58 protein-coding genes (1 of these 58 only partly in view) are annotated in these 85,724 nt (G+C 34.3%); 33 read left to right on the top strand and 25 right to left on the bottom strand.

Annotated features, from left to right (window positions below; translation table 11 throughout):
- From B0A81_RS21750 to B0A81_RS12330, 5 genes are all read right to left on the bottom strand, one after another.
- Positions 1-194, bottom strand: a 194-nt coding sequence (locus B0A81_RS21750; RefSeq protein ID WP_208861315.1) for a hypothetical protein, incomplete at its 3' end; no start/stop codon positions are given.
- A 99-nt stretch (positions 195-293) separates the two neighbouring features.
- On the bottom strand, positions 294-3,740 hold the full coding sequence (locus tag B0A81_RS12345; protein ID WP_089058312.1) for a DUF6443 domain-containing protein: 3,447 nt from the start codon (positions 3,738-3,740) through the stop codon (positions 294-296).
- Positions 3,741-3,758: 18 nt separating this feature from the next.
- Complete coding sequence (locus B0A81_RS12340) at positions 3,759-10,010, bottom strand: DUF5977 domain-containing protein (RefSeq protein ID WP_089058311.1); 6,252 nt, start codon at positions 10,008-10,010, stop codon at positions 3,759-3,761.
- Positions 10,010-11,671 carry a T9SS type A sorting domain-containing protein gene (locus B0A81_RS12335; protein ID WP_089058310.1) on the bottom strand — a complete coding sequence of 554 codons (1,662 nt, stop codon included), beginning with the start codon at positions 11,669-11,671 and terminating at the stop codon, positions 10,010-10,012. Before B0A81_RS12335 ends, B0A81_RS12340 begins: the two co-directional genes overlap by 1 nt.
- Positions 11,672-12,229: 558 nt before the next feature.
- Complete coding sequence (locus B0A81_RS12330) at positions 12,230-12,610, bottom strand: hypothetical protein (protein WP_089058309.1); 381 nt, start codon at positions 12,608-12,610, stop codon at positions 12,230-12,232.
- 355 nt (positions 12,611-12,965) lie between these two features.
- On the opposite strand from B0A81_RS12330, the gene B0A81_RS12325 reads away from it, so the two are divergent.
- The 3 genes from B0A81_RS12325 to B0A81_RS12315 all read left to right on the top strand — a co-directional run bounded on the left by B0A81_RS12325 (position 12,966) and on the right by B0A81_RS12315 (position 15,947).
- On the top strand, positions 12,966-13,955 hold the full coding sequence (locus tag B0A81_RS12325) for a sensor histidine kinase (RefSeq protein ID WP_158234888.1): 990 nt from the start codon (positions 12,966-12,968) through the stop codon (positions 13,953-13,955).
- Positions 13,933-14,661 carry a LytR/AlgR family response regulator transcription factor gene (locus B0A81_RS12320; protein WP_089058307.1) on the top strand — a complete coding sequence of 243 codons (729 nt, stop codon included), beginning with the start codon at positions 13,933-13,935 and terminating at the stop codon, positions 14,659-14,661. The genes B0A81_RS12325 and B0A81_RS12320 overlap by 23 nt, the downstream gene beginning before the upstream one ends.
- A gap of 140 nt (positions 14,662-14,801) precedes the next feature.
- Positions 14,802-15,947, top strand: coding sequence for an agmatine deiminase family protein (locus tag B0A81_RS12315; protein ID WP_244281403.1), 1,146 nt, complete (start codon positions 14,802-14,804; stop codon positions 15,945-15,947).
- Positions 15,948-16,217: 270 nt separating this feature from the next.
- Here B0A81_RS12315 and B0A81_RS12310 read toward each other — a convergent pair whose 3' ends face one another.
- A complete protein-coding gene (locus B0A81_RS12310; RefSeq protein ID WP_089058306.1) occupies positions 16,218-17,084 on the bottom strand; it encodes an AraC family transcriptional regulator in 867 nt (288 codons plus the stop codon).
- Between the two features lie 164 nt (positions 17,085-17,248).
- On the opposite strand from B0A81_RS12310, the gene B0A81_RS12305 reads away from it, so the two are divergent.
- The 9 genes from B0A81_RS12305 (at position 17,249) to B0A81_RS12265 (ending at position 33,720) form a co-directional block, all read left to right on the top strand.
- Positions 17,249-18,169: a dihydrodipicolinate synthase family protein gene (locus B0A81_RS12305; RefSeq protein ID WP_089058305.1), complete on the top strand. Its 921-nt coding sequence runs from the start codon at positions 17,249-17,251 to the stop codon at positions 18,167-18,169.
- A 157-nt stretch (positions 18,170-18,326) separates the two neighbouring features.
- The gene (locus B0A81_RS12300; protein ID WP_089058304.1) at positions 18,327-19,910 is read left to right on the top strand and encodes an aldehyde dehydrogenase (NADP(+)); all 1,584 of its coding nucleotides are present in this window, start codon (positions 18,327-18,329) and stop codon (positions 19,908-19,910) included.
- A 4-nt stretch (positions 19,911-19,914) separates the two neighbouring features.
- Positions 19,915-20,925: a 4-hydroxyproline epimerase gene (locus B0A81_RS12295; RefSeq protein WP_089058303.1), complete on the top strand. Its 1,011-nt coding sequence runs from the start codon at positions 19,915-19,917 to the stop codon at positions 20,923-20,925.
- A gap of 272 nt (positions 20,926-21,197) precedes the next feature.
- Complete coding sequence (locus B0A81_RS12290) at positions 21,198-22,433, top strand: NAD(P)/FAD-dependent oxidoreductase (RefSeq protein WP_089058302.1); 1,236 nt, start codon at positions 21,198-21,200, stop codon at positions 22,431-22,433.
- A 4-nt stretch (positions 22,434-22,437) separates the two neighbouring features.
- Complete coding sequence (locus tag B0A81_RS12285; protein WP_089058301.1) at positions 22,438-23,733, top strand: aminopeptidase P family protein; 1,296 nt, start codon at positions 22,438-22,440, stop codon at positions 23,731-23,733.
- A 497-nt stretch (positions 23,734-24,230) separates the two neighbouring features.
- Entirely contained in the window at positions 24,231-27,425 is a 3,195-nt protein-coding gene (locus B0A81_RS12280) for a SusC/RagA family TonB-linked outer membrane protein (RefSeq protein WP_089058300.1), read from the top strand.
- Positions 27,426-27,436: 11 nt separating this feature from the next.
- Positions 27,437-28,894 (top strand): SusD/RagB family nutrient-binding outer membrane lipoprotein, encoded by a 1,458-nt coding sequence (locus B0A81_RS12275; protein WP_089058299.1) that lies wholly within the window; start codon positions 27,437-27,439, stop codon positions 28,892-28,894.
- Between the two features lie 280 nt (positions 28,895-29,174).
- Positions 29,175-33,023: a M43 family zinc metalloprotease gene (locus B0A81_RS12270; protein WP_089058298.1), complete on the top strand. Its 3,849-nt coding sequence runs from the start codon at positions 29,175-29,177 to the stop codon at positions 33,021-33,023.
- Between the two features lie 319 nt (positions 33,024-33,342).
- Entirely contained in the window at positions 33,343-33,720 is a 378-nt protein-coding gene (locus tag B0A81_RS12265; protein ID WP_089058297.1) for a hypothetical protein, read from the top strand.
- Positions 33,721-33,811: 91 nt separating this feature from the next.
- Here B0A81_RS12265 and B0A81_RS12260 read toward each other — a convergent pair whose 3' ends face one another.
- The 3 genes from B0A81_RS12260 to B0A81_RS12250 all read right to left on the bottom strand — a co-directional run bounded on the left by B0A81_RS12260 (position 33,812) and on the right by B0A81_RS12250 (position 37,303).
- Positions 33,812-35,023 (bottom strand): M24 family metallopeptidase, encoded by a 1,212-nt coding sequence (locus tag B0A81_RS12260; RefSeq protein WP_089058296.1) that lies wholly within the window; start codon positions 35,021-35,023, stop codon positions 33,812-33,814.
- A 245-nt stretch (positions 35,024-35,268) separates the two neighbouring features.
- Entirely contained in the window at positions 35,269-36,336 is a 1,068-nt protein-coding gene (locus B0A81_RS12255) for a proline racemase family protein (protein ID WP_089058295.1), read from the bottom strand.
- Positions 36,329-37,303: an ornithine cyclodeaminase family protein gene (locus B0A81_RS12250; RefSeq protein WP_089058294.1), complete on the bottom strand. Its 975-nt coding sequence runs from the start codon at positions 37,301-37,303 to the stop codon at positions 36,329-36,331. Before B0A81_RS12250 ends, B0A81_RS12255 begins: the two co-directional genes overlap by 8 nt.
- Positions 37,304-37,655: 352 nt before the next feature.
- Between B0A81_RS12250 and B0A81_RS12245 the strand changes: the two genes are divergently transcribed.
- Complete coding sequence (locus B0A81_RS12245) at positions 37,656-38,963, top strand: S28 family serine protease (RefSeq protein ID WP_089058293.1); 1,308 nt, start codon at positions 37,656-37,658, stop codon at positions 38,961-38,963.
- A 180-nt stretch (positions 38,964-39,143) separates the two neighbouring features.
- On the opposite strand, the gene B0A81_RS12240 is transcribed toward B0A81_RS12245, so the two are convergent.
- Positions 39,144-39,614, bottom strand: coding sequence for an Lrp/AsnC family transcriptional regulator (locus B0A81_RS12240; protein ID WP_089058292.1), 471 nt, complete (start codon positions 39,612-39,614; stop codon positions 39,144-39,146).
- A 188-nt stretch (positions 39,615-39,802) separates the two neighbouring features.
- On the opposite strand from B0A81_RS12240, the gene B0A81_RS12235 reads away from it, so the two are divergent.
- The 9 genes from B0A81_RS12235 to B0A81_RS12195 all read left to right on the top strand — a co-directional run bounded on the left by B0A81_RS12235 (position 39,803) and on the right by B0A81_RS12195 (position 57,900).
- Positions 39,803-40,615 (top strand): DUF1338 domain-containing protein, encoded by an 813-nt coding sequence (locus B0A81_RS12235; RefSeq protein ID WP_089058291.1) that lies wholly within the window; start codon positions 39,803-39,805, stop codon positions 40,613-40,615.
- 298 nt (positions 40,616-40,913) lie between these two features.
- Positions 40,914-42,467, top strand: coding sequence for an L-piperidine-6-carboxylate dehydrogenase (gene amaB, locus B0A81_RS12230; RefSeq protein WP_089058290.1), 1,554 nt, complete (start codon positions 40,914-40,916; stop codon positions 42,465-42,467).
- A gap of 165 nt (positions 42,468-42,632) precedes the next feature.
- On the top strand, positions 42,633-45,755 hold the full coding sequence (locus B0A81_RS12225; RefSeq protein WP_244281402.1) for a SusC/RagA family TonB-linked outer membrane protein: 3,123 nt from the start codon (positions 42,633-42,635) through the stop codon (positions 45,753-45,755).
- 23 nt (positions 45,756-45,778) lie between these two features.
- Complete coding sequence (locus B0A81_RS12220) at positions 45,779-47,278, top strand: RagB/SusD family nutrient uptake outer membrane protein (RefSeq protein ID WP_089058289.1); 1,500 nt, start codon at positions 45,779-45,781, stop codon at positions 47,276-47,278.
- Positions 47,279-47,467: 189 nt separating this feature from the next.
- Entirely contained in the window at positions 47,468-49,474 is a 2,007-nt protein-coding gene (locus tag B0A81_RS12215; protein ID WP_089058288.1) for an MGH1-like glycoside hydrolase domain-containing protein, read from the top strand.
- A gap of 238 nt (positions 49,475-49,712) precedes the next feature.
- Positions 49,713-51,848 carry a beta-galactosidase gene (locus tag B0A81_RS12210; protein ID WP_089058287.1) on the top strand — a complete coding sequence of 712 codons (2,136 nt, stop codon included), beginning with the start codon at positions 49,713-49,715 and terminating at the stop codon, positions 51,846-51,848.
- Positions 51,849-51,974: 126 nt separating this feature from the next.
- A complete protein-coding gene (locus tag B0A81_RS12205) occupies positions 51,975-54,272 on the top strand; it encodes an aminotransferase class III-fold pyridoxal phosphate-dependent enzyme (RefSeq protein WP_089058286.1) in 2,298 nt (765 codons plus the stop codon).
- Positions 54,273-54,417: 145 nt separating this feature from the next.
- The gene (locus tag B0A81_RS12200; protein WP_089058285.1) at positions 54,418-57,369 is read left to right on the top strand and encodes an FAD-binding and (Fe-S)-binding domain-containing protein; all 2,952 of its coding nucleotides are present in this window, start codon (positions 54,418-54,420) and stop codon (positions 57,367-57,369) included.
- Positions 57,370-57,477: 108 nt separating this feature from the next.
- Positions 57,478-57,900: an MgtC/SapB family protein gene (locus B0A81_RS12195; RefSeq protein WP_089058284.1), complete on the top strand. Its 423-nt coding sequence runs from the start codon at positions 57,478-57,480 to the stop codon at positions 57,898-57,900.
- Positions 57,901-57,916: 16 nt separating this feature from the next.
- Here B0A81_RS12195 and B0A81_RS12190 read toward each other — a convergent pair whose 3' ends face one another.
- The 3 genes from B0A81_RS12190 to B0A81_RS12180 all read right to left on the bottom strand — a co-directional run bounded on the left by B0A81_RS12190 (position 57,917) and on the right by B0A81_RS12180 (position 60,418).
- A complete protein-coding gene (locus B0A81_RS12190) occupies positions 57,917-58,936 on the bottom strand; it encodes an HPP family protein (RefSeq protein WP_123922178.1) in 1,020 nt (339 codons plus the stop codon).
- A 4-nt stretch (positions 58,937-58,940) separates the two neighbouring features.
- Positions 58,941-59,504 carry a reactive chlorine resistance membrane protein RclC gene (gene rclC / locus B0A81_RS12185; RefSeq protein WP_089058282.1) on the bottom strand — a complete coding sequence of 188 codons (564 nt, stop codon included), beginning with the start codon at positions 59,502-59,504 and terminating at the stop codon, positions 58,941-58,943.
- Between the two features lie 62 nt (positions 59,505-59,566).
- On the bottom strand, positions 59,567-60,418 hold the full coding sequence (locus tag B0A81_RS12180; RefSeq protein ID WP_089058281.1) for a helix-turn-helix domain-containing protein: 852 nt from the start codon (positions 60,416-60,418) through the stop codon (positions 59,567-59,569).
- A gap of 192 nt (positions 60,419-60,610) precedes the next feature.
- On the opposite strand from B0A81_RS12180, the gene B0A81_RS12175 reads away from it, so the two are divergent.
- Positions 60,611-60,904 (top strand): GNAT family N-acetyltransferase, encoded by a 294-nt coding sequence (locus tag B0A81_RS12175; RefSeq protein ID WP_089058280.1) that lies wholly within the window; start codon positions 60,611-60,613, stop codon positions 60,902-60,904.
- A gap of 66 nt (positions 60,905-60,970) precedes the next feature.
- Here the strand turns inward: B0A81_RS12175 and B0A81_RS12170 are convergent, their stop codons facing one another.
- Entirely contained in the window at positions 60,971-61,276 is a 306-nt protein-coding gene (locus B0A81_RS12170; protein WP_089058279.1) for a hypothetical protein, read from the bottom strand.
- 257 nt (positions 61,277-61,533) lie between these two features.
- The gene (locus tag B0A81_RS12165) at positions 61,534-62,319 is read right to left on the bottom strand and encodes a leucine-rich repeat domain-containing protein (protein ID WP_089058278.1); all 786 of its coding nucleotides are present in this window, start codon (positions 62,317-62,319) and stop codon (positions 61,534-61,536) included.
- A 187-nt stretch (positions 62,320-62,506) separates the two neighbouring features.
- On the opposite strand from B0A81_RS12165, the gene B0A81_RS12160 reads away from it, so the two are divergent.
- Both B0A81_RS12160 and B0A81_RS12155 read left to right on the top strand, forming a co-directional pair.
- Complete coding sequence (locus B0A81_RS12160; RefSeq protein ID WP_089053973.1) at positions 62,507-62,995, top strand: DUF1761 domain-containing protein; 489 nt, start codon at positions 62,507-62,509, stop codon at positions 62,993-62,995.
- Positions 62,996-63,113: 118 nt separating this feature from the next.
- A complete protein-coding gene (locus B0A81_RS12155) occupies positions 63,114-64,259 on the top strand; it encodes a peptidogalycan biosysnthesis protein (RefSeq protein WP_089058277.1) in 1,146 nt (381 codons plus the stop codon).
- Positions 64,260-64,491: 232 nt separating this feature from the next.
- Here the strand turns inward: B0A81_RS12155 and B0A81_RS12150 are convergent, their stop codons facing one another.
- On the bottom strand, positions 64,492-65,361 hold the full coding sequence (locus B0A81_RS12150; RefSeq protein WP_089058276.1) for a diacylglycerol/lipid kinase family protein: 870 nt from the start codon (positions 65,359-65,361) through the stop codon (positions 64,492-64,494).
- 63 nt (positions 65,362-65,424) lie between these two features.
- On the opposite strand from B0A81_RS12150, the gene B0A81_RS12145 reads away from it, so the two are divergent.
- Positions 65,425-66,384, top strand: coding sequence for an App1 family protein (locus tag B0A81_RS12145; protein ID WP_089058275.1), 960 nt, complete (start codon positions 65,425-65,427; stop codon positions 66,382-66,384).
- A gap of 64 nt (positions 66,385-66,448) precedes the next feature.
- Here B0A81_RS12145 and abc-f read toward each other — a convergent pair whose 3' ends face one another.
- Positions 66,449-68,362: a ribosomal protection-like ABC-F family protein gene (gene abc-f, locus B0A81_RS12140; protein WP_089058274.1), complete on the bottom strand. Its 1,914-nt coding sequence runs from the start codon at positions 68,360-68,362 to the stop codon at positions 66,449-66,451.
- A 66-nt stretch (positions 68,363-68,428) separates the two neighbouring features.
- Between abc-f and B0A81_RS12135 the strand changes: the two genes are divergently transcribed.
- Positions 68,429-68,812, top strand: a complete 384-nt coding sequence (locus B0A81_RS12135) for a DUF983 domain-containing protein (protein ID WP_089053978.1) — start codon at positions 68,429-68,431, stop codon at positions 68,810-68,812.
- A 1-nt stretch (position 68,813) separates the two neighbouring features.
- Here the strand turns inward: B0A81_RS12135 and B0A81_RS12130 are convergent, their stop codons facing one another.
- From B0A81_RS12130 to topA, 8 genes are all read right to left on the bottom strand, one after another.
- Positions 68,814-69,863 (bottom strand): NAD(P)/FAD-dependent oxidoreductase, encoded by a 1,050-nt coding sequence (locus B0A81_RS12130; protein ID WP_089058273.1) that lies wholly within the window; start codon positions 69,861-69,863, stop codon positions 68,814-68,816.
- Between the two features lie 79 nt (positions 69,864-69,942).
- Positions 69,943-70,932 carry a type IX secretion system ring subunit PorN/GldN gene (porN, locus tag B0A81_RS12125; protein ID WP_089058324.1) on the bottom strand — a complete coding sequence of 330 codons (990 nt, stop codon included), beginning with the start codon at positions 70,930-70,932 and terminating at the stop codon, positions 69,943-69,945.
- A 187-nt stretch (positions 70,933-71,119) separates the two neighbouring features.
- The gene (porN, locus tag B0A81_RS12120) at positions 71,120-72,109 is read right to left on the bottom strand and encodes a type IX secretion system ring subunit PorN/GldN (protein ID WP_089053981.1); all 990 of its coding nucleotides are present in this window, start codon (positions 72,107-72,109) and stop codon (positions 71,120-71,122) included.
- Between the two features lie 45 nt (positions 72,110-72,154).
- On the bottom strand, positions 72,155-73,696 hold the full coding sequence (gene porM / locus B0A81_RS12115) for a type IX secretion system motor protein PorM/GldM (RefSeq protein ID WP_089058272.1): 1,542 nt from the start codon (positions 73,694-73,696) through the stop codon (positions 72,155-72,157).
- Between the two features lie 51 nt (positions 73,697-73,747).
- Entirely contained in the window at positions 73,748-74,395 is a 648-nt protein-coding gene (gene porL, locus B0A81_RS12110; protein WP_089053983.1) for a type IX secretion system motor protein PorL/GldL, read from the bottom strand.
- Positions 74,396-74,464: 69 nt separating this feature from the next.
- The gene (gene porK / locus B0A81_RS12105; protein WP_089053984.1) at positions 74,465-75,868 is read right to left on the bottom strand and encodes a T9SS ring complex lipoprotein PorK/GldK; all 1,404 of its coding nucleotides are present in this window, start codon (positions 75,866-75,868) and stop codon (positions 74,465-74,467) included.
- A gap of 262 nt (positions 75,869-76,130) precedes the next feature.
- The gene (locus B0A81_RS12100) at positions 76,131-77,282 is read right to left on the bottom strand and encodes a formimidoylglutamase (RefSeq protein WP_089058271.1); all 1,152 of its coding nucleotides are present in this window, start codon (positions 77,280-77,282) and stop codon (positions 76,131-76,133) included.
- 3 nt (positions 77,283-77,285) lie between these two features.
- On the bottom strand, positions 77,286-79,802 hold the full coding sequence (gene topA, locus B0A81_RS12095; protein WP_089058270.1) for a type I DNA topoisomerase: 2,517 nt from the start codon (positions 79,800-79,802) through the stop codon (positions 77,286-77,288).
- 320 nt (positions 79,803-80,122) lie between these two features.
- Here topA and miaB point away from each other — a divergent pair, with 320 nt between their 5' ends.
- From miaB to secG, 6 genes are all read left to right on the top strand, one after another.
- On the top strand, positions 80,123-81,568 hold the full coding sequence (gene miaB / locus B0A81_RS12090; protein WP_089058269.1) for a tRNA (N6-isopentenyl adenosine(37)-C2)-methylthiotransferase MiaB: 1,446 nt from the start codon (positions 80,123-80,125) through the stop codon (positions 81,566-81,568).
- A 98-nt stretch (positions 81,569-81,666) separates the two neighbouring features.
- Positions 81,667-82,176 carry a YcxB family protein gene (locus B0A81_RS12085; RefSeq protein WP_089058268.1) on the top strand — a complete coding sequence of 170 codons (510 nt, stop codon included), beginning with the start codon at positions 81,667-81,669 and terminating at the stop codon, positions 82,174-82,176.
- Positions 82,177-82,241: 65 nt separating this feature from the next.
- Entirely contained in the window at positions 82,242-83,498 is a 1,257-nt protein-coding gene (locus tag B0A81_RS12080) for a sigma-54 interaction domain-containing protein (protein WP_089058323.1), read from the top strand.
- Positions 83,499-83,600: 102 nt separating this feature from the next.
- Entirely contained in the window at positions 83,601-84,104 is a 504-nt protein-coding gene (locus B0A81_RS12075; protein ID WP_089058267.1) for an LptE family protein, read from the top strand.
- 114 nt (positions 84,105-84,218) lie between these two features.
- Positions 84,219-85,616: a tetratricopeptide repeat protein gene (locus B0A81_RS12070; protein WP_089058266.1), complete on the top strand. Its 1,398-nt coding sequence runs from the start codon at positions 84,219-84,221 to the stop codon at positions 85,614-85,616.
- A gap of 3 nt (positions 85,617-85,619) precedes the next feature.
- Positions 85,620-85,724, top strand: partial view of a preprotein translocase subunit SecG gene (gene secG, locus B0A81_RS12065; protein ID WP_089053992.1) — the 5' portion only. The gene runs 237 nt beyond the window's last position; the window shows 105 of its 342 coding nt (coding positions 1-105); its start codon is at positions 85,620-85,622; its stop codon lies beyond the right edge, outside the window.

Here is an 85,724-nt window from a genome sequence, read left to right as displayed (position 1 = left end):
AAACAGGTGATTATGTAAATTATAAATTTATTAATCAAATAACCATTTACTATATCAAATCTAAATTTAAACAGCTTAAATTTTGTATTCACTTTTTCATAATCAAAATTCGCTTTAACATAGATTGCATATATAAAAATCAAACTTGTAATTATACTGGATAATATATAATATGTCACATCTATTTTTTTCATAATATTCATAAAAATAATATAGAGGCATAAAAATAGTGAAGAACTATAAATTATCTTTATTGGCTTTTCCTTGAAAACATTCATTTTCTTAATTTATTATTAGTTTTTTGGTACTATTATGGCAGTTCGTCCTATACTTCTCTCACTATCACCAGCATAATATTCATCTACACCAGCTGGTATAAAACCCATTACCGCGGTCATTATACCACCTCCTTTAATTCCACTACCTGGCGTGAATAATTTCATACTTTCTTGAAGAATACCACCAGAAGCAGGAACCAAAGGATTAATACCTGAATTTTTTGGATCCATAAATATATTGTGGTTAGCTCCATTTACTTGATGATATGCTTGAATCCCAGTAGCAATTGCAGATAAATTTTTATCGCTTTTAAGGGCGGAAGAAGCATTAGCCGAAGTCATCGATTTTGAATAATCTACAATATTATTTACGGTAGTACCAGAACCTGTGCCACCTACCATAGGTCCCGCATATGAAGTGCTAGTGGTATTTGTCTCAGTTGCTTTTATTCGAGTAGAACCTCCTGTTATTTTCATTACTGCATTTCCATCTTTATCAGTCGACATTTTATAATTTATATTTGTAGTTGTACTAGTTGTGTTAGTTGTTGTTGAACCATCTTCATTTTTAGTTTCTACATTAGTTGTTCTTACCTGTGTCAATGTATATTTATTTTTACCGTTGTAGGTCATAGAATAGTTGTTACTAGTAGTTATTGAAGGATCTGAAGGACTCATTCCATCTGGGTCAACAAACTTAATAGGATTATCAAAGGCATAATTATATGGAGACCAACGTCTCATCTTCTCCGCTAGCGGGTCAATGTTCATCCATCTTCCTAATGCAGGGTCATAATTACGTGCCCCATAGTCGTACATGTTAAGCCCCAGCTCGTCCTGCATTTCCTTCCCGTTGTACTTATACTTATTATTTGTAGCTAAAACATCATTATATCCTTTATGCTTTAACCCAAAAGGATAATAATTATTTTCTTCGATAATTTCAAGAACTTGTGTCTGCGGGTTTTTAGCGTAACTAACACGAATGTTTCCTAAATGATCTTTGTACTGGAATACATACGACAATACACCATCTGTATTTTTAACATATCCTTCAGCCGTTGGAAAAAACTCTAAATTATTGTTTTTATACTGAAAACCACCTAAATAATCTGTTGTAGTTGCTGTTCCTGTGTTAGTTACAATTTTACTCAACTTCTGCCCTGCAGCATTGTAAATGTACTCAATTGTGTTTCCTGTTCCAAATGTAATTTTCTTAGGCAGATTAAGCTGGTTGTAGGCTATATTGGTAATCCCTTTATTTTTATCACTGGTCATATTACCATTAGCATCATAACCATAATCATCGCCCGTTGTGTTTAAATCATTAAAACCACTGCTGTTGTTACCATTATCTGTTACTTTTAAAAGCTGGTTGGTATTATCTTTATATCCGTAAACTAACCTATCAATTATATTACTTCCTAATTGAGGGTCATAATCTCCGTTTCGATTCATGAATCTGATATTACCATTTTTATCATAAGACATACTCTCGTTATAACAATCGGTAGTTAATTTCGATTTTTGATAAATCGCACTTTTTAAACGGTTTAATTTATCGTATTGATAGCCATAAGAGCGTTCGAGATCATCAGAATCAGTTCGCCAAAAAGTTTCGGCAATGTTTCCGTTATACAAAGGATCAACATCAGTAATCTGAGTCTCTGGTTTATCGTAATTAATCTTGAAGGCAAATAAATCTTCGGGATCTGTGTTGTTCTGCAAATTATCTATTTCATTAATTCCAGTAAGCCAGCCTCTCACATTATATTTGTAATCTACTTTCTGAAAAGGATTTCCTGTACTGTTACCCACATTTTTACTAATTAGCTGCCCCATCGCATCGTAAGTATTTGATGCTATAAGCTGTACTGCACCTCCATTTACTTGATGTGTATGTGTAAGCAGACGATCTTGAGGCGAATAGGTAAATTCTTCTCTTATAGTTAATTCGATACTGCCGGAAGTCCGCTTATGTTTTGAAATTATATAAAGATTTTTACCCGTAAAATCTAGTTTGCTGTCTGTTATAGTATATCCTGCTAAATGGTTCTGCAAATAGGTTCGTATCGGACGGGCTTTGTCATCATAAAATGTTGTCGTGGTTTCTCCTGCTAAAGATGAAGCCGTTTCCAATGTTCTGATCCAGCTGCCGGTGGCTAAACTTTTTACATTACTTAAAACAAGCTGGTCTTCAATTTGACTTGGAACTGCCGGCGCGTTTGGATAATTGTAATTGTCATAATAATTAACCGTTAAAAGCTTAAAATTTTTGATCGCAGTATTATTACTGTAATACACTTGAATATCATCAATACTTCCTGATGTTTGTTTGGTTTCAGATGATGCTGTTGCTGCATTCTGAGCATCCTGAAGTGCTTTTCTTGCAGCAGAAGTGCAGGTTTGATTGTTCCATCCGGTATAAACTGGACGGCCGAAAGCATCATATTTAGTAATCATCCATCCTATAGAAGTATCGTCTTTAAAGGGCGAAAATGCGGGACCTGTCGCTGCCGGCCTGTCTAATTTGTCGTAAACAATAAACTCCCATTGTTTTCCTGGCAGCTTTTTCTCGACTAAACGATTTTTATTATCGTATTTATATTGATAGCATAAATCATCTAACATCTGATTACTAATTACACCTTCAGCTTTTGGAGGAATTACATATGTTAGGTTTCCATAAACGTCATACACATAATAGGTATCGTGTTTATCCCCCACATCATAGGTTCTTTTTAGGACTACTTGTCCCTCTTTATTTTTAAATTCTACTGTAGATCCACCAGTTTCTGATGGGTTATTTCCTGAATTTTCATCAAAAGTCACGTTTTTATACAATTCATTTTCACTATAAGTGCCCGCATCTGAAAAACTGATTTCATATAACCCTAAACCGGCATCCCAAGATGTATTTGCTTTAAACAATTTTACCTCTTTATCTTGATTAGTTTGGTATTTCAGTTTAATTTCGTGACCGCGGCCCATCTCCCACGAAGTTCCCGGCGCAGCCTGTTTTAATACTCTATTTAAAGGAGAAGCTTCTAACTGCTTCTCTGAAAATGGATTTGAGGTATTTTTATAGTTTGTATAAAACGATATCGAAGTGTTTACGGCAGTAAGTAATTCAATACGAGGATAACTATTTCCCCCGTTTGTCGAGGCATAAGGCAGATATTCCTTTATCTGTCTTCCAAAACCATCATATTCAACTGGAGTAATCAAATCTTCTCCATTTGCTCCTTGTCCTATAGCCGTTGTTTGCACGGGACGTCCCAGTCCGTCAAAATAACTCACATTTTGACTCATCTGATCTTTTGTCAAGGTGCTTAAATTACCTGATTGAACAGCCTTTTTCGGAGCTATTGTATAAATAAAATTATCATCGCTAAAAGTCTGAGCTGATAAGCTAAAACCTGTAAAGAGTAACAAAACTATAATTGGTATATATTTTTTCATATTATTAGCCTTTAATATCTATTTTTTAATCACCAATAAAGTAATACTTACAATACTCTTGGCGTTTAATGTAAGCGTGGTAAGCTTACTACCTTGACCAGCTGCAAATTCTACTACTACTTCCTGACTTGCTGCTACCCCAGATATTCGTAAAAAATTGACCGTAAATTTTAATGTTGCTCCATTATGATTTGTACCTGTAGCCCAAGCATCAATATTAAGTACTTTAGTAGAAGGATCAAAAAAGCGCTCAAATCGAAATTCGACTTCTCTAATAGTACATGTCCCATAGTTATTAGCATAAACTTGCCCATCAGTGTTAAATTTCGAAAGACCTAAACTATCTGCTTCTGCCTGAGAAACTGACGAAGTAACAGCTCCCGTTCCCTGACTATATGATACAGTTGATCCAGCTTGATTTTGTCCACAATTATTCCTTGTAAACAACCCGCTTCTGGCAATACTATTATAAACACAAATACCATTTGCGTTAGCATAAGCCTGTCCGTTATTATCTACGTCTGTCTGCGCTAAATTATCAGCACTTTCCTGAGAGTTTGAAACATATTTTCTACTTGGAACTGTATAAGTAACATAACTTCCAGACAAATCACCCCCACAATTATTTTTAGCAAATACTCCTGATTTAGATGAATTGTAAAAATAACAGTCCGCTATCATATTAGCATAATATTGTCCATTTGCATCGATCTCATTTCGAGCCATCCCATCTACTTTACTCTGTGTTCCTCCAGTATATTTACCAGCAGGAACGGTATAAATATAAGTTCCAGGAGTACTATAAACTGGACAATCATCCCTTGTAAATGTTTTACTAATAGCTGCATTACTATAAGTGCATCCTCCATTTGTATTTGCATTTGCTTGCCCGTTTATATTAAACAAAGTAAGTCCTTTTGAATCAGCATCAGCTTGGGAAATATTCGAAGTTTGCGCTCCTGCTGCTTGACTAAAAGTAATATTCGAACCTATTCCGCCTGGTCCGCAGTCATTCTTGATAAATGAACCACTTTGGGCAACGCTGAAATAAGTACAATATCCATTTGCATCCGCATATGACTGACCATCAATATTAAATTTAGCAAACCCTAATGCATCGGCGTCAGCTTGTGAAATCGTTGAAGTGGAAACTCCTCGATTCTGACTATAAATTACACTTGAGCCTACTCCACCATAGCCACATCCATTTTTATTAAATGAACCATTTTGCGCCGCACTATAAAATATGCATTCTGCTTCTAAGTTTGCCGCATTTTGTCCATATGTATTAATAGCATTTTGTGCTAATTGATCTGCATGCTCTTGAGAAATATTACTGATATATATCCCATATGGAACCGAATAAGTATATACTCCAGAACTGGTATTAGCTGGGCAATTATTTCTATAAAATGCTTTACTCACAGCTCCATTGTAAAACGTACAATTACCATTTGTATTAGCGTAATACTGACCATTGTTATTAATATCATCCTGCGCCAATTCATCTGCAACAGCCTGCGAACTTGTTGAATTATGTTTGCCTGCAGGAACTGTATAAACAACCACTGATCCAAATCCTCCTGCACTACAATTGTTTCTTGTGAAAGATGCACTTTTTATAGTATTACTAAAAGTACAAGTTCCAAAAGTATTAGCATTTGTTTGTCCATTATTATTAATATCCTCTTGAGCTATTGCATCGGCAGCAGCTTGCGAAATTGTAGAACTATATTTGCCTGCGGGAATTGAATAAACCATTACAGCACCCACTCCATTTACAGGGCAATTGTTCTTTGTAAATGTCCCGCTTTTGGCAATGTTGAAGAATGTACATGTCTCATTAGTGTTGGCGTAAGCCTGTCCATTATTATTTATATCATCCTGAGCTAATGCATCTGCAGCAGCTTGTGAACTTGTTGATTCATACTTACCAACAGGAACTGTGTAGATCACCATTGAGCCTATTCCTCCGAAAACACAATTATTTCTTGTAAATGAACCGCTTTTAGCAATATTACTAAACGTACACGAACCGTTTGTATTGGCATAAGCCTGCCCGTTATTATTAACATCATCTTGAGCTAACACATCTGCAGCAGATTGTGAACTTGTTGATTCATACTTACCAGCAGGAACTGTGTAAACTACATTTGAACCAATTCCTCCAACAGCACAATTATTTCTTGTAAATGTCCCGCTTTTAGCAATATTAACAAATATGCACGAACCATTTGTGTTGGCATAAGCCTGACCGTTATTGCTGACATCATCTTGAGCTAATGCATCTGCAGCTGCTTGTGAACTTGTTGATGAATGCCTACCAGCAGGAACAATGTAGACCACATTCGAACCAATTCCTCCAACAGCACAATTATTTCTTGTAAATGTCCCGCTTTTGGCAATATTACTGAACGTACATTCTCCATTTGTATTAGCATAATCCTGCCCGTTATGGTTAACATCATCTTGAGCTATTGCATCGGCAGCAGCTTGTGAAATTGTCGATGAATGCCTGCCTGCAGGTACTGAGTAGACAACCATCGAACCAATACCTCCAACTGGGCAATTATTTTTCATAAACGAACCGCTTTTAGCAATGCTAATGAATGTACATTCTCCATTTGCATTTGCATTCGTTAAACCATCAATATTAAACTTTGCAAGTCCACGAGAGTCAGCATCAGCTTGAGAAATCGTTGAAATGACAGCACCAACTGGCTGATTATACACTACACTAGAAGCGGTTCCGCCTGCTCCACAATTTGTTCTTGTAAACGAACCACTTCTGGCAATACTCTTATACATCAAGACACTCGTTGAAGTATTATCACTGCAATCCGTCTGCTCCCCTTTATAATTATAGCAGTATTTCTGAATTACATTTAAGTCTTTATCCTTTAAAAATTTTAGCCTGTCAAAAGAATCATATTCATAATAAGAAGTCATCCCTTTCACATCTGTAATACTTGTTACACCAACTAATGGATTATAAGTATAAGTTGAAATAAAAACATTTGGTAGTGCTATTCGAAATTCATTTAGAGCATTTCTTAACAATTGTTCTGTACAATTTTCTGACATACAGTTATCATTATCAGCATTTGAAAGTGTTTGAAGAGTTGATATCGTTTGAGAAGGAATAGTCGAATATGCAGCATTTTCAATCTTTGCAATTGGCTGTGTCTTATTGTAACCCCAAATTATTGAAACCGGCATTCCGTTTTCTGGAGTATATTGCAAAATATTTCCTTTTTCATCATAAAGATCATAGGTAATTTTTCTATCAGAGTTTAAATCTATCTCTGCTTGTCCTTTATTTATATAAACAAATCTTGGCAACAATAGATTATTAGTTTCTACACTTTTATCATAATTAGTAAGTTGCTCAGATATTTTAGTTCCTCCTTTAAAATTTTGTTTATCTAAAACAATCCCAATCATATATGCAGATTTCAATTCTGGAATAAATGGTTTTGAAACCATCTTTGAATCCAGCGCATAAAAATATTTTGTTTCGAGTGTTTCTCCAATTGAGTTAGTTGTTATTTGCGACGTTAATTGCAAATGAGATGGATTACCATAATTAAAAGTAGTACTACTGACTATTTTACCTGTTAAATCATTTGAGGAATTGTAAAAATAATTAGTTTTCTCAGATGTTTTTTGGTAAAACCAAAGAATTGGAAGATTGTATGTTATGGGCTCAATCGTTCGAAGTACTTCTACACCCCCGTTCGCATTATAAGGACAATTGGGAATCAGAGGGTTAGAAGGATTTTCCTGACTATTAGTAGTCGCCATACGAAACATTTTAAACCCTTTGTAAAAAGAGGTATTTGAAGCATCTTCAAAATAAATATTTTTCTCTTCTTCCAATATATATCTGGCAGCTCCAATTGTTCTATATATTTTTTTATTTAAAACTTTACCTCTTTTCCATGTGGTGGGAATTTGTACTGTTGGATTACCAAAAGGTATTTCATCTTGCCAAATGCTAAACTCATACTGTGTAAAACCATTATTAGTTTGATTTTTAGTATCAAACTGTTTTTCTTTTACGTATTTGTAAGCAACCGAATTCCCTTCTATCCCAAATCTAGAATTTGAACTAATACTATAAACAGCAGTAGAATTAATTCCCCCTGTACATCCTATTCCACCAGACCCCCCTGTTCCACCACATTGAATAAAATTATAATTTGTAAAAGTGTTGGATTGAAAAGTTGTACTCATCTTATTAATCAACTGACCACTCGTCTGTCCCACAGCATCTATATCTGAATAATCATATTCTTTCTTTAAAGCTAATGCATTGTCATTATCATAATTTTCTATACTTGCAATTCTAAGTCCTGCACCTAAATTATTTTTAGGCATAGGATCGTTGTTAACATACTTAAGCTGTAAACCTTTAACAGACATAAACTCTCCATACACTTCTACCTCTATTGTACCTGATTCTTTAAGATTCAAAGGCTCATTAAACTCTTTGGTAATACTCCAATGGCCAGAATTAAAAACTTCAATTCCTCCAGAAAAAACTCTAACCATAGCATGGTAATACTTAGAAATTGTAGGATCAGATGAATGAGTATTGTCCATTGAGAATTTCAATTGCCCTTTGGCTTCCTTAGCAGTAAAAGGGATTGATACATAATTGACACAATCTTTTGGCTTTATATTAAGACAGATTGGACCATCAATTCCTGGTCCTTCTTTTATTGGCACTGAACCTCCTGTGCCTTGTACTACACTACTGTTTACAATCACAGGAACGTATTGAGAAAAAACATCAACTCCATAAAACTGGTTTGTTTCATAGTTAAATTTTGTCCAACCTTTTGTAGGATAATGTATTTCTCTTAAAATTCCTGCCTGATTCTCTAAAGGATTTACAGAACGATCTCCTTTACCAACTTCTGCGGGGTAAGGATAAGAAATATAATGTTTGGGAATTAAATCCTGATTGTTAACTTTTCCATTATTATATCCAAAATAATCTTGCCCTTTGGAGGTTTTATTAGGGACAGAAATACTTGAATAGGTAAACTCCTGCTCTATTCTGCCTAGTAAATTAGCAATTCTATCTAATTTCAATCTTTTGTCTGAATAATAACTCCCAGATCCGTTAAAATACGAATAATCAAAAGAATAACCTTTTACATTTACATATCCAGCACCTAGTAATTGTTGAATTTCAATTTTACTTAAATATCCATTTTCAACACCGTCAACCAGATCTTGCCTTCCCACATTCTTAGTAAACAAGACTCTGGAATTACCATCATTGAAACTAATTTCTTTAATTTTTTTTAATATAGTTATCGTATTTCCTGTGCCGTCAATTACATTTCCTATTTGACTGCTATAACTAGATCCATCAGGACATTCTCCTTTAGTTACAATATTTTTCACTTCAACTCTTTGCGAAAAAGTTCTATCCGTTAAACTTCCATCATCCTGATAAGTGAAGTTTATTTTATTATTTGATGGCGTTTTTATTTCATCGACATACCAGGCACTAGTATAGCGATCGCTATGCGTCATGGATTGTATAGAAATTTCTGTAGTACCCAGCAAATAAACATTTCCTTGCGGATCTGTTATTTTAAATTTCATATTTTCTCTGTTTGCTCCCAAAAGATCAACTTTAAAGGCATTCGGAGGTATTGTTACAACATCATTATTGACAAAATTTCTAATATAAAAACTTCCATTTACTGTAGGAGATGAAAAAACATACATGTCTTTTACTCTTGACTTATCGAGATTCGGATCTAAAGTTCTAACGGCACCTTGATCATAAGGATGAAGTTTAAAATAAGCGATGATAGCATTATCATCTGGAATTTCATCTATATTAGGGTTATTTTCATCAATATCGTCTCTAGGACTTAAAACCACTTGTGCGCCAGCATTTAAATTCCATCCTAGACCCACCCATGTTGCTTCCTGAGTAACTTTGATACCTGAAGCATGATAATCTAAAGATATTGGCATCTTGAAATCCTTTAAATCAATAGTATACAATGGCACAGAAATATTAGGAAGACCTGTTGCCAAGTCAACAGGATATTCTCCATACTTTAAAAAGGCAGCTGCTTCTGGAGATTTTGGTGCAAAATTTGGTGTTTGAAAGCCGTTTACCTCCGTTTGAGCCTTAATTTGCAGGGGTAAATTAAATAATATTATAAATAATAATAATCTTTTAATTATGCGGCTAGAAAATATTCTATATTTTTTATAAGTGTTTACTGGAGCATTCATTATCTTACTGTTTTAATCACCTTTACAGATTCCGTTTTTACGTCAGTTTGAATCTTTATAATATAGATTCCTTCTGCATAATTACTTAGGTCTACAGGAACTGTCCTGCTGCTAATCTTGAAATTTTGCAAAACCCTTCCTAAAATGTCAACAACAGAGGCGGTGCCATCATTAAAATCGTAGCCAATAATTACATTTGTATAGGTAACTACTGGATTAGGAATAGCTTCAATACTGGCTTTTACCTTCTCTATTTTAGCTTTATCTTTAAGCTTTACGACCCAAAAATCGTTACCGCCAATATTTGAATTTTTATCCATAGATGAATTTGAATTTGAAGTACCTGCCATTAAATAGCCTCCGTCTCTGGTTTCAATTAGTTTTCTTAGTATATCTTCTCCGCTGCTTCCAACCGTTTTATTCCAAAATTCTTCTCCATTCTCATCAATCTTCAATGCTATATAATCATTAATTCCTTCTTTATCTTTACCAACACCAGCCATTTTTGCCACTTGACCTACAGTTGACTGTCTACTCTCAGCTTTTGCGTAACCTCCTATCAAATACGTATGATCTTTATTCTCAACTAAAGAGGTTAAAATATCTACTTTTCCAAAATCATAAGTTTTACTCCAAATAACACCGCCTTCTGCATCCAACTTTAAAACCCAAAAATCAGTTCCATTAGCAACAATTCCGCCAAGAGATGTTAAAGGATTTTTACTATTTGAATTACCTCCCACAATATAGCCCCCTTCAATTGTTTGATGAATGACATATGGCTGATCGTCTCCATCTGCTCCATAAGTTTTCTGCCATTGAATAGTACCTATGTCATCAATTTTAACAATCCAATAATCACCTACTCCTTTGTTACTCTCTGTTTTATCTCCAGACAACGGCGAATTTGAATATCCTGCTAAAATATATCCGTTATCTGTTGTTTGTTCCATACTTCTTAACAAGTCAGCATAACGGCCTCCATAGGTTTTCTGCCATTCAATTACTCCCTGTTTATCTAATTTTACAACCCAGTAATCCATGTTGCCACGACTTTTTTCTGATTTGCCATATAAATCTATCGTTGAAGATTCGGCCATTTTCCCTTCCGCTTTCACATTAGTAATAGAAGATGAACTCGAGCTGGAAGAGCCTCCTAATATGTAACCTCCATCTTTGGTTTGAAAAGCACATGATAATTCGTCCTGACCATCACCACCAATAGTACGCTGCCATTGTTCATTACCTGATGCATCAAGTTTTATAACCCAAAAATCTGTAAGTCCTTTGCAGTCTTCTTTTTTCTCAAAACTATTTCCTGAGCTTGAAGTTCCGCCCAGTATAAAACCACCATCTCTAGTGCCTTTTATACTTTGAAGCATATCGAAACCATTCCCACCTATACTCTTCTGCCAATCCAGCTCTCCTTTTTCATTCATTTTCCAAATCCAATAATCTAAATCTCCATGATTATTCTCGGTTTTATTTCCAGTTTTACTAGATAGAGAACTTCCCGCCAGAATAAATCCATAATCGGCTGTGGGTTGCGCATCAAAAAGGTAATCCGCATGTATACCGCCGTAAGACTTTTCCCAAAGAATATCTTGAGAATAAATTAAAAACGGCAAAAAAGTAAATAGTAGTAAGTATAATTTTTTCATCTTCAATTTGGAGTAAACTTAAATAAAAAGTAATATTAAAGCTACAAATATAGTTAAATGAAATGTTAATTCTTTACGGCTTCCCGTATTTTAATCTTAATTTTTTAAACTCATCAACAAATAAAGGAGGTTCGATGAAAATTTTTTTTTAAAATTTTATGATAAGATTTAATAATTCCGTGTTACCATAGAAATCAATTTATCTTAAAATCAAAAAAAAAAAAAAAAACAGCTCTTAGCAAATCAAAACCTATAATAAATCTCTTTCTTATACATTTTTTATATAAAAGTTGAGTACGAATTTTAATTGATCATTTGATACTGTTTTTAGGTAAATTTCCTTGCTTGTTCAAACTTCCAGATTGTGCGAATATTTTTTTTCAAGAAGAACTAAGATTCATGCAAAAACAGATCACTTCTCGAACTCCTAAAAATAAATAGAGGCGGCCTTTCGGCCGCCTCTATTTTATTCAATTCCTTTTTTGATATATTTTATTTTCAGTTAGTTATATTTCTTTTTATTCTAAAAAGGAAATATCCTGAAATAGTATTCTTATTTTAATTTCCACAAGTAACAGCAGTTACAAGTCCTGACGAATTAATCGAAACTGTTACTGATGATGTTCCTGCAACTAATCTATAATAAGTTGATGTAGCCCCTGTCCATTTTGAAGAGCTGTTTCCTGTAGAATCGGTATACAGTTGCGTTCCTTCTATTATTAAAGGAGTATCTGCATATAAAGTTCTTCCCAGATTTATACCGCCTCCACAGCTGTCACTTCCTCCTTTATCATATAAAGCTCGAGGATAAGTTGGACCATATTTACTATCCTTTAATAAAAACTCTAACGACACTTTTGGTAAAGGCGCATAGTTAGATGTTTTACCAAAAGAGATTCCAAAAACAAATAATGCCATAATTAAAACTGCTTTTTTCATTTGTTATTTTTTTAAAATTAAGTATTTCAAATATATAAAATTTTGCACATAAAATAACAAATCATTATTTTTAAATAAAAAATCACAATAAAACACCTAAAACACTAAACAAAAAATACAAAAATACCAAATTTAAACAAAACAACATCCTAACAATTTATCGTACAAAAACCGCTGCTAAAACAAATTAGTACTACGAAAATACACCTTAGCTTTCGTCAAAAAATCTTCATTAAAACGGGAAATTATTAAAAACTAAAAAATCTTAAAAAAATTATTATCCCGCCTTTAAATTATCTTCTTTTTTCAAATGTTTCTTCTTAAATTAATTACTTTGCATAAAATTAAGAGTCAAATGAATAAAATTTACTACCATCTGCTTTTTTGGTTGTTTATCTCTTTATATGTATTTGATTACATAGCTTCGTTTTACAATCTAAAAGAGAGTATTCTTTATACTTCATTTGAAGTCGCTGCTTTTTGCTCTGAATTTTACATTAACCTATTCGTTCTGTTGCCTTTTGTTTTAAACAAAAAAGGAAAAACAGCTTATGCTTCAGCTTTAATTCTGCTGTTAAGCATTAGTTTTTTAATCTATTACAGCACTGGATTGAATGTTGTTTTGTATGATGATGATTTACTAAAATCATTTATTTCATTCCTTCTAAATCATTCGCTTTATCTTTTCATCTCTTATATTGTTTGGTTTTTCAATAAATATTTCACAGAAAAGCAACTTCGCCTGCAGGCAGAAAATGAAAAACTGCAAACCGAAATGATGCTGCTAAAATCACAAATCAGTCCACATTTTCTTTTTAATGCACTTAATAATATTTATGCACTAACGTTGATAAAAAGCGACAATGCTCCCAAAATGCTTGCTTGCTTGGCTGATATACTTCGTTATTTTCTGTATGAAGGTGACAAGAAAAGCGTATCTCTACTGTCAGAAATTGAAATAATTCACAAATACCTTCAAATTCAGGAATACCGAGAAATTGCAGGAATGAAAAATATCAGCTTTACTATTTCTAATGACAACTCTGTTCTACAGGTTCCTCCCCTGTTATTTCTCACATTAATAGAAAATACTTTTAAGCATGGCGATATTATTGAAAATAAAAATGGTTTTGTCGATATAATTCTTACTGCTGCCAACAATAAAATTGAGTTTGCTGTTGTTAATTCATTTCAGCCTAAATTAAAAAATCAAGGTATTGGATTGAAAAATCTAGAATCGCAGCTTAAAAATCTGTTTGGAGACAATTACCAGTTAAGTACCGAAGACACTGATTCAATCTATAAAGTAAGTTTAAGTTTTTATGGAAACAAAGACAATATATAAATGTGCCATCGTCGATGATGAAACTTTAGCTCGTACTTTAATACGCACTCATTTAATGCATATTCCTGAGCTCGAAATTGTATACGAATGTGCTTCGGCACTTGAAGCCGATCATTATTTAAAAACAAATAAAGTCGATTTACTGTTTCTAGACATTCAAATGCAGCATTTGTCTGGAATCGATTTCTTAAAATCACTTCAAAATCCGCCAAAAGTAATTTTTACAACGGCTTACTCTGAATTTGCTTTAGATGGTTATGAATTAAACATTATAGATTATTTACTAAAACCAATAACTTTTGAACGTTTCTATAAGGCTGTAACCAAAGCACTGGAATTATTAAAATTAGAAAACGAAAGTAAGGAGACATCTGAAGCTTCCGTTATAGATCAATCAATAGTCATAAAATCCAATCATCAGCACATCAAAATTCTTTTGAGCGATATATTGTTTATTGAAGGTCTTCATAAATATGTAAAAATCGTAACCGAGAAAAAAACATATACTACTTTAATTGCTCTTACGGCGATGGAAGAAGAACTCTCAAAACAGCTTTTTTATCGCTGTCACCGCTCTTTTATTGTCAATCTAAGTAAAGTTGAATTGATTGATGGAAATTTAGTCATTATTGGTACTCATAAAATACCTATCAGCAAATTAAACAAACAAGAATTTCTTACCAAATTAGGTAAGAAAATTGGGTAAATTAAGCGTTAAACAAACTTTCTGTACCCAAAATAGTTCATTTGGGAGAAAAAAAATTATCAGGGTTTTAAAAATTATTCTCTTTGTCGAGTAATTTTTAGAACCCTGAACGCATTTATTCAATAATTTAAAACATCAAAATGTACAACAAAGCAATTTTATCAATGACTTTTGCAATTTTAATTTCAGCTTGCGACAGCAATGAAATCGAAGGATCAACACAAAATCCTGATCCAACTTTACCTATTACTAATGTTCTTTATACAATGCCCGAAGAATCTGCACTGCACGAAGGCACTTGGCTGCAATGGCCGCATCAATATGAATATGGCATTACATATCGCAACAGTTTAGACGCAACATGGGTGGCGATGGCAAAAGCTCTTCAATCAACAGAAAAGGTTCACATTATAGCTTATGATGCTGCAGAACAAACAAGAATTGAAAATCTGCTGACAAATGCAGGTGTGCCATTAACTAACGTAAATTTTAAAATACATCAAACAAATGATGTTTGGGTGAGAGACAACGGTCCTATTTTTGCAAAAGATCAATCTGGTCAATTAGTGCTTCAAGATTGGGGTTTTAATGGCTGGGGAGGAAAATTTGGTTATAAAAAATGTGATGCAGTTCCATCATTTATCGCTGGTGAAATTGGTATAAAAGCGGTAAATGTACCAATGGTAAACGAAGGCGGATCTGTAGAATTAGACGGTAATGGTGTAATGATGGCTACAAAAAGTTCTGTACTAAGCCAAAAAAACAGATCAACTCGAAATGAAGGTATGACGCAGGCTCAAGCCGAAGCTAATTTTACTAAATACTACGGCGCTACAAAATTTATTTGGTTAGAAGGAGGATTTAGTAAGGAGGATGTAACAGATATGCATATTGACGGTATTGCTAAATTTGTTCCAGGTAATAAAATGGTTACCATGAATAATGATGATTTATTGAACTGGGGATTAACACAAAACGATATTGACGTATTGTACAGCGCTTCTAACAAAAATAATCAAGCTTATACTAAAGTATTTCTGCCATTGTCAAAAAATGATGTTGTGACTACAAATGGTACCAATCTAGGCTACAAAGGCTGTTACATAAACTTTTATGTTGCCAACGGAAAAGTATTGGTTCCAAACTATAACGATCCTAACGATGCTGTTGCCAATAACATTATTGCCGGCTTATTTCCTGGAAGAACTGTTGTAGGTATCGATGTGCGAAATTTATACAAAAACGGAGGAATGGTTCATTGTGTAACACAGCAGCAGCCTCAATAATAAAAGACATAAAACTCAAAAGCTCCTTAGACAAGAATGTTTAAGGAGCTTTTTTATTTGCACTCAATTGTTTTATTAACTCATTATGTGTAATTGTTTTAACACATAGAAACATAGTCGCTGAGTTCTAAAAAAAGGCGTTTCACTTGTTTTAAATGCGCAAAGCATGGTCTATGCAAAAGAAATGTATTTCTTTATGTATTCTTTTCCAGCTATAAAACCTATGTTTCTATGTGTTTAAACATTTTTTTTGAAAATTACAGCCAACGTTTATGCCTTTTGTTTCCATTTCAATCTTTGGGATTTTCTATAAACTAAAGGAGACATTCCTTTAATCTCTTTAAACTTTCTATTGAAGTTCGAAATATTATTAAAACCGCACAATTCTGAAACTTCCAAAACCGAAAGTTCTTGCGATTTCGAAAGCAGCTTCCCTGCCCTCTCAATTCTGATTTCGATCAAAAACTGAAAAAAAGTTTTATTCGTTCGCACTTTAAAATATTTACAAAAAGCATTTTTGGTCATATTCGATAAAGCAGCAATTTCGTCGAGCGTAATATTCTTTTGAAAATTAGTCATAACATATTCAAAAACCGTCTGCATTCTTTTCCCTTCATTATCCGTTATTTTTTTATCATATATATAACTTGAAAGCGGTGTTTTTTTATCCTGTGAAAGCTTTTTTGTTATTTCTAAAAAAAGCATAAACCGATCAAATTCATTAACCGATTTGATCTTTTTAAAAGATTTAATAACCTTATTAGACGGATTATTAACCACAAAGCCATTTTTACAGCTTTCCCAAAACGGCTGAATTTCTTTTAAAGCAGGTAATGAAAAGAAGTCTTTCCCAAAAGAATTTGCAGTAAAAAACAAGGTTAACATCACAGATAATTCTTCGGTGTTGGCATCACTTCTAAATACGTGAGGCAGATTACTGCCTATAACTACGACATCACCTTTTTGATAAGGTGAAATAGTGTCACCTACAAAAATGGTTCCCTCACCATTCTCAATATAGCTGATTTGTATTTCTTCGTGCTGGTGTAATTTATCATAGAAAACAAACTCAACATCCTCCTGATAAATTAGCGAATCTTCTTTAGTTTTTGGAATTTTAAATGGAAATACTTTCATAATCAATTTAATTACATGTGATAAATATAAAAAAATGCACGCATATTAAGTAATAATTTTAAAAATTAATACTAAACCGGATAATATAGTATCTTTTTGTGATAACTTCCCTAAGCACATATTTACTACTTATAAATATTTTTGAAAAAATTAAAATCGTAATTATGAGTATTCAATGGAAAGGCGTTATGCCAGCAGTAACCACAAAATTTACTGCCGATGACAAATTAGACTTCAATATGTTTGAAGTAAATGTTAAAGCTCAACTCGAAGCTGGTGTTTCTGGAATAATTTTAGGAGGTACACTTGGCGAGGCAAGCACATTATTACAAGATGAAAAGAAAGAATTAATTCAAGAGACAATCAATATCGTTAACGGACAAGTTCCGGTAATTATGAATATAGCCGAGCAAACAACTCGGGCCGCAATTCTTGCTGCTAATGAAGCAGAAAAAAATGGAGCAAAAGGATTAATGTTACTTCCTCCTATGCGTTACAATGCCGCAAGTCACGAAACAGTTACTTATTTCTCTGAAATTGCAAAAAGCACTTCACTTCCTATCATGATTTATAACAATCCTATAGATTATAAAATAGAAGTAACATTAGATATGTTTGAAGAAATTTTAAAATTCGATAACATTCAAGCCGTAAAAGAATCTACAAGAGATATCTCGAATGTAACGAGAATTATAAACCGTTTTAACGGAAGATTAAAAATCTTATCTGGTGTTGACACACTGGCATTAGAAAGTATTTTTATGGGATCTGATGGATGGGTTTCTGGTTTAGTAGATGCTTTTCCGGCAGAAACGGTAGCGATTTTCAAACTGGCAAAAGCTGGAAGAGCCGAAGAAGCTTTGGCTATTTACAGATGGTTTTTACCTCTTTTGGAATTAGATATTAATCCGCTTTTAGTACAAAATATAAAACTGGCTGAAGTTGCCACAGGTTTAGGAACAGAGTATGTTCGTGCACCAAGATTACCGCTTCATGGAGCTGAAAGAGAAAGAGTATTGGCTATTATTAATGAAAGCCTTCGCACAAGACCTACACTTCCAGATTACAAGTCTATAGTGTTGTAAACTTGCCTTAAAAAGAAAACTAACTTTTTTTCAAAAGTTTAATTTGGTTGATTTAGTTTGTTTGTTTTTGAGCTGGTTATTATATCAATAACCAGCACACAAAACACTGTAATTTTTAACAAATCCGGATTTAACTTTAATCTTAACATATAAAAAAATGATTACAGGAAAAAATTATGTGGGAAGCCAGCTTTTGGCAGGCGGAACCAAAACATATAAAACCATAAACCCGCAGTGGAATATAGAAAATCCCTGGACATTTACAGAAGCATCTCCTGAAGAAATTGAACAAGCAGCTGCTTTGGCTGATGATGCTTTTAAAATTTATAAAAATTATCCAGCGGCAAAAAAAGCGGCTTTTTTAAATTCAATTGCAGACGAAATTCTGGAATTGGGTGACGCTTTATTAGAAATATACTGCACCGAATCAGGTTTTTTAAAAGGCAGAGCAGAATCAGAAAGAGGCCGTACTATTTTTCAATTGCGTTCTTTTGCTAATATGCTTTTAGAAGGAAGCTGGCTCGAAGCTACTATCGATACTGCAATTCCGGATCGAGCACCGCTTCCAAAAGAAGATTTACGCAAAATGCTGGTTCCGTTAGGTCCTGTTGTCGTTTTTGGATCTAGTAATTTCCCATTTGCATTTTCTACTGCAGGAGGCGATACAGCATCAGCTTTAGCAGCAGGATGTCCTGTAATTGTAAAAAGCCATTCTATGCACATTGCAACAGGTGAAATGGTTGCATCGGCAGTAATCAAAGCGGCAAAAAAACACCAAATGCCCGAAGGTGTTTTTTCTAATTTAATTGGCAGCGGTACAACACTTGGTACAAGTTTAGTAAAACATCCGCTTGTAAAAGCTGTTGGATTTACAGGAAGTATAAATGGAGGACGCGCTTTATTTGATCTGGCTTCACAACGCCCGGAACCAATACCTGTTTTTGCCGAAATGGGAAGCATTAATCCTGTTGTAATTTTACCTGAAGCATTAGAAAAAAACAGTAAAAAATGGGCCGCTGTTTATGCTGGTTCAATCACACTGGGAACGGGACAATTTTGTACCAATCCAGGGTTGCTTTTAGGAATAAAAGGAAAAGAATTAGATCAATTTTCAAAAGAATTATCAGAAGAAATTGAGAAAATAGCACCTTCTTGTATGCTGCATCCATCAATTAAAGCTGACTTTAATAACGGCAGAGAAAAAATCAGATCGCAAAACGGAGTTACAACTGTTGCCGAATACAAGGAAGAAACGGCACCTAATTATGCACAACAGACTATACTTAGTGTAGATGGTAAAACATTCTTAGAAAATAACGTATTAAGCCATGAAGTTTTTGGTCCGTTTTCGATTATTGTTCAATGCGAAAATCTAGAGGAACTTACTGCAATTATTAATAAATTAGACGGACAGCTGACTGGAACTATACTTGCCGAATCTGCCGAAATTTCAAATTATGACACTGTTGTAAGTGCTTTACAAAACAGAGTTGGAAGGTTAATTTTTAACGGAGTTCCAACTGGTGTTGAAGTCTGTGCTTCGATGCTGCATGGAGGTCCTTATCCTGCGTCGTCAGACTCAAGATTTACCGCTGTGGGAATTCATGCCGTAAAACGATGGGTTCGTCCTTTTAGCTATCAAAATTGGCCGGACGAATTACTTCCGGAAGCACTTCAGAATAAAAACCCATTAAATATCAATAGAACTGTTAATGATGTAATAACAAACAAACCTATTTAATTTTATGCCAAGAAAAACTTTTTTTTGTGTCGATGCACACACCTGCGGTAATCCAGTGAGAGTGGTTGCCGGCGGCGGTCCAAATTTAATTGGTGACAATATGAGCGAAAAACGCCAGCACTTTTTAAAAGAGTATGACTGGATTCGCAAAGGACTGATGTTTGAACCCCGAGGTCATGATATGATGAGCGGCAGTATACTCTATCCGCCAAGTGATCCTGAGAACGATTTTGGTATTTTGTTTATCGAAACTTCCGGTTGTTTACCTATGTGCGGTCACGGAACTATTGGCACAATAACTATTGCCGTTGAAGAAGGATTGGTTACTCCAAAAATCCCCGGTAAAATAAAAATGGAAGCGCCTGCCGGTTTGGTTCAAATTGAATATCAGCAAACAGGAAAAAAAGTAGATTGGGTACGTTTAACCAATGTAAAATCATATCTCGCTGCCGAAGGACTTACTATTGATTGTCCTGAACTTGGCGAAATAACGTTTGATGTTGCTTATGGCGGAAATTATTATGCTATTGTAGATCCGCAGACTAATTTTTCGGGAATACAAGATTTTACGGCAGCAAAAATTGTACAGTACAGTCAGGAAGTTCGTAAACGCATCAATGCCAAATATCCTGATAAGTTCATTCACCCAGAAAACAGCACTATTAGAGATGTCAGCCATATGCTTTGGACGGGAGATCCATTAGACTCATCATCGTCTGGACGAAATGCGGTTTTTTACGGCGACAAAGCAATTGATCGTTCGCCTTGCGGAACAGGAACTTCAGCTAGACTGGCACAACTTCACGCAAAAGGGAAACTAAAAAAAGGCGAAGATTTTATTCACGAAAGTTTTATTGGCAGCAAATTTATAGGAAGAGTTGAAGAAGAAACTTCTATTGGAGATATTAAAGCCATTGTACCAAGCATTCAAGGATGGGCAAAAGTATATGGTTACAACAATATAATTATTGATGAAGACGATGATCCTTACGCATTTGGATTTCAAGTAATCTAATTTTTTCTGCCTATTAATACAATTATTTAACACATAGAAACATAGATGCTTAATCCCGAAAAAAAGGCGTTTCAATTATTTTAAATATACAAAGCAGGTTTTGTGAGAGAAATGCATTTTTCTTTTATATTCTTGTATTATACAAAAAGCCTATGTTTCTATGTGTTGAAGAAAATTGCAGTCAGCAGATCAATTTAATTTAATATCAAGACAAATCATTGGTTTCAGCGAGAAAACACGCTTACCAATGCTTTTTTAAATTCATAGTTTTAATGAAAAAAGTAAGTATTATTGGTGGAGGAATAATAGGACTATGTTCTGCATACTATCTCGCTAAAGAAGGTTATGAAGTAGTTGTTTTTGACAAATCAGACATGACCGACGGCTGTTCGTATGGCAATGCGGGAATGATTGTTCCTTCTCACATTATTCCTTTGGCTCAGCCTGGAATGATAGCGCAGGGAATAAAATGGATGTTTGACAGCCAAAGTCCGTTTTATGTAAAACCAAGATTGAGCAGTGATTTAGCAAAATGGGGACTTCAATTTTACAAACATGCCAATAAACAGCATGTCGAAAAAGCGATGCCTGCACTTTGCAATTTATCATTGTTCAGTAAAGAATTATATGAGGATTTTATTAAAGAAAACAATTCCTTTTTTTACGAGAAAAAAGGTCTTTTGATGCTTTACAAAACTGAAAAAACAGCCGAAGAAATAATCCACGAAGGAGAACTGGCCGCTTCTTATGGATTAGAAGTCGATTTTTTGTCTAAAAACGAAGTTACAAAACTTGAAACAGGAACCCGTACAGATGTAATTGGCGGAGTGCATTATAAAAGTGATGCGCATCTTTATCCTCAAAAATTCATGCAGTTTTTAAAAGGAGAATTAGACAAATTAAATGTAAAAATTCACAATAGAACTTTAGTCGAAGATTTCATTATAAAAAACAATTCGGTTACAGAAATAATCACTGATATAGGACCTTTTAAAACAGATGAGGTTGTTTTGGCAACAGGATCATGGAGTCCCGGAATTGCAAAAAAACTGCATCGTTCTATTTCAATTTTACCTGGAAAAGGATATAGTTTTACTTTACACGATACCAAACAGAAACCTTCAATTCCTGCCATTTTATGCGAAGGAAAAGTCGCTGTTACGCCTATGAATAATGTTATTCGTTTTGGCGGAACTATGGAAATAACCCATACAAATGATACTCAAATAAATAAAAACCGAGTGCAGGGAATTGTAAACAGCATTAATGACTTTTATCCTGATTTAAAAGTCGAAATGCCAAAAGAAAAAGAAACATGGTTTGGTTTTAGACCTTGTACGCCGTCTGGAATGCCAATAATTACACGAGACAAAAAAATAAAAAACTTAACTTTGGCAACAGGACACGCGATGATGGGATTAAGTTTAGCACCAGCAACAGGAAAGCTAGTTTCTGAGATTATTTCGGAGAAAACCACATCTGTCAATACAGAAATGTTTCAACTATAAATTTATGAGATACGAATCGATATCAGCCTCTTTATTCATCGAAAACAGAAAACGTTTTTCGGAAAAAATGAATCCAAACAGCATTGCAGTTTTAGTTTCTAATGATGTAATTCCAAATAATGCAGATGACCTAATGGGATTTGCTCAAAACAATGATTTATTTTATCTGTCGGGAATTGATCAGGACGAAACTATTTTGGTTCTTTCTCCCGATGCATACAAAGAAGAAAATCGAACTATATTATTTATAAAAGAGGTAAACGAGCACACCAAACTTTGGGATGGTGATTTTTTGACCAAAGAAGAAGCCTCAGCAATTTCGGGTATAAAAAACGTAAAATGGATTCATGAATTTGAAAAAACTTTACAGCTTTTTGCTTTTGAAGCCGATGCTTTTTATTTGGGGCATAATGAACACATCAAAAGAGTAACTGCCGAAATGACGACTCGTCAAGATCGAATGATTCAATGGTGTAAAGAAAAATATCCATTACATCAATACGACAGAGCAGCAAAAATTACACGCGAATTACGCCCAATAAAATCTACGGAAGAAGTTGCTCTTATAGAAAAAGCTTCAGCCATCAGCGTGAAAGGTTTTGAACGTCTTTTAAAAGCCGTTAAACCAAACATTAAAGAGTTTGAACTAGAAGCTGAACTAATTTATGAAGTGATTAAAAATGGCGCTTCTCGTCATGCTTTCCGACCTATTATCGCTTCTGGAAAAAATGCCTGCGCTCTGCATTACAATACTAATGATGCCGTTTGCAAAGAAAATGATATGATCTTAGTCGATTTTGGTGTTTGTTACGCCAACTACAATTCAGATACAACAAGATGTGTTCCTGTAAATGGTGTTTTTTCACCCCGTCAGCGAGAAGTATATTCATCTGTTCTGCATTGTTTAAAAGAAGGTTCAAAATTGCTAAAACCAGGTATTCGTCACAGCGATTACGAAAAACAAATGGCAGCTTTAATAGAACAGGAATTAATTAAATTAAAGCTAATTACTCCTGAAGATATTGCCAATCAAAATCCTGATTATCCGGCTTACAAAAAATACTTCATGCACGGAACAGCTCATCATTTAGGTCTTGATGTTCATGATGTTGGATTATATTCGCGCACTTTAGAAAAAGGAATGGTGTTTACCTGCGAACCCGGAATTTATATTAGAGAAGAAGGAATTGGCTGCCGATTAGAAAATGATTACCTGCTTACGGAAGATGGAAATATAAACCTTTCTGAAGCGCTGCCAATCGAAATAGCCGATATCGAAAAATTGATGCAGCACAAATAGCTTCTTTTTAAGTCCCAGAGGGCAATATCATTAAGCTAAGGAACAAAATCGCAAAGTTTTGTCATTTCGACGAAGGAGAAATCTTCATGAGAAGCTCAACAAAGATTGGATTCTCGTTGCGGAGTTACTTGCGAAGATTTCTCCTTCGTCGAAATAACAATAGTGTGCCTAAAATTTAATCACATTGCCCTGCTGGGGCTTTAAATTTATCATCATAAAAAAACAGTTACAAGAGCAATTTTGTAACTGTTTTTTTTTATTCTGAAAATGAAGTTTTTATACTTTTTTAATATCTAGATGATCTTAACCAAATGTCTTCAAGTTTTAAAACATTTAAAACAACAACATCTTTAAGCAAATAAATACTTACAACTGCAAAACAACAAAATAAACAATACGCAAAACACGATAATATAATCTGATTTTATGATAATATATTGGCATAAAAAAAACCATAAATGCAAAATATTTGCACCTACTAATCATAAAATCATAATATGAGAATTAACCTTTATTTTAGAAAGATTGCGATACTCTTTTTTGTATTTGCAACGCAGCTAATCTTTGCGCAGGAAAGAATAGTGACAGGAGTTGTTACCGATGATGCAGGACTGCCTTTACCAGGCGTAAGTGTATCTATCAAAGGAACCAAAACAGGAACACAAACAGACTTTGATGGCGCTTTTTCTATCAGCGCATCTCCAAACCAAGTTTTAACATTTAGCTATATAGGACTGAAATCTCAGGAAGTACCAGCATCTACAAATAAGATAAATCTTAAAATGTCTGGAGGCTCAACAGCACTACAAGAAATTGTAGTAACCGCTTTAGGTGTTAAAAGAGAGAAAAAATCTCTTGGTTACGCTACACAAGAAGTCAAAGGAGAAGATTTGACAAGAGTTAACAGCGGAAACGTAGCCAACTCTATTTCTGGAAAAGTGGCTGGTGTTGACATTAGAAGAAACAACAACATTGGCGGATCAACAAATGTTATTATTCGCGGATCGTCTTCTCTTACAGGAAACAACCAAGCTTTATGGGTTGTAGACGGAATTCCTTTAAATAATGATAACACAAATACAATCGACCAACAAGGTGGTGGAAATACGGGTGGATACGATTATGGAAATGCGGCATCAGATATTAACCCTGATGATATCGAGTCTATGAACGTTTTAAAAGGCGCTGCAGCTTCTGCTTTGTACGGTTCTAGAGCTGCAAATGGTGTTATCCTTGTTACATTGAAAAAGGGAAGCAAATCTAAAGGCGGACTTGGAATTACTTTTACTAGTGGTGTAAATGTTGGATCTGTAGATAAAAAAACATTACCAGAATACCAAAATCAATACGGCAGTGGATATGGTGATTTTTATGGAACTGTAGATTTAGGAAGCGGTACACACCCTTATGCAGCAACTGATGATGCATCATGGGGACCAAAATACGATCCAAATTTATTGGTTTACAACTGGAACTCTTTTTACCCAGAATTGCCTACATATGGCATTGCAAAACCTTGGGCACCTGTAAAAAAGAATCCAAACAGCTTTTACCAAAAGAGTCTTACGTATACGAACAACATCGCTGTTTCGGCATCAAATGAAAATGGTGATTTTAGATTTGGATATACAAACTATAACCAAACTCAAGGAATTCTTCCAAACAGCAGCAACAAAAAAGACAATTTTAATTTTTCGTCGACTTACAAACTTAGTTCAAGAACAAAAATTTCTGCTTCTGCAAATTACTTAAAAGCATACGCAAAAGGAATGAACGAAACGGGTTACGGAGACGGTGGAAATAATTACTTGAGCAGTGTAAGACAATGGTACAACATGAGTGCTGATTTTCAGGATTTAGAAGATGCTTACAATTTAACCAAAAGAAACACAACTTGGAGTGTTGGCGGACCAACTGATTTAAGTGTTCAATTTCACGACAATCCATACTTTCAGCGTTACAACAATTACAACTCTTTAAACAGAGATCGTTTCTTTGGTAACTTTGCATTAAGCACAGATGTATCAAGCTGGTTAAACATTGTTGGAAAAGGATCTGTTGATTACTACTCTCAATTGCAAGAAGAACGTATTGCTGTTGGTTCTAAAAGAACATCCAACATGTTAGGACAATATTCTAGATACGACAAAACGTTCCGCGAAATCAATTTAGATTTAATCTTAAACTTTAAAACTGATATCACTGAAACAATTAAGTTTTATGGATTATTAGGAGGTAACACAAGACGTTCTGTTAACAATCATACTTATGCCAGAACTAATGGAGGTTTAGTTGTTCCTGGTAAATATATGTTAAGCAACACACTTTCTCCTATTAACTATCCTGACGAGTTTTACGAAACGATAGGTACAAATAGTGTTTATGCCAATGCAACATTCAACTTTAATGAAACTTATTTTGTTGAAGGCTCATACAGAGTAGATCAATCCTCTACACTTCCTAAGAAAAACAATACTTACACTTATCCATCTATTACTGGAACTTATATTTTCAGCAAACACCTTAATGCAGACTGGTTGTCTTTTGGAAAACTTCGTTTAAACTATGCAGAAACAGGTAATGACGCTGAGTTTGCTGTTATTCAATCAACATTTGCAAAAAACAGCAATTTTGGTCCTGACGGAATTCGTTTTTCAAATGAAAACAACAAAAGTAATTCGAACTTAAAAAGTGAGCTTACAAAGGGTGTTGAGGCTGGTATTGAGCTTAAATTCTTAAAAAACAGAATTGGTTTAGATTTTTCATACTATAAAACCAATACTACAAACCAAATTTTATCTATCGAAGTTCCTGTGCAAACGGGTTACAGCAGACAGTGGATTAATGGCGGAAATGTTGAGAACAAAGGTTATGAACTTTCGTTGAATGTTATTCCGTTTCAAACTAAAGACTTTTCATGGGAAGCTAGAATCAACTGGGCAACTAACAAAAACAAAGTTATTGACCTAAATGGTGCCGAGAGACTTTCGATAGGTTCATTTCAAGGTGTTGGATACATTGCTGAGGTTGGAAAACCAATTGGTCAATTTATTGGAAGAGGTTTTAAATATTTAGACGGCGAAAGAGTTGTAAAAGCAAACGGTCAATATGAAGTGGTAGCCGGAGCAACTATTGGTGATGTAAATCCTGACTGGACAGGCGGTATCAACAACGTTTTTCGTTACAAAGATTTCGCATTCAACTTTTTAATAGACATGAAACAAGGCGGAAATGTATGGTCTCTAGATCAACAATACGGCCACACTACAGGTATTTACCAAAGCACAGTTGGAAACAACCACCTAGGAAACCCTGTAAGAAATTCAATTGCTGACGGAGGTGGAATTATTCTTCCTGGTGTAAAAGCAGATGGCACACCAAATACAACAGTTGTTCCTGCTGATTATAACACTTACAACGCTATGCCGCAGGAAGCTTATGTTTATGACGCTTCTTATGTAAAATTACGCGAAGTAGGTTTGAGTTATAAATTCCCTTCAAAATACCTAACACACACTTTCATCAACAGCTTGGTTTTTGCAGTAAACGGAAGCAATTTATGGATTATCAGCAAAAACCTTCCATATGCTGATCCAGAAGCGGGAACGTCATCTGGAAATATACAAGGTTTTCAAACTGGAGTGTTACCAACAACAAAAGAGTACAACTTTAATATAAAAGTTCAATTCTAAAAACAAACAAAATGAAAAAAATAACAACCATACTCCTTGCAGGAATATTGCTAAGTTCTGCTGTTTCTTGCGAAGACATCGACCGATTAAACGAGAACACAAAAGCTTATACCTCAGCCTTACCGGGAAGTTTAATGACAAGTTCTCAAGTAAATTATTCTTATTTCTTGACAAATGCTTCTGTGAATGATAATAATTTTAGAGCATATGCACAGCATTGGACTACATCGACTTATACAGACGAAGTAAATTACAATCAAGCCAAAAGAAACTTAGGAAACTCACATTCTGTAGTACTTTATAGAGATGTCTTGCAGGATTTAATAATTGCAAAAAAGAAAATAACAGATGAGCAGGCTTTAGGTCCTGTTGAAACCGCTGTCAAGAAAAATAGAATTGCCATTTTGGAAGTTCAAATTATAATGGCTTACCAAACACTGGTTGATCTTTTTGGAAACATTGTATATTCTGAAGCTTTAGATATAGAAAAATATCCAAATCCAAAATACGACGATGCAAAAACAGTTTATTTAGATTTAGCAGTACGTTTAGATGCAGCAATTGCAGATCTAAACGGCAGTTATGACAGTTTTGGAACCGCTGACCTTATTTACAATGGAAAAGCAGCACAATGGAAAAAATTAGCGAATAGTGTTAAATTAAAATTAGGAATGCACTTAGCCGATGTTGATGCTGCCAAAGCTAAAGCAATGGTAGAATCTGCATACAGCTCAGGAGTAATTGCAAATAATGCTGAAAATGCTTTATTTCAATATTACAAAACCGTAATTGATCAGAATCCATTGTACAACAGCTTGGTAAACGAAAGCCAAATCATGCCGGCAGAATTTTTTGTAAATGAATTAAACGGAAAATCGGATCCAAGAAGAGATATCTTTTTTAATCCAGCTTCAAAAATTGCAGGAGCTTACAAAGGCGCACCTTACGCACAACAAGTAAGTTATAAAAACTACTCGAATGTAGGTGTAAGAATAAAAGAAAGAACAAATCCGGGAGTAATCTTTGACTATACTGAAACTTGTTTTTTACTTGCAGATGCAGCCAGCAGAGGTTTTAGTGTAGGCGCAACAGCTGCTGAATATTATGAGAAAGGAATTCGTTCCAGCATGAATTACTGGGGAGTTTCAACTGCAGATGCAGACACTTATCTAGCTAGAACTGATGTTGCTTATGCGACAGCTTTTGGAACTGATAAACAAAAAATCGCATATCAGCTTTGGATCGCATACTACAACCGCGGATTTGAAGCTTGGACTGAATACAGAAGATTAGACTTCCCTATTTTAGCTGCTCCAATAACAGCAGTTTCTGAAGCAGGAGGAAAAGTTCCAGTAAGAAACATTTATTCTTTATTTGACTCTACTTTAAATACAGCAAACTATAATGCTGCCGCAACAGCAATTGGCGGAGATAAAATGACAACAAAATTATTTTGGGATAAATTTTAATTTGAATTAGTAAGCAATTTAACATCTCATTAAATAGAAGCAGGCGCCTTAAAAACGCCTGCTTTTTCTTTGATTTAAACTCTGGAATTATGTTTTCTACACAAAATTCAAAACAAATCCAAAACAAAACAATGACACACGTAATTAACTGAATAAAAACACATAACATAATTTTAAAGTTAATTTTAAGATAATTTCATATCATAACCGAATAAAATAGTACAAGTATGTCATTTCATATAAAAATATCTTTGGTTCAACTAAACAAATACCTACATTTATGAAAACAAAACTATTTTTATTCGCGTCATTACTTATGATGCTTAAAATGAGCGCTCAAGGTCTTCCCTGTCGGACGAGCGAAGAGAATGAAAAAATCTACAAATCAAATCCTCATGCATTAAAAGAAAAACAAGACTTTGATGCTTTTAGTAAAAACTTCAGTACCGCAAGAAAATCAAAAACAGGTAAAATGGCCGAAACCTCTTATGTCATTCCTGTTGTATTTCACATTTACGGTGACGTTCAGAGCGGAAAAACAGTTACTTATCAAAAAATCGTAAATCATTTACAACATCTTAATGATGATTTTAACGGCCGTAATGCCGACTATCAAACGGTTGATCCTTTTTTTCAAGCCAGAAGAGGTACTTTAAAAATCGAATTTAAACTTGCCAAAATCGATCCAAACGGCGGCTGTACTTCGGGAGTTGTATTTCATCCTGCTAAAAATGGTTTTGGTAACGGCGGCGGTTACGACGATCAAATCGCAGCCGATGCTTGGGACAATACAAAGTACATGAATGTTTACATTCAAAACGATTTATACGCAGATGGCGCTTTAAACAATTCGGGCGTTGCTTGGTATCCTGATTCTGGAATGACTGCGAGCAATACTGCAAGGGTTGTTTTTAATGGAGCTTATTTATATGACAACTCCTATAGCACAGAATTTTCGGCAACGCTTACTCATGAATTTGGACATTTTTTGAACCTAATTCACACTTTTGAAGGAGGCTGTACAGGTACTGATGAGGTAGACGATACGCCTCTTGAAGACGGAAAACATACTTTGGCCTGTACTCAAGGTACAAACTGCAACGGAGACAGAGTAAACAATGAAAATTATATGGGGTACAATGGTGCTCAAGGCTGTTACAAAATGTACACTCAAGGACAAATCGACCGAATGGTTGCTGCCTTAGAACATCCCGCAAGAAAATCACTTTGGCAGGCAGACAACCTTATTGCTACTGGAGTAAACGCTACTGGAGGTTTACTAACCGTAAACACAAGTTCGTTTAAAGAAGCTATTTCTAATAATGGTGCTTTTGATACCGCATCAATCGTAACACTTTCCGGAAAAACATTTGCGCTTTCGTCAGGAACAATGACTTCTGGAACACATTTTTCTCATACTTTTCCAGCGGGAATTACACCTGTAATCACTGTTAATTCAAACTCACAATTAACGGTAACTTTAACTGGAAACGCTGCAAATCATCAAACAGCCAATAATACAAAAGGCGCAATTACATTTTTACCTGCCGCTTTCACAGGCGGAACTGCAGATCTAACCTGTACAAGCTTAAACTATGACTTTAAGTTTGTAGATCCTTATGGAATTTACTTTGTCGACATGCCAGACGCGACCGCATCTGCTGCTCAAACTTGGAAAGCATTTAAAATAAACAAAGGCGATGATCCTGCTTTTGGTTCTTGGAGATATACCGCCAATGCTTTAAAAATTGAAACTTATGCAAAAAAATTAGTGTGCGAAGCTGGAACAAGAAATATTACACTGCTTCCTGCTAATTCTTCTGTAAGTGCCGCAAGTAATTTCACAGCTCCGGGAGCTTATCCAAATCAGTTAGATTTGCGCACCGCAACATATACTAATTGGGACGGAAAAACTGGATATGTTGGTTTCGATTATCTTATTGATGGTTTAACTTGTTATGGCTGGTTTAAAGTTACGGTTGACGCAAACGGAGATGGTTTCAGCATTACTGAATACGCTTACAATACACAACCGGGAGCCGCAATTTATACTGGAATGACTCCAAAAACTGCCGTAGTTCTTTCGACTGATACTTTATATGAAGCAGATGCTAATGATGGAGGTGTTACCACAAATGCTGTAATTTCATTGTCTACAAATAATGGAACTTTTACAAAAAGCTCTGGAACTTTTACTGCAAATACGGACTACACTATTACTGGCGTTCCAGCAGGTTTAACAGCAGTTTTAACCTTGCAAAGCAACTCAAAAGCAGCCCTTACTTTTACAGGAAAAGCAAGTTCACATTTACCAGCCAATGATGCTGCAGTAATTGTAACGTTTAAAGATGCTGCAATTACTGGCGGAATAGCAACGCTTGACAATGCGGCAAAAACCATCAATCTAAAATTCGAATCTCCTTACGGAATCTATTATGTAAACAATCCCGATTACGTCGCTTCACCAGCATCGGTATGGCAATATTTTGATTTAGGAATTGGCGACAATACGGAGTATGGAGCGTGGCAATATGCCGCTAACGCTTTAAAAATTGAAACGTATGGTAAACGATTGGTAACTGAAACTGGAACACGAAACATTGCTAAAATTGCCGCAGGAACATCTATAGGTGCAACAAGCAACTTTACTGCTCCAGCAGCATATCCAAATCAATTAGATTTACGCACGGCAACTTACACTGCTTGGGACAATCAAACGGCTTATGTAGGTTTTGAATACAGCAGAAGAGGCAGAACTTGCTACGGGTGGTTTAAGGTAAAAGTAACCACAAACGGAGACGGTTATACAATTTCAGAGTTTGCTTATAATACACAGCCAAATCAAGCCATTATTGCTGGAGCAACAGGCGGAATAACCGTTGCAGCTCCAACAAATTTAGTTGCAACAGCAAATTCAACCAGTCTTCAAGCTGTTTTAACGTGGGTTGATAATGCCACTAACGAAACGGGATATACAGTAGAAAGAGCTTCTGCAGATGGTGTTTACAGCAGTATTGCAACTTTAGGCCCAAATGTGGTTACGTACACTAATACTGGATTAACTGCTGGAAATACTTATACTTACAGAGTTAAAGCCAGTGCAAATGCTGTTTCTTCAGATTATTCGAATGTCGCGACTGCTGTTATCGAAGCTGCATCTGCTTATTGTACGGCGCAAGGAAGCAATTCATACGAGTATATTAAAGATGTTACTATTGGAAGTTTTACAACCACATCTGGTGCAGACGCCTCAGGTTACGGAAATTATACTTCTAAAAACATAACATTAACGCCTAATACTAGCGCTGCAGTAAGCTTAACTCCAGGTTTTTCAGGTTCTAATTATTCAGAATCTTGGGGAATTTGGATCGATTACAACAAGAACAACACTTTTGAGCCTTCTGAAAAAGTAATCAACGGACTTTCGTCAACGGGCACTGTAACTGGCAATTTTACAGTTGCAGATGGAACTGGAACAACAAGAATGCGTATTGTAATGAAATACAACGGAAACCCAGCAACTGCCTGCGGGAATATTGGCGATGGTGAAGTTGAAGATTACACAGTAACTTTTGGAGCTTCAAATCCTAATCCAGTTACTTTAAATACGCCGACAAATATTGGAAATTCAGGCGTTTATTCATCAGGATTCTATGCTTCTTGGACTGAAGTTACTAATGCTACAAGCTATGAAGTGCAATTGTACAAAGCTGCAACAGGATGGACAACTACAGGAACTTCAACTACATATTATTTATGGATTCCGAAACAAGGAACTGAAACAGCTTACAGATTTAGAGTAAGAGCAGCAAATGCATCTGGAACGAGTGCTTGGAGTAATTATCTTGACATCAATCTGCCGCTTTCTGGAGCTCAAGGAAATGATATTTTAACAGGTAAAAAATCATTCTCAATGTTCCCGAACCCAGCAACTGACGTTGTAAATTTCAATTTTGAAAATGTAAATGTCGCAACTGCTGTAATTACGATTTACAATAATGTTGGTGCCGTAATTGATGCTGTTCGCAATACATCAAGCTATACCTTAAAGAATGTACCAACTGGTATTTATCATGTAGTACTTACTGATGGTAATTTCACTCAGAGAAAAAAACTAATCGTTAAGTAATTATAACCCATTGGGTGTAATTGCAAAAAAATAATCTAACACATAGAAACATAGATTTGATACATAAAAAAAGGAGATGAAAAAGAAACACATTTCTTTCACATAGCTAGTCCCGATCCCGAAACTTCGGGACGGGGTGCATTAAAAAAAGTGAAACGCCTTTTCACACTACAAAAGCTATGTTTCTATGTGTTGAAAGTAATTACACACAGCGGGTTCACCAAAATTAAAATACAATTCTAAAAAACAAAACCGCTGAGAGAACTCTTTCAGCGGTTTTTCATTTTGCATAACTTTGTATTTCTAACAAACGAGAACTATGAGAAAGCAATATAATCTGCGTCCAAGCAAAGATGGTCTAAAAGCCTGGGATGTGCATCGATTGGTAGAATTATCAAAAAAATTTCCAATAAAGAATATTTTACTCAGCGAAATAAAAGAGGTTAACGAACCTTATTGGTTTCAAGATTCAGATCAACAGCCAACTTGTGCGGCGATTCTAGAACACATTAAACTTATAGACGCTGTAGATTTGCAATATCCCATTATTTTATGTGCCGACGGACGTTTAATGGATGGCATGCATCGTGTAATGAAAGCTTTACAGCAAGATCAAACTCATATTAAAGCAGTACAATTTGAAATCACACCTGATCCTGATTTCATAGGAATTCCAGCCGATAAACTGCCTTATTAAATTTTATCTCAAGGCGTACAAATAAAAATCCCGCCTATTTATGCAAGTTGATTTACATAAATAGACGGGATTTCTGTTTCTTGTTTACTAATTAATACCCAAATGGATTTTCAACACTTTCCATTGGCGTTGTAAACCATTTTGGTCCGTTTTCTGTCATATAAAAATGATCTTCATGACGAATACCAAATTTTCCAGGAATACAAATCATAGGTTCATTGCTAACCACCATTCCTTCAAGAAGTTCAATTTTACTGCCTCTTACTAAATATGGATATTCATGAATATCTAAACCAGTTCCGTGCCCTACTCTATGTGGTAATCCCGGCAAATTGTAATTTGGACTTAAGCCTGCTTCTGCCAATGTTTTTCTGGCTGCATCATCAACAGATCCGCATGAAGCTCCTATTTGAGCAGCTTCAAAAGCGGCATGCTGCGTTGCTTTTTCCAAATTCCAAATTGTTTTATATTCTTCAGATGGAGTTCCGTATGAATATGATCTTGTAATATCCGAAAGATATCCTTCGAGTTTACAACCAGTATCAATAATAACTGCTCCGTTTTCTTTTAAATCCTGAGGTACAGAAACACCGTGTGGATATTGCGTATCATCAGCAAATAAAACAATACAAAAATATGAACCAGAGACTGCACCTGCTTTTATATGAGCATCATTTATAAATTTAGTAACCTCAGCAACCGTAATTCCAGGTCGTAATATTTTTGCCGCTGCACGCTGTACGACCATTGTAATATCTTTTGCTCTTTGAATAATAGCAATTTCGTTAGCCGATTTTTGCATACGACAAGCTGATGTTATTGCAAGTGCATTGATAATGCTATACGACTGATTTGCTTTTACAACACCATCAACCAAAAAATAAGGAGCTGATTCGTCTATTGCAACATCTCCGTTTACAATGTTTTTACCTTTCAATAATTCTCCCATCAAAGCATAAGGAGATTCGTGCTCTTCCCAACAATTAATTTTTCCGTTTAATTGCATGTACTTTTTAAATGTACCTTCTTCAAATTTTGGAACAATATAATCCAGCGTTCCATCATCATATAACAAAGCGCCCACCATTCTTTCTGATGGATTCCATTTCGTTCCTGTAAAATAATAAAGGTTTGTTCCTGCATTAACGTACAGCACTTTTACGTTGCTGTCTTTCATAATAGTAACTGCTTTTTTTAAACGCGCCAAATATTCTTCTGGCTGAATTGGCTTTACATCCAATGTCATATTTTCGATTTTCTCTAACTCAGCAGCAGCAGTTGAGCCTCCTATACCAATTGTCATTTTATATATTTTTTAAAAATTGATTAATTATCTAAACTTGTTCACGTGTACTTATTTTCAACACATAGAAGCATAGCTTTTTGTTGCGTGAAAAGGCATTTCACTTTGCATGAATGCACATAGAGGTTCTATGTGTAAATGATGTGTCATTTATTTTAATCTTTTATCCAATAAAACAAACCTATCCCGATAGCTATCGGGACTATGTGTTAAATAATTTTAAGCAATTACACTAACCTTTTTAATTATCTAAGTATAAAGCCATTTTTCATAGGATCTTTTGGATCTATTAAAAACGTGTTTACTCCAGTTACAAAAGCAGTTCCTTCTACTTGCGGAATTACAGCTTTAAAAGGACCAAATTTTTCTTCTCTAACAAGAGATCCTGTAAAAGTACTTCCTGTTATACTTTCTATTGTAATAAATTCATTCAAATTTATGGCATTTCTAGCTTTTTCAATCGCAATTCTTCCAGAAACACCGGAACCAGTTGGAGAGCGATCGACTTCTCCATCAGCAAAAACACAAACGTTTCGGCTGTGATTAGCAATATCAAGCGGTTCATCAATAAAAATGGTGCCGTATAAAAAACTCAAATCCTCCTCAAACGGATGCTGAATTTCTTTATCCTGATCCATCACAGCATGTTTTATATCAACGCCGCTCTGAATAATGGCACGGTAATTTTCTTCGGTTAAACCAAAATTCAAATGTGTATTTTTTCTCAAATCAACGTAAGCATAAAAAGCACCGCCATAAGCCAAATCATAAACAACATCGCCCACGTCTTGAACATTTGCAACACGATCTAAACCTACAACAAAACTAGGCACACAATGAAATCTCACTCCTGTTACTTCGCCATTTAAAATGGTTACATACGAAAAAATTCTACCGCATGGAGCATCAATTTTCAAATCATTCTCACCTTCTTTTATTACAATCCAATTCATTTTTGCTGCCAAAGTACTTATTGCAATAACCGCATGACCGCACATACTGCTGTATCCTTCATTATGCATAAAAAGAATACCAAAATCGGCATCATCATCATTTGGCGGAAGCAAAATACAACCGTACATATCAGCATGACCGCGAGGCTCAAACATCAATGCCGTTCTTAAATAATCGTAATTTTCTTTTATATCTCTTCGGTATTCTAAAACCGTATTTCCTTTCAGTTTCGGAAAACCAGAAACAATTACGCGCAAAGGTTCACCGCCTGTATGCATATCAATTGTTTTTATCTGCAGTACATCTGCCTCAGCTTTATAATCAATATTATTACAAATATTATGGTAGGTTTTAGACATTTTGTTGTGTTTTTAAATTATACTCTTCATAAAAATATCCAGCCGCAACAAGATCTTCTAAAGCGTGTCCAACGGATTTAAAATAGGTGATTTCAGTCTGAGATGTTCTGCCTGTTTTGATATTACTGCACAGTTCAAATAAATCTGCTTTGATCGTTTCTTTTGTGATAATTCCACTTGTCAGCGGAATCAAAATATCACCGCTTTCCTTAAGTCCGCCTTGATAAGTGTCCAGAAATAAACTTGATTTTAAAACAGCTTCATCATCTGCCTCACGCATATCTTTTTTATATGCGCCAACAAGATCTAAATGTTGTCCTGCTTTCAGCCATTTTCCAAAAACAAGCGGAACAGGTGATAAAGTTGCTGCCGAAATAATATCAACTTGAGAAATAACTTCTTCTACAGTTGAAACCGGCTTACAGCTGAACGAAGAATTTTTAAGTGCATCGCAGACCAATTGCGCTTTTTCTATTGTTCTTCCCCAAACAAAAACCTCTTTTATTGGTCTTACACTCGCATGAGCTTGAATTAAATTTATAGCTAAAGCTCCCGTTCCAATCATCAGCATAGACGAAGACTCTTTTCGAGAAAGATAACTGCTTGCCAGTGCAGATGTTGCCGCAGTTCGTTTTCCTGTTAATGACTTCGCATCAAGAATTGCTTTTATATTTCCTTTATGTCCATCGAGATAAATATAAGTTCCTTGTATTGAAGGCAAATCATATTTACCATTATTAGGACTTACGGTAACTATTTTCACTCCTAAATCTTTGCCCGCTTGAAACGCCGGCATCAGCAGTAATGTCGAATCTTTCTCTTCTGCAGGATTAGGATAATCATGATGATGACGCATAGGAACTTGGATCGCCGAAGTCGAAAATCCAGCACGAAGTCTTTCTATAAGCTCTTTAAAATTGCATTTTTCTTCAATGAAATGATCTGAAATAAGTTGTATAGGTTCCATATATTTTGTTGAAATTTTATTAAAACAATCCGTTGAGTGAAATTAATATTAACACATAGAAACATAGATTTTGTATTCTCAAAAAGGCATTTCACTTATTTTAAGTACACAGAGTTAAAACTATGTTCAAGAAATATATTTCTCTTTTACATTCGTTATTGCGCCAAAAAACTATGTTTCTATGTGCTGAATATTTTTTTGAATTGCACCCAACAGGTTAAAAATAGAAGATTATTTTATGATAATACTATTTCACCCAAAATCAGATAACATACGCCAACTTAAGGTTAATATAGTACAAATTGATTAGGCTTTATGATCCTATTTTTATAAAAAACAATTTTAAAAAATAATGAAAAAGTTAAAACACATTTTAGTAGTACTGTCTGTTTCCTTGACATTCTGTACTAGTTTTGCTCAAACTGAAACCACAGCTCAAACGAGCTTAGAAAGCAAATTGAAGGAATTATTTCCTGATGCTGCTATTACAAAAACTAAAGACCTTGATGGTTTTAGCGAGTCTTATCAATTAGTTCTTAACGAACCTTTAGACCACAATAATCCAAAAAAAGGAACTTTTAAGCATTATGTTTATTTATCGCATTTAGATTTTAAAAGTCCAATGGTGATTGAAACTGAAGGTTATGCGGCACGCTATAAAAAAACCGAATTAAGTTCTTTACTGCATACGAATCAGGTAATTGTTGAATATCGTTTTTATGGAAATTCGAGACCTAATCCAATTCAATGGGAATATTTAACTAATGATCAAGCGATTGCCGATTATCATTCGATTGTAACAAAATTGAAGCAATTGTATACCGGAAAATGGATTTCGACTGGAATTAGTAAAGGCGGAGAAACAACTTTAATTTACAAATCGAAATATCCTAATGACATTGATGTTGCAGTTCCGTATGTAGCTCCTTTAATAAACACACAGGAAGATCCTAGAATCGAACAGCATCTGGCAACTGTAGGAACTGCAGAATGTCGTAAAAAAATAACTGATTTTCAACGTACTTTACTTCAAAACAGAACAGCGCTTCTTAAAGAAATAAAAGCATATGCTGAACAAGAAAAAATGACTTTTACTGAGGTTTCTTTTGATGAAGCGTTAGAATATGGCGTTCTTGAATTTCCTTTTTCGTTCTGGCAGTGGGGAGGAAAATGCGAAGACATTCCAAACAGCACAGCATCATCAAAAACGCTCTTTGATTATATGAACAAAATTGTTGGAATTGGTTACTACAACGACAAAAATTATTATGATTTATTGCCATCGTATTATCAGCACATGAGCGAGCTAGGTTACTACGGATTTGATTTTACACCGGTTAAAGATTTATTGACAACTGTAAAAAGCACGTCGAACAATCGCTTTGCACCAAAAGATGTACGAATAACCTACAATCCAAAATACATTAAAAAAGTGAGGGATTATGTAGAAACTAAAGGTTCAAAAATACTATACATTTATGGCGGTTATGATACTTGGGAATCTTGTTCTCCCACTCCTAATTCAAATCTCGATGCTTTAAAAATGGTTTTAGCCGGCGGCAGTCATGCAACTAGAATAAAAAACTTTTCAGAGCAGGATCAAAATAAAATAATGAACACACTGACAAGATGGTTAACAGAACAACCGAACTTAAATTAAAAAAAGAGGCTGAAGAAACTTTTTTCTTCAGCCTTATTTTTATAAATCAATTTTGAACACAAATTTCACCAATTTACACCAATTTTAATAGGTTAATCTTGTTTGTGACAATTAGTGTAATCCGTGTTTCTTTTTTACTTGTCTCTAAAAGGCAGCTCTAATGAGCGTTTTTTTAATTTATTATACAGGTACATTTTTTTCAAAAGCTGAACCAAAAGAGAAGAAAGAATCTGTACTTCCTACACCTTCAATTTGATGAATTTGCTCGTATAAGATTTTACGAAGTTCTTCATTATTATAGGATACAATTTTAATAAATAAAGCATATTTTCCAGAAACCCAATGACATTCAATTACTTCAGGAATTTCTTTCAATTTTTCAGCAATTGAGTAAGAAAAACGCGCTTCTTTAGTAACAATCCCTGTATAGGTAACCGTTTCATAACCAAGTTCTTTGGCATTCAGTTTTACTGAAAATCCGGTAATAATTCCAGACTCTTGCAATTTCCTGACCCTTAAATGTACGAGCGAGTTTGATATGTTTAATTCTTTAGCTAAATCAGAAAATGGCACTCTTCCGTTTTCACTAAGTTTTTTGATGATTTCTTTATCTAAATAGTCAGTATTTTCATTGTTTTTTGCACTTGCCATGGTTCATTTTTTTGGATTGATTATACTATTTTGACAATTCTAAAGCTGATTCCAGCATTTAAAGTGTCAAAATTACAAAAAAACAATCACGAAATGTCTAATTATTAATAATCACGTACACACAATGTTACAATAACATCATTTTATATAGATTTGTGTCATAATCACACATTTTTAACAAAACCAAAATGAATAAAGATCAACTACTTACAAAACTATGGGAGCAATATGCAGCTATTACTCCATCAGCGAAAAAAATTCATGAATTATTAGAAGAAAAAGGTGAAGTAATAAAAAATGACCATATCGCAATTCGAACTTTTAATGATAAACGTATTAATATAGAGGTATTAGAAAAACCATTTTTAAATGTTGGTTACGAAGCAAAAGGTGAATACAATTTTGAGACTAAAAAATTATTTGCAAAGCATTACGAACACGCTACAGATAAAGATGCTCCAAGAATTTTTATTTCTGAATTGGAATTAGAAAAATGTTCTGATGAATTGCAGGAAACTGTAAAAGACATTTTGAACAGCTGTGATGATGATACATTCAAGAATCCTGAGTTAGTATTAAGCGGTTCTGTTTGGAAGGCAAATTCACAGAAAATCTATAAATCATTATTAAGTGAATCTGAATACGCAGCCTGGATGTATGTTTACGGTTTTAGAGCCAATCACTTTACTATAAATACTAATGCTTTAAAAGATTTTGAAACATTAGAGGAACTGAACACTTTCTTAGAAAACAACGGCTGGAAATTAAATGAATCTGGCGGAAAAATTAAAGGTACTCCAGAACAATTATTAGAGCAATCAAGTACATTGGCTGATTTGTATACAATTGATTTTGAAGAAGGAGCTCTGGAAATTCCATCTTGCTATTATGAATTTGCTCTTCGTTATCCTATGTCAAACGGAGAATTATATCAAGGTTTTGTTGCTTCATCTGCCGATAAAATATTTGAAAGCACAGATGTTAAACTGCAAAAATCTTAATATTCAAAACATTGGGTATAATGCATAAAAAATTAAACACATAGAAACATAGATTTTATGTTTTTGAAAAAAGTAAATCAAAAAGAAACTCATTTCTCACACATAGTCCCGAAGCATCGGGATGTATTAATGCAAGTGAAACGCCTTTTTTGAGTTCAATAATTCTATCCCGATAGCTATCGGGACTATGTGTTAAAAATAATTACAATTCAGATTGATTCACCGCAATCTCTCTTATCAAAAAATCAGCTTTTTTAAGGTCCGATAAAAGTTGAATAACATATCAAAAAAGGTCAAAATGACAACAACAGAATTACAATTTGGAATAAAAGAAGCTTTAAACCAATTAGGCATAAAGGAAATTAACGAAGGAACGTCAACAGGATTAAATAACTTTTCGAACGGGGAAATACTGGAAAGTTTTTCTCCTGTTGACGGACAGTTAATTGCTAAAGTTAAAACTTCGACAGCAGCAGATTACGAAAAAGTAATGGAGGCAGCTACAACTGCTTTCAAAACATTTCGAGTAATGCCGGCACCTCAACGTGGTGAAATCGTACGTCAGTTTGGCGAAAAGCTGCGCAAAAACAAAGAAGCTTTAGGTAAACTGGTTTCATATGAAATGGGAAAATCATTGCAGGAAGGTTATGGCGAAGTGCAGGAAATGATCGATATCTGCGATTTTGCAGTAGGACTTTCGCGTCAGCTTCATGGCTTGACTATGCATTCTGAGCGTCCTGGACATAGAATGTACGAGCAATACCATTCTTTGGGTGTCGTTGGAATTATTTCGGCATTTAATTTTCCAGTAGCCGTTTGGGCTTGGAACACAGCTTTAGCTTGGATTTGCGGTGATGTTTGTGTTTGGAAACCATCTGAAAAAACACCTCTTTGCGGAATTGCATGTCAAAACATTATTGCTGAAGTTATCAAAGAAAACAATCTCCCTGAAGGGATTTCCTGTTTGATCAACGGCGATTATAAAATTGGTGAAATACTAACAAATGATAGCCGTATTCCGTTGATTTCTGCAACAGGTTCTACTCGCATGGGTAAAATTGTAGCGCAGACAGTTGCAGGACGTTTAGGGAAATCGTTGTTAGAATTGGGAGGAAATAATGCCATTATTGTAACTCCGGATGCTGATATAAAAATGACGGTTATTGGTGCTGTTTTTGGTGCTGTGGGAACTGCAGGTCAAAGATGTACATCTACACGTCGTTTAATTATTCATGAAAGCATTTATGACAAAGTAAGAGATGCAATCGTTTCGGCTTACAAACAATTACGTATTGGAAATCCTTTGGATGAAAAGAATCATGTTGGACCATTAATCGACAAACAAGCAGTCGAAATGTACAACTACGCTCTTGAAAAAGTAGTTGCCGAAGGAGGTAAAATTCTAGTCGATGGCGGCGTACTTTCTGGCGAAGGATACGAAAGCGGCTGTTATGTAAAACCTGCAATTGCTGAGGCAGATAATTCATTCGAAATCGTACAGCATGAAACTTTTGCTCCTGTATTGTACTTACTTAAATACTCAGGAACTGTTGAGAATGCAATTGCTGTTCAAAATGGTGTTGCACAAGGATTATCATCGGCAATTATGACCAATAATTTAAGAGAAGCTGAACTGTTTTTATCCGTTACAGGTTCTGATTGTGGTATTGCAAATGTGAATATAGGAACTTCTGGTGCTGAAATTGGCGGCGCTTTTGGAGGAGAAAAAGAAACCGGAGGAGGAAGAGAATCTGGGTCTGACGCTTGGAAAGTATACATGCGAAGACAAACCAATACAATCAATTATACTACTAGTTTACCATTGGCGCAAGGAATAAAATTTGATCTGTAAGCAAAAACTAAAAAAAACTAAAAAAAAACAGATTAAAAATTCATCGCATTTTATATATCAGGTTTGAAACCGAAGCCAAAAAATAAACTGCTTTTATAACAATTTTAAAAAACTAAAAAAAAAAGAAAAACTATCGGATTTTAATTAACCAAAAACTATCACCAAATGAAAAAACTATTAATTAGGAAGCTGAATTTTATTCCTTTACTATTATGTTTATGGCTGCCAACTCTCCATTATGGTCAAGCACAAAAAAGCATAACTGGAAAAGTAACTGATGATAAAAACAATACGTTACCAGGCGTAAGCATTTCTATAAAAGATTCAAACTACAATGCTTCAACAGATTTTGATGGTAATTATACCTTGTCATTCCCATCAAATTTGACAAATCCTACGATCATTTATTCGTTCTTAGGTTTTATTCAAAAAATAGAAACTGCAGACAACCGGACTACGATTAATGTAACAATGGCTGAAGAAACCAATAAGCTTAATGAGGTTATTGTAATTGGTTACGGCTCTCAGAAAAAAGGTAATGTTACCGGAGCCATTTCCTCTGTTAAGAAAGAAAGTATTGAAGCAAGAGCTACGACAAATCCTGCCGAAGCGCTGCAAGGTTTAGTAGCGGGTGTAAATGTGCAAAAAAGCGGTGGTATTGCCGGTGCTGATGTAAGGGTAAAAATACGTGGAGTAAATACCTTTGGAGCAACTGAACCGCTTTATATTATTGACGGATTTCAAGGCGATATTAAAACTATAAACCCAACAAACATCGAATCGATGGAGGTTCTTAAAGATGGAGCTGCTGCGGCTATTTATGGATCTGTTGCGGCAAATGGAGTAATTATAGTTACTACCAAAAACGGTCAAAAAGAAGGTATAAAAGTAGATTTTAGTTCGTTTTTAAGTTTAACAAATGTTGCTAACACTTTAGACTTATTAGATGCTGACGGTTATCGTACTGTACATAAAAGAATGTATGATGAGTATAACAAATATGCTACATCGCCAAAGCCGCTTCCTGCTTATATTACTGCTCCATCTGATGTTAATACAGACTGGCAGGACGAAGTTTTCCGTTCTGGACTTACTCAAAATTATGGTTTAGGAGTTCAAGGAAGACAAGGCGATATTAAATTTGCTTTGTATGGTAACTACGTAAAACAAAAAGGAGTTGTAATCGATAATGATTTTGGTCAGCAAACAGCAAGTGCAAGAGTGAGCTTTAAGAAATCTATTTTTGATGTAGATGGAAAAATGGCTTATATAGCAACACAAAATGCACTGCCTAATTTTCAATTAAAAGAGGTATATACAATGGCTCCTTTAGTTCCTGTTTACGATTCAAATGAACAATATGGTTATGGATTAACAGGTAAAAATGGGCTTCCGGCAGGAACAAATCCAGTGGCAGAAGAACATTTTAGAAAAAGCAAAGACAACGGACAGGATTTAACAGCAAATATTGCTATTACAGCCAACATTACTTCATGGCTGAAATACAAAATCGCCTATTCTTACCACATGAAAAACAATCAGCAAATGGCTCATTTTCCGCCGTTTATTGCTAATCCAAAAGAAGTACATCTTTATCCGATGCAAACGGAGTTGAGATCACATTGGGATGAGCAGATATTAGATAATATCATCACTGTTGATAAAACTTTTGGAAAACATACTTTTGGTTTAATGCTTGGTAACACTATTAATGGTCAATCATCAAACTGGAATCAAGTAAGTGTTGAAGGAAAAACAACAGACTATTCTGTAGAAAACGGAGAGCTGGTATCAATCGATCGTCCGTCTGGATTTTTAGATCCAAATTTTGAAACTATCGGTGCAGGTAAAGGAGGAACTTACTCTGCTGACGGTTCAAAATTTCAATACAATCGTGTTTCATTTTTCAGCCGTTTAAACTACTCTTTCAACGATCGTTACTTACTTCAAATGACGGTTAGAAAAGATGGTTCCTCTAAATTTGGAGAAGACAGCCGTTGGGGAACTTTCCCATCGATTGCTTTAGGATGGAAAATAGATCAAGAAAACTTCTTCCCAAAAGACTTTTTCATCTCAAATTTAAAACTACGTGCAAGCTGGGGACAATTGGGTAACGAAGCTGCTTTAGGATATTACTCTGCAAATACTTTAATCAAAACTGGAAATACTCTAGGCAACGGTTATGTACAAGGAGTTGGAAGTAATCCATGGCCGGGAAGTATTGCAACTGCATTAGAAAACAGAAACTTGCAATGGGAAACAACCGATTCTAAAAACGTTGGTATCGATTTCACGCTAAAAAGCGGAAAAATCAGTGGTTCGATGAACTACTATCATAATGTTACTGATAATTTATTGATAACAAAAAGATTAGCACCGTCTGCAGGTATTGATAATCCGATACTTAACGTAGGTAAAATCAGCAACAGCGGTTTTGAACTTGAGGTAAACTACCGTGATCAAGTTGAGGAATTTAAATACAATGTAGGTTTCAACCTTACCACACTTAAAAACAAAGTAGAGTCTTTGGCAAACGAAGGGCAAACTATTTATGGTGAAGGATTGAAATTTGGAGAAGAACATTTCCCAACACAAGCACGTGTAGGAAGTCCAATAAGTGGTTTCTATTTGTATAAAACCGATGGTATTTTCCAAACTGTTGAGGAAGTAAAAGCACACAGCAAAAACGGTGTTTTATTACAACCAAATGCACAGCCTGGAGATATTCGTTTTAAAGATTTAAATGGCGATGGTTCTATAGATGAAAATGACAAAGCTTACGCTGGAACAGGATTACCAAAATTAGAAGCAAATCTAAGTTTAGGAGCGAGTTACAAAGGTTTCGACTTCTCTGCATTAATAGGAAGCGGATGGGGTAATAAACTATATAACGGAAATAGATATTTTTACGAATCTATGAGTGCAGGAACCAATATGCTGGCTTCGACTCTAAATTCTTGGACACCAGAAAACCGCAGCAACATGCCACGCGCCGTATTGCAAGATCCTAACGGAAACAGCCGTGAGTCTGATCGTTTTCTTGAAAGCGGAAACTTCGTGAGAATGCGTCAGATACAATTAGGATATACAATCCCAAGTAAAATGTTAGGTAAAGCTAAAATAGACAAACTTAGATTTTATGTAAGTGTTGAGAACCTATTTACAATCACTGATTACTCAGGTATTGATCCAGAATTTTCTCGCGCATCTGTTCTTGATACTGGTGTTGATCGTTTTGTTTATCCATTTACAAGATCATTTGTATCAGGTGTTCAATATATATTTTAATTCTATTTAAAAAAGACAAAATCATGAACAAGATATTTTATTTATTATCCATCATAAGCTTATTCACTATTACAAGTTGTAGTGATTATCTAGACCAGCAATCTCCAGACCAGCTTACCTCTGGTAATTTTTGGAGAAATAAAGCCGATGCTGAATCTGCTTTGGCAGCAACGTATTCACAACTTGAAGCAGCTGTCGACGAATGGGCTTTTGCCGAAGTAAAATGGCCGGTTGAAGCGTATCGTGAAGACATTTGCGACTTAGGAAGCGATGCCTTAAACTACCAAAGCTGGGTTGAGCTTTCGACATTTACCTATACAAATGGTAATCCTCAATTTACAACGTATTGGAGACTTAACTATAGAGGAATCAGTAATGCTAATCAAGTTATCGATAAATTGCCGCAAGTTCCTGCAGCAAATTTAAACGATGCCGACAGAGCACAAATTGAAGCCGAAGCTCGTTTTTTACGTGCTTATTACCACATGAAACTGCTTCTAAACTGGGATCAGATTTATGTTAGAAAAAAATACATTACTAAAGAAAGCGATCTAAGCATTCCGTTATCAACACGTGCTGAAGCATGGGATTTTATTACAAGCGAACTTAAAGCTGCAGCAGCAGTACTTCCTGCAAAACAATCTACAGATAAAACGGGACGTGCAACAAGCGGTGCGGCAAACAGCTACCTTGGATTTGCTTATTTAACCAGAGCTTATGAAGAAACAGCTCAAAAACAAGCTTTCTTAAACGAGTCTCTTACTGCACTTAATAAAGTACAAGGATATGACTTAGTTAAAGATTACGTTTCTATGTTTGATGGTACTGCGAAAAATACCAGAGAATCGATCTTCGAATTACAATTCTCAGAAACAACAGCAAACGGTGCTTTTTATCGTAATGCTCTTCATTATTGGATGGCTGCTGCAGAACTAGGCGGATGGGACGAAATCCTGCCAAGTAAAGTACTTATAAACGAATTTAAGAAAGAAGGAAAAACAGCAACTACAGGTAACTACGATACTCGTTTTTACAGTACAATTTTCTTCAAAGATCCTTATTTTAATGATCCAAATAATCCGTTAGTATTAGGAACTACTTATGATGATAAATTTGGCGATACAGACAAACCTGTATTCCGTAAATTTATTCCAAGTACACAAGAAAAAATGAATCAGGAATTTACTGCAATCAATGTTCCATTAATGAGATACTCAAACGTATTATTGATGCAGGCCGAAGTATTAAACGAATTAGGTCGTACACCAGAAGCAATTCCGTACATCAACAAAGTGCGTAATAGAGCAGATATGCCAGCAATGACAGGAACAACTGCAAGCGCTGTAAAAGCTCAAATCGAACACGAAAGAATTCTTGAATTTCCTCTTGAAAACTATCGTTTTTATGACTTACGTCGTTGGGGAAAAACAAAAGCTGCTCTTGATGCTGCAGGACGTACTGGGTTTGATGCTGCAAAAAACAACTTCTACCCTATTCCGTTAACAGAATTACAAGCAAATTAATCCATTCAATAATTACAATTTCTAAAAGAATAGCCCTATATTTCTTGGGCTATTCTTTTTATCTAATAGCAAATTGCTGGAGATAGTATTCTATAAACCATTCTCCACAATATTATATTTATCTAAAAGCATCGATTGATATAAACGGCTGAAATAAAAACAAAAAACACTCAATAAAGACGAAATAACATGGGCAAAAGGCATACACTTTTTATTCTATCCTTCTTTTTTATCTTACAATCCGGCTCGGCGCAAAAAGGATTTCCAATTTTAGAATCCGCAAAAAACAGCTTAAATTATAAGGGAAATCCAGCGAATGCGACAGATCGTAACTCATTGGCTTTTTCAGATAAAGGCGCTTGGTTTGCATTCGGATTCTTGGATACACCAAATACGCAGGCAGGATTTTCCGGTCCATTTTTAATGACAGAACAAAACGGAGTTTGGCTGAGTCCATCATTTGTTTCTTTACAGCTTACTGACGAAAATAAAAACGAAGCCATTAACTGGAAAAACACTTTAGTAAATCAAAGCAGTTACAACAGCCATTTAGAGCAGCAATTTCAGAACGAAAAGGTAAATGTAAAACAACAGCTTGTTTATTTGTCAGGTCATTCGGTACTTCAAAAAACAAGTATTACCAATAAAACAGGAAAAACAATAACACTTTATCCGTCTTATAATGCCTCTCTTTTTTTAAATAATTTAAAGTTATCCGATGAAAACAAAACTTTAAAAATAGTTTCTTCAAAAAGTAAAGCGATTGGATACATTCAGTTTTTAAACTCAAATCCTGCAATCGAAATTACAAAAGAAGGTTATAAAGCTCAAACTGAAAAACTAACTTTAAAACCTAATGAAACTAAAGATATTGTTGTTTCTCAAACCTTTATTTTTCCACAGTATTCATGGCAGAAAGAAAAAGAAACGATAGCTAAAACAACATTTAACACACTGTTGAACAACACACAAAAAGAAAAAGAAAATCTATTGGCACAATTAATTGCCAAGAAAAAAGCGATTTACAAAGACAATATTTATTCTGATTTAATTGCAAAATTAGAATTGACATTACAAAACAATACCAGAATTGCAGCAGAAGGATTAAAACACGGAGGTCTTTTTCCGAGCTACAATTACGAATGGTTTCATGGATTTTGGGCATGGGACAGCTGGAAACATGCGGCAGCTGTGGCAAATTACGATGCTGAATTGGCGAAAAACCAAATGCGTGCTTTATTTGATTATCAAGAACCAAACGGTTTTATTCCTGATTGTGTTTACAGAAATAATCTTATCGAAGAAAACAATTACCGCAACACAAAAGCACCGCTTGCAGCATGGGCAATTTGGAAAATTTATGAGAAAACAAAAGATGCAGCTTTCTTAAAAGAGTTTTATCCAAAATTAAAACTATACCATAACTGGTGGTACAAAGAACGTGATCACGATCAAGATGGTTTATGCGAATTTGGCTCAACAGACGGAACTCTAATTGCAGGAAAATGGGAAAGCGGAATGGATAATGCTGTTCGTTTTGATGACAGTAAAATCTTAAAAAATGGAGAAAAAGCTTTTTCTTTAGATCAGGAAAGTGTCGATTTAAATTCATTCTTGTATGCCGAAAAAAATTATTTGAGTAAGATGGCTCAAGTTTTAAAATTGACCAAAGAATCAAAAGACTGGCAAGAGGAAAGCACAGCACTAAAAACTAAAATTCAAACTCAATTTTGGGATGCTTCTACGGGTTGGTTTTACGACACAACAATCGACGGAAAATCGTTAATAAAGATTATGGGATGCGAGGGATATCTGCCTATTTGGGCAGAAGTTGCAACTCCAGAACAAACTAAATTAATGAAAGAAAACATGCTTAATCCTGCTATTTTCAACACATTTGTTCCCTTACCGACATTAGCAGCAAATCATCCGAAATTTAAACCTGAAGGTGGTTATTGGAGAGGACCAATCTGGCTGGATCAAAGTTATTTTGGCATCAATGGACTTGAAAAATACGGATACACAAACGAAGCAAATCAATTAGCGCATAAGCTTATTCATAACGCTGACGGTGTTCTAGACAAAGGAACTTCTATTAGAGAAAATTATCAGCCTCTAACTGGAAAAGGACTTGAAGCTTATAATTTCAGCTGGTCGGCGGCGCATTATTTAATGCTTCTTTTAGAAGACAAATAATAAAACGCTGGATGCAGTAATTTTAAACACATAGAGGATACTTTTTTTTAATCGAAAAGAAGGCGTTTCACTTGTTTTAAATAAACATAACTGACTATATGAAAGAAATAAATTTCTTTTTATAACCTTTTTTCAGACATAAAATCTATGTTTCTATGTGTTTAAAAAAGTTAAAATATTACATCCAACAGCTTAAAACTAACGATCTAAATTTAATTAACACACAACAAGACAAAATATGTTCAACCAAAATATATCTCTTGCAAAATTTATTGCTGCAGTAACATTTATTGCAGGCAGTCATTCGACACCTATTTTTGCTCAAAATAAAAAAGCAGTTTCTTCAGAAAAAAAAGATCCACAGCGTTTTTTCTCAAAACCTGATTTAATGCAGATTGGCGTTTACTATTATCCTGAACAATGGCCAAGAGAACAATGGGAACGCGACCTGAAAAACATTAAAAAACTTGGTTTTGAATTTACGCATTTTGCTGAATTCGCTTGGACTTACATGGAACCGCAAGAAGGCGTTTATGATTTTAAATGGCTGGACGATGCTTTGGCTATAGCCGAAAAAGAAGGTTTAAAAGTGATTCTTTGTACGCCAACTCCAACTCCGCCGGCATGGATGGGAGAAAAATATCCTGAAATTTATTTAGTAGATGCAAACGGCCGTCGCAGAGAACACGGAAACAGAGCGAATGTGTCTATAACAAATGAAAAATACAGCCAATTTACAGATCAAATTGTTGCCGAATTAGGAAAAAGATACGGTAAGAATAAAAATATCATGGGCTGGCAGATCGACAATGAACCTCTTGGTACAGCAGATTTTAGTCCGTCGGCACGCAAAGCATTTCAAATTTGGCTTAAAGCCAAATACGGAACAATCGAAAAGTTAAACACAGAATGGGTTGGAAATTTCTGGAGCACACGTTACAATAACTTTGAACAAATTGTTTTACCAAATGCAGAAATGTATTTTGAAGATAAATTGAGTCCGCATGCCGTTTTAGATTTCAAAAGATTTACATCTGATGCTCAAGCTCAATACTTGAACAGACAAGCTGAAATACTTAGAAAATATGTTGATCCAAAACAATGGATTACAACAAACTTTACCAACGTAATCTATGACGCTGATCCAAGAAGTGCTGACAAAATGGACTTTATAACCTATACAATGTATCCTGTAAGCGGTCAAAATCCGTTAGGCGGCGATAGTTTTAGAATGGGTTCACCAAGCAAAATTTCAGAAGCAAATGATTACTACAGATCGATAACTGGCGTTACTGGTGTTATGGAATTACAGCCAGGACAGGTAAACTGGGCAAGTATTAATCCGCAGTTACTTCCGGGAACTGTTCACATGTGGATTTCACAGGCTTTTGGCGGCGGCTGTTCTTTTACTTGTACGTATAGATACAGACATCCGCTTGGAAGCAGTGAAATGTATCATGACGGAATTGTTGGTACTGATGGCGTAACACTTACGCAAGGTGGAAAAGAATTTGTACAATCTATCGAAGACATGAAATTACTTCGTAAAGAATACAATCCGAAAGCCGTAATACCGCAAGATATTGCGAAAAGAAAAACTGGTTTTTTATGGAGTCATGACAATCTTTGGGATTTAGAAAACCAGAAACAAACTAAATTCTGGAATACGTGGAAACACAGAAACACTTATACTTCGGCTGTTAAATCAACTGGTGCGCCAATGGATTTTATTACGGAAGAGGCTAATTTTGATGATTATCCATTTATTGTTGCTCCGGCTTATCAGCTTGTTGATCAAAAGCTGGTAGCAAAATGGCAAAAATATGTAGAGAACGGAGGAAATTTAATTCTAACTTGCCGTACAGGACAGAAAGACAGAAACGGTCATTTTTTCGAAGCAAATTGGAATGCTCCTATTGTTCCTTTAATAGGTGCTGATGTCGACTTTTTTGATATGCTGGTTGCAGATGTAAACGGAACGATTAAAGCAGGAAACAACAGCTACAAATGGAATACTTGGGCTGATGTTTTATCGCCTAAACAAGGAACAGAAGTTTTAGCCACTTATGACGATCAGTTTTATAAAGGCAAAGCAGCAGCTGTAACTCGAAAATTAGGTAAAGGAACTATCACTTATATTGGAGCAGAAAGCAACGATGGAAGTTTAGAGAGACAAATTGTACGCGATACGTATTCTCGTGCCAAAGTTGCGATTGAAAACTTACCAAAAGGCGTTTTTATAGAATGGAGAGATGGTTTTTATGTAGGCGTAAATTATACCAATGAGCCTATTAATCTGCCAATTCCTCAAGGAAGTAAAATATTGGTGGGACAAAACCCATTACAGCCTGCACAAGCTGTGATTTGGAAATAAAAGTTTGCCACTAATTCCACAAATTAGCACGAATTTTTTCAAATAGAATACACACAATAATTAGTGTAAATTCGTGCAATTTGTGGCGAAAAATAAAACAAACAAAAACAATAAAATACAATACCAATGACTTTTTCAGAAGCAGCTATTCAAGACTTAGTAAAAGAACATTACGGATTAACCGTAACCGTAAAGGCATTAAATGGATATGATGAACTAAATTTTCTTTTATCGAATGACAAAAATGAAAAGTACATTCTAAAAGTATCAAATGAGAGTCACTCATTTCCTTTTTTAGAAGCTCAGGTTGAAATCATAAAACACTTAACGAGAAGCAATATCTCTAATTGCTTTCAGCATTTTTGCATTAATAATCAAGGCGGTGAATTAACTAAAATAGTACTTGACGATCATACTTATTATATACGAATTCTAAACTTTTTAGAGGGTGTTTTTTGGGTAGATGAAAAGGCTAAAACAACTGAATTACATTATAATTTAGGTTCTTTTTTAGGGAATATGGACAATGCTTTAAAGGATTTTTCACATCCTGCAATGCATCGCAATTACACTTGGGACATTAGTCATGCGAGTGAAGCTGGAGATAACTTAAAACACATTCTAAATCACGAAAAAAGGCGTATTGCAGGTTATTTTCTACTTCAATTTGACACAGAAGTTCTGCCTCAAATACATCGCTTGAGACATGCTTATATACACAACGATGCCAACGACTACAATGTATTAGTGCAAGGTAATCGTGTAAGTGGTTTAATTGATTTTGGCGATATGGTCTACACCGCTCTTATCAATAATCTAGCTATCGCTTGTACTTATGCCATGCTCGATGAAGAAGATCCGATCGCTGTTGCGGCATCAATTGTTCAGGGGTATCATGAAGCATATAAACTTACGGAACAGGAATTAGATTTATTGTATTATTTAATAGCTGGAAGACTTTGCATCAGCGTTACACAATCTGCTTACAATGCTTCGTTAGACAGTAATAATGAACATCATTTTATTACTGAAAAACCAGCTTGGGATTTATTGTATAAGTTAATTCAAATTAATCCAATCAAAGCACAAGATGCTTTTAGAAAAGCTTGTGGTTTTGAAGGATTAATAAATGATACGGATTATAGCGATTTACTTGAAGTTCGTAAAAAGAAAATTGGTCGAAACCTAAGCATTGGTTACAAAGACAAATTAAAAATTGTCAAAGGCGCACTGCAATATTTGTATGATGACAAAGGAAAAACCTTTGTAGATTGTGTAAACAATCCATCGCATGTTGGACATTGCCACCCAGTTGTAGTTAGAAAAATGCAAAAACAAATTGCGACTTTAAACACAAATACACGTTATTTAAATGATGCAATAACAGAATATGCAGAAAAACTTACTGCTACATTACCTGAAAAATTAAGTGTTTGTTATTTTGTAAACTCTGGCAGCGAAGCAAATGATTTGGCTATTAGAATGAGCCGTCATTATACCAAACAAAAAGATATTATTGTACTAGATCATGCGTATCACGGAACCTCAACTGTGGCAATGGAAATGAGTCCGTATAAATTTGACAGCAAAGGCGGTTTTGGTCAAATGCCATGGATTCACAAAGCAATCAATCCCGATTTATATCGAGGTCCTTTTAAATATGGCGATGAAAAAGCAGGCGAAAAATATGCTGCTGACGTACAACGAATTATCGAAGATTTAAAGAAAGAAGATAAAGCACCTGCTGTATTTATTTGTGAAACTTTATTGGGAGTCGGAGGACAAATTCCGTTACCAGAAAACTATCTCAAAACAGCTTACGAATATGTCAGAGCTGTTGGAGGTGTTTGCATCGCCGATGAAGTTCAAGTAGGATTTGGAAGAATCGGAGATCATTTCTGGGGATTTGAATTACAAAATGTAGTTCCGGATATTGTAGTTTTAGGGAAACCAATTGGCAACGGACATCCACTCGCAGCAGTAATTGTAACAGAGGAAATCGCAGATTCTTTTAATAACGGATTAGAGTATTTTAACACCTTTGGAGGAAATCCAGTTTCTATGACAACAGGATTAGCGGTTTTAGATGTTATTCAGGAAGAAGAAATGCAGCAGCATGCACTTGAAGTAGGAAATCATTTGATGAACGGTCTTAAAACTTTGATGGCAAAATACTCAATAATAAGTGATGTTCGAGGACACGGATTATTCATTGGCGCCGAAATGGTAAAAGACAGAACAACAATGGAGCCTGCCGTTCCTGAAATAGATATTGTAGTTGAAAAAATGAAAGCAAATGGCTTTTTACTCAGTACAGACGGTCCTTTGCATAATGTTTTAAAAATAAAACCACCTATGACATTCAGCAAACAAAATGCTGATGAAATGGTGCGATTACTTGACATTGCATTAAGCGAATTGTAAAAAATATTTAACACATAATCCTGAAACTCTAATTGAGTTTCAGGATTATGTGTTAAAAAACAGCAAAAACAAACAAAGACTATTCCTGACTTTTTATCCGAATAACCTTGGATAAGGCAATCTTCTATATAATTACTGTATTAAAATGAATAACAATAATATCCTTTCCAAGAATTCTATTAATCTTGAAAGTTTAGAAAAGCAATTAGAAGGTAAATTATTTTACGATCATACCATGCGTCTGCTTTATGCTACTGATGCAAGCGCTTACAAAGAAATGCCTTTGGCCGTTGCAGTTCCAAAAACGAAAGAAGATATTCAGAAAATCATTGCCTTTGCAAGAGAAAATAAAAGCAGCATAATACCGCGTGCTGCCGGAACCTCACTTGCTGGTCAAGTGGTTGGAAATGGAATTATAGTTGATATTTCGCAGGAATTTACCAAAATCATTTCCGTTGATCCAATTGAAAAAACGGCTTGGGTAGAACCCGGAGTAATTCGTGATGAATTAAATCTTCATTTAAAATCATATAAACTGTTCTTTGGACCTGAAACTTCTACCAGTAATCGCTGCATGATTGGCGGTATGGTTGGCAATAATGCCTGCGGTGCACGATCTGTTGTTTATGGTTCTACTCGTGAACATCTACTTGAAGTTAAAGGCTTTCTGGCTGATGGCTGCGAGGTTACTTTTGGTGCTTTGACAAATGCCGAATTCGAAGACAAATGCAACGGAATTAATATCGTAAGTCCTCTCGAACAAGCCATTTATCTTCAAGCTAAAGATCTTTTATCATTAGAAACCAACAGAATATTATTCGAGGATAATTTTCCTAAAAAAACAATCCCGAGAAGAAATACGGGTTATGCTTTAGATTTATTGGCAGATTCTATGCCTTTTGGAGATTCAGACGAAAAGTTCAATTTTTGTAAATTAATTGCAGGATCTGAAGGAACTTTATTTTTTTCTACAGCCATAAAATTAAATTTAGTTGAAGCACTAAAACCTCACGCCGCTTTAGTCTGCATACATTTTGACAGCATTAATGAATCATTAAAAGCCAATATTGAAGCCTTAAAATTCAATCCAGACAGCGTTGAGTTAATCGATCATTATATTCTAGAATGTACAAAAGAAAACATTGAGCAAAGCAAAAATCGCTTTTTTGTAAAAGGCGATCCGCAAGCGATTTTAGCAGTCGAATTTTTACGTGATACTCAAGAAGAAATTGACGCTGTTGCGATAGAAATGGAAGCTTTGATGCGCTCTAAAAATCTTGGATATCATTTTCCAATCGTTTACGGAGAAGACACTAATAAAGTATGGGCTTTAAGAAAAGCTGGATTAGGTTTATTATCAAATATTCCCGGCGATGCCAAAGCTGTTGCTGTAATTGAAGATACGGCCGTCGATGTAAACGATTTACCAGATTTTATTGAAGATTTCAATGCAGTTTTAAAAGAAAGAAATTTAAACTGTGTGCATTATGCTCACGCCGCAACGGGCGAATTGCACCTGCGCCCTATTATCGATTTAAAAACAGAGGAAGGCACAGCAATTTTTAGAACTATCGCAACAGACATTGCACATTTAGTTAAAAAATATAAAGGTTCTTTGAGCGGCGAACACGGTGACGGAAGACTTCGAGGAGAATTTATTCCGCTTATGCTGGGTGACGAAATCTATCAAATGTTTGTTCAAATAAAAGAAGTTTGGGATCCTTGGGGTGTTTTTAATCCTGGTAAAATTGTAAATACGCCGCCTATGGATACCAGTTTAAGATATACAGCTGGTCAAGAAACACCAATGCCTGAAACTTATTTTGACTTTTCTGAGCACAACGGAATTTTGCGTGCAGCTGAAATGTGCAATGGTTCTGGAGACTGCCGAAAAACCGAAAAAAGCGGCGGTACAATGTGCCCAAGCTATATGGCAACTCGCGACGAAAAACACACAACACGTGCAAGGGCAAACATTTTAAGAGAAACGATAACGAATTCGAAGAAAGAAAACAAATTTGATGACGAAGGTCTTCTTGAAGTTCTCGATTTATGCTTAAGCTGTAAAGGTTGTAAATCTGAATGCCCGTCGAATGTTGATATGGCAAAACTAAAAGCCGAAACATTACAACACTATCACGATAAAAACGGTATTAAATTCCGTTCGAAATTGATTGGAAATACACCCAAAATAAATCATTTGTTTGCAGCAGTACCTTGGATTTACAATTTATCGACCAAAGGTGTTTTAGGAAATATTATAAAAAAAGCATCGGGTTTTGCAGTGGAGAGAAAATTGCCTTCAATGCATAAAATCACTTTTGAAAAATGGATGAAAAACTATACTCAAAAAGGCGATTTTACAAATGGTAAAGTGTATTTGTACAATGATGAATTTTTGAATTATTATGACGTTAAAATTGGTCAAACGGCTGTTAAACTTTTAAATCGTTTAGGTTATCAAGTGGAAATTCCGAAAATCGGCATCAGCGGTAGAACCTATCTTTCTAAAGGAATGTTGAAAGAAGCACGAGAAATAGTGGAACAAAATATTCTTGATTTTGAAAAAAGCATACCTAAAGATGGAATTTTAATTGGAATAGAACCTTCGGGAATTTTATCTTTTCGAGATGAATATCCCGATTTATGTCGCGGCGATTTAAAAGAAAAAGCAAAATTAGCGGCTTCAAAAACCTTTTTATTTGAAGAATTTTTAGCTTCAGAACTAGACAAAGGTCGTATTTCATCAGCCAGTTTTACTGATAAAATAGAACGTGTGCGTATGCATGGACATTGTTTTCAGAAAGCTTTATCCTCATTAGTACCGTTAAAGAAAATTTTAATGCTTCCAAAAAACTATACCGTTTTAAACATTCCGAGTGGATGCTGCGGTATGGCGGGTTCTTTTGGTTATGAAAAAGAGCATTATGATATATCTATGAAAATAGGAGAACTGGTTTTGTTTCCAACAATTCGTTCAGAAGAACAGGCTGCATTAATTTCGGCATCAGGAACAAGCTGCAGGCATCAAATTGCAGATGGTACAGGTCGTAAAGCACAACATCCGGTAGAAATATTGTTTGAGGCATTAAAATAGATTCTTTTTAAACTCGTTGAGTATATTTATTTTTTAAATATCTTTATGTTAAGATTACAGCTTTTACAAGAAAATGAATCTTTTTTAATGATCTAAAAAGTAATAATTTTGAGCACGACAGAATTTTTAACAAGACTTGCTGCCGCCACTTTAGCGGGATTAATTATAGGTTTTGAAAGACAATGGCATCATAAAGAAACGGGATTAAAAACGAATACACTGGTGGCAATAGGAGCCGCAACTTTTGTATTATTATCTATAAAAGTTGCAGATACTGCCTTAAATGTTGATGTAACTCGTATAACAGCTCAGGTTGTTATGGGCGTTGGTTTTCTAGGTGCAGGAGTCATTTTTAGAGAAGGCGATAATGTACATGGCTTAAACTCGGCCGCTACAATATGGTGCAGTGCCGCAATTGGCTGTATTGCTGCTTCTGGTTATTTTGCCGAAGCTTTAATTTGTACACTTATTGTTATCATTATCAACACCGCCATTGAACCAATCGAAAGATGGTTGAAAAACAGGAAGTAATATTCTCCTTTTAATTTTACCCTAATTCTTGAATTTTTCGCTCTTTACGATTTGGGCGATCAATTCTGCATCTGACAAACTGAGGAAGAAAACAAATTAGAAGATGTTTTCGTTTCCATCGATAGCATTTTAAAAAAAATACCATCGCCGTAAATAAAAATACGGCTGAACCAACTGCTGCCTGAAAAGGATATAAAAGCAGATTGTTTTGAGGAATAATCATTGGAACCAAAGCAATAGCACAAGCTGGAGCAAATGGTTTTCTGGTGATTTCAAAAAGAACAAAAAGGCATAAAAACAATAGCGTTACTGTAAACATCAGCGACAAGCCAAGTAGTGTATGCACATAATACTGAAAAATAGTTCCTAAAAAAGCGGCGATTACAACAACCAAATAAACCTGCAGCGGACGATTTCTAAATCCTGATGATGATGAGCTGAACTCTATAAACATAACTACTAATGGTGGAACTATGTAATACAATTGATTATTTAAAACCGGAATCGCCGCGATAAGCAGTAATCCAAAAAGTAATTTGATCCAATGCTGAAGTGTATATTTGTATTTTCCTTTCTTTAGATCAATTATAACCGCCTTACGCAGTCCGTTTTTCTCCAAAAACCATTGTCCAAAAACTACCAAAAGGCTCATTACAAATACAGAAATTGGATAAATAAAAGATTCCGTTCCTAATAACACAGGCAGCATCGCAGCAGATGTTATGGGTATTAAAGTAGTTCGTGTTACAACAAGACATGCCGAAGTAAAAACAAATGAAATGGCAATGTTTACTAAAAGTGGAAATGGAGAAAAACGAACCAGTAAAATTCCAAAAAAAGCACAAACAGTCATCAACACTATTAACATTGGTCTGCTGACTGTCCATATTTTTTTATCGATAACCCAAAATCCCAGCACCAATGCTGCCATTTCGGGAAACAAAATTTCCTTTTCACCCAGCCATTCTGAAATGCCGACCATCAAAACAATCATGATGAACGCAAACAAATATCTAATTAACTTATGTTTGTTCATTTTTTTAATCTTTCAGAAGCTTTTTAGCAGAATCAGAAGCAACAATCAAACCGCCGGCCATCATAATAATATCTTTTACAACTAATCGACCAGCTCCTGATAAATAAGGAAAACCAAATTGCGGAGTTGGCAGATCGCCTCCCAAATTAGGAACCCAAGTTTCTGGAGTTGTAATTAAAAAAGTAAGAGTTACCAATGCCATACCTGCAGTAAGCAATCCGCCGATAAGTCCCAAACGATTATTAAAAATCCCCAAAAAAGTCAACGCACCAATAATAACAATAGCAGTTCCCAAAGCATACGAAAAACTATACGTTCCGTTTTGATGATTCCATTCAATATTCTTTTGAACCATCTCCCCTTCTTTATTTTTATGTTCTTTATATTCTTGCGGATTATTATAAAAGAAACTCATCAAAGGGCTGTTGGCTACAAAAGGAACGATTCCGTCAGCCTCATATTGAAAAGCTTTAAGTCCGCCAATCCACACCATAACGATAAGAATAGCGATTCGCATAAAATTGATAAACTGCCCTTGTAATTTTGATAAAATGATTAAGATTTTCATAGTCTAAGTATTTAGACACAAAATTAAGAAGAGTCAATTTAGACCACAATGGACAAATATGGCTATTGTCTGGACAAATCTGCTACGATAGATATTCCAACATTTTCACGAAAAGCAGTTGGCGTAATTCCAGTATGTTTTTTAAAGTAACGGCTAAAATAATTCTCATCATCAAAATTCAATTCAGCCGCAATTTCTTTCATACTCTTATAAGTCAGATGAATTAACTTTTTAGATTCAAGTATTACTCTTTCATGAATTAATGTTGACGGTGTTTTTAAGAAATACTGCTTGCAGATCTTCGAAAAATTATTGGGAGAAATCCCCATTTTTGCAGCATAAAAAGAAGGCTGCCTTTCTTTATGAAAATTATTTTCCAGCAGCTCCTTAAAATTCATCAACGGATGATGTGCATTCTTTTCTGCTTCGATGCTGTTATCTTTAGATTTAATTTTACTGCATAATGCCAAAATCAGTTGTAAATACGCTTTTACAACTGCTGCAGCGTAAGTATTCGACTCTTGAAGCTCGATTATCATTTTTCTCAAGATGGAATCAATTTCGGCAAAGTCTTCTTCTTTAAGATTTATAAAAGTCTGCTGATAAATATTATTAAACAAAAGTCCATTGCAGGCGACTTCTTTTTTATGATATTCAATACAGTAAAAATCACCGTGAAACTGCAGTTTTCTAACTTTAATTGGAGATTTTACATTAAAATAAACCATTTGGTATGGCGTTGAAAACAGTACAATTTTGCCATTAAAAGAGTACTCGACTAAATCTACACTTACTTTCCCGCTGCCTTCAAATAAAAATATCGTGTAAAGCGGCGAACTGCCCAAATGATTAATATCATCTATACTGCATTCCTGCACTGAACAACCTTTTTGATTATTTTCTTTATCTTTCATTGATGATTTATTCTGTAAATTCTATTTGCTTTTTTAAGCAGTACTCAAAGTTAGAGTATTATTTTGGGGAACTGACTTTTAAAGACTATAAAAGAATAGCTCGATCAATGCTGTTTTTTAAAATTTCTTGTCATAGATTAAGTCTACTAGGTTTTATACTTACTAATTTTACAATACTAAAAAAAATCAATTATGGAATATACGGTTATAAACAACGAAAAAGACAAACGTTTTGAGATTCACGTAGATGGACATATGGCGTTTGAACAATACAAATTATTTGATGGCGGTATTGCTTATATTCATACTGAGGTTCCGCCAGAATTATCTGGACGAGGATTAGCGGCATATATAGCAAAATATGTTTTGGATTATGCAGAAGAAAATCATCTTAAGGTAAAACCGTATTGTCCTTACATAAAGGCTTACATCGACAAACATCCAGAATATCAAGCTAATTCATTGTTTCATAATAAAGAATTATAAAACTGATAAAACAAAAAAAGACTGCCCAAGCGAGCAGTCTTTTTATATATAATATTAAATGGCTTATTAAGCCATAAACAGTGCATGTTTATTATAATTGTACAAAACCTTATCATAAGGCACATAAAGTGAAGTTATCTTTTCTGATGCTTCATTAAACTTGATTCCGTTATGTTTTCTAAACAAGTAAATTTCTTTCAAGCAATTCGACAGACTTTGATGAATTGAAGTAGTAAAAGTAGGCAGTTTATTATCTCCTATTAATAAATCAATCTGATAATTGGAGCTGCTTTTTGACAAGTTGTTACCAATAATTCTTATTGTAAAAGTAGTCGCTTTTCCGTGTTGTTCACCTTGATATTGTAATACCATAATTTTATAATTAAAAAGGTTATATGTTTTTCTCTTTACTCATATTTAAAGTTATGAAAAAAAATGAATGTTTTAAAAACTAACATCAAATTTATTTGACAAAATTAAAACAATAAAAATAACTGCAATGCCTTTTAACAATTCATAAACTCAAAAAATTAAATAAAAAAAACCGTAAAGAATTACGGTTTTTCGGCAATTAACTAAATATATTTAATCAACTTTTTTCAACGAGTAAAATTCATTCATAAGCACGATTAATTTGCGATAATATTTTCGGGTATTTTTTCTTCAATTAAATCTAATAAAAATGGATTTCCATCTTCATCAAACATTGTCATATTCAACGAATCCAGCAAGGTTAGTTTTTTTGAAACAGCTCCTTTAAATTTATTGTAGGAAAGATTCATCTCTGATAAGTTTTTTAATTTTCCCAGTTCTTCGGGAATTTCGCCGTCAAAACTGTTATTAAATAAACTTAGGTTTTGCAGAGCATTTAAATTCAATATCTCTTTACTTAAGTTTCCAGAGAATTTATTACTGTTTAAAAGCAGTACTTTTAAGGTTGTAATTGTATATATTGAGCTAGGAAGTTGTCCTTCAATTTCATTGTCAAACAATGAAAGTATTTCTAACTTTTTTAAATTCCCAAAATTTAAAGGTAATTGGCCTGATATTTTATTAGATGAAATATCTAGAACTTCAAGTTCTTTAAAACCGCTGACAGCATTTGGCAATGTTCCCACCAATTTATTTTTATGAAGATCAATTCTTTCTAAATTGACTAAATCAAAAAACTCAAGAGGTAATTCTCCCTGCAGATTATTGTCTGGCAGATTAAGTCCTGCTACTTTTCCATTTTCTATTTCAACACCATACCAAGTTGAAATAGAAAGCGATAGATCCCATTTTATCTTCCATTGGGAGCCATTTGTAGCATGATAAAATTTTAGTAACGCCTCTTTCTCTTTATCTGAAACAGTATCTGCAAAAGTATTTAGAGAAAAAACAAACGCTAAAAAAAGAGTGGTTAAGCTTTTCATAACTAATTTTGGGGAATTAGATTTTTCTATTATCAAAATTAGGCAATTACTAGACATAAAGCATATATTGTCGATAAAGTGTTAATAAATAAAAACCATGTGTTATTTTTACTACTTTTTTAACTTTTAGCAACATAATCATTTTTTTAACTATTTTTGAATCAACTAATTCTAAAAACCTCATAATATGGAAATTCACTTCTCTGCGCTTTTATTAGCCGCAATTGTCACGTTGGTAGTTGGTTTTATTTGGTACCATCCTAAAGTATTTGGTACAATTTGGATGAAAGAAAATAATTTTACCGAAGATGATCTTAAAACTGGAAATATGCTCAAAATATTTGGGTTTACTTATATTTTTTCTTTGATGATTACGGTAATATTAATGGGATTAACCATTCATCAATCTGGAGCTGTCGGAATGGTTGGCGGTCCGCCTTTGATTGATGCTGCAAAACCATCATTTAAAGCTTTTATGGCCGATTATGGCACAGCATATCGCACCTTTAAACATGGTGCACTTCATGGATTTATGTCGGGTTTATTTTTTGCACTTCCAATTGTTGGAATTAATGGACTATTCGAAAGAAAGTCTTGGAAATATATTTTTATTCATGCTGGTTATTGGATGGTTACACTTGCTTTAATGGGCGGTATTATCTGCGGATTTGCATAAATAACAAAGAACTAACCCGTTTGAAAAATTAAATTCAAACGGGCTTTTCTTAATAATTACTTAAAGGAATTGAGTTTTTATAAAAATTATCTAATTTTGAACAAATTAGCACTCTCTTTTGAATACAACTTATTCTTTTCAAATCTACAACAGCGCTTCGTTACTGCCTTTAGAATGGAACTCGCTGGCTGATAATAACATCTTTTTGACACGGGAATATCTCGAGATACTCGAAAATTCTTCTCCTGTAAATATGATCTGTCATTTTATTGGAATTTTTGATAAAGAAACTCTTTTAGGAATTGCATTAACTCAGTTTTTATTTGCCGAAAAGCTGGAATCTTTTGGTGAACGTGATCAATGCTTGAAAACTTCTGTGCGTAATTTTGCTTTCAAAAACTTTGCATCACATGTTTTATTTGTTGGCAACAATATGCTGACAGGTCAAAATGCCTTTGCTTTTAGTCCAAATATAAAAGAAGCAAAAGCAATTAAAACACTTCATAAAGCAATTACACAGCTCAAAAAAGATTTAAAATCACAAGGTAAAAAAGTACATATTACGAGTATAAAAGATTTTACTGCAAAAGAAATTGAGCCTTTGCAAGCTGAATTTAAAAACAATTATACTTTTTCGACTCAGCCCAATATGGTTTTTGAAATCAATAGAAATTGGAAAACCGAACAAGACTATATCGACGCTTTGTCAAAAAAATATCGAGATCAGTACAAACGGGCACGAAAAAAATCTGAAGGAATTGAAAAGAAAAAAATGTCACTTTCTGATATTCGAAAATATGAAGATGTTATTTACGAGTTGTATTTTCATGTGGCCAAAAATGCGCCTTTTAATACTTTTTTCTTAGCTCGAAATCATTTTAGCTTTTTTAAAGAAATCATGAAAGATGATTTTTTGCTTTATGGTTATTTTCTAGATGAAAAACTAATTGGTTTTAACACATTGATAAAGAATGGAGCTGTAATGGATACTTATTTTTTAGGATATGATGAAAGTATTCAACGCGAAAAAATGCTTTATTTAAATATGCTTTACGATATGATTGCGTATTCAATTAATCAAGGTTTTTCATCAATTGTATTTGCTCGAACTGCTCTTGAAATTAAAAGTTCTGTGGGCGCGAAACCAGTAAAAATGTATGGCTTAATTACGCACAGCAATACATTAATCAATCACAATATTGGGAGATTCTTTAATTACCTGGAACCTAAAACGGAATGGCAGGAACGAAATCCTTTTAAATAGTCACGTAAAACTTTGGTAAAAGCTTAAATTCAAAGTTCGTTTGCGCATTTTTGTCATTTCGACGCAGGAAACTCGCGCGATAGCGAACAGGCGAAGCAAATCTCCGCGAGTAACTCCGCAACGAAAAACCAATCTTTATAGCGTTTCTTACGAAGATTTCTCTCCCGAAGCCTCGGGATCGAAATGACAATGATTGTGGTAATTTAGTATAAAACTAAAATTCTATTTTCACTTACGGAATTGCTATTTTCATCTGCTTATGCAAAATATGAACTTCTAGATTAGTCTGTGCTCCACAATATTCACCATCAATTTGAAAATTAACTGGATAATCTGTTTTTATAGTTGCTTTATCTGTTGAAATAATAACAATATCATCAGAGTCAATTGGCATATTCCCTGTAATGATTTTTCCGATCAACAATAAATCGAGACTTTTTAAAATTACTAATTCAAATTTTCCGTCATTCATTGCACCATTCGGATTAATAACTACTCCTGTTCCATACTTTTGTGAATTGGCAATTACAAGCATTCTTGCCGTATGCTCAACTTCTTCATTATTCGCCAAAATAGTTGCAATAAAAGGTTCCTCTGATTCTTTTAGAGCCGAAAACGCCTGCAAAGCATATCCCCAAAAACCTCGTAAATCACTTTGCTCATAGTTTTTTACCAAATTGGCATTTAAACCAAGGTCACTTAAATGAATACTTTTTTTACCGTTTATACAAATCATATCCATCTCGATATAATCATGTAAAAATGCAATTCTAAGATTCTCCTCTATACTTGAAGGTAAGTTCAAATCGACCGAAAGACCATTTGCAGAACCTGCTGGCAGAATCCCAAGAATTATATCGTATTGCTCCATTGCTTCAGCTACCATTTTAATAGTTCCGTCGCCTCCCGCAATGATAATTCGCTCTGGATTATATTGATTGTATAATGTTTGTATCTCTTTTAGATCATTTTTTCCTGTAGTTTCATAAACCCTCAAATCAAAATGATTTACTGCTGCAAATTCTCTAACAGCATCGATCAAATCTGTTTTATCAAGATCTCCAGAAATAGGATTTACAACAAATAGTATATTCTTTTTCAAAATTTTATTTTTAAAACCAATTAAAATAATTAATTTACAGTACTCTATAAAAGTACGGAATTAATGAAACCAATTTTACAATTATATCGAGGTTATGCCAATGAAGAAGAATTAATTGTAATGGGGCATGTCTTTAAAAGAACTTACGACTACGATTTTCAGAAAAAAAACTTCAAAAATGCCAGCTCGATTATCAATCAGTTTAGGATAAAAACACTTGAAAATTTTGATGTTTATTTAAAGTATGGCAATCAAGAGATTCATACAAAAACGCTTGAAGATGGTTATTTTAAATTTTGCATTCCGCTTGAAAAAGAAACGCATTTTGGATGGATCGAATACGAAGTGAGCATAAAATATGACTCGGAAATTATTGTATCTAAAGCAAATTTCATTAGACCGCACAAAGGAAATTTAGGAATAATATCTGATATTGATGATACTTTTTTGATTTCACATACTCAGAATATCTTTCGAAAAATATATATTCTACTTTTTAAAAATGTAAACGACCGCAGAGTATTCAAAGATGTTGTATCGCATTATCAAGCTTTAAGTTCTGCTGGACGTCATAATACTGAGGGCGAAAATGCCTTTTTCTTTATCTCGAGCAGCGAATGGAATTTGTACCGATTTATTGTGAAATTTGCCAAAATACACCATTTACCGAGAGCTGTAATTCTGTTAAAAGATATTAAAAGGAGTCTTACTGACTTTTTTATGAGCGGACGCGGTAATCATGATCATAAATTTGACAAGATAAAACACGTTTTAGAATTCTATCCGAACCTTAAATATGTATTATTGGGTGACGATTCGCAGCAGGATCCTGTTTTATATGAGCGAATTTGTAAAATTTTCCCCGTTACTGTAGTTGCTGTTTACATAAGACAAACTGGTAAATCACAGAAAGGCGAAGTAAAAAAAGTGATGCAAAATTTAGAATCTCTTGATGTTGCCGTTTGCTATTTTAAAGAAAGCAGTGAAGCAATTGCACATTCTAAATCTATTGGAATTATTTAAATAGTTTCAGGTTTAAAGTTTCAGGTTCTGTAACGTGAAACTTTAAACTTGAAACAACTCTATATTAAGCATTAAAATTGTCGATCTCTTCCTGAACGATCTCCCAATCTAAAAGCAATTGGTCAAGATCTTGTTTCTTTTTATTATAAGCGGTAAAAAATGAAGCATCTTCGATATGTTTGTCATAATTAGAAGCCAGCATTTTATCGTCATGCTGAATGTCTTTTTCTAACTGTTTGATTTGACTTTCGACTTTACTTAAACGGTTTTGAAGCGCTTTTCCTTTTTTCTGATCTTCGTAAGAAGTTTTATTATTTTCTTTTGGAGCTGCTGTTTTTACAACATCTTTTTTCTCGACTTCACGCATGTTTTCTAAATTACGCTGTTCTAAGAAAAAATTAATATCTCCTAAATATTCTCTGATTTTTTGATCTTTGAATTCATAAACAATATTCGACATTCCCTGCAAGAAATCCCTGTCGTGAGAAACTAACAATAAAGTGCCACCAAATTTTTGAAGTGCCGCCTTTAAAACGTTTTTAGATTTAATATCTAAGTGGTTTGTAGGCTCATCCATCAACAACACATTGATTGGCTGTAATAATAGTTTACAAAGTGCCAAACGGTTACGTTCTCCTCCAGAAAGCACTTTTACTTTTTTCTCAACATCGTCTCCACGGAACAAAAACGAACCCAACATATCACGAACTTTAGAGCGATTTGTATCTGTCGCCGCATCTTCCATTGTTTGAAGCAAAGTAATTTCGCCATCTAAGTATTCAGCTTGATTCTGTGCAAAATAACCTAGTTGTACATTATGTCCTAATTTGATATTTCCTTGGTACTCGAATTCATTAACCAATGCTTTAATGAAAGTCGACTTTCCTTGTCCGTTTTGGCCGACAAAAGCAATTTTACTGCCTCGTTCTACTAATAAACTAATATCTTTTAAAATGGTTTTATCGCCGTAACTTTTTGTTACATCTTCAGCTTCAATAACAACTTTTCCAGGTTCTTTTGAAACTGGAAATGAGATGTTCATTACTGAATTATCATCTTCATCAACTTCGATTCTTTCAACTTTATCTAACTTTTTAATCAACGATTGCGCCATTGAAGCTTTTGAGGCTTTTGCACGGAATTTCTCGATTAATTTTTCTGTTTCTTCAATTTTCTTCGCCTGATTTTTTTGCGTTGCCAATTGCTTTTCGCGAATTTCATGACGTAATTCTAAATATTGAGAATAAGGTTTATTAAAGTCGTATGCTTTTCCTAAAGAGATTTCGATTGTACGGTTTGTAACATTATCAAGGAACATTTTATCGTGGGATACAATTACTACAACTCCAGGATAATTACGAAGGAAATTCTCTAACCAAATGATACTTTCGATATCTAAGTGGTTGGTTGGCTCATCCAGAAGCAATACATCGTTAGCCTGCAAAAGTAATTTTGCTAATTCGATACGCATTCTCCAACCTCCAGAAAATGTTTCGGTTTGATTATTGAATACTTCTCTTTTAAAACCTAAACCTAAAAGAATTTTCTCTGTATCTCCAACATAATTATAACCTCCTAAAAGATCAAAACGATGCGTGTAATCAGATAAATCTTCGATGATCTGGCTGTATTCCTCACTTTCATAATCAGTTCTTGTAACTAATTGATGATTGATTTCTTCCAACTTCTTCTCTACAACTTTAATATCGGTAAAAGCTTCATACGCTTCTTCAAGTACGGTTCTTCCTTGCTCAAAATCAATATCCTGACGCAGAAATCCCATTCTGATATCTTTCTCTTGAGAGATAACTCCCGAGTCAGGAGCAAAATCTCTTGCTAACATTTTTAGCATTGTCGATTTACCTGCTCCGTTTTTACCAACAAGACCAACTCGGTCGCCGGCACCTAAACGAAAAGTAACTTCTTCAAATAAATATGTTCCTCCAAAAGAAACCGAAAGATTGTGTATATTAAGCATAATTTGTGACTATTGTTGCAAGCAGTATTGGTACAAAAATGTACCTTTGTTTTAAATTTTTTGCAAATGTTAAAAAAAGGATCCAAACTAAATAGTATTTTAACAGGAAGTTGTCCAAAATGTCAAAATGAGAGCATGTATTCAGACAAAAATCCGCTTCATTTGACTAATGTTCTAAAAATGAACGAGAATTGCAGCCATTGCGGTTTCAAATATCAAATAGAACCTTCATTTTTTTATGGCGCAATGTATGTTAGTTATGGTTTAAATGTTGCCGTAGGAATTGCTGCTTTTATTGTTTCTTTTGTATTTTTTGGAGCCAATATAGAGCAGTCTTTTATAGCGATAGTTATTACACTAATTCTATTATTTCCGTTTGTTTTACGACTTTCCAGAAATTTATACATTAACATGTTTGTTTCTTATGATCCAGAAACAAATCGAAAATAACCTATTTTCTCTTTTTATAAAATCGCTGAATATCTATTGTAGGATCTAATGGTTTTTTGTTTTCAATAAAATCAAATAAATCTTTAGCCATCGCAGGACCTAACATTACACCGCGTGTACCCAGACCATTTAACAAATGAAGCGATTGATGTTTGTCATGTGTTCCTATAATGGGACGCCTGTCACGAACAGTTGGACGAACACCTCCAAAATGAGAAACAATTTCGAAATCACAATTGATAATTTCCTTAATTCGTTCCACTAATTCTGTTTTGCCTTCTTCCGTTGGCAGATCCGTTTTGTCTTTCCAATTATAAGTTGCTCCTACTTTATATAAATGATCGCCTAAAGGCAGAATAAAGACACTGGTGTTTACAATTACATCTAAATCAAGTTCTGGTGCTTTTATAATCAAAAGCTCTCCTTTAGTGCCATCCAAAGGCAATTCTTGAAAAAAAGGATTTGCATGAAGTCCAAAACCTTCTGCAAAAATTACATTTTTTGCTTGATGCTCTTTGTATTGAACTGAATTATCATTAATTATTAGTTTTGAGTAATCAAAAGATTCTTGCAGCAAGAAATCATTTTCTAAAAGATATTCTTTGTATTTATCTAATAAAAGAGAAGTATCAACATAACCAGTATGCAAAACTTCGCCGTAATCAAAGGGAGAATCTATGCCAAAATATTTTGTAAAGATTAAATTCGTTGAAAGAAATGGTGCTAAAAGAGGCTTATCTGAAGCTGCAAACCAATTGTTTTGCTCTTCTATCGAGAAAAATTTCCTTAGAATCGGCAGTTTAAAATTAAATTTCGCTTTTAGTTTAGTCTCAATATGATTATAAAAATCTTCCATTAATACTAACTGCTCCTCCGCCTTCCAAACCTCGCTAAAACGCTTCAAAATAACTGGATTATACAATCCTCCCGCAACTCGAGATGAATTTTGAGAGTTATCACTAATTACTAAAATAGACTTGTTGTTTCTAAGTGCAATCTCTGCAAATGAAATTCCTGCCAAACCAGATCCAACGATAATATAATCAAACATGTTGTTGTATAGATAAGATAAAAAAAACTCTTACTACAAAGATAGTAAGAGTTTCGTTTAATAATTTAATATTAGAAAATTAGTAGTTCCACATATCTTCTTCGAAATTTCGTATTTTCTCTTTTACTCTTTCAGACTCTAATAATTGTTCTTGAGCATTATTTTTCATGTAATCTTTAATTTCACGATCACCATACATATTTTCTTCTTTATAAATTATAGAATTAAAACGTCTAGAATTTAAAACCTGATCAAATGAAATTGGTGCCGCCGAGTTTTTATCATTAAAAGCTTTTGCTTGATTTAGAACATCTCGAGCATTTGGAAAAAACACCCAGAACAATTCGATATAATCTTTTTCGTCGCTATTCATAGTATAAACATCTGGAGTTACAGGACAAATTCCAAGTAAGCGATACTTCAATTCACTCTGACGTTTATCAAAATACCAATACCCTTTAATCTTGTACTGTGTAACATCAGCAGCGGTAAGATCTTGCTTTAAGATATATTCCGCAGGAACAGTTCTTGTTGGACCAATTGTTTGATCTACATACGAAACAACTTTCTTTTTACCAGTACCAGTAACAACTTTTTTCTTTACGACACGTGATTTATAATCATCCGGATACTGATTAATAAGTTCTCTACCTGCGTCTGTAGTATCAACGCGAGTCAAAGAGCCTTCAATGTCTTTCATTGACTTTTTGGTATTAAAATAACTATCAGAATACACTTCTGTTATTTTACCTTGTCTGATCGCTTTTGTCAAAACATCATAAAGTGAACGTCTTTCTGGACCAATGTTTGCAGTATCTACAGGAAAATAAAATGGAAAATTGATTTTTTCATTCAAATCAATAATCTCCCATGTTGTTTTGCCCATCAATACATCACGATCATCTACGTAACCGTAAGATAATGGTTTATCATTATCTGAAATCAACCTTCCGGGAGATTTTTGCCCAATTTGAGCAACTGTCTTAGCATTAAGCAAATTTGATTGTGCGTTTGAAGCAAAGCTTCCCACAATAAAAACAAACACCATTAAAAATCTTGTTACTCTCATCATAATTTAATTATAAGACGTTATAACGCAAAAATACGAAGTTTGTTGTTATTTTTCCTACAACTCGTTAAAAAATTATTTCATCCTCAAAAAAGGCAGAATTTAAAGAGGCATAAATAGTAGTTAAAATAAAAAAACTCTTACTACAAAGGTAGTAAGAGTTTTTCTTAAAATTTAATATAGACACTTAATAGTTCCACATATCTTGCTCGAAGTTACGAATCTTCTCTTTTACTCTTTCAGATTCTAACAATTGATTTTGAGCATTATCCTTCATATAGTCACTGATTGCTCTGTCTCCATATAAGTTCTCCTCTTTGTAAACAACTGCGTTAAAACGACGAGAATTTAGTATCTGATCAAATGAAATTGGCAATGCCGAATTGTTATCATTGAAAGCTTTTGCTTCATGCAGCGCTTCACGAGCATTCGGGAAGAAAACCCAGAATAATTCGATATAATCCTTTTCGTCACTGTTCATTGTATAAACGTCTGGCGTTACAGGACAAATTCCAAGTAAACGATACTTCAATTCACTTTGACGTTTGTCAAAATACCAGTATCCTTTAATCTTGTATTGCGTAACATCAGCAGCAGTTAAATCTTGTTTCAAAATATATTCTGCAGGTACAGATCTTGTTGGACCAACTGTTTCGTCTACATAAGAAACAACTTTTTTCTTACCAGTACCAGTAACAACTTTTTTCTTAACGACACGTGTTTTATAATCATCTGGATATTGGTTGATTAATTCTCTACCAGCATCTGTTGTATCAATACGAGACAATGCACCTTCGATGTCTTTCATAGACTTTTTAGTATTGAAATAACTATCGCTGTACACTTCAGTTATTTTACCTTTTTTGATAGCTTTCGTCAAAACGTCGTAAAGCGAACGTCTATCTGAACCAATATTAGCTGTATCTATAGGAAAGTATAATGGAAAATTGATTTTTTCATTTAAATCAATAATTTCCCAAGTAGTTTTTCCCATCAAAACATCTCTATCGTCCACATAACCATAAGCTAATGGCTTATCGTTATCAGAGATAAGCTGAGCAGGAGTTTTAAGTCCAATTTGGGCTGGTGTTTTCGCGTTAAGCAAATTAGATTGCGCATTAGAAGTTAAACCTCCAGCGATAGAAACAATAGCTATTAAAAAATTTCTTACTTTCATCGTGGTATCATTATAAGATATTGAATGTAGTTTTCACTACTTATATTATTGTATTTCGTAAATTACCGGAGCAGTTCTTGGCAATAAATAACTACCAGCTCCAACAAGTTTAGTTTTAATTTCAGAAATAGTAACTTGGTCTCCTTTACCAGCTCTAGAAAGAACTTGTTTACATTGAGCATTTAATCTGTTTCCGCTTACAACAACCGTAGGCTGTCCAGCAATTTTCATATTAAATCCTACAACATCTAAACCAACTTCAAAATCAAAATCAAGTAATTTAGCTCCAATAGTAGCAATTTCTAAGTTAGATTTAGGTCCTTTTACAACACCCATCTCACCTCTAATTGTTCCCGTTGGACCAGGAATACCCTTAATTCTGAAGACCTTTCTGTCAGATGCAGATTTACCATCTGGCAATTTAGCTGTAACATTAATTGTAACTTCTGTTCCTTGACCAGGACTCATTTGATACTTTCCATTTCCAACCTTAGTCAACCCTGGAGCTGAAGCTGAAATATCTTTATCTGAAACTCCTGCAAAAGAGATAGTCATTGGATTAACAACACCTCTATAAACCACATTCATTTTATCAGCAGAAATTGTAGCTGAATTTGGTCTTGGTACTACAACATATTTTCCTTCAAATTTAAGCGGAATAGTTTTTCCATCTTCTAAGAAAGTAAATTGTCCATTAATGTTTTGTTCACCTATTGCTCCAGCTGTCATCGAAATAATCGCCTGTCCGTTAGCATCAATTTTTCCAGGTCCAGTAAATGATGTTGGTTTTGTATTTTCATCATAACGACCTAAAACAACTTTACCTGTTACAGGATCTCCTTGAAAATAGGCATTTTTATCTAAAACAACGATTGCTTTATAGTTGCTGTAAGACGCTGCTGCAACAGCTGCTTTTCCTAAAGCACTGTTATAAACATCAGCTTCTACTTTTTGAACGTCATTCTGCCATGCTGAAAGTTTAGCTGCAGATGCAATTGCAGGAAATCCTTTGAAGTGGTATGCTAAATATTTCTCTTTAATACCGTCTTTATTTTTTACATCAGAAACGTCGAATTTTTTCTCCACTTCCGAAATAATTGCAGCGTATTTTTTATCTGATCCTAAAGCTGCTTTAATGTCTGATTTATATTTTTCTATTTTAGAGATAATTTCTGTACCTTTTTTAGTGTACCCGTCTCCTGTAAACCAGTCGTCGATATTATCACCTCTGTCCATAGACTCATAAGGCATTTTTCCAGTTGCCTTATCAACTTCAAAACCTTTAACGGCCTGCGCTTTAAGAGTACCTATATAACCATAAAATTCTTTTGAAATTGCTTCTACTTTGTGAGCTGTTTCTGCAGCTACAGCAAATTCTCCTTTTGCTTCAGCTGCTTTTTGATCTAAAGCAGTTAATAAACTTGCATTTGTTTCAATTGAACTTGTATTTGCACCTTCAAATTTTTCGTTCATCAAACCAAAAGCAGATATAACTTCTTTTGATACGTTCATTGCTAACATTGCGATGAAAACCAGATACATCAGGTTAATCATCTTCTGTCTAGGGGTTAATTTTCCTCCTGCCATTTTTTCTAATTAGTTCTTATTAATAAATTTAATATAATAGTCAAAAACTAATTATCCTTTGTTACTCATTGCAGAAAGCATACCACCATAAACACTGTTTAATGAAGCAATGTTTGCAGTCATAGATTGCATTTGTTCTTTTAATTTAGAAGCATTTTCAGCGATTTCGCTGTTTGCTTGTGCGTTTCTTGAAGCACTTTCTAATTGTACTTTATATAAACTGTTTAATGATTCCATTTGAGCAGCAGCCATAGACATTTCTTCTGCATATTTCTTTTGTCCTGCGATAGAATCAACTGTTGGAGAAATTGCTTTTGCAGCTCCTTCAAAGTTTTTAATGCTGTTTCCTAAGCTTGACATTAACTCACCGTCAATTTTAGCTTCTTTCAACATTGCATCTAATTTTTGAGATAGTAATCCTTGGGCATCAGTTGGAGTTTCTACTTTCTCAGCTTTCTTTCTCGCTTGACCATTAGCTAATTCAGGATAAACAAGAGTCCAGTCTAGTTCATCTTCAACTGGTTCAAAAGCAGATAATGCAAAAATTATTGCTTCAGTAACCAATCCAATTGAAAGCATAACAGTTCCTGTTAATGGTCCCAATTCAAAGTGAGTAATTTTGAATAAAGCTCCAATAATTACTACTGCCGCTCCCATACCATAAGCGAAATTCATTGCTTTTTTACTTAATAATGCCATAATTCTTTTTTTTAGGTTTTAATTTAAATAGATTCGATTTGGATTTGTATTGATTTTAATTGTAATATACTATTTCTTTTTACCGGTTCCGTTTCCAGTTACTTGAGTTCCCATGTAATCTTGTACAGTTCTGAAACCAATATAACTTCTTGCTGAATCAGCGTATTCGTGATCACGTGTACTTACCTGTAGGAAATAAGCAACGTCTTTCCATGAACCACCACGAACAACTTTTCTTTGATTGTTTCCATCAATTACGTTAGGGTTCATTGTAGAAACATATTCGTATGCATTTGGATTATAAGCTGAATCTGTCCACTCTGAAACGTTTCCTGCCATATTGTATAATCCGTAACCATTAGGATCGTATGATTTTGCTTCAACTGTGTATAAAGCTTCGTCAGCTGCATAATCTCCTCTGTTAGGTTTAAAGTTTGCTAAGAAACAACCTCTATCACTTTTAGTATAAGGACCTCCCCAAGGGTAAGTTGCAGACTCAAGACCTCCTCTAGCAGCATATTCCCATTCTGCCTCTGTTGGCAATCTGAATGCATTAACTAAATCACGTCCTTTTTTCTTTGATTTGATGTAACCGTTTTTGTTTAGTGTTCTCCAAGCACAAAATGCTTTAGCTTGTTTCCAAGTTACACCAACTACTGGATAATCACCATAAGCTTTATGCCAGAAATAATCGTTATGCATTGGCTCATTGTATGAATAAGCGAAATCTTTAATCCAAACTGTTGTATCTGGATAAACGCTTACCTGCTCTGTTTTAACAAAGTCTTTTCTTTTTCCAACTTTAGCTTTTGCCGCAGCTTGAATATCCATCCAAGAATAACGGAATTTCAATTTATTTACATCAATTGTTCTTAAACCATTATATGATTCTTCAATAGGCAAATACATAGAATCCATTACCTCAGCATAATACTCGTCTGGATAAGCTTTTGTATCTTTTATTAACTTAATTTTTTTGTTTAATTTTCTACCAGCATACGGATCATCTTTTGTTCCTACACTATAATAATTATCATACATATATTTATCATAAGCAGTCATTTTATCCGGCTCAGAATCATTAAATGCATAATCAGCGATGCTTCCGCCTTTACTGCCTTTACCACCAGTACTTTTTTGACCAGTTTCATCAGCTAAAATAGCCAAACGAACTCTCATTGTAGAATCTTTTACCCATTCTACAAATTGACGATACTCACTGTTAGTAATCTCAGTTTCATCCATATAGAATGAACGAACCGTTACTGATTTAGTTGGAGCATCTTCTACATTAGCTAAATCAGCATCTGATTTACCCATAATAAAAGATCCACCCGGAACCAATGTCATTCCGTAAGGCTTTTCAGGATGCCATTTCCCTCCTGTAACACCAACCAACTCACCTTTGTCTCCTGACTTACCACAGCCAATTACTAGTGTTAACATTGCTGTAAATGCAATAAACTTCTTCATATAAATTTGGGATTATCTATTCATTATTATAGTTCGTAAACGTATTTATTATTTATCTAAAAAACAATACTACTCGCGAAATTTATTTTATCGTTCAAAAATAATGTTAAATAAAATAAAAAAAAAATATTTTATCGACAAACTAACCGAAAAAATCGACGTAAAACACGTTTTTTTACCATATATAAACCTTATCTTACTAAAAAATATTCTGCAATATTTTGTAATTCAAAAAAATTAAGAATTCTATTGAATTTTCGTTCTATAAAGCATTTTTTCGCTGTGCTTTCCACCATCTTTCTGGCAATTCTTGGTTGCAAGCACTCAAATATTCTTCATACGAACATGGTAATAACGTATTTCTTTTCAGTTTATTGCTGCCATTTGTTTCAAACGGAATTTCTATCCACCATCTGTCCGTTTTATCACTTTTATAGAAAACCAACTCTTCTTCTTCTAAAGGCACAATATACTTTAAGTAATTTGTTCTGCTGCCAAACGGATACTCTTTTGAACGATAATGATATCCTTCAATAAAATACCAAACAATTTGTGCGATAATAGGCGATTCCTGCGCTGTACTATTATGATTAAAAATTCCAAATGAAGAAACTTTATCACTAATTCCGGCATATCTAGCCAAAGCACAAATTTCTTTTCCGTTAAAACCATTTGGCTCAAAAGTAACAACATTACCTGAAGCAGAAGACTTGACAGAATTTAGATCAATACTCACTAAATCAGCATCTCTAAACACAGGTTCGGCCAGCGTAATTTTATTAGAGATTTCACCTAAACGATAAGAATCAAAAAACAACTTCTCAATTAAATCAATTTCTTCTTGTGAATTATAATACGTTTGATAACCAATATTACAGTAGTTAAAAAGGTTATTTGGTGCGTCAATAATAATCTTAGTCAGATAAGAATTAGCTGAAACAAGCTCATTTTCTTTACCAAAATCAAATCTATTATCTACAGAAACCAAATTCACCATTTGCTCTAAATCATCATAAGCACGATATAAAGCATAGGTCAAATCTTGTGAACCTCCAAGGACTATAGGAATCACTTTATTCTTAATTAAAGTCGAAGTAACTTTTTTTACTGCAAAATAAGTATCCTCTACAGAATCACCTGCAAGAATATCTCCAAGGTCAGCTATAGAAGCATCCCAATTACCAGGAAACATTCCGTACAGTTTTTTACGAACCGCTGTAAGATTCACTTCATTTATCATATTGATATTTCGGCGGTCCTCAAGAACGCCGACAATAGCAATATTAATTTTATCAATATCTGGAAATTGATCCTGTGTATGCAACACAATTTTACTGCCGAGTTCTTGTGAAGACAATGAACTTATGAAATTTACTATGCTTTCATTTAACGGTTGTAGAAAATCAAATTCCATTTATTATTTCTTTTTAGCAGCTGGTTTTTTAGCTGGAGTTTTTTTAGTTGTTGCCGCTTTTTTCGCTGGCGCTTTTTTTGCTGGAGTTTTCTTAGCAATCATTTCTTGAACTTCTGCCAATGTTAATTTTGTTGCATCAACATCTTTACTCAATTCAATTTTGATTTTACCTTTTGTAATTACAGAACGCCCCCAACGCGCTTTCTCAACCAAAATCCCTTCGTCTTCCCAATTGTGAAGTACTTTATCTATATTTTTTTGCAATTTATCTTCAATCAGTTCTTCAACATCAGCCTGAGATAAATTATCAAAATTGTATTTTTTACTCACATTTACAAAAAGACCATTCCATTTAATGAAAGGACCAAAACGCCCCACACCTTTCTGAACAGGCTCTCCTTTGTATACCGCAATCGGCGCATCAGCAAGTGCTTTTTCGTCGATTAACTCTTGCGCTCTTTCTTTCGAAACTCCCAAAGGATCTTCTCCACGAGGCAATGAAATAAACACACTTCCGTGACGAACATAAGGACCATAACGACCATTACTCACCTCTACTTCTTCTCCTTTGTACTCCCCTAAACTTTTAGGAAGCAAAAACAAATTCAAAGCTTCTTCAAGCGTAATATTTCCAATATTTTGATCTGACATTAAGCTGGCGAACTTTTTATCTTCGTCGTCAGCTTCTCCAATTTGAGCCATTGGACCAAATTTCCCTAAACGAACAGAAACTTGTCTTCCATCAGCATCTTTTCCTAGAATTCTTTCACCGCTTTCACGTTCAGCATTTGCCTCAACTTCTTTTACATTTGGATGAAATTTATTGTAGAAATCCTGCATCATTTTTGCCCAGTCAATATTTCCTTCAGCAATTTCATCAAAATCCTGCTCAACTTTTGCCGTAAAATTATAATCTAAAATATTTCCGAAGTTTTTAACCAAGAAATCTGTTACAATAGTTCCGATATCTGTTGGAACCAATTTTCCTTTATCAGAACCTGTGTTTTCTTTTAAAACTTTCTCTCCTACTTTGCTGTTTTGCAAAGTAAGCTGTGTATAATTACGTTCTTGACCTTCAAGAGTTCCTTTTTCAACATAATTTCTATTGATAATAGTCGAAATAGTTGGCGCATAAGTAGACGGACGTCCAATACCAAGTTCCTCTAGTTTCTTCACCAAAGATGCCTCAGTATAACGTGCCGGCGGCCTTGAATATCGCTCTGTAGCTGTAATATAATTATTTGCTAGTTTTTCGTTTACTTTTAATGCAGGAAGCATTCCTTCTTGCTCTTCTTCATCGTCATCATGACCTTCTAAGTACACTTTTAAGAAACCTTCGAAAAGCAATACTTCTCCAGAAGCTGTAAAAATTTCACTGTGATTATCTGCTTCAATTTTTACGTTTGTTCTTTCTAACTGTGCATCACTCATTTGCGAAGCCAAAGTTCTTTTCCAAATCAAATCGTATAAACGAGCCTGATCACGATCAATATTTACAGTATGACGCGACATATCTGTCGGACGAATTGCTTCGTGCGCTTCTTGCGCTCCTTTATTCTTGTTTGCAAAAACTCTAGGTTTCGAAAACTCTTTCCCGTATGATTTTATAATTTCAGCTTCAGCGGCGTCCATTGCTTCTTTAGAAAGATTTACCGAATCGGTTCTCATATAAGTAATAAGTCCGGCTTCGTATAAACGCTGTGCTAACTGCATTGTAATTCCAACTGGTAAATACAATTTTCTCGCTGCTTCTTGCTGCAACGTTGAAGTTGTAAAAGGTGCTGTTGGAGATTTTTTGGTAGGTTTAGTTTCTAAATCTGCTACCTTATATTTAGAACCGATATTTTTATTTAAGAAATCTTCGGCTTCTTTTTTAGTATTGAAGTTTTTTGGCAGTTTTGCTTTAAAAGCTTTTCCAGCTTCGTTCACAAACTCGGCAACAATTGAATACGTTGCAACTGCATTAAAATTCTGAATTTCGCGCTCTCTCTCAACAATCAAACGTACAGAAACTGATTGTACACGTCCTGCAGAAAGTCCGCCTTTAATTTTTCTCCATAAAACTGGCGATAATTCGTAACCTACTAAACGATCCAAAACACGACGTGCCTGTTGTGCATTTACTAAATTATAATCAATTTCTCTTGGATTATCAATTGCTTTAAGAATCGCAGATTTTGTAATCTCATGAAAAACAATACGTTTCGTTTTCTTTTTATCTAGTTTCAGTTCTTCCGCCAAGTGCCAAGAAATAGCCTCACCCTCGCGGTCCTCATCGCTTGCTAACCAAACCGTTTCGGCATTCTTAGATAGTGTCTTAAGTTTACTTACCAAAGCTTTTTTATCTGGAGAAACTTCATATTTAGGTTTAAAACCATTCTCTACATCTACTCCTATTTCCTTTGATGGTAAGTCGGCTATGTGACCATAACTTGACTCCACCTGAAAATCGCTTCCTAGAAATTTCTCGATTGTTTTCGCCTTTGCAGGTGACTCCACTATTACTAAATTCTTTGCCATTGCTCTATTTTTCTGCAACAAAAGTATTTATTTTTTTTAAATATTAACCTCGTCAATTCATTTTTGAGTTATTTTAGTATTATGTTTCTTAAAATTGAAGATTTATCTGAACTATTCTTTATAATATATATAGGTGTAACTTTTACTATTCGATAACCGAGAAATATGCTTTTTATTTATGAGTTTAGACAACCATCTATATCCCTTTTCTACTCTCGAAATAGAACTATAATCTCCGAAAATTAAATTTGTTAATTCTTTCCCTGCCATCTTGTCATATTGACCGTATTTACGCTATCTTTGCACTTTGAATTTTTACAATGGAAAAGATTATTGAAGAAAGCAAACAAGGCGAAAATCTTGTTTTAGAAAATAAACCTGAGAATACTAAAAAACTTTTTATAGAAAGTTACGGCTGTGCGATGAATTTTTCAGACAGTGAGGTCGTAGCTTCCATTTTGTCTGATGGGGGATACAATACTACTTCAGTTTTAGAAGAAGCTGACTTGGTTTTGGTAAACACTTGTTCTATTCGTGACAAGGCCGAACAAACGATTCGTAAACGTTTAGAAAAATACAATGCAGTAAAACGTATTAATCCTAAAATGAAAGTAGGCGTTCTAGGCTGTATGGCTGAACGTTTAAAAAGTCAGTTTTTAGAAGAAGAAAAAATAGTCGATCTTGTTGTTGGGCCTGATGCTTACAAAGATCTTCCTAATTTATTAGCGGAAGTTGAAGAAGGTCGTGACGCAATAAATGTAATTTTATCAAAAGAAGAAACTTACGGAGATATTTCGCCAGTTCGTTTAATGAGTAACGGAATCACTGCTTTGGTTTCAATTACACGCGGATGCGATAATATGTGTACATTTTGTGTTGTTCCTTTTACACGCGGACGTGAGCGCAGCCGTGAACCACAAAGTATCATGGCTGAAATTCAGGATTTATGGAACAAAGGCTTTAAAGAGATTACACTTTTAGGACAAAACGTTGACAGTTACCTTTGGTATGGCGGCGGTTTGAAGAAGGATTTTGTAAACGCTTCTGAAATGCAAAAAGCAACAGCTGTCGATTTTGACCAATTACTTGAAATGGTTGCTGTTGGCTTTCCTAAAATGCGTATCCGTTTTTCAACCTCGAATCCGCAGGATATGCACGAAAGTATTTTGCATGTTATTGCGAAGTATCAAAATATCTGTAAACACATTCACTTACCTGTACAATCTGGAAGCAATAGAATTTTAAAAGAAATGAATCGTCTGCATACACGCGAAGAATACATGACTTTGATTGATAAAATCAGAGCAATTATTCCAAATGCTTCGATTTCTCAGGATATGATTGCAGGCTTCCCAACCGAAACTGAGCAAGATCATCAAGATACGATGAGTTTAATGGAATATGTGAAATATAATTTCGGTTATATGTATTCGTATTCTGAACGCCCAGGAACTTTGGCAGGAAGAAAAATGGAAGATGATGTTGAAGAAGAAACTAAAGCTAGAAGATTACAAGAAATTGTCGATTTACAGCAAAAACATGCATGGTTTAGAAGCGAAGAGTTTGTTGGACAAGTTGTTGAAGTTCTAGTAGAAAAAGTTTCTAAAAAATCAAAAGATGAATTCTCTGGAAGAAACTCACAAAGCATAACAGTGGTTTTCCCAAAAGAGAATTATAAAATTGGAGATTTCGTAAACGTAAAAATCACAAGCTGCACTTCAGGAACGCTAAAAGGTGAAGCTATTAGTTTAAGTGAGATGAATTAAGTTTAACTTGTTTCAGGTTTCAAGTTTTTATTTGTTTCAAGTTTTATGTAACTTGACTTAAAATAGAAAATATTTAAAATTTAATTTATAATTAAAATATGGAAAAAGAAATTATTGTAAAGCCAAGTTTTACTTTCAAAGATTATTTTAAAGCTAATTTATATATTTATTTGACCAGACCTGCTTTCATAATAATCTCTGTTGTTGTTTTTTTGATTATATTGGTTAATGTGACAAACATTTTTTCAAATGAAGTCAATTTGAAGGATATTTTTACTTCTTCATTTGTTTTCATCTTATTATATCCTTTATTAATTATCTACTCTATTTACAGACACACAAAAAGAATATTTAAAAATCCAAGATTAAACGAAAACCTATCAATTCATTTTAATGAGAACTATATGGAGGAAGTTGGAGATAGTTTCAATATGAAATTCTTTTGGAAAGATCTCAAAAAGATAACAGAAAAAAAAGATTGGTTTTTAATATATCTAGAAAAAAATTCTGCCAAAGTCCTTAATAAATCAGACTTAAAAAACAACCAATACAACGAATTAAAACAACTTTTTAATTCAATCGACATAAAAAAGAGTTTAAAAAGTTAAGCTTCAGAAGACAAACTTGAAACTTGAAACCTGAAACAAACAAAAAACTTGAAACAAAAAACTACATGGAAACAGTTCAAGCAATAAAACAACGATTTGAGATTATTGGCAATGATCCAAAATTAAATCGCGCTATCGAGAAAGCCATTCAGGTTGCTCCTACTGATATTTCGGTAATGGTAACTGGAGAAAGTGGTGTTGGTAAAGAGAATATTCCAAGAATTATACACTCGCTTTCACACAGAAAGCACGGAAAATATATCGCCGTAAACTGCGGTGCAATTCCGGAAGGAACAATTGACAGTGAACTTTTTGGACACGAAAAAGGAGCTTTTACAGGTGCTACAAGCACACGTGAAGGTTATTTTGAAGTAGCTGATGGCGGAACCATTTTTCTTGATGAAGTTGGAGAATTGCCTTTGACAACTCAGGTTCGTTTGCTTCGTGTTTTAGAAAACGGTGAATTCATAAAAGTAGGATCGTCTCAAGTTCAAAAAACCAACGTTCGTATTGTTGCAGCTACCAACGTAAATTTATTTAATGCAATCGAAAAAGGAAAATTTCGTGAAGACTTGTACTATCGTTTAAGTACGGTCGAAATTACATTACCTCCTTTGCGTGAGCGTAATGACGATATCCATTTATTGTTCAGGAAATTTGTGGCAGATTTTGCTCATAAATACAAAATGCCTCCTCTAAAATTAGATGATGATGCTGTAAATGTATTGCAAAAATTTAGATGGAACGGAAATATCCGTCAGCTTCGAAATGTAGCTGAACAAATTTCGGTTTTAGAAACCAACCGTGATATTTCTGCAGCCACTTTACAATCCTATCTTCCTGCCGAAGGAAGCAATCTGCCATCTGTAATAAGTGACAGTAAAAAAGAAAGTGATTTTAGTACCGAAAGAGATATTTTGTACAAAGTTCTTTTTGATATGAAAAGTGATCTGAATGATTTAAAAAAATTGACTCTAGAGTTAATGAAGAACGGATCTTCAAAAGTTCAGGATATTAATCCGAATTTAATTCAGAAAATATACGGTTCACAAGAAAATGAAAGTGAGATTGATTTTGAAGAAGAACCGAGAACTGCTGTTATGACTCCCGCAGGCCGCGAAGAAAATTATCAAATGCCGGAAGACAATTATTTGTTTGCTGAAACAATTGAAGAAGAAGAAATTTTACGCCTTGAACAGAAAGAAATCGAAATGATCAAAAAATCATTAGAAAAAAATAAAGGAAAACGTAAAGCTGCTGCTGATGAATTAGGTATTTCTGAGAGAACTTTATACCGAAAAATTAAACAATTTGATTTATAGTTTTAGTGCTGAGTCAAAAACACACCAAAACATTTTTAACGAAAAATCAATACCTTTGATCCAAGCGTCAGTTAACTGGCGAAGCAATATTTAAAATAAAAAATGAAAAACTTAAAATATCTTTTTATTCTATTAATAGCAACCACTTTCAGCGGTTGCGGCGTTTACAACTTTACGGGAACTGGAACAATTGACGCGAAAACTTTTCAGGTTAACTTTTTCCAAAATAACGCTGATTTGATTGAACCTGGAATAGACAGACAATTTACATTGGCATTGCAAGATTTAATTCAAAACCAAACCAATTTGAACTTGGTAAGCACTGGAGGAGAATTAACATATGAGGGAGAAATTACAGATTACAGAATAACGCCAATGACAGCAACTGCTGATCAACAGGCTGCACAAAACCGTTTGACGATTCGTATAAATGTTCGTTTTACAAACAAAAAGAAAGAAACAGATGATTTCGAAAGAACATTTGAGTTTTATTACGATTTCCCTGGAAATGAATTACCAACAGGAAGCGTTTTAAACACAGCTATTCAAACTATTTTTGAGAGAATTACTCAGGATGTCTTTAATGAATCATTAGCAAAATGGTAGTTTTTTTTTAGTATAACTGTTAGATCGTTTATTCGTTACATCGATAAAATGATTCAACAAAAAAACCTTCCAAATCAAAAAAAATAATAATTAGACGATTAAATAAAAAGAGAAATGAATGTAACTGATTATACTTACTTAATGAACAAACCCGATGCTATTACAGAACAGCAGGCAGAAGCATTAGGAAGTGTTTTGAATGAATTTCCGTATTTTCAAAGCGCCAGAGCGCTGCGATTAAAAGGACTTTACAATCAAAACAGCTTTAAGTATAACTACGCCTTAAAAGTTACTGCTGCTCACACAGCTGATCGTTCGGTATTATTTGATTTTATTACTTCAGAAAATTTCACCACAATTCAAGGCGAATATTACGATCGTAAACTTCAAGATTTACTAGAAATAACTGTTGTTGACAGCGAAATTGTCTCGCCTAAACCAATCGATAAAGTTACATTTACAAAAATTGATCCGATTGAACAGTCTATTTTAGATTCAATTAAAGAAGCTTCAAATGTAGTATTTGAAGAACCAGCAAAAATTATAGAAAAACCTATTGATCCTATTATTGAAAAATCAATCTTAAGTTCGATAAAAGAAGCGGCAGCAAATACTTTTGAAGAAAAAACAAAAACAGAAGAACCAATAACCTCTGTTAATGAACAAATAATTGCAAGTCCTAGCGAAGAAGAAATTTTAAACAGTTTTAAAGAGGCTGAAAAAACAGAGAGCAACAACCCAATTGAATCTATAATTGAGTCTTCTGTTGTAAGTCCTACTGAAGAAGAAATATTAAATACTTTTGAAGAAGTGACAAAATCAGAAGAAAAAACAATTGAACCCGTTGTTGAACAGAAAGCGGTCACACCTATTAAAGGAGCAATTCCAACTTTCTTTGAAGAAATTGTAGACGATGAAATCGAAGAAGTAAGAGTTTCTCCAATCGAAGAATCAATTTTAAATTCAATAAAAGAAGCATCAACAGTTGTATTTGATAAGGTAAATACAAATGAAGAACCAAAAGAAACAGAGAGCTCTGAACCTGTAAAAAATGCCGAGAAAAATCTTGAAATAGGAAAACCATTAGATTTCTCTGATAATGAAAAACATTCTTTTCAAGAATGGCTGCAATTGGCAAAAACTGAACCTATAGACAGAACTGAGGATTCTTTAAACAATAATGAAGCTAAAACTGCTGAGGAGGCTGAAAGAATTGAGGAAGAAAAAAAGAAAAAGGCAGAAATAATAGACAAGTTCATCGAAACTAATCCTAAAATATCTCCAATAAAGCAGACTGCAATAACCCCTGCGGTGCAATTCGATATTAATAAAGAAGACAATTCTTACTTAATGACAGAGACTTTGGCCAGAGTATATTTAGAACAAAAAAAATATACCAAAGCGATACAAGCATATGAAATATTAATTTTGAAATATCCAGAAAAAATTACTTTCTTTGCAGACCGCATTTCGGATATAAAGATTTTACAACAAAATAACAATAACAATTAAGCAATGAGCACATTTTCAATTTTTTTAGTTTTAATCACAATAGTTTGTTTTCTATTGATCGTAGTAATCATGGTTCAAAACCCTAAAGGAGGAGGATTATCTTCAACT

It is taken from the genome of Flavobacterium plurextorum (assembly GCF_002217395.1).
Taxonomy (GTDB): Bacteria; Bacteroidota; Bacteroidia; order Flavobacteriales; family Flavobacteriaceae; genus Flavobacterium; species Flavobacterium plurextorum.
The sequence above is the reverse complement of the archived record's forward strand: the minus strand, read 5'-3'. Positions and strand labels throughout refer to the sequence as shown.

Excerpts from the sequence above, each read along its gene's own strand:
- B0A81_RS12345 (WP_089058312.1), bottom strand. The coding sequence starts at position 3,740 with ATGAAAAAATATATACCAATTATAGTTTTGTTACTCTTTACAGGTTTT.
- B0A81_RS12340 (WP_089058311.1), bottom strand. The coding sequence starts at position 10,010 with ATGAATGCTCCAGTAAACACTTATAAAAAATATAGAATATTTTCTAGC.
- B0A81_RS12335 (WP_089058310.1), bottom strand. The coding sequence starts at position 11,671 with ATGAAAAAATTATACTTACTACTATTTACTTTTTTGCCGTTTTTAATT.
- B0A81_RS12330 (WP_089058309.1), bottom strand. The coding sequence starts at position 12,610 with ATGAAAAAAGCAGTTTTAATTATGGCATTATTTGTTTTTGGAATCTCT.
- B0A81_RS12325 (WP_158234888.1), top strand. The coding sequence starts at position 12,966 with ATGAATAAAATTTACTACCATCTGCTTTTTTGGTTGTTTATCTCTTTA.
- B0A81_RS12320 (WP_089058307.1), top strand. The coding sequence starts at position 13,933 with ATGGAAACAAAGACAATATATAAATGTGCCATCGTCGATGATGAAACT.
- B0A81_RS12315 (WP_244281403.1), top strand. The coding sequence starts at position 14,802 with ATGTACAACAAAGCAATTTTATCAATGACTTTTGCAATTTTAATTTCA.
- B0A81_RS12310 (WP_089058306.1), bottom strand. The coding sequence starts at position 17,084 with ATGAAAGTATTTCCATTTAAAATTCCAAAAACTAAAGAAGATTCGCTA.
- B0A81_RS12305 (WP_089058305.1), top strand. The coding sequence starts at position 17,249 with ATGAGTATTCAATGGAAAGGCGTTATGCCAGCAGTAACCACAAAATTT.
- B0A81_RS12300 (WP_089058304.1), top strand. The coding sequence starts at position 18,327 with ATGATTACAGGAAAAAATTATGTGGGAAGCCAGCTTTTGGCAGGCGGA.
- B0A81_RS12295 (WP_089058303.1), top strand. The coding sequence starts at position 19,915 with ATGCCAAGAAAAACTTTTTTTTGTGTCGATGCACACACCTGCGGTAAT.
- B0A81_RS12290 (WP_089058302.1), top strand. The coding sequence starts at position 21,198 with ATGAAAAAAGTAAGTATTATTGGTGGAGGAATAATAGGACTATGTTCT.
- B0A81_RS12285 (WP_089058301.1), top strand. The coding sequence starts at position 22,438 with ATGAGATACGAATCGATATCAGCCTCTTTATTCATCGAAAACAGAAAA.
- B0A81_RS12280 (WP_089058300.1), top strand. The coding sequence starts at position 24,231 with ATGAGAATTAACCTTTATTTTAGAAAGATTGCGATACTCTTTTTTGTA.
- B0A81_RS12275 (WP_089058299.1), top strand. The coding sequence starts at position 27,437 with ATGAAAAAAATAACAACCATACTCCTTGCAGGAATATTGCTAAGTTCT.
- B0A81_RS12270 (WP_089058298.1), top strand. The coding sequence starts at position 29,175 with ATGAAAACAAAACTATTTTTATTCGCGTCATTACTTATGATGCTTAAA.
- B0A81_RS12265 (WP_089058297.1), top strand. The coding sequence starts at position 33,343 with ATGAGAAAGCAATATAATCTGCGTCCAAGCAAAGATGGTCTAAAAGCC.
- B0A81_RS12260 (WP_089058296.1), bottom strand. The coding sequence starts at position 35,023 with ATGACAATTGGTATAGGAGGCTCAACTGCTGCTGCTGAGTTAGAGAAA.
- B0A81_RS12255 (WP_089058295.1), bottom strand. The coding sequence starts at position 36,336 with ATGTCTAAAACCTACCATAATATTTGTAATAATATTGATTATAAAGCT.
- B0A81_RS12250 (WP_089058294.1), bottom strand. The coding sequence starts at position 37,303 with ATGGAACCTATACAACTTATTTCAGATCATTTCATTGAAGAAAAATGC.
- B0A81_RS12245 (WP_089058293.1), top strand. The coding sequence starts at position 37,656 with ATGAAAAAGTTAAAACACATTTTAGTAGTACTGTCTGTTTCCTTGACA.
- B0A81_RS12240 (WP_089058292.1), bottom strand. The coding sequence starts at position 39,614 with ATGGCAAGTGCAAAAAACAATGAAAATACTGACTATTTAGATAAAGAA.
- B0A81_RS12235 (WP_089058291.1), top strand. The coding sequence starts at position 39,803 with ATGAATAAAGATCAACTACTTACAAAACTATGGGAGCAATATGCAGCT.
- amaB (WP_089058290.1), top strand. The coding sequence starts at position 40,914 with ATGACAACAACAGAATTACAATTTGGAATAAAAGAAGCTTTAAACCAA.
- B0A81_RS12225 (WP_244281402.1), top strand. The coding sequence starts at position 42,633 with ATGAAAAAACTATTAATTAGGAAGCTGAATTTTATTCCTTTACTATTA.
- B0A81_RS12220 (WP_089058289.1), top strand. The coding sequence starts at position 45,779 with ATGAACAAGATATTTTATTTATTATCCATCATAAGCTTATTCACTATT.
- B0A81_RS12215 (WP_089058288.1), top strand. The coding sequence starts at position 47,468 with ATGGGCAAAAGGCATACACTTTTTATTCTATCCTTCTTTTTTATCTTA.
- B0A81_RS12210 (WP_089058287.1), top strand. The coding sequence starts at position 49,713 with ATGTTCAACCAAAATATATCTCTTGCAAAATTTATTGCTGCAGTAACA.
- B0A81_RS12205 (WP_089058286.1), top strand. The coding sequence starts at position 51,975 with ATGACTTTTTCAGAAGCAGCTATTCAAGACTTAGTAAAAGAACATTAC.
- B0A81_RS12200 (WP_089058285.1), top strand. The coding sequence starts at position 54,418 with ATGAATAACAATAATATCCTTTCCAAGAATTCTATTAATCTTGAAAGT.
- B0A81_RS12190 (WP_123922178.1), bottom strand. The coding sequence starts at position 58,936 with ATGAACAAACATAAGTTAATTAGATATTTGTTTGCGTTCATCATGATT.
- rclC (WP_089058282.1), bottom strand. The coding sequence starts at position 59,504 with ATGAAAATCTTAATCATTTTATCAAAATTACAAGGGCAGTTTATCAAT.
- B0A81_RS12180 (WP_089058281.1), bottom strand. The coding sequence starts at position 60,418 with ATGAAAGATAAAGAAAATAATCAAAAAGGTTGTTCAGTGCAGGAATGC.
- B0A81_RS12175 (WP_089058280.1), top strand. The coding sequence starts at position 60,611 with ATGGAATATACGGTTATAAACAACGAAAAAGACAAACGTTTTGAGATT.
- B0A81_RS12170 (WP_089058279.1), bottom strand. The coding sequence starts at position 61,276 with ATGGTATTACAATATCAAGGTGAACAACACGGAAAAGCGACTACTTTT.
- B0A81_RS12165 (WP_089058278.1), bottom strand. The coding sequence starts at position 62,319 with ATGAAAAGCTTAACCACTCTTTTTTTAGCGTTTGTTTTTTCTCTAAAT.
- B0A81_RS12160 (WP_089053973.1), top strand. The coding sequence starts at position 62,507 with ATGGAAATTCACTTCTCTGCGCTTTTATTAGCCGCAATTGTCACGTTG.
- B0A81_RS12145 (WP_089058275.1), top strand. The coding sequence starts at position 65,425 with ATGAAACCAATTTTACAATTATATCGAGGTTATGCCAATGAAGAAGAA.
- abc-f (WP_089058274.1), bottom strand. The coding sequence starts at position 68,362 with ATGCTTAATATACACAATCTTTCGGTTTCTTTTGGAGGAACATATTTA.
- B0A81_RS12135 (WP_089053978.1), top strand. The coding sequence starts at position 68,429 with ATGTTAAAAAAAGGATCCAAACTAAATAGTATTTTAACAGGAAGTTGT.
- B0A81_RS12130 (WP_089058273.1), bottom strand. The coding sequence starts at position 69,863 with ATGTTTGATTATATTATCGTTGGATCTGGTTTGGCAGGAATTTCATTT.
- porN (WP_089058324.1), bottom strand. The coding sequence starts at position 70,932 with ATGAGAGTAACAAGATTTTTAATGGTGTTTGTTTTTATTGTGGGAAGC.
- porN (WP_089053981.1), bottom strand. The coding sequence starts at position 72,109 with ATGAAAGTAAGAAATTTTTTAATAGCTATTGTTTCTATCGCTGGAGGT.
- porM (WP_089058272.1), bottom strand. The coding sequence starts at position 73,696 with ATGGCAGGAGGAAAATTAACCCCTAGACAGAAGATGATTAACCTGATG.
- porL (WP_089053983.1), bottom strand. The coding sequence starts at position 74,395 with ATGGCATTATTAAGTAAAAAAGCAATGAATTTCGCTTATGGTATGGGA.
- porK (WP_089053984.1), bottom strand. The coding sequence starts at position 75,868 with ATGAAGAAGTTTATTGCATTTACAGCAATGTTAACACTAGTAATTGGC.
- B0A81_RS12100 (WP_089058271.1), bottom strand. The coding sequence starts at position 77,282 with ATGGAATTTGATTTTCTACAACCGTTAAATGAAAGCATAGTAAATTTC.
- topA (WP_089058270.1), bottom strand. The coding sequence starts at position 79,802 with ATGGCAAAGAATTTAGTAATAGTGGAGTCACCTGCAAAGGCGAAAACA.
- miaB (WP_089058269.1), top strand. The coding sequence starts at position 80,123 with ATGGAAAAGATTATTGAAGAAAGCAAACAAGGCGAAAATCTTGTTTTA.
- B0A81_RS12085 (WP_089058268.1), top strand. The coding sequence starts at position 81,667 with ATGGAAAAAGAAATTATTGTAAAGCCAAGTTTTACTTTCAAAGATTAT.
- B0A81_RS12080 (WP_089058323.1), top strand. The coding sequence starts at position 82,242 with ATGGAAACAGTTCAAGCAATAAAACAACGATTTGAGATTATTGGCAAT.
- B0A81_RS12075 (WP_089058267.1), top strand. The coding sequence starts at position 83,601 with ATGAAAAACTTAAAATATCTTTTTATTCTATTAATAGCAACCACTTTC.
- B0A81_RS12070 (WP_089058266.1), top strand. The coding sequence starts at position 84,219 with ATGAATGTAACTGATTATACTTACTTAATGAACAAACCCGATGCTATT.